This window comes from Celeribacter ethanolicus (assembly GCF_002407265.1).
Classification (GTDB): domain Bacteria; phylum Pseudomonadota; class Alphaproteobacteria; order Rhodobacterales; family Rhodobacteraceae; genus Celeribacter; species Celeribacter ethanolicus.
Genome location: NZ_CP022196.1, coordinates 3,097,769 through 3,212,692 on the forward strand (window position 1 = coordinate 3,097,769; position 114,924 = coordinate 3,212,692).

The window sequence follows — 114,924 nt, forward strand, 5'->3', positions numbered from 1 at the left end:
GCAGTGGGGCTATATCTAAACAGGGGACCGTCACTCATGACGACAGCGACAAACACGCCGGAAGATCAGGGCTTTCGGCTGAGCCAGCTGATCTATGACACGCGCTATCGCTCGATCACCATTCAGGTGATCGCGATGCTCGCGTTCATGTTGATCGCGGCCTTTCTCATTCGCAACACGATCATCAACCTTTCGGCTCTGGGCAAGGACATCGACTTCGGGTTCCTGTTCAACCGGGCGGCTTATGACATCAACCAGCAGATCATTCCCTACACCTCCGATGACCCGCACTGGCGGGCCGCGCTTGTCGGGCTTTTGAACACGCTTCTGATTGCCATTCTGGGCTGTACGCTGGCCACGGTGATCGGGGTTGTGGCGGGCGTTTTGCGCCTGTCGAAGAACTGGCTGACGGCCAAGATCATGACGGTCTATGTCGAAAGCTTCCGCAACATCCCGGTGCTTTTGTGGATTCTCGCTTTCATGGCGGTGCTCTCCGAAGGCCTGCCGGCGCCGCGCGCCTTTCGGGGCGAAGACCCGGCGGCCTCCATGTGGTTCTGGGACAGTGTGGCGGTGACCAATCGCGGTACTTATGTTCCGGCGCCGGTCTGGGGCAGCGGGTCGAGTGTTGTGGTCATCGCTTTCCTTTTGTCGCTTCTCGGCATTTGGGCCTTTGGTAAATGGTCGAACCGCCATTTCGAGGAAACCGGCCAGCACCTGCCGAATTTCTGGATCAAGCTGGGCATTCTGATCGTGCCCTCCGTGCTGGTCTATTTCGTCATGGGCCGCCCGGTCTCGCTGTCCTATCCGGAGCTCAAGGGCTTCAACTTCGATGGCGGTCTGCACATGCGCAACTCGATGCTGGCGCTGTGGCTGGCGCTGAGTTTCTACACCGGCTCCTTCATTGCAGAGATCGTTCGTTCGGGAATTCTCGCGATCTCGAAAGGCCAGACCGAAGCCGCCTTCGCGCTGGGGCTGCGCCCGTCCTGGACGATGAACCTCGTGATCCTGCCGCAGGCTCTGCGGGTGATCATTCCGCCGCTGATCTCGCAATACCTGAACCTGACGAAGAACTCCTCGCTCGCGCTGGCCGTGGGCTATATGGACCTTCGCTCGACGCTGGGTGGCACCACGCTCAACACCACGGGGCGAGAGCTGGAATGCATGCTGTTGATGATGCTGATCTATCTGATCGTCAGCCTGATCATTTCCTCGGGCATGAACATCTACAACAAATCCGTGAAGCTGAAGGAGCGTTGAGATGAGCCAAACGACAAAATCCCTCGCTTATGTGCGCAAGGAGATGCTGGATCAGCAACCCGCGCCGCGGTCTCAGGTCGGGTTCACCCGCTGGGCCCGTGACAACCTGTTCTCCGGCTGGTTTAACACTGTGCTGACGCTGGTCTCCCTGTTCGTGATCTACAAGGTGCTCGCGGCCACCCTGCCGTGGATTTTTGGCGGGGTCTGGAACGCGGACTCTCTGGCGCAGTGCCGTGTCATCATGAACGAGACCTACGGCAACACCCATCACGCCTGCTGGGCGGTGATCCATGAGCGCTGGAACCAGTTGCTCTACGGGTTCTACCCGGAGACACAATACTGGCGTGCCAATTTGGCCTTCGTCCTGATGCTGGCCTCGCTTGCTCCGGTGCTGTTCGACAAGGTGCCGCGCAAGATGCTCTACCTCACGATGGCTTTCCCCTTCCTGCTCGTCTGGCTGGTCTGGGGCGGCACGATTTGGGGGGTGACTTCTGTCGCCTTCGGTTTTGCCCTAGGCGGGATCGCTTTCAAACTCGTGGATCGTTTCGGCTCCATGGCGCTCTCGGCCATTGCCGCAGTTGCGGTGGCTGCCGTCTGGTGGCTGTTCATCGGTCCGTCGGTGGTCGAGGGCCTCAATTCCGTCGCGCCCTTGGGGCATCTCGAAGAGGTCCAAAGCCGCGACTTGGGCGGCTTCATGATCTGTGTGATCATCGGCATCTCCGGCATCGCGCTCTCACTGCCCATCGGCATCGTCCTGGCGCTGGGTCGTCAGTCGGACCTGTTCATTGTGAAAACCATCTGTGTGGGTTTCATTGAGTTCATCCGAGGCGTGCCGCTCATCACGCTCCTGTTCACCGCCTCGCTTTTGCTCAACTACTTCCTGCCGCCGGGCACGACGTTTGATCTGACCTTGCGGGTTATCATCATGGTAACGCTGTTCTCGTCGGCTTACATGGCGGAGGTGATCCGGGGCGGCCTCGCGGCCCTGCCGAAAGGCCAGTATGAGGCGGCCGACGCTTTGGGTCTCGATTACTGGAAAGCTCAGCGCCTCATCATCATGCCGCAGGCGTTGAAAATCTCCATCCCGGGCATCGTGAACACCTTCATCGGTCTGTTCAAAGACACCACCCTTGTGATGTTCATCGGCATCTACGATATGCTGGGCCTTTCCAACGCCATTCGCGCCAACGCAGCGTGGAACGGCATCTATTGGGAGCTGTTCATCTTCATCGGCGGGGTCTTCTGGATCTGCTGTTTCGCCATGTCCCGTTATTCTCAGTGGCTGGAGCGCAAGCTCCGCACCGATCATCGTTAAGAAAGGAGACGACCATGTCTCAAGCTGTCGAACGTCAAATTGACCGTTCCAACATGACCGTCTCCGACGAGGTGGCCATCCAGATCACGAACATGAACAAATGGTACGGTGAATTCCATGTTCTCCGTGACATCAACCTGACGGTGAACCGGGGCGAACGGATCGTCATCGCGGGGCCGTCCGGCTCAGGGAAATCCACGATGATCCGCTGCATCAACCGTCTCGAAGAACACCAGCAGGGCAAGATCATCGTTGACGGGACCGAGCTGACCTCGGATCTCAAGAACATCGACAAGATCCGCTCGGAAGTCGGCATGTGCTTTCAGCACTTCAACCTCTTCCCGCATTTGACCATTCTGGAAAACTGCACGCTGGCACCGATGTGGGTCCGCAAGACCCCCAAGCGCGAAGCCGAAGAGATCGCGATGCATTTCCTTGAAAAGGTGAAAATCCCGGATCAGGCTCACAAATACCCCGGCATGTTGTCGGGAGGTCAGCAACAGCGTGTGGCGATTGCCCGCTCGCTTTGCATGAAGCCGCGCATCATGCTCTTCGACGAACCGACCTCGGCGCTCGACCCGGAGATGATCAAGGAGGTGCTCGACACCATGATCGAACTGGCGGAAGAAGGCATGACCATGCTTTGTGTGACCCACGAGATGGGTTTCGCGCGTCAGGTGGCAAACCGCGTGATCTTTATGGATCAGGGCCAGATCGTGGAGCAGAACGAACCGGAAGAGTTCTTCAACAATCCGAAATCGGAACGGACGAAGCTCTTCCTGTCGCAGATCCTCGGTCACTGAGGTTTTTGGACATCGCAAAAGAAGGCGCCTCCCGGGGCGCCTTTTTCATATGTCGATCTCTCGTGGGATTGCGAAGTCAAGAACCGGGTTGGCACCATATCGCACCTCGGACCAGTTCTCTGCACCAAGCTCGAACACGGTCGTGGCACAGGTTGGATACCGCAGGAAATCACCGTGCGCGGGCGGGTTTTTGGCGAAGCGTGCGGCGAATTCACCGATTCCGGGATTGTGTGCGATGAGCAGGACCGTCTGGCCGGTCGCTTTCTTCAATTCCTGCAAGATCCGCAGCTCGGAGGCGAGATACAGCCTGTCGATCACGCGCAGCTCGGGCTGCATGCCAAGCCCTTGTGCGACCCGTTCAAAAGTCTGTTGCGTGCGGGTGGCGACCGAGACCAGTGCCTGATCCGGGAAATACCCCTGCGCCTTGAGCCACGCGCCCATCGTCTTGGCATTGCTCTGACCGCGGGCATTGAGTGAGCGGTCAATGTCATCGAGCCGGGGATCGTCCCAGCTCGATTTCGCGTGACGCATCAGGATCAGGCGGCGTGTCATGCCTCGTGCGGCTTGATCCGGGGTTCGGTGTCGCGAATGAGCGAGCCAGCCCCGTGTTCGGTATAAAGCTCAAGCAGGCAGGCATTGGGCGCACGCCCGTCGAGGATGACCACGGCCCGCACGCCGTCTTTCAAGGCATCGAGCGCGGTTTCGGTTTTCGGGATCATGCCACCGGCGATGATGCCCTCCTCCGTGAGCTGCTTGATCTGGGCGGAATTGAGCGAGGTCAGCACCGCGCCATCCGCACCTTTCACACCCGACACATCGGTCAAAAGCAGTAGTCGGTCCGCTTTCAGCGCACCCGCGATAGCGCCTGCGGCCGTGTCGCCATTGACGTTGAAGGTCTCGCCATTCCGGCCCGCGCCCACCGGGGCGATCACCGGGATCAGGTTTTCGTCGCCCAGTTCCTTGATGATCGACGGGTCCATGTCCACCGGCGTGCCGACAAAGCCCAGATCGGGATGGGTCTGTTCGCAGATCATCAGATTGGCGTCCTTGCCGGAAATCCCGACGGCCCGCCCGCCCTGACCGTTGATCGCCTGAACGATGCGTTTGTTCACGAGACCCGAGAGCACCATCTCGACCACCTCGACGGTGGCCTTGTCGGTGACGCGTTTGCCGTTCACGAATTCGGACTGGATATTGAGATCGGCCAGAAGCTTGTTGATCATGGGGCCGCCGCCATGGACGACAACGGGTTTCACGCCGACCTGCTGCATCAACACGACATCACGGGCAAAGCTTTCCATCGCCTCGTCCGAGCCCATGGCATGACCGCCCAGCTTGATCACAACGGTCGCGCCCTCATATCGCTGCAAATAGGGCAGCGCTTGGGAAAGGGTGCGGGCGGTGGCGATCCAGTCTCTGTTCATGTCTTGCTTCTTCATGTTCGGGAATCCAGATGAGGGTTTGCCCCTCAATACAGGCTTCCCGATCCGAGGCCAAGCGGATCAGACGAGGGTCGCAATCACCGCGCGCAGGACATCGACGCCCCAGCCCTTTTCCGAGGAGGTGACGATGAGTTCGGGGTAGGCGGCCGGGTGTTTGGAAATCTTCGCGCGCACCTGTTCGATGACTTGCAGACGTTCGACTTCCTTGACCTTGTCGGCCTTGGTCAGCACAACCTGAAAGGTCACGGCGGATTTGTCGAGAAGCGTCATGATCTCCTCGTCCACCTCTTTCACCCCATGGCGGCTGTCGATCAGAACAAAAGCGCGGCGCAAAGTGGCGCGACCGGACAGGTAGGCCTTGAGCAGGCGCTGCCATTTCTCGACGGTTTTCACCGGGGCCTTGGCAAAGCCATAGCCGGGAAGATCGACGAGGTAATGGCTGTCGGCACAGGTGAAAAAGTTGATCTCCTGCGTCCGGCCCGGGGTGTTCGAGGCGCGGGCAAGCGCCTTGCGCCCGGTCAACGCGTTGATCAGAGACGATTTTCCGACGTTGGAACGGCCCGCGAAACAGACTTCGAGCCGGTCGTCCGGGGGCATGCCGTCCATCGCGACGACGCCTTTGAGAAATTCTGTCTCGCCTGCAAACAGCAAGCGGCCCTTTTCGAGGGCCGCCGCATCTGGTTCAGCGATGGGAAACTGTAGATCCATCGTTATTCACGCCCTCAGGCGCCCTTTTTCTTGAGCCTCAGCGAGCGCAGCACATTGCCGAACACGTCTGGACGGTGACCGTGGCTCCACATGATCAGATATTGCTGCGTGAAGGTGATCGTGTTGTTGCAAATCCAGTAGAGCACCAGACCCGAGGCGAAATTGCCGAGCATGAACATGAACACCCAGGGCATCCAGGCCATGATCATTGCCTGCGACGCATCGGTCGGCGCCGGGTTGAGTTTCTGTTGCAGCCACATCGAGATCCCCAGGAGGATCGGCAACACGCCGAGCGACAGGAAGGCCAGGGCCGAACCGGCCTCCGGCGCCGCGAAGGGCAGCAGGCCGAAGAGGTTGAGGATCGAGGTCGGATCCGGTGCGGAGAGGTCGCGAATCCAGCCGATCCACGGCGCGTGGTAGAGTTCGATGGTGACGAAGATCACCTTGTAGAGCGAGAAGAACACCGGGATCTGCAAGAGGATCGGCAAACAGCCGGAGGCCGGGTTCACCTTGTTCTTCTTGTAAAGCTCCATCATGCCGCGCTGGAGTTTTTCCTTGTCCTCACCGGCCTGTTCCTTGAGCTTCTCCATATCCGGCTGAAGCTCTTTCATCCGCGCCATGGAGACGTAGGATTTATAGGCCAGCGGGAACATGATGCCCTTGATGATCAGGGTCAGAATGAGGATGGACCAGCCCATGTTGCCGATCAGCCCATGCAGCGCGTGCAGAATGCGGAAAATCGGTTTGGTGAAATACCAGAACCAGCCCCAGTCAATCGAATCGACGAAACGGTAGAAGCCGTTGTCATCCTGATAATGTTTGATCGTTTCCCATTCCTTCGCACCGGCGAAGAGGAAGGAGGTGGTCGTCACGCTGGCGCCGGGAGCGACGTCGACCGTCGGCATGCGGGTCTCGACCTGATAGATATTGCCGGCCTCGACGTATTTCGCCACGGAGGTGAAGCTCTGCCCGGGTTGCGGCACAAGAGAGGTCATCCAGTACTTGTCGGTGAAACCGGTCCAGCCGTTGGCCTCAACGGACACGACCGAAACCTTGCCACCTTCGCGTGGGTCGTAATCGAAATCGACGATGTTCTTGTATTTCTCTTCGTCCAGTTCCTTGTCGGAAAGGCGCACCAGACCTTCGTGCAGGACGGGCGAGCGCACGGTGCGCTCCGGCGTGCCGTGACGGGCCACGACGCCATAGGCAAAGAGCCGGGCGGCGGCATCGCCCGCGTTCTCCACGGATTGGGTGATGGTGAAGAGATAATTGTCGTCGATCGAGATTTCACGATGAAAAACAAGGCCCTTGCCATTGTCCCAGATCAGGGAGACGGGGCTGTCCGGGGTGAGTTCCGAACCGCTTTCCACGCTCCAGAGCGTGTTGGCGCCCGGGACGTCCTCAACGGTCAATGCGCCACCGGGGGCCCAGCCATAGGTGGCGTAATAGGGGGTGGCATCGCCGACGGGCTCGAGCAGAGTCACGATCTCGTCGCCGTCGATTTCCGTCTTGTAATCCTTGAGGGACAGATCGTCGATGCGACCGCCGACGAGGGAGAGCGAGCCGATGACACGCGGGGTCTCGATGGCAATGCGCGGCGCCTCGGCAGAGGCAGAAGCCGTTTCCGCAACGGATGGAGCCTCCGCAGTGCCGGTTGCCGCCGGCGGTGCGACGGCGGTCGTCTGCCCGGCGTCAGTATTGGCAACCTCCGTCACCGTCGCATTCGGATCCGTCACGGTCTCCGGCGCGGGGAACAGGATCGTCCACCCAAGCATTACGATGCCGCTCAGCACCACGGCAAGAATCAGGTTCTTGTTTTGATCGTCCATCTAGGCCGCCCGATTTTGGAATTCAGTCTCGGGTGGTTCAACCTCCCAGAAGCCCTGAGGTCAAGCGGTTTCGGCTATTTCCTCAGGAAAATGCCGGAAAGTGATCAACTCGCGCGCCGTCCGATCTGCGGCGCCTGCGCCAGTTTGCGATTGTGGGTTTCCATCCACGCGAGCGTCTGCTCGAAGGCCATCGGGCGGGAGATCGAAAAGCCTTGTACATGATTGCACCCCAACTGGGAGAGCATGGCATGTTCTCCAACGGTTTCCACACCTTCGGCAAGGGTCGCGAGGTCGAGCCGCTCCGCCATGGTGAGAATGGCCGCCAGCATGCTTTGCTGATCCCGATCGAGATCGCAGCGCGATACGTAGGAACGGTCGATCTTGATACGTTTCACGGCGAAACGGCGAATGTTGGCGATGGAGGCATGACCTGTGCCGTAATCGTCGAGATCAATGCCGCAGCCCATTTCCTTGAGCGCCCAGATGTTGCGGGTGATCGTGTCGTTGTCCGAGGAGGAAATGACGCTTTCGAGGATTTCCACGCTCAAACGAGAAGGCAGCAGCTCGAAGCGATCCAGTTCCCATCGAATCTTGTCCACGATTTTCGGATTGGCGAGGTCGGTCGGTGAAAAGTTGACGGCGACGGAAGGGATATGAAAACCGGCGCGATCCCAGGTCTTGAGCGCTTTCAGAGCGTGATAGAGCATCACTTCGCTCAGACGTTCCAGGAGGCCGAGTTCTTCGATATCCGACATGAACTGACCGGGGGTGAGAATGCCCTGTTCGGGATGAGCCCAGCGCGCGAGCGCCTCCATGCCGGAGACCTCACCGGTATCGGTAGAAATCTGTGGCTGGAACCAGGGCAGGATTTGCCCGTTCTCAAGCGCTTCGCCGACATCGGTGTTCAGACTGATGCGGTCGAGTGTGCGTGGCGAAATGGCCGGGGAATAGGCGCGGATCGAACCGGGGCCATTGTGATGCGCATCGCTCAGGGCGATTTCTGCGGCGTCGAGAAAGGCCTGACCCGAGGCGGCGGGGGCGCGATTGGGCATGCAGAACCCGATGGAGGCCGTGGCGAAGATTTTGCTCGCGTTGATCGAGAAGGGTTCGGACAGAGCCGCCTGTAGGCGGGAGGCCAGTTGAATGAGGGATTCGAGATCGGCGCGCCGGACCGGCGCAAGTGCAATGGCGAAACGTGCGCCTTCGAGCCGGGCGATGGTGTCGTGATCGCGCAGAGCATCCTGAAGGCGACGGGTCGCGGCGATCAGGATGTCATCGCTTGCGGAGGCGCCGAATCCCGAGCCGAGCGCACGGAAATCGTCGATCTCAACGACGAGGCAGGCGGTGGTGCGGCCCGTCGTGTCCCGGGCATCAAGAAACTGGTCCAACGTGTCGGTGATCGCCCGTCGCAGGGGCAGTCCGGTGAGGCCATCGCGCGCAACAGGGCCATGGCGACATACACCATTCGTCACGCTCAGAAAGGCCGCGAGCGCTGGCAACAGGAGTGCGCAGGCAATGAGAAGGCTTTCGCCGCCGAACCAATAGGCGCCGAGGCACAGCGCAGGGAGGAAAGCGAGTGTCTGTGGCCCCGTCAGGGCATCGCGCAGGCGGTAAAGCTTGGCTGCGATGTCGTTCGGCATGGTTCTTGTCCCGGTCTGTTCCGTGGCGTCTGTTCTGTGGCCGGACTGGCCTGTGACACCCTGGAACATGCCCCAAGAAAGTGGCCGGTCGGTTAACGCAACCTTGGGATTTCCATAGAATTTTCATCATTCGAATCCGAGGCCGTGCGCTCCGTGCGCGTAAGGCCAAGGAAGTCGAAGAGTTTCGGGTCCATCATATGCGACGGCCGGATGTTGGTCAGGGCCTTGAACATCACCTGACGGCGACCGGGGCTGTTTTTCTCCCAGTCGTCGAGAATCTGTTTGACCTGCTGGCGTTGCAGCCCGTCCTGCGAGCCGCACAGATCGCAGGGGATGATGGGATAATTCATCGCCCGGGCGAATTTCTCGCAATCTTCTTCGGCGACATGGGCGAGTGGACGGTAAACGAACAGATCGCCTTCCTCGTTCACAAGCTTCGGCGGCATGGTGGCAAGCCGCCCGCCGTGGAAGAGATTCATGAAAAAGGTTTCGAGAATATCGTCGCGATGGTGTCCAAGGACGATTGCGGTACAGCCCTCCTCGCGCGCGATCCGGTAAAGGTTGCCGCGACGCAGGCGCGAGCAGAGTGCGCAATAGGTCCGCCCTTGCGGCACCTTGTCCATAACGATGGAATAGGTATCCTGATACTCAATGCGGTGCGGCACCTGCATTTTCTCAAGGAATTCCGGCAGCACGGTCGCGGGGAAGCCCGGCTGACCCTGATCGAGATTGCAGGCCACAAGCTCGACCGGCAACATGCCGCGCCATTTCAGCTCGTAGAGGGCGGCGAGCATCGTATAGCTGTCCTTGCCGCCGGAGAGGCACACGAGCCATTTCGCGCCGCGTTCGACCATGCCGTATTGCTCGACCGCCTCGCGCACATTGCGGATGATCCGCTTGCGCAGTTTCTTGAACTCCGTGGTGGAGGGCGCGCCGTGGAACAGCGGATGGATATCGTCGAGATCATCAAGCATGGCGCGGGAATAGGGCCTTTCCCTCAGTCTCGCAAGAGGGTCAGTGCGCCGGATCAAGGACGAAGATCGTTGAGTGTGAGAGAATGAGCCTGTTTGAAAGAGGGGGTGCATTATGCCTGAACGAGATGTTTCCAATCGTATGAATATTGTTCACATGAAGGTTGTAGCGGGGAAGGAGATGGCGAAGCTCAGAATTGCCATCCCGGATTTGCCCGAGGAGAAGATTGAGGAAACCTGGTTCTGTTCCGTGCCGCATGTCTTCGGGGCGGCCAGAGGCGCTGTGGCCTGGCAGGGAGGGCACAAGCTGGGTCTGTTCGCCATGGCAGATGTGATCTGGGACAAGAAGCTCGGCTATCGGCGCATTCAGGACGGCGTCACGGCCTATGGCGTGCTCGATATTCCCGCAGAGGGGCTTCTGTCGGTGGGTGCCGGGGAGGGGGACCGGCTGAGCAGTCGCACCTGTGGCGTCGGGCACTGGGTGCTTGAGCGCAAGGAAACGAAAGACCGTTAGGCTTTGCGGTCCGGGGCGGCAGATTTGGATTTCGGCTCGGGCACGGGATCGTACCCCATGCCGCCCAGTGGGTGACAGCGCCCGATGCGGCGGACGGCCAGCCATGTGCCCTTGATTGCGCCGTGTTTTTCCAGCGCTTCCATTGCATAGGCCGAGCAGGTCGGCTGATAGCGGCAATTGTGCCCGACGAAAGGCGAGAACGCCTTGCGATAGGCGCGCACGGGCAGGGAGATGACAAAGGCGAGCGGGGTCATTCAGTGTCTCCATGGACTTTCTTCAGGGCATATCTGAGGTCTTTCAGCAGGAGATCAAAGGGCCGCGCGCTTGTGTCGCTCTTCTTGCCGATCAGCACGTAATCCCACCCGTCGCGACCAAGCTCGGGAATCACCAGACGGGCCGCTTCGCGCAGGCGTCGCTTGGCATGGTTGCGGGCGACGGCGTTACCGACCTTTTTGGAGCAGGTATAGCCGACCCGGATGCCCGTGGCGGGCTCCGTGGCGTCGCGTTTGCGGCCCTGCAAGAGAAAGCTCGACGTTCCCTGGCGCCGCGCGCGGGCGGCTTTCAGGAAATCGTTGCGTTTCGACAATGTCACGAGGGGGGATGCATCATGCAGGCATGACAAAACCGCCGACTGCAACCCTTCGGCGTCGGCAAGTGCCTTGTCCTCGGGTGCGTTCGGCGGTGTCATCAGCTTTGCCTGTTCAGGCGGTCCCGGAAGCGCGAATTACGCGGAGAGGGACTTGCGGCCACGAGCGCGGCGCGCGTTCAGAACCTTGCGGCCGGCTTTGGTGGCCATACGGGCACGGAAGCCGTGACGGCGCTTGCGGACGAGGTTGCTCGGTTGATAGGTGCGTTTCATCGCGCCATCTCCATCGGTTGCGTTGGGGCCCAAACCCGATCGTCACTGCCGATCTGGCGCATGACAAGGGATTCGAAGGCGAGTAATCGTTCGAAGCCCTGCCAATAGGAGGCTCGCGGGCGGTTGTCAATTCTCATGCGCCGGAAATCTGTAACAAAATGGCCGACACGATGGTTGATAAGGGGCAAAGCCCTGACAGATGATCACCGGCGCGTGAGACCTGCGGCGAAAGACTGGCGCAGTCCTGCCGGATTGCGCATGCTGGCACAACCCTTGTGATGGACCCTGCGACAGAAAGGCGGGCTTGTGCAAAGCGACACGGATCGACGCGGCAAACGGCATCTCTGGGCGCTGGTGCTTTTTGCGCTTTGTGCGGTGATGCTGGCTGTGCTGTTGCGCGGGCATCTGAGCTTCGAGGCTCTGTCGGCGAATCGCGCCGGGCTCGTTGCCTTCACCGAAAGCCATCGAGCGCTTTCGGTGCTGGTCTTCGTTGCGATCTATACCGGCATCGTTGCGCTGTCGCTGCCCGGGGCGACGGTGTCCACGCTTACGGGCGGTTTCCTGTTCGGGCTGTTCCCGGGGGTGCTGTTCAACATGACGGGGGCGGTGCTCGGAGCGTCTCTTCTGTTCCTTGCGGCGCGCTGGGGGCTTGGCGATTGGCTTGCGTCCCGAATCGACGCCTCGGAGGGGCGCATTCATCGCATCAAGCGGGGCATCGACGAAAACCAATGGTCCATGCTGTTCCTGTTGCGGTTCCTGCCCGTGGTGCCGTTTTTCGTCGCCAACCTTCTGCCCGCCCTGTTCGGCGTACCCTTTCATCGCTTCGTGATTTCCACCGCGCTGGGCATCGTGCCGGGGGCTCTGGTCTATACCTCTGTCGGCGCCGGGCTGGGCGAGGTGTTCGAGCGAGGTGAGGCGCCCGATCTCGGAGTGATTTTCGAGCCCTTCATTCTTCTGCCCCTGTTGGGCCTCTGCCTGCTCGCGCTTCTGCCGGTTTTGTGGAAGGCTTGGCGCAAGGGGGCCATGGTGGAGCGCGCATGAAGACGATCAGGACCGACATTTGCGTCATCGGGGCCGGGTCCGGCGGGCTCTCCGTTGCGGCGGGTGCAGCCCAGATGGGCGCGCGGGTCGTGCTCATCGAGAAGGGCGAGATGGGCGGTGATTGTCTCAACACGGGCTGTGTGCCCTCGAAGGCGCTGCTGCATGGCGCCGCATCCGGGATGAGCTTTTCCGAAGCCATGGTCCATGTGCAACAGACCATCGCCACCATCGCGCCGCATGACAGTCAGGACCGGTTCGAATCCCTTGGCTGCACCGTGATCCGGGAAGAGGCGCGGTTCACCTCGCCGAAACGCGTGGAGGCTGGAGATACGCGGATCAAGGCGCGCCGCTTCGTCATTGCCACGGGATCGCGGCCCTTCATTCCGCCCATCCCCGGGTTGTCGGACGTGCCTTATCTGACGAATGAGACGCTCTGGACCCTGTCCGAATGCCCCGAGCATCTCATGATTCTCGGCGGCGGTCCGATCGGCATGGAAATGGCCCAGGCCTTCGTCCGGTTCGGGGCCAAGGTGACGGTGATCGAGGTGGGCCGGGTTTTGGCGCGGGGGGATGTCGAGGCGGCTGGTCTGGTGAAACAAGCCCTGATCGCGGAGGGCGTCCGCATTCTTGAAGAGATAGAGGTCAGCGAAGTTGCGGGGCAGGGCGGGGCGATCTCTCTCTCCCTCTCGGATGGGTCGCGCCTTTCCGGTTCGCATCTTCTGCTGGCCGCCGGACGGCGCGCCAATTCAGAAGAGCTTGGGCTTGAGCACGCCGATGTGGATCGCAGCAAAGACGGTATCCAGGTGGGCGCGACTCTTCGGACGTCGAACCGCCGCATCTATGCGCTGGGCGATGTGCTGTCCGATCATCCGCGCTTTACCCATGTCGCGGGCTATCAGGCCGGGGTGGCGATCCGGGGGCTGCTGTTCGGTCTTCCTGCCAAGCTGCGCGCGGGTCATATTCCGCATGCGACCTATACCGACCCTGAGCTTGCCCAGATCGGGGTGATCGAAGAGGCGGCGCGGGCGCTTTATGGTGACGGGCTCGAGGTGGTGCGGGCGGAGCTTCTGGGCAATGACCGGGCCATCGCGACGGGCCGGGCCGGGCCGGGGTTCATCAAGCTCATGGTGGTCAAATCGCGGCCCGTCGGCGTGACCATCGTCGGGCCTGAGGCGGGTGAATTGATCGCGCTTTGGTCGCTTGCGATCTCGGCAAAGCTCAAGATGAGCCAGATCGCAGGCATGATCGCGCCCTATCCGACATTGGCTGAGCTTAACAAACGTGTGACAAGTGCCTATTTTATCCCGAGACTTTTCGATAATCGAAAGCTCAAACGGGTCGTGCAAGTGATTCAGAGGCTTTTGCCATAAGGGACAGGATGAAACTGCCGCGGTTTCTCAATACGCTGACGGGACGGTTCCTGATGTTGACGGTCATCTTCGTGATGGCCGCCGAGATCATGATCTTTGTCCCTTCCGTCGCGCGGTTCCGTGAGGATTTCCTGTTGTCGCGGCTGGAACGCGCCCAGATCGCCTCTCTTGCGCTTCTTGCCAACGACAGTCTCGATATGGACCTCGAAGACGAGCTTCTCGCCAATGCCGGTGTCTATAACGTCGTGCTGCGCCGCAACGAGATTCGCCAACTGGTGCTCTCGTCTCCGATCCCTGAGCAGATCCACGCCACTTACGACCTGCGCGACGCGAGTGCATTGGAGTTGATCCGCGATGCCATGGTGACGCTGTTCGATCCCGAAGAGCGTGTGATCCGTGTGATCGGCGACCCGGTGAAACAGGCGGGGCTTCTGATTGAGGTGACGCTGCCGACCGCGCCTTTGCGCATTGCGATGATCGACTACGGGTTGCGCATTCTGCTCCTGTCTGCCGTGATCTCTTTCCTCACCGCCGGGCTGCTTTTCCTCGCGGTGCGTGCCCTCCTTGTGCGCCCGATCAAGCGGGTGGTCCATGCGATGACCTCCTATGCCCAAGCGCCCGAGGACACCCGGCGGATCATCGAACCCTCCGCCAAGGTTGCCGAGCTACGCGAAGCCGAAGCGGCGCTCAAGGCGATGGAGACGGAACTGACCGCCTCTCTGCGGCAAAAGGAACGGCTGGCGCAATTGGGCGGGGCGGTGGCGAAGGTGTCGCACGACCTGCGCAACATTCTCACCACGGCTCAGCTTTTCACCGACCGGCTCGAAATGTCGGAAGACCCGGCGGTGACCCGCTCCGCCCCAAAGCTGGTGAATTCGATCCAGCGCGCGGTGAACCTCTGTGAGACCACGCTGGCCTTCGGCAAGGCGGAGGAACCCGCACCGACCCTCACCGGCGTGCGCCTGGCCGAGCTCGTGGCCGAGGTGATCGAAGGTGAGCGTCTCGCCATCGGCGATTTCGACCTGTCCTTTGCCGAGGACATCCCTGCCACCATGGTGGTGCGCGCGGATCGCGAGCAGATGCATCGGGTGCTTTCGAACCTCGTGCGCAATGCCCGACAGGCGATCATGGCGACCGGCGAATGCGGTGAGATTTCCGTTGCCGGGCGCGAGGACGAGGGGGAATGGGTGCTCTCGGTCACGGACACCGGACCGGGGCTGCCGCCAAAAGCACGCGAATACCTGTTTCAACCCTTTCAGGGCGGCACGCGCAAGGGCGGTTTCGGTCTTGGGTTGGCAATCTCTGCCGAACTCGTCCGGGGGCATGGCGGGCGGTTGCTGCTCAAGCGCAGTGACGAGACGGGCACAGCCTTCGAGCTTCATCTGCCGAAAGGCTTTTCGATCTCGGTGCCGGGACAGGCGGGAATGTCCGTCTCAACCGAGGCCGCCGAATGACAATCGCACGCGCGATGATAAGTTTTTCAAAAAAATGACAAAGGCCTCTTGCGCCCCCCCGCGACTCTCTGTACATCGCCCCTACCCCGCGCGCTGGTAGCTCAGTTGGATAGAGTACTTGACTACGAATCAAGGGGTCGGGGGTTCGAATCCTCCCCAGCGCGCCATTTCACATTTTTCCACCTGAAACACCTCTAAAGCCTTGAATGGTAAGGTAGTTTTTGGAGTTCGAATACCTTTCTCTCGGGAATAGATAATTGGCTCCAAAAAGACCAATCTTAAGACGATCCGCTTCCACGCAAAATTCCCCTCCTGCCAAATCCTTTGTGGGCTTGATAAAAATGCGAGGGCGAGTTCGTAATACGTCCCTTTGCGTGTTTTTTCTTCCTGCGGTTTGTATCCGCTCTTTCATCACCAGCTTTTCCTGTTCCAAGGCGCTGATTTTCTTTTCATAGGCGGCAATCACCGCAGGCTGGTTGCTGTCCATGATCCGTTCCACGAGATTGGCAATCTGTCCGTTGAGCTTGACGAGCTGGCGCTTGGCGTCTTCCCGCGACATGTTCTCCAAAGCCGAGCGTGCCGCCCATGCATCCGAGACCATGCGTTGAAGCAAGTCGAAGAACCCTTTGGTCGGTTGCAGCGTGCCAAGAAATGCTTCGAAGTCTTCCTCGACCTTGGCGCGACGAATGCTTTTGCGGTGACTTGGACAGCCTTTTGTCTTGCACCAGTAATACGGGTGCTTCGCGCCGGTCTGGCTGGTCGAGAAACAAGCCGTCATGGGCTTGCCGCAGTCTTCGCAGAGCAGAAACCGACGCAACGGAAAGGTCTCGTCAATATCCACGCGCATTGGGGCTGTTGGTTTGCCGTTCAGGCGGTCCTGAATTTGGCAATAGGTCTCATAGCTGATCAGGGGCTCATGGAAGCCCTGACACAAGGAAATACCCCATGAAGGGGTGTCGACCATGTCCGCATAAACGGGACGGGCAGTATGTCGTGAATACGTTGAGGGTGGATGGTGTTTTTTGGATGCTGCGGGTGCTTCTGCAAAAAGCGGCGCACCTCTGTCGGGGTCTGAAAACGCCCCGAGGCATAGCCTTCCAATGCTGCCTGACCGGAAGACGCCGCAGGTTCATTGTGCATCAGAAGTTTGCCATGCTCACGACTGCGCTGATCGCGATCGCCGCACTGAACACCCAATAGCCCTTTTCGATGCGAGCGCGCATCTTTTGCAATGTCTGATGGCGGTTATGTTCCCGTTCCAATTCGCCTTGGGCTGCGAAGATGGTTTCGGCAAAGCGCCCCTCGGGCGTATTTCGAGGGTGACGTTCAGGCATTTCACCTTGGCCCCACGGGCGGAAAGTTCAGAAGCGCGACCATGCCGGGGCGTTTCACGACTGTCCCTCTGACGCATCATCGGGAAAGACCACCGCAACGTCATAGCCTTTGGCCTCGGCATATTGCCGACACCGCTGCTCCTGAGATTCCAATCCACCGCCAGAGAGCTTCTGTTTGGTCGAAGAGGCGCGGCAGTAAATAAGGGCTTGTGTTGGGGTGGTATCAAACATCGGGACTCCCTTCTCCTGCCTGTGGTGTGCTGTCCAAAGGCATGGTGTCGTTTTGATCTGTTGGTGTTACCTCACAGTCTACCACATCGCTGTACGGTGGGGCAGGCAAAGAGATGTCTTGTCCACAGACATGCTGGACGGGATGGACGCCAAATCCGAGATCGACAAAGCTCACGACAATCGCCCAGAGGGCTTCGATCAGCTCTTGTTTGTCCTGATCGGAAATCTCTTCATTCTCGAAGAACGGCAGATAGGCGTCCCAGTCGATGGTGAGACGCGGCGGTGCGGTCTCTGGGTTAAAATCTGGGGGTGTGTCGGTCATGTTCCGTGTCCTTTCTGCCTGTTTGTGCGTTACTTTGGTCTCCTCTGTTGAGTTCCTGCATTGCATGCACGCAAGAACAAAATAAGAACATAATAGGATAGTAGTCCTATTTTCCAAAGCGTTATTTGCACTTAATGATAGTGACTGACCTGAAAATAAGCTGGTCAGAATGGCAAATCATGAGGCAGACTGCGGGTAAGAACGGGTATTCGGCAGCAGGAATTTTTTGTGGATATTGATTGGCTGAAGGCGTCTGAAGAGGAGCGCATGCAGCTCTATAAATTGACTTTTAATGTGGGGAAGCTTCTCAATCTGACGGTGTATCAGATCATGGATGCCGCTCTCGGGCGGAAGATCGCGATGGGAAAGGATTATGTTGCGAACTTTCGCAAAGGTAAAATCCGACGGGCCTATGCGAAGCTAATTTATAAATGGCTGACGGAGCATCATTTCGATCTTCTCCTTCAAATCGCTCCTGAGAAATTCCCAGAAACGCCAGAGCAACGCTGGCAGGCTATTCTTGAAGAGCGAGTGCGATCGGATCGGTTTCGGCTGGTGCTGATTCCAAAATCCATGGGTATCGTTGAACGTGAAAGCCAGTTGAAACCCGCAGACATGATTATGAGACTGGGGGAGCGGTTTTGCTTTGAGTTGGACAGTGAGGTATTCGCGAAAAACAGGACTGATGTGCAAGGGAACAGGCCGCATGAACGACCGCCCGTCACAGATCATCAACCCATGCTCGCTGTTCCATGCAGGTCCGGCCCAAGCCACCTGCGCCCATCAGGTATCAGCACGGCACCAGGCCGCAAAGCAACGAAACCCGGCGGGTGCAACATGGCGACAGAGCTGGAAAACCTGCTTGGACAGCTCCGCGCAAAACGTAAAACGGCCCACCGACATCAACGTCGAAACAACCGCCAGCGCTCTTTCCCCATAGTATCACCAAGACCCTCGCGGCTTCCTCCTTGGGAGCTTTTCCAACGCGGGTCGTTCGCCCGCCAAAACGCCACCCTTACCCCGCGACCCGCATCAGAAAACCTTCACCTTAGCAGTCGTTCGTGAAACCCGCAGCGAACGACGGCAACAAGCCGCCCCAAGCTGAAGGGAGCACCGTCGGGCGCTCTGTGGACCCCTTCGGGCGTTGGATAGCTCTACAGCAATGGCAGGTTCCCGCCGCTTGGGCGACGATGATCCGGGCTGCGCGGCTGGCGCTCCCAGAGTTACCGGCACTTGTCGCGGACTACGCGTCGACCACAAGCCCGGACCCGAGAACATCGGTCGGCAACCTGAGCGATGCTTCGAAACCGGAAGATCCACCAGGTCGCGGCGATTTCAATACGAGCGAGCTTCCGATCCGGTCTGCGATGGCCGCAACGATGGCAAGGCCAAGCCCGCTGCCATCGGTGCTTGCATTCGCCCGTTCGAAGCGCGTCGTGAGGCGGTCTAGAGTGTCGCGCGGGAGGACCGGGCCATCATTCGCGACGGAAAGCATCCCGTCCGCGGTCAACGTGACGTCGATCGTCGTGTTCTCGGCTCCGTGACGGAGCGCGTTTTCCATGAGGTTGCGGCACAGGATGGCGAAGGCGTCCGGGTCGATATCGGACATGACGGCTGTTCCTGGCAGCCTAAGCGCGATGCGCTCCTTCGCAATGGCGCGTCCGAGATCGTCTACCACCACACGGGCGACCGCCCTCAGGTCAGCGCTTCGGTCCACCCGCAGCCTCCCGCCTTCCGCCCGCGCGAGCTGCATGAGGCGTTCAGAGAGTCGGGTCAGACGTTTGAGTGTCGCCTCGATCTCAGAGGCACGAGCTTCGGTCGCCGGCTCGTGCGTCTCCGTTTTCAGCCGCTGTGCCTGGGCGATTGCGCCGGCCAGCGGCGTGCGCAACTCATGCGCGGCATTGGCCGCGAAGCTGCGTTCGGCCTCGAACGCCTCGCGCAAGCGGGCCAGCAGGCTGTTCAGGGTTTCGGTCAGCGGACCAATCTCCGTCGGCAGATCACCCGCAGGCACCTCCGACAGGTCTCGGGCGCCACGCGCCTCGAGCCGCGCACGGAACCGGCGCAGGGGATCCAGGCTGAAGCGGACCGCCAGGATGATGGCCGCAAGCGCGACCGGCAGGACGATCAGCAGCGGCAGGCCGAGCCCCATCCGGATCTCACGCGCGACCGACGCGCGATGGGCCAGCGGCTCGGCCACGGTGATCCGGATCGTGTCCTGAAGCGCCGCGTCGCTGTAGAGCCGGTGGGTGGTGGTCTGCCGAAACCCCTGACCGTCCCAAGGTGGGAACACGGCAGGGTCGGCCGCGTGCGATTGCAGCAGGATGCGCCCCTCGGCATCGCGCACGAGGTAGGTGAAGAATTCGTCGTGCTCCCGGATGGGCGCGAGCCGCTGCGTCACGCCCTGATCTTCCCGCCCGACGATATCGGTCACCGCAAGCGGCAGGATCCGTTCCGCAGTCTCCCGCAGGGCACTGTCGAAGACCTCGTCCAGCTCGCCCCGGACGATCACGGCCGTTACCGTCGCTGCGAGCAGCCACAGCACCGTAAGCGCCAGGCCGAGCGACAGGCCGAGCCGGCCCTGAAGGCTCGCAGGCCATTTCATGATTTGCCGAGCCTGTAGCCCATGCCGCGCTCGGTCTCGATGACCGGAGCCCCGAGCTTCTTGCGCAGGCGGCTGACATGGACCTCGATGGTGTTGCTCTCCACCTCGGCATCGAAGGCGTAGAGCTTCTCCTCCAGCTGTGCCTTGGACAGCAGTTGACCGGGGCGTGCGAGGAAGGCGTCGAACAGCGCCCATTCCCGTGCCGTCAGTTGCACTGGTTTGCCATCCCGGTGAACGCTGCGCGCGGCGAGGTCGATTTCAAGCGGCCCGTGGCTGACGATGGGGTTCGGGTTGCCGCTGTAGCGCCGGGCGACTGATCCGATCCGGGCGGAGAGCTCGGCCAGATCGAAGGGCTTCACAAGATAGTCGTCGGCGCCCGCGTTCAGCCCCTCGATCCGATCCGAAACCTGGTCGAGCGCGGTCAGGATGATGACCGGGGTCACGTCTCCGCGCGCGCGCAGGCTCTTCAGGAAGCCGATCCCGCGACCGTCCGGCAGCATCAGGTCGAGCAGGATCAGGTCATAGGACGCGGATTTCAAAGCGTCGCCGGCCGCATCGAGGCGCATCACCCAATCGACCGACTGACCATCGGCCGCGATCTGGTCGCGCACCGCCGCGCCAAGCACCGTGTCGTCCTCGATCAGCAGGATGCGCATGCTCGTTCCCGTCCTCTTCCGATGACCCTCCATGATCCGTCTGGCTGACACGAAGCTGAAGCGGGTGGTCGCGTCCCTTCAGGCTGCCGTCAGCTTCGCCGCGCATGAATTTCGTCAAGATGGCCGCATCGAGGAGTGTACCCCATGAAGAAGACATTGACAATTCTCGGCTTTCTCGCGGTCTTCCCGGCCGGAGTCGCGCTGGCGGACGACGACTGCTTCGTGCCGATGGCCGGCTGGCAGCCGCGCGACGCCGTCGCTCGATTGGCCGAGGAAAACGGCTGGACGGTGCGCCGCATCAAGATCGACGACGGCTGCTACGAGATCAACGGCCGCGACGCCGAGGGGCGCCGGATCGAGGTGACCGTTCATCCGGCGACGCTCCAGGTGATCGAGTTCGAATACGAGGACGAGGACGACGACGATCGCCCCCGCCGGGATCGCGAAGGAGGCAACGATGACTGACGCAATCTCACACCAAGGGCCAGAGATGAGCACGGGGCCAAGCAGCAAGGTCCGTGTCTGGGATCCGCTGGTCCGCGTGTTCCATTGGGGCCTGGTCGCAGCCTTCGCGACCGCATGGCTGACTGCGGACGAGCTGCAACCTGTCCATGAGTTCGCAGGCTACGCCGTCGCCGCACTTGTGGCCTTCCGGCTGGTCTGGGGCCTCGTCGGCAGTCGCTACGCGCGCTTCGCCCAGTTCCTGAAAGGCCCTGGCGAGACGCTGGCCTATCTCGGGGACATGACCCGCGGACGCGAGCGGCGCTACCTCGGCCACAACCCGGCGGGCGCGGCGATGGTCGTGGCGCTGCTGGTTACGCTGTCGGGGACGGCTTTCACCGGCTGGCTTATGGAGGACGAAGCCCGTCTGGCGATGCTTCCGTCCGTGCCCGCCATCGTGGCGCCCGCCTGGGCCGACGACGACGGTGAAGAGCGGGAATACGGCGGGCGGGGCGAGGTCGAGGGACCGCTGAAGGAGGTCCATGAGACGCTTGCCAACCTGATGCTGCTGCTCGCCGCGCTGCATGTGGGCGGCGTCGTGCTGGCATCCTTCCGTCACCACGAGAACCTGGCGCGCGCCATGGTGACGGGCGACAAGCGCGGACCCGGTCCCGGCGACATCGCCTGACGGCACCCATACTCAAGGCCGACGGTCCCTTCGGCCCCGCCTGGCCTCGCCCTCACGGGCGGGGCCTTTTTTCGTCCGAAGCCGCTCTCTTCCTGACGGCAAGCTGAAGCGGGAATCGCTGCCGCGTCAGGAAGCCCTCAGGTCGCGTCTCCAGATTGTGCTCAGCAGACGAAAGGAGACTCTGCCATGAAAAAGACCCTGACACTTCTGGTCGCGTCCACGGCGCTGACCACCGCGATCGGCGTCCCCGCCTGGAGCGCGATGCAAGCCCCATCCGACGTCCTTCGGCCCGTCGCCGCTCTCTTCGATGACGCCCCGCAAGCGATGCCGCTCGTTCTCGCAAGCGACGATGACGACGACGACCGCTGGCGGGACGGTTCGCGTCGCGGCCACGACGACGATGACGATGACTGCGACGACGATGATGACGACGACGATTGCCGGGGCGGCGCCCGCAGTCCCGCGCCCGCAGGCTCCGTCGCCCCACCGCAGAACGGCCTCTTCGGGACCGGCGCACCTCCGCAGGTTCAGGTCAACTGAACCGCTCCGAAGCCCCCTCCGAACAAGGATCAACCCGATGAAATCGCTTCTCGCAACGCTCGCGCTCACCACGGCGCTGACGCTTCCCGGCCTCGCCATGGCGCGGCCGGTGACGCTCACCACGACCCTCAATAATTATGGGGGCGACGGGGCCTACCTCGCACTCTACGTCACCGACGCGTCCGGCGCCTATGTCGGCAGCCTGTGGATGGCCGGCGGCAAATCCAAGTATTACGAGCACCTGAGCGACTGGTACCGTGCCACCGGCGGCGACACCGCGCAGGTCAACGGCATCACCGGCGCCAGCGTCGGCGCGGGCCGCACGCTCGAGATCACGCTCGACCTGGCCGACGCGCTGTTCGATGCGGGCTACACGTTCCACATCGACGCGGCGGTCGAAGACATGCGCGACAGCCCGAACGAGGTGGCGGTTCCGCTCACGACCAATGGCGCTGGCACGCCGGTGACCGGCCGCCGCTACATCGCCAGCTTCGCCTACGACATGTGAGGAGCCGGGGCCATGATCCGTGCACTCCATCGCTGGCCGGGTCTTCTGGCCCTCGCGCTCGTCACCATCCTGAGCCTGAGCGGCGCGGCGCTGTCGGTCTTTCCCGCGGCCGAGTGCATCGCCGCGCCGCAGGCAGAAGCCGGACTGACCGTTGCCTCTCTCGCGGACCGCATCCACGCGGTCTATCCGGGCGTCGAGCAGATCCGCCGATCACCCTCGGGCCGGATCACCGCCTACTGGTTCGATCAGGGTGCGCCGGGCGCCGCCGTGATCGACCCGGCGACGGGCGGGGGCGTGGCCTCGGCCGACCCGAACCAGGCCGAACGCTGGCTGACCAACCTGCACCGGTCGCTGTTCCTCGGGGATGGCGGCCGCATCGCAATGGCTGCAGGGGCTGCCGCCATGCTGGTCCTCTCGCTCTCCGGTGCCGCGCTTGTCGTGCGGCGGGCGGGCGGATGGCGGCACTGGTTCGCGCGCCTGCGTGGTCTGCTCGTGGGCAGGCTGCACGTCGAGATCGCCCGGATCGCCGTCGTCGGCCTCGTTCTGTCCTCCACGACCGCCCTCTGGATGACGGCGTCTACCTTCGATCTCCTGCCGGATGGAGGCGCCATAGCGGCCGCCCCGACCGAAGTCAGTGGAGAGACGGGGTTCACGCTGGACCGGATACCCACGCTGCAGCAGACGCCCGTCGCCGAACTGCGCGAGCTGAGCTTTCCTTATCCCGGCGATGCGACGGACGTGTTCACGCTCAAGACGGACCGGGGAACCGGATACCTCGATCAGGGCGACGGGGCGTTGCTGGCCTGGGCCGACCTCACGGGGTGGGAACGCGTTTCCGAAACCATCTACATGCTGCACACCGGACAGGGCGCGGCGACGCTCGGCCTCGTGCTCGGGCTCATGGCGCTCAGCGTACCCGCAATGGGCGCGACCGGCGTCCGGGTCTGGCTCGCCGGGCGACGCGGTCGGCCGCGCGTCCGGGGCAATCAGCCCGTGGGACGCGCCGAGACGATCCTGCTTGTCGGGAGCGAGGGCGGCAGCACCTGGGGCTTCGCCGCGACCTTGCAGGCCGTACTGACAGAAGCCGGGCAGAGCGTCCATGTCGGCCCGATGTCGGCCTTCACGCCGGAGCGCTACACCAGCGCCCAGCGGATCATCCTGCTCGCCGCGACCTATGGCGACGGGGCGGCGCCCGCGTCGGCGAAAGGCTTTCTCGACCGGCTGAACGCGTCTGACCGCGCGCCGAACATCCCTCTGGCAGTGCTCGGCTTCGGCGACCGGAGCTTTCCGGCCTATTGCGCCTTCGCCAAGGACGTCGCGGCAGCGGCGCAAGCGAAGGGCTGGCCCGAACTGCTGGCTCTCGACACCATCGACCGGCAATCGCCGCAGGATTTCGCGCGCTGGGGCCGCGCGCTCGGAGACGCGCTCGGGATCGACCTCGACCTGTCGCACCAGCCCGTCCTGCCCACCACCGAGACGCTGACCCTCGTCTCGCGGCGCGACTACGGCGCCGAGGTGCAGGCGCCGACGGCGATCCTGCGGTTTGCCCTTCCCCGCGTCTTGCTCTGGCAACGGCTGATCGGGGGCGGCTTCGCTCGGTTCCAGGCGGGCGACCTGATCGGCATTCTGCCCAAAGGTGGCACCGTCCCGCGGCTCTATTCACTCGCCTCTGGGCGCCGCGACGGCTTCATCGAAATCGTGGTCAAGAAGCACCCCGGCGGGCTCTGCTCGGGTCAGCTCACGGCGCTGGAGCCCGGCGACACGGTGAGCGGTTTCCTGCGCCCCAACCCCGGCTTCCGTCCGGGGCGGAGCCGGGCGCCGCTGATCCTGATCGGCGCGGGGACCGGCATCGGGCCGCTTGCGGGCTTCATACGCGGCAACGCGCGTCGCAGGCCCGTTCACCTCTTCTTCGGCATGCGGCATCCCGACAGCGATTTCTTCTACGGCGAGGACATCGCCGGCTGGCAGGACGAGGGTCGTTTGACCGGGCTGGTCACGGCCGTCTCACGCGGGGCGCGTCCGCACTACGTGCAAGACGCGCTGCGCAGCGAGGCCGCCCAGGTCGCGGACCTCATCCGCAACGGCGCCCGCGTGATGGTCTGCGGCGGGCGCGACATGGCAGCCGGCGTGGCCGACGCGCTGGCCGAGATCCTCGCGACCTCCGGGCTGACGCCGGCGGTCCTGAAGGCGGAGGGGCGGTATGTCGAAGATGTCTACTGAACGGGTGAAGGTTGCCCTGAACGGACCGACGATGGGCACGCGCTGGTCCGCGTTGTTCTTCACGGAGCCCGAATTTGACAAGGCCCCGGTCCGCGCGGCGCTGCAGGGGGCCGTGGACGAGGTGGACAGGCAGATGTCGACCTGGAACGCGGGCAGCGACCTGATGCGGGTCAACGCGGCGCCGGTGGGCGAATGGGTGGCGGTGCCTGCGCAACTGTCCGCAGTCCTGCGCCTTGGCCTCGAGATCGGGCGCGCCTCGGGCGGGGCGTTCGACATCGGCATGGGCGACGCGGTGACGGCCTGGGGCTTCGGGCCCGGGGATGCAACATCGGCTGGCATCTGCGCCGCGATGCAGACCGCGCGCCGCCCGGCACATAAGGTGCTGGAGAGCGATGGCGACAGGTTCCGCAAGGCCGCGCCCATCGCGCTCGACCTCAACGGTATCGCCAAAGGCTACGGCGTCGACCGGCTCGCCGAGACCCTGCGCGATCATGGGATCGCCGATGCCCTTGTCGGGATCGATGGCGAGATGCGTGCAATGGGCCTCCGGCCGGACGGCGAGGCCTGGACGATCGCGGTCGAGGCGCCGGACGCCAAGCGCCGGACGCCGCATTCGATCCTCGCGCTGCAGCATGCCGCCGTCGCCACCTCGGGCGACTACCGTCACTGGGTCGAGGTGCAGGGGCGCCGCCTGTCGCACACGATGGACCCGAGGCGCGGTGCGCCGCTGATCGCGTCACCGGCCTCCGTCACCGTCGTGGCTCGAACCTGTGCCGAGGCCGATGCGTGGGCAACCGCGCTCATGGTGCTCGGGCCGGACAAAGGAGCCGAACTCACAAGAAAACAACGGCTCGACGCCCTGTTTCTTGTGCGTAATGATATAGGAAACGTAAGGAGCGTAGGAGTCGGACGACTGTTTTCCGAAAAGCCAGCGGCAATCGCCTCAGCCGAGGGGAAATGAGCCGTATGGAACAGAACCGCACCGATCGCATCAAGACCGCCATTCTGCTCATTGCCGCGACCGGCCTGATTGCGGGACTTGCCTTCTACTTTTCCGGCCGACCCAACGCTGCGAACCTGATCTGGATCGCCGGCGTCGTTCCCGCGCTCGCTGCGCTCTTGGTCGAGATCCTGCGCAGCCTGCGCTCCGGCGAGGTGGGCCTCGATATCGTCGCCGCGCTGTCGATGTCGGCGGCGCTCGTCTTCGGCGAGACCCTCGCCGCGGCAGTCGTCGCGGTCATGTACTCAGGCGGCACCTTCCTCGAAGCCTTCGCCGAAGGCCGTGCCCGGCGCGAGATGCATGACCTTCTCTCCCGCGTGCCCCGGACGGCGACCCGGCACCGCAACGGCGGGCTGGAGGAGATCCCGCTCGACGACATTGCGCCCGGCGACCGTCTCCTGATCCGGCAGGGCGACATGGTGCCGGTGGATGGCATGGTGGCCTCGGAGACGGCCTTCGTCGACACCTCCGCGCTGACCGGCGAATCCCTACCGGTGCGCCTCGCCCACGGCGCCGACGCTATGAGTGGCTCGACCAATGCGGGCGAAGCGTTCGACCTGACGGCGACGAGAGAAGCCAAGGACAGCACCTATGCCGGGATCGTCCGGCTGGTCGGGGAGGCGCAGGCGTCCAAGGCGCCGATGTCGCGGCTGGCCGACCGTTGGTCCCTAGGGTTTCTGGCGGTCACGGTCAGCATCGCCTTCGCTGCGTGGTGGTTCACTGGCGATCCGATCCGGGCCGTCGCCGTGCTCGTCGTCGCCACGCCCTGTCCGCTGATCCTTGCTGTGCCGGTCGCGCTCGTCGCTGGTCTGTCACGGGCCGCGCATTTCGGAGTGCTGATCAAGGGCGCGGGACCGCTCGAGACGATGGCACGCATCCGAACGCTGATCCTAGACAAGACTGGCACGCTGACCGACGGCCGCCCGCAGATCGTCTCGATCGACAGCCACGACGGCATGGCGGAGGACGACATCCTGCGCCTCGCGGCATCGCTCGACCAGGCCTCGAAGCATCCGGTGGAGCAAGCCATTGTCGCCGCCGCGAAGGAGCGGGGCTTCGCCTTGCCCGTGCCGTCGGACGTGGCCGAGATCCCGGGCGAAGGCGTCGTGGGCCATGTCGAGGGCCGGAAGGTCATCGTCGGTGGCGACAGCTTCGTGGCCTCGCGCGTGGGGCGCCAGCCGGGCGATCATTCCACCATTGCCGCCGGTTCGGTCCTGGTCGCTGTGGCGGTCGACGGTCACATGGCGGGGCACCTTGTCATGTTCGATCCGCTGCGCGATGGCGAGGGCGTGATGCTCGACGGGCTGCGGCGGGAGGGGATCATTCGCATCCTGCTCGCCACCGGCGACCGCGCGGACGTGGCTGAGCGCGTGACCGAGGGGCTTGGCCTCGACGGGTTGCGCGCCGGGCTCACGCCCGACCAGAAGGTGCGGCTGGTTCTCTCCGAGCGCAAGCACGGACCGGTCATGATGGTGGGCGACGGCGTCAACGACGCGCCGGCTCTCGCGGCGGCCGATGTGGGTGTAGCGATGGGCGCACGCGGGGCTGCAGCATCGGCGGAGGCGGCGGACGTCGTGCTGCTTGTCGACCGTATCGACCGGCTCGGGCCAGGGATCGAGATCGCGCGCGGCGCGCGCCGCATCGCTGTCGAAAGCGTTGTCGCCGGGATCGGCCTGTCAGTCATGGGCATGATCGCGGCGGCTTTCGGCTATCTTACTCCGGTGCAGGGGGCGCTCCTGCAGGAGGTCATCGACGTTGCAGTGATCCTGAACGCCCTCCGCGCGCTGCGCATCGCGCCCCATAAACCCACCACTCCGGAACCAAAGGCTGTCTCCTCCGCGCAGGATGACATCGCGCAAGGAGCCACGCCATGAGCCGCCTCTCGCATTCCGAAATCCACATGGTGCATCGCATCGGCTGGCTGCGGGCCGCCGTTCTCGGCGCCAACGATGGGCTCGTCTCGACCGCGAGCCTCGTGGTCGGTGTCGCCGCGGCAGGATCCGGAAAGCCTGAGGTCCTGATCGCGGGGTTGGCTGGCCTCGTGGCCGGTGCGATGTCCATGGCGGCAGGAGAATACGTCTCGGTCAGTTCCCAAACTGATGCGGAACAAGCCGATCTTGCCCGCGAGACCCGCGAGCTGGCGGAAGCGCCCGAGGCGGAGCTCGAGGAGCTCACCCAGATCTACGTGGACCGGGGGCTCGATCGCGACCTCGCAGAAAAGGTGGCCCACCAGCTGACCGAACGCGACGCGCTCGGATCGCATGCCCGCGACGAACTCGGCATCTCCGAGACAGTGACGGCCAGCCCGATCCAGGCGGCGCTGGTCTCAGCCCTCACATTCGCCGTGGGTGCGGTCGTTTCGCTAATCGTCGTTCTATTGGCGCCCGAAACGTGGATCGCGCTATTCGTGGCGGCACTGACAATCGTCGGCCTCGCGGTTCTTGGCGGTCTGGGCGCCTCCGCCGGCGGCGCTGGTGTCGTTCGGGGCGCTGCGAGGGTCACGCTCTGGGGGGCTCTCGCAATGGCAGCGACAGCTGCGGTCGGAGCGCTTTTTGGCGTATCGGTGGGGTAGCAATTATTGCGCTGTTGGTTGGGCGCCATTACGTCTTCAGGTAGATGATTTGAACCGTTCTGAGTTGCAGTGGCTGGTCAGTTCTATCGTGCAAAATACCGTCTCGAGTGGTTCGAACGAAGTGGGAGGCCTTGCTGTTTTCGCGACAAATGTGGCCTGCTCCGAACGTGGTCAGGTGATCGCCGCTCTGCGCGAACTGATTTATGAGGGGCGTTTTTATGTAAAATCTATCTCATCTTGGGACGGGCGCTTTGCAATTATCTTCAAGGGGCGCACTGGGGGCGCTCTTTCATCACTGCGGCAGCTTATGGGCTTCGCAATGGAAAAATGAGTTATATCAGCAGCTACGCCGACGTAATGTCTGCGCGTGCGGGCGGGGGAACTGGTGCGGCAAGTGCCGCTCGATCTGCCGCGAAAGGCAACTTCATTGGCTTTATCATCGCCGCAAGCTTTGACGTTTCGGATTTCGTTCAGAGTGAAGACCCTGAAAAGAATTGGGGCGATTTGTTGGGTGCGCTCGGTGTAACCTTCGCCAAAGTATGGGCCGCTGGCTTCGCAGGCGTCATGATTGCTGGGGCTATTGCTGCCTCTGCCGCCGCAGCGCCGGTTATTCTGGTGGTGGGGATCGGATTCGGTGTGTCGATCGTCGTCGGCGTCCTGCTCGATAAGATTGATCAGTGGCTGGCGGTTAAGGAACGCGCGAGCCGTATCGGACGTGTCTTTGCCGGAGCGGTGTCGCGTGGACTACGTGCTATCACAGCATTTATCGAAGAGATCGCCACAAATGTGGATTCTCTTCTTGACCAGTGGTATGCCGATTTTGAGCAACATTTGCGTGAAAATGACCCTTTGGGGCATTGTGCGCTTTTCTGTTCTGACCCGCTCGACCAACTGGATGCATGGATGCGAGGCATGGGTGGTAGGGGAGTGTATTGACGTGAATGCCTCGATCCAGTCACGCGAAGAGCTCGAGCGTCGCAAGGTGCGCATCAATATCCATACGCTGATGGTGCTTCCGGCATTGATAGCAGGGCTAAATGCCTTTTCTCCGCAATCACAGGGACTTTGGATTGCGGGTGCTTTTGTGCTGTTGGCTGTATTGGCACCTTTGGCAACCTGGCCGCTCAGGAGGCACGGAAGCTATCGCCCCTCTTATGCCACGGGCAGTTTGTTACTTTTGAATGTTTTCTCTATCGCGGCTTTCCTGGCGCTGCCTTTGGCTTGGCTGTCGCATAATGACCGTTTATGTTGGTCTTTGTTTCTCGCGATGGTGCTGGCGGTCTTGCTCGGGGGGCTTGTTGGAGTGTTGCGGTATAATTCTGTCGCTCATGCTCAGAATCTCAAATCTCGCTATCAGACGGTGGCGGGTCAGATGATTATTCGTTCACGTCCGACCCCACACTGGGGTATGAAGCGGGAGACAAAGAGCGTAACTGATATTTTCCTAAAAATCGCATTTGGATTTTACGCTCTGGTTATCGGCCTCGGCGTGCTGATGGGGGGAGGATCAGGGATCATTATTTTACGGATCATGCAATATATCCTGCCCGCTGGAGGCGAGATTGATCAGCATGCCACGGTGATGGCGGGGGTCGCCTTCGTGGCATTGCCTGTAATGGGGTTTTTCTTAGTTCCGTTGTGGGGTGGGTGGCGATCCTTGCGCAAAATTGAAGGCCAAGCGCAAACTGAAAGTGGGAAGCTCGACATTTTTTGGCAAAACTGAATAACTTGTCCCGCTCCTGTTTCGGCTTGTCGTGTGGGAGCAAGGCGGTTTTGGAAGCAGGGTCAAAAATGCGTGACGTTTGGGTCGGATTTGAATGACGTGGTGGGGCAATTTCTCTAGGTTTTATCCATCGGTTGAGTCAAAGGTTCGCGACGTTTCACATCTCTTGTTGAACGTCACACGAAAACGACCTGATCCTCAGGTTTGTGACCCAATTTGACGGTTTGGCGAAATAGCGTCAGTCAGAGGCAGCCTTTGGCGAGGCGTTGCCGGGATGAAAGACCACGGCCGTGCGCGAATTGATCCGCAAGTACAGCGCCGAAATCCAAACCGATCCCAAACACGAGATTTGCAAGTACATTGGGCTGCAGGTGCCATTCGTCGGCGACCATGAAGTTCGTCTGGGCGGCGACCTTGCGAGCTCTCGGCTCGAGACAGGAGAATTAGATGCAGGTAATAAACCAACCTTTTTCAGGTCAACTTGGGGATTGTTTTATGGAGTTGCTTGCCCCAACCTCACCGGTGGTGGCTTGTGGGCGAATTGCGAAAGTTCGGTGCATACGCGAACCGCTACCAAGGCCAAAGGCCGATGGAAATTCAACGGATATTCAGGGCGCAGCGTCTGCAAGGCTCCCCAGCCGGTGCGCTGCTGGATTTTGCTGTCGTCACTCTCATCGGTGAGCATGGGCAAGCGCCGGGACGTTTCGACGGGCAGGGGCAGGCTTGGTTTCTTGAGTCGCGCGGCTTGAACCTTGGGGCGCATTCAGGTCTACAGCCCGGGATAGATCAGGGCCTTTGGAATCAAAACCATGACCTCACACGACGGCCAAGCGGCCTCCATCATATTCGACACGGTCGGAAAATCCTTTGCCAAACCGGGCGGGGGAACCGTTTCCGCGATCAGCGATGTCTCCCTGACCGTCGGGGCCGGGACCATCACCGGCATCATCGGCCGTTCGGGCGCGGGCAAGTCCACGATGTTGCGCATGGTCAACGGGCTGGAGCGTCCGACCTCTGGCAAGGTGCTGGTCGGCGATCAGGACGTGGGTACCGCGCGCGGCGCCAAGCTGCGGGCCATCCGGCGCGACGTCGGGATGATTTTTCAGCATTTCAACCTCCTGTCCTCGCGCACCGTCTCCGAGAACATCGCTTTGCCGCTGGAAATTGCGGGCATTGGAGGCGCGGAAATCAAGACCCGCGTGGCCGATCTCGTTGACCGTGTCGGGCTGACGGCGCAGGCGGATCGCTACCCGTCCGAATTGTCCGGCGGCCAGAAACAGCGCGTGGGCATCGCCCGTGCTCTGGCGACCGAGCCGAAAATCCTGCTCTCCGACGAGGCCACCTCGGCGCTCGACCCGGAGACCACGCAAACCGTGTTGTCGCTGTTGAAAGACATCAATCGCGATCTCGGGCTGACCATCCTTTTGATCACCCATGAAATGGCCGTGGTGCGTGACATCGCCAGCCATGTCGCTGTGATCGAGGGCGGCCAGATCGTTGAGGCCGGCACGACCTATGACGTCTTCACCGCGCCGCAACATCCGACGACGCGTTCTTTCTTGTCGGGCGTGACGGGTGTCACCTTGCCCGCCTTTATCAAAGATAAAATCATCGCTGAACGTCCGACGTCGGGCGGCGAGGAAGTGGTGCGCGTGACCTTCTCCGGCAAACATGCGACCGATCCGATGTTGGCGCTTTTGACCCGCGATCTAGGGATCGAGGTCAATATTCTCGCCGGTGCGGTCGAAGAGATCGGCACCCAGCCCTTCGGTAATCTTCTGGTCTCGCTCGACGCCGCCAAAGGCGATGAGGCGCGGGCCTATCTGGAACGTCACGGGCTTTTGACGGAGGTGCTTGGCTATGTCGGCTAATCTCATCAACCTTTTGATCGAAGCGACCGGTCAGACACTTTACATGGTGGCGATCTCGACCCTTCTGGGGACGGTGTTCGGCCTGCCTCTGGGTGTGTTTCTGGCAACCTCCCAGCGTGGGGAGCTTTTGTCCTCGCCTTGGGTGAACAAGGTTCTGGGCCTCGTGGTCAACGCCACGCGGTCCGTGCCGTTCATCATTCTCGTTGTGGCGATCATCCCCTTCACCCGCGCCATTGCGGGCACCTCGATCGGCACCACCGCCGCGATCGTGCCGCTGACCATCGCCGCTGTGCCCTTCATCGCGCGGCTGGTGGAAAATGCCATTCGCGAGGTCGATGGCGGGCTCATAGAGGCGGCGCGCGCCATGGGGGCGACCCCGTTTCAGATCATCCGCAAGGTGCTGATCCCCGAAGCCTTGCCTGCGATCACGCTAGGCCTCACGCTCGCCGTGGTAAGCCTCATCGGCTATTCGGCCATGGTCGGCGCCGTCGGTGGCGAAGGGCTTGGCGATCTCGGCATTCGCTACGGTTACCAACGCTTCATGCCCGATGTCATGGCCGTGGTGGTCGTCATTCTCATTGTTCTCGTCCAGCTTGTGCAGTCCATCGGTGAATGGATTGCCGCCCGCGTGGACAAACGTGCGCCCAAGGGGCGTGGTCAATAACCCTATCCGAACCGCATCATAAGGAGTTTACACATGCTGCGCGTTGCAACCTTTTCCTCCGTGCTGGCTCTGATGGCCTCCGTGGCCATGGCCGAAGAGATCAAAGTCGGCGTGTCTCCCGGCGAACATGCTGAAATCATGGAAGAAGTCGCCAAAGTCGCCGCCCCGATGGGCCTCGACATCGACGTGGTGGAATTCTCCGACTACGTGATCCCGAACACCGCGCTGGCCGATGGCGACATCGAAGCCAACTCCTTCCAGCACGTGCCCTATCTGGACAACCAGATGAAGGATCGCGGCTTTGAGCTTGTTGTCGTGGGCAACACGATCACCACGCCGATGGGCATCTATTCCGACAAGATCGAAGATCTCGCCACCCTCGAAGACGGTGCAAAAGTCGCGATCCCGAACGACCCGACCAACGGCGGCCGTGCTTTGTTGCTGTTGCAAGACCTCGGTCTCGTGACGCTCGCCGAAGGCACCGGCCTCGTGCCGAGCCCGCTCGATGTGCAGGACAACCCCAAGGGCCTCAAGTTCCTCGAACTGGACGCCGCCCAACTGCCGCGCACCCTGTCGGATGCCGACATCGCGATCATCAACACCAATTACGCCATCGCTTCGGGTCTGAGCCCGAAAGACGACGCCATCGCAATGGAAAAGGCCGACAGCCCCTATGTGAACGTGATCGTCGTCCGCAAGGGTGACGAGGACCTGCCCTGGGTGAAAACCCTTGTGGAGGCCTATCACTCCGATGAGGTCAAAGCCTTTATCGAAGAGAGCTATGACGGCGCGGTGATCACCTCTTGGTAAGAGGCCTCTGTGGCATGGCTCAGGCGACGTCTTGACCGTTTCACCTGCCTGAATACCGAAACGCCGCCCTGCATCGGGCGGCGTTTTTCATTTGCGACGAGACATATCCAAGGTCCGTTTTTTGGCATTCCACATCAGCAAGCGAAGAGAGGTCTGCCTGCCCGGGGTGTTTGCTGCGGACGCGGCAAAACCATTCTGAAACACCGAGAGGGGATCAAACGAAAGACCATCGAAATGTGGCGCCTGATCTCCCTGAAGATGCCGTCGTCCATGCGTCCGCCAGATGGACACATCTTCCTTCCGCGTATCTTTTGACTGAACACGTTCCTTATTTTCGGCCAAAAGCGTTTGGGAGGAACGCAATGAAAACGCATCACACCTGCATGATTGCGGGCATCCTGCCATCCCGGAGACACGAGGGAAAAGAATGGCACGCATGACCCGGCTTACTTTCAAGAAAATCATCTCGAACGGCTTCCTGGCAGGCGCCGGGGTTTGTTTCCTCTTTGGGACAGGCGTGACTGTGGGGGATGTCGCCCTGCGTGCGCTTGCGGACAAGAACATTCCCGGCGCGATCGAGATGACGTCTCTCTCCATCGGCCTCGGCGCGCTTCTGTCTATGCCGGTTTGCTATGCCAAACGCACCCATGTGACGGCCAAGTTGCTCTCCGAGCTGTCGCCGAACCGGTTCACCTATCCGCTTGGAGTGGTGGGGGCGATCGCTTCGACCGTGTTTGCGGCGTTGCTGGTCTGGATCGTTGCCGAAAATGCCATCGGCAAGATCGGCTCTCCTGAAACGACAGCCGATCTTGGTTTGCCGATCCCGGTTCTGATCACGCTTGCCGCACTGTCGCTCGCGGCCTGTCTGGTTGCCGCATTGGCCGGACTGCGCTTTGCGCTGCGCAATGAGAGGGATTGGTGATGAGCGGACTTCTTTTGGGCGGCCTCGGCTTTGCCGCGGCCATTTTGATGATCTTTCTCGAAGTCCCTGTCGCCGTGGCTCTGGGTCTCGTCGGTATCCTCGGTTCGGCCATGATCATCGGCGTCGACGGGGCCATGGCCATCGGTGCGACGACAACATGGGACAGTCTGACGAACTACACGCTGACCATGCTGCCGCTGTTCGTGCTCATGGGCAACATCGCCGCGCGTTCCGGTCTCTCGGCAAAGCTCTACCAGTCGATGTCGGTTCTGATCGGCCATCGTCGCGGGGGGCTGGCTCTGGCGACCATCGGGGCGTCGGCCGGTTTCGGGATGATCTCAGGCTCCTCGCTTGCCACCACCGCGACCATGGGCCGGATCGCCATGCCGGAAATGCAGGACGCGGGCTATTCGCGCTCGCTTTCCGCAGGTTCCGTTGCCGCAGGCGGCACTCTGGGCATTCTGATCCCGCCCTCCACCGTGCTGGTGATCTATGCTTTCATCGCGGAGCAGTCCATTCGGGATCTTCTGCTTGCCACTGCCGGGCCGATCTTCCTTGCCGTGCTGCTCTATTGCATGGCGATCTGGGTGCCGATCTGGTTTGGCTGGTCCACCGCGCCGCAACGCGCCCGTGCCAATGCCCATGAGCGCACCCTCGCCCTCAAGGAACTTTTGCCTCCCGTCGGCATTTTCGGCCTGATCATGGGCGGTCTCTATTCCGGCGTCTTCACCGCCAACGAAACCGCAGCCATCGGCGCCTTTGTCGTGCTGCTCTACGGCCTGCTGTCTCGCCGACTGACCCTTGAAGGCATGTTCTCCGCCCTGATGGATACGGCGATGACCTGTGGTGCGCTTTATCTCGTGCTGATCGGGGCGAACCTGTTCAATTTCTTTCTGGCGCTTTCCGGTCTGCCGTTCTCTTTGACGGGCATGTTCTCCGGCATTCTCGATCAGCCGCTTCTGGTGATCCTGCTGATGCTGGTGATCTATCTGGCGCTCGGCACGCTGATGGACAGCCTTGCCATGCTGCTGCTCACCGTGCCGCTTTTCGTCCCCATCGCACAGGCCGCCGGAATCGACCTCGTCTGGTTCGGTATCTTCGCGGTGATGGTCGTCGAGATGGGGCTGATCACGCCGCCTGTGGGGATGAACCTCTTCGTGCTCAAGACCGTCCAGCCGGACGTGAAACTGACCGAGCTTTGGAAAGGTGCCGCGCCTTTCGTGATCGCCGATTTCATCCGCGTCGCCATCATCATCGCACTTCCGGCCATCGTGATTTGGCTGCCCTACAACGCCTTTTAAGAACATAAGGGAGGAAACCATGTTCAACCGACTGCACATCAAGACGCTTCTCAGCGCAAGCGCTGTCGCTCTTGCCCTCACCGCCACCGCGACGCAGGCCCGCGAGCTGCGCGTCTCCGTGCATGAACCGGCGCAGGGGTTCTATTCTTCGAAAGTTCTGCAACCCTGGATCGACGAGGTAAACGCGAGACTGTCCAGTAAAACCAGTCTCAAGCTTTATCCCGGCGCAATTCTCGGTGCGCCGCCCGCGCAGGCGGAACTGGTTAAGGCCGGGGTGGCCGATATCGCGCTTGTGGTGCCGAACTACACGCCGGGCCTCTTCCCGCTTACGGGCGTGGTCGAACTGCCGGGTCTTGTGGACAAAAGCGCGACCGGGGCCAATATTCTCAATACGCTGGCCGAAGACGGCGCGCTCGATGCGGAATATGCCGATTACAAGGTGATCGCGCTGTTCTCAACGCCCGCCTACCGTTTTTTCATGACCGACAAACCGGCGGAAACCCCGACAGATCTCGGCGGGCTGAAACTGCGCTCGCCGTCGAAATTCGGCTCGGAACTCTTCGATATGGTCGGCGCCTCCGGCGTCGGGATTCCGGCCCCGCAGGTCTACGAAAATCTGGAGCGCGGCGTCGTGTCCGGCGCGGTTTGGGTGATGGATGCCTATCGCACTTTCCGTCTCAATGAGGTTGCACCCTATGTTTCGACAACGGGCTTCATGTCCTCGCCCATGTCCATCCTGATGAACAAGCGGACCTATGACAGCCTGTCGGATGCGGACAAGGCGGTGATCGACGAGATGTCCGGTCGCGCGACTGCGGAATGGATCGCCTCTGTCGTCGATCAGACCGATGCAGAGATCGAAGCGGCCTTCCGCGAAGACGACAAGGTGACCTTCATCGACCCGGACGCCGCGGGCATGGCCGCCTGGGCCGAAGCTTTTGCCGCAGCGCCCGCACTTTGGGTGTCCGAGCAACCGGACCCGGCGGCGGCGCAGGCGGCGCTGGACCGCGCCCATGAGGTTGCCGGGCACTGAACATCACAGGCCCTGTCCGCTCTTCGGACGGACAGGGATCCCGCCTCGGGGTCAGGGAGCAGATCCCCTAAACTGAGGCATTCCGATTTCAACCAATGGAGACAACCATGGCGATCATTGCTCTGGGCTATCTCGGTGTGCGCTCCGACAAGCTCGACGACTGGTCCGATTTTGCCGGCAAGCTGCTGGGCATGCAGAAGATCGACCGCGGCGGCAAGGCTGTTGCCTTCCGCATGGACGACAAGATGCAGCGACTTCTGGTGTCCGATGAACCCGGCGAAACGCTGGCGTTTCTGGGCTTTGAAGTGGCGGCCAAAGACGATCTGCAACTCTACGCCGGGCGCTTGGACGCCGCTGGCGTCAAGGTCACGCTGGGTTCGAAAGAGCTGTGTGACCGGCGTTTTGTCGAGGGGCTGATCTGGTTCGAGGACCCGGGCGGAAACCGGGTTGAGCTGTTCTACAATCCGATGATCGCTTCCGATCCCTTCGTGCCGGGCCGTCCGATTGATGGGTTCAACACAGGCCCCTTGGGCATGGGGCATGCGGTTTTGCACGTCAAAGACATCGACGTGATGATGCCGTTTTACCGCGATCTCTTGGACTTTCATGTGTCTGATTACGGTCTCGAACCCTATGGCCTCTACTTCTTCCACCTGAACGACCGGCACCATTCCTTTGCCATGGTCGGCTCCGGTCAGTTGGGCTTTCACCACTTCATGGTCGAATTCCAGAACCTCGACGATCTGGGGCAGGGCTATGACCTCGCCCAGATGGATGAGGGCCGCGTCGCCTATACGCTCGGGCGGCACACCAACGATTACATGACGTCCTATTACGCCCATTCGCCGTCGGGTTTCTTTGTTGAAAACGGCTGGGGCGGACGGCTGATCGACCCGGAAACATGGGAACCGCATCAAACCCATGACGGGCCGAGCTTCTGGGGGCATGAGCGACTTTATCTCACCGAAGAAGGCGGGCGCAAACGTCTGCGCGATATGCGCCTCGACGCCGCTGAACGCGGCCGTCGCAGCCCGCCGATCGCGGAATGTCCGTGGCTCTACGGTGAACTTGCCAAAAAGAACGCAGCAGGGAGAACATAAATGGAGCATTTTGACGTCGCTATCGTGGGCTACGGGCCTGCGGGCGCCACGCTGGCACATCTGTTGGGGGCCTGCGGGGTGAAAACCCTCGTGCTGGAACGCGAGAGCGCCCATTATCACCTGCCACGCGCGGTGCATTTCGACGCCGAAGTCATGCGGGCTTTCCAATGGATCGGCATCGCTGACGAGATGGCGCCGAAGACCCATCGCCACCCCGGCATGCAATTCGTCGACCGGGACGGCAAGATGCTCCTCGACTGGCCGCGTCCGCAAGGCGAAGGGCCGCAGGCGTGGAATGCGAACTACCGCTTCCACCAACCTGACCTCGAAGAGCTTTTGCGGGACCGTATGGCGGATCGCCCGGAGGTGACCGTGCGGTCGCGCTGCGAGGTGTTCAACATCGACGACCAAGGCGACAAGGTCGAGTTGCGCTACGAGGACATGACCAAGGGCAAGGTGCATCACGTCACCGCCAAATATGTCGTCGGTTGCGATGGCGCGCGCTCCTTGGTGCGGCGGTATATCGAAAGCGATATGGAGGATTACGGATTTCACGAACGCTGGCTCGTGGTCGATGTGATCCTCAATGAGGACAAGCCGGAACTGGGCGATCACTCGATCCAGTATTGCGTGCCGGAACGTCCCGCGACCTACGTGCGCACGCCCGGGATGCGGCGGCGGTGGGAGATCACCGTGCTGCCGGAAGAGGCAAGCCATGAGATCGCCAAGCCGGAACGCGTTTGGGAATTGCTCTCGGACTGGCTCAAACCCGACGAGGCCGAGCTGGAGCGCACCGCCGTCTACACCTTCCATTCGCTCGTCGCCAAGGATTGGCGCGAAGGGCGGCTGTTTCTGGCGGGCGATGCCTGTCACCAGACCCCGCCCTTCATGGGCCAGGGCATGTGCGCGGGCACCCGCGATGTGGTGAATCTTTATTGGAAACTCGCGCTGATCTGCAAAGGTCTGGTCACGGGCGCGGCGGCAGAGAAACTGCTCGACACCTATGAGAGCGAGCGCAAACCCAATGCCGCCGAATACATCAAGACCGCCGTGCGGCTCGGCGGGCTGATCAACACGGTCGGCACCGAAGAGGCGTTGCGCGCCGCTCTGCCCTCCGCCGATGGTTCGGCTCGCATGGAAAGCATCGCGCCGCCGATCGGGCCGGGGCTTGGCGATGGCAGCAACAAGGCCGGGCGTCTTTTCGGTCAGCCGCGGATGAGCGATGGCGCACGGATGGACGATGTCTTCCCGCACGCTTTCGTCGTCGTGGCCGAAGCCGATCTGGCCGAGGGGCTGACGCTCCCGGATGGCGTGGGGCTTGTGACCTCCGACAACTCGAACGCCGCCGATCACCTCGCCCGTCTTGGGGCAAGGGCCACCGTTCTGCGTCCCGACCGCCACACTCTGGGCGGGGCCGATACAAAAGCGGAGCTTGAGGCGCTGATCGCTCGCATCCTCCCCAATCCGCTTCAACCTTCTTCTGAAACGCAACAACCGGAAATGGCTTAATCATGAAACTTTGCTCTTTCACCAAAGACGGTGTGTCCTCCTACGGCCTCGTCAACGACTCTGGAATCGTCGATCTCGGCAAACGCTTCGACGCGCCGACGCTTCGCGACTTCCTTGCCACGGGCGATATGGCGGCGGCTGAGAAATTTGTGTCCGCCGATGCCGATTACGCCTTTGACGACGTGAAGCACGATCCGGTTATTCCGAACCCGGACAAGATCATCTGCGTCGGTCTGAACTACCATGCGCATATCGAGGAAACCGGACGCGAAGAGACCCCGAATCCTGTGCTCTTCGCCCGTTATCAGGGCTCTCAGATCGGCCACAACGAAGCGCTGATCAAGCCGCTCGAGTCCGACATGTTCGACTATGAGGGCGAAGTTGCCGTGATCATCGGCAAGGAGGGCCGCCGCATTTCCGAAGCGGACGCGATGGATTATGTCGCGGGCTACGCCTGTTACAATGACGGTTCCGTGCGCGACTGGCAGAAGCACACGCATCAGTTCATGCCGGGCAAGACCTTTGCCGGCACCGGCGCCTTTGGTCCTTGGATGACCACCGCCGACGAGATCTCGAAGACGATTGGGGATCACACCAAGATGCGCCTGCAAACCCGCCTCAACGGCGAAACGGTTCAGGACACCACGCTTGACATGCTGGTGTGCTCGATTCCGCGTCTGATCGCCTATTGCTCCACGATCCTGCCGCTTCTGCCCGGTGACGTGATCGTCTCCGGCACGCCGGGTGGGGTTGGCGCGCGCCGCAATCCGCCGCTGTTCATGAAAGACGGCGATGTCTGCGAGGTCGAGGTCTCCGGTGTCGGCGTGCTGTCGAACCCGGTGAAGGCCGAAGTCTGACATCGGCTTCTGGCGCTTTGGCGGGCGCTGTGAAATGGTTGTCCCATGACCAACGAAACAGCCCCGCCGAAATTATCTCAAGGTTCCGTGCGATCTCTCGCGCGGGGCCTGACCATTTTGCGCTATGTCAACAAGGTTGGCGAAGCGCGCCCGGGCGAGATTGCCAAGGCGCTCGGCATCCCGCGCCCCACCGTTTACCGGCTGCTGGAAACGCTTGAGGAACTGGGTTACGTCGCCTTTTCCGCGACCTCGAACTATGTCCGCGTCACCCGGTTTGCCGCCGCCTTGGGCGATGGTTCTGCCCTGACTTCTGAGATCACCCAGGCGGCGGGTCCGATCTTTGGCGAATATGCCAAACGCGTGGTCTGGCCGCTCGATCTCAGCGTCTACAACAACGCCGCCATGGTGGTTCAGGAGACGACCCACGGCCGCTCGCCTTTGTCCATCGACCGGGGCATGACCGGGTTTCGCATGCCGGTGCTGCGCACCTCTGCCGGGCGGGCCTATATGGCCTTTTGCCCGGAGCAGGAACGCAACCTGATCCTCGATCATCTGCGTCGCCTCAATGTCGAGGAAGACCGGCCCTATCTCGAGGAACCGATGTTGTCGCATTTGCTGGAGGAGACCCGCGCCCGTGGCTTTGCTGTGCGCGACAGTGGCGAATTCCGGCTGGAGACCGCCTCCATCGCCGTGCCGATCCTGTCGCGGGGCGTTGTTCTGGGCTGTATTTCCCTGATCTGGATTCGCAGCGCCATGACCACGCGACGTGCGATAGATGACTACGGCACCGCATTGCAGGAGATTGCCGACAAGATCTCGGCGTCGCTGCCGGATTAAGGCTTCAGAGCGGGTTTGCCTCGATCTCGGCCGCGATCTTGTCGTCGACGGGTACGTCGTAGGTCATCAGGATCGTGCCCAGTACCGTGTAGAACCCGACCGTGGCGATGATGTCGAACACGGCCTTCTGACCGAAGACCTCCGCAAGGCGCCGCTCCAGCGCTGCGGGAAGCTTTTGATGGTCGATGATCGCATCGACCGCCTGGGCCAACAACGCATCATCACCTTCGGGCGTGGCAAGAACCGCCTTGATCCTGTCGTCGTCCATGCCAAGCGCCCGCGCGCGCGACACGTGGTGCGCCCATTCATAGGACGAGCCAAGCCGCACCCCGGTGCGCAGGATCACGATTTCCGAATTCTGGGCCCCAAGCGTGCTGTCCTTGACGATATGCTGACGCAAAGGCGCCCAGGCGCGCAGCAACTCCGGGTGATGCGCCATGGTGCGATAGACATTCAGAGCCCCCGCGAACCCTTCGCGCAAATCGGCAATCTCGTCCGGCCAGTTTCCATCTGTGAGCGGAGAGATCGTATCTGGATCGGTGCTGGTCATATGGTCTTCCCTTTTCACGCGAGAAAGCCTTGGAAGCCGCAGAGGTCCAAACATATTCTCTCAGATGTCCGTATCGTGGACGCGCGTTGCGCAAAGGCTGCACGCCCGCGGTTGTTCTGCTCTGATGGCGACACAGGAGGCCTTCATGAAATTCTATCACTCACCCGGATCGTGCTCCGAGGGAATTCTTCTTTTGCTCGAGGCTTGTGGCGCTTCATACGAAGTGATGCCCACGGATCTCAAGACAGGCGCGCATCGCGATGCAACCTATCTTGCGCTCAATCCGAAGGGCAAGGTTCCCGCGCTCATGTTGCCCGATGGGACGGTGCTCACCGAATGGCCCGTCATCGCCTATTGGCTCGCCAAAACCTACCCGGAGGCCCGGCTTTTGCCTGCGGGTCTGGCAGAAGAGGTCGCGGTGATGGCCTTGACCGAACATATCGTCTCTGGCCTTCACATGCGCGGCTCTGTCTTCGCCATGATGCCACAGAAATTCGTGTCCGACGCGGCGGCTCAAATGGAACTGAGACGCCATGGGCAAGAGGTCGTACAGACGGGATTCGCAATGCTGGCCAGGCAACTTGGCGATAAGGATCATCTCTTTGGCGGGTTTTCCATAGCGGATGCGGCTGCGTATTATCTCATCTCATGGAAAGACAGGATCGGCGTCGAACCTCCGGCCATGCTCGAAAGCTATTATCTTCGTCTCAAGCATCGCTGTTTGAAACCGTGACGGTACGACTTTGTCGACTGAGGAACGGAGCGATCGGAATTGATACGCGCCCCATGCGGGGACAGATTGTGCGACGTTTGGGGATGTTTCTGTGCGAGCCAGTAAATCGAGCCTGGAAATGAAGATAGCGTTCTGAGCCAAAGGTCAGTTCTCCGGGGCCTCTCGGGCATTCAAGGCTTTCCCGACAAAAGGCCGGTTCGGGGTGTATGGTCTTGCCAGATCGCCCCGAACGAAAGTTCGCGCTACTGCGCAACAGCAAGTCGCAACTGATCAATATCACGTTTGGGCGGATTGCCGAAAAGCCGGGCGTATTCCCGGCTGAACTGCGACGGGCTCTCGTAGCCGACACGGTAGGATGCGGTGGCTGCATCCAGGTGATCATTCAGCATCAACTGTCGCGCTTCGTTGAGACGGAGCCACTTCTGGTATTTGAGGGGGCTCATGGTCGTCAGGTCGCGGAAATGCTGGTAGAAGGTCGAGGCACTCATCTGCGCGCGCTCAGCCAGATGCTCCACACGGAGCGGCTCGGCATAGTTCTCCTTCATCCAGTTCAGCAGCGACAGGATCCGCTGGTTCGGATTGCCGGCGGCCACGAACGACCACATGCGGGCTCCCTGATCGCTCAGCAAGAGGCGATAGTGGATCTCCTGCAGGATCAAGGGGGCAAGCACAGGGATCGCGTCCGGTTCGTCGAGCAGTGCGACCAGCCGTTCGAGCGGCGAGATCAGCTCAGGTGTCACAGTCCCCACCGCGACGCTGCGGCGGTCTGCCCGCTCGCTGGGCGGGATCACGTTGCTGGCCACCATTTCGGCCAGCATCCGTTGGTTGAGTTTCATCACGATGCCCAGACAGGGTGCGTCCGGGCTGGCCTCGATGATCTGTGTCTGTCCGGGAATTTCCAGAGATGTGATGAGAAAGCCCGAAGGGTCGTAGCGATGCGGCGCGCCACCGACGACCATCTGCTTTGCACCCTGTGCCACGACAAGCAGCGCAGGCTCGACCAGACAGAGATCCGGCTCGGTCGGTCGGGTGCGCCGGAAGAAACTCAGCCCGTCGATCGGGGTGGAGACGTCCTCCGACGTGCCACACCACACTTGGATCATCCGGGCCAGCCTGCTATGCGGCGCCTGTCCGAACTGGGGCTCGCGGTGGCTCATGTGAATGGTTCCAAATCGTGAAGCCGGACCACCCGGAGGCGGCCCGGCCAGTTTATCACAGGTTCTCAGTGAAAAAACGGGTGAACTTGTCGAAGGGGATCTTGTCCATCTGATCGTAGAGGTCGGTGTGCGTCGCATCCTCGACGATGAACAACTCCTTGGGGTCTGCCGCATTGGCATAGGCGGTCTCGCTGAAGTAGAGCGAGTGTGCGGCCGAACCATGGACCAGCAGGACGGGGCGCGGTGCGATCTCGTCGATGTAGGTCAGCAGCGGCATGTTCATGAAGGACAGCGGCGTGGTCAGCGTCCAGGACCCGTTGGAGTTGACCGAACGGGGATGAAAGCCACGGTTTTCGTCGGTGTAATAGGCCGCGTATTCCTTCACGAATTGCGGGGCGTCCTCCGGAAGATTCTGCAGCGCGGTCGGACCGTAGGCGGCGGTGCCAGACTCTGCATCTGCCCAGCGGAGGTCGTTCAGCGCCTTGCGGCCTTCGATGCGCTGGTCCTTCGTGGTGCTGTCGAAGTAGCCTTGCGACATCATGCGGCTGATGTCGTACATCGTGGTGGCGGCGACCGCCTTGATACGGGTGTCGCCTGCGGCAGCGTTCAGCCCCATGCCACCGAAGCCGCAGATGCCCAGAATGCCGATGCGTTCGCGATCCACGTCGGGCAGCAGCCCCAGATAATCGACGGCGGCGCTGAAATCCTCGGTGTTGATTTCGGGCGAGGCCAGATTGCGGGGTTCGCCACCGCTTTCACCGGTATAGGATGCATCGAACGCCAGAGTGACGAATCCGCGCTCGGCCAGCACCTGGGCATGCAGGCCCGACGATTGTTCCTTGATCGCACCAAAGGGGCCGCTGATGGCGATGGCCGCAAAGGGGCCTTCGGTCTTGGGGGTATAGAGATCGCCCGCCAGGGTGATGCCGTAACGGTTCGTGAAGGTCACCTTCCTGTGGTCGACCTTGTTGCTCTTCGGGAAAGTCTTGTCCCAGTTCTGAGTGAGTTCCATCGTGTGTCCTTTCAAAATCCGCGCGCAAACAGGCGCGTCTGCGTTGAAGGTTAGATAGGTTGGTGACGCGCGGAACAGATAGACCATTCCGACCCGATCATTGCCTGATCCTCCGAGGGGCGGGCTGAATTGCAAAGAATGGTTCTCTGCGCGCAGGCCTGCCCCTTTGTTCCACGGTCACCAAGGGGCGTAGGGACGGCATGTCTCTTAAAAGCTGATGCGGCAGGGCGGTCGGCGATGAAGAGAAGAATGTTCCTTGACAGGTCGAGTTATATAAATAACATTTGTGAAATAAATAACATCAGGTCAGTGACCTGGGAGAGGAGCCCTGGTGGGGAACGCGCATGAAGGGCGCGGGTTTGGAGTGGTCCTTCTGGAGGAGAGGGGCTTTTTGTGGAGCATGCCTGGAGGCATGCCCGTCATGGGAGGAAACTATGAGAAAACTTATGCGCGGCCTGTCGGTCGCGGCCTGTAGCATTGTGTTTGGCGCATCGCTGGGCGCAACGGGTGTGTCGGCTCAGGACGCAGCCCCTGAGATCAAGGACGAATACCGCTTCGTGATGATCCCGATTCTGGCGCAGGCCTGGTTCGACATCGTTCACGACGCGGCGGCGGATTCGGCGGAGCAGCTGAGCGCCCAGCTCGGCACCAAGATCACCATCGACTATCAGGCCCCAGCGCAGGCCGATCTGGTCGAACAGAACACGCTTTTGGAACGCGCCATCGCGACGAAACCCGACGGCATCGCCATCGACGCCATCGACGTGAACGCCAGCATGCCGATCCTCAATGAGGCCCGTGATCGCGGCATCCCGGTTGTGCTTTTCGTGTCGACCGCGCCGCAGGGCTCGCAATTCACCTATATTTCCAACGACTTCTACGATCAGGGGCGGATTTTGGGCGAGGAGCTTTTGAAGCGCATCGACAACAAAGGCAAGATCGCGATCCTGCACGGTGTGCCGACCAACTCCGCCCATGCGGACCGCTATGACGCGCTCAAGGATCTGTTTGCGCAATACCCGGATGTCGAGATTGTCGATGAGGGCTTCGATTATGACGATGTGCAAAAGGCCCAGACCGAAGCCTCGCGCATGTTGGCGGCCAATGCCGATCTCGATGCCATCGCTGTGGTGGATGCCGCCGGTCCTGTTGGCGTCGGATTGGCGCTGCGCGAAGCGGGGCGTGTCGGCGAGGTGCAATTCGTCGGCATCGACGATGTGCCGCAGCTTCAGGAGCTGATGCGTGACGGGGTGCTCGATCTCTCGATTGCCACCCGCCCTCGTATGATCGGCGAATGGTCCACCGTGGCGCTGATGCTTCAGAACATGGGCGTGGAAACGCCGTCCTGGATCGACACGGGCATCGGTTACATGACGCCCGACATGGTGGCGAACGGCAATATCGACGGCTTCTGAAATCCGATTTTCGGACATGACACCGACCGGGCGCATCTCTGCGATGCCCCGGTCTCACTCTCAGGCCAATCTCAGGGAGACGCGACATGAGTCTTTTGGAAGCCCGTGGCATCACCAAACGCTTTCCCGGCGTGGTGGCGCTTGATGCGGTGGACTTGCGGTTCGAACGCGGCGAAGTGCATTGCATCGTTGGCGAGAACGGTGCAGGGAAAAGCACGCTGGTCAAGGTGCTGACCGGTATCTACCGTCCCGATGAGGGCGATTTGCACCACGATGGGGAGGCACCTCCGGCGATTGGCTATGTGCCTCAGGAACTGAATCTGTTCGACCATATGACCGTGGCGGAAAACATGTTCCTGCCGCTGGAAAATGGCGCGCTGTTTCGGCGCAAGACGCTTGAGAAGGCGGCACAGCCCTTTCTTAAGGACCTGAAGATGACCTGTGCGCCGGATGACATGGTGCGCGACATTTCGGTGGCCGAAAAGCAGCTTTTGCAAATCGCCCGCGCGCTGGCGAGCCGCCGATCCGATATTCTCATCCTCGATGAGCCGACCGCCTCTTTGACCGCGACAGAAATCGAACGGCTCTTTGCGATTGTCGAAGAGTTGCAGGCGCGCGGCACGGCGATTGTCTTCATCACCCATCGACTCGACGAGGTGATGCGGCTGCATTCCGTGGTCTCCGTGCTGCGCAACGGCTGTGTTGTGGGTAACTCCGATGGCGAGGAGGTCTCCGAGGCCTGGATCGTCTCGAAGATGACCGGCAAGGAGATGGACCTGAGCACGCTCTACCGTCCGAGTATCCCGCGTGGCGACCGTGTGTTCCGCGTCGAGGGGCTGGCTGGCGACGGCTTCGAAGAGGTTTCTTTCGATCTTCACGCGGGTGAAATCCTCGGCTTTGCCGGGCTGGTGGGCGCCGGGCGTTCCGAAGTTCTGCAAACGCTCTTCGGGATGCGCAAACCGACAGCGGGGCAGGCGTGGTTCGACGGTGAGCCATGGGTGTTCAACAAACCGGCGCGGGCGATTTCCAAGGGGGTGATGTATCTCTCTGAGGAACGCAAGGCACATGGGATTTTCCCGCATATGTCGGTGCGTCAGAACGTCGGCGCAGGCTTGCTGCGCGACGTGGCGCGGCTGGGGGTGGTGTCGGACGCGCGTGAGGCGCAAGCCGCCGCCAAGATCATCGGCGACTATCGGGTCAAAACCGCCTCGGCTGACACAAAGATCATGAACCTCAGCGGCGGCAATCAGCAAAAGGTGCTGATCGGGCGCGGCCTTATGGCCAACCCGCGGGTGATGATTTTCGACGAACCGACGCGCGGCATCGACGTCAACGCCAAGGACGAGATCTACCGCCTGATGCAACGGGTGGCTGAGGAGCAACAGATCGCCGTGGTGCTGATCTCCTCGGAAATCGAAGAGCTTTTGAAATGCAGCAACCGGGTTCTGAGCCTCTATGACGGGCGGATCAACGCGGAAATTGCGGCAGAGAATTTGAGCGAGGAACGCTTGCTGTCCTCGATTATCAATACGGGCGGCGCCTTTGATGCGACGACCGCAAACAGGGAGGAAGCCCATGTCTGACGGGCTGGTGAACATGACGCAGAGACGGGGTTTCAATCTGAAAGACGGCGGCCAGATCGTCGGGGTTCTGATCGCTTTTGTGGTGATCTGTGTGGTCGCGTCTTTGGTCGCGCCGCAGTTCCTGACGAGCTACAATATGACGATCATTTCCCGCGATCTTGCCTTTATCGGCATTGTAGCCATCGCGCAGGGTATGTTGCTTTTGCTCGGCGACATCGACGTTTCCATTGGCGCAATCGCGGGGCTGTGCGGCATCGTCTGCACCAAACTTCTGGTCGATGCGCAGCTCGATCCGGCGCTCGCCATTTCGGCGGGGCTGGCGGTCGGGGCCATTGCGGGCGCTATCAATGGTACGATCATCACCATGTTCAACCTGAACTCACTGGTGGTGACCATCGGCATGCTCAGTGTCTATTCGGGTCTCAACCTCTGGATCACCAAGGGCCGCACCATCGTGGGCCTGCCGAAAGAGGTGACGGTTCTGGGCGGCGGCACGCTCATGGGGGTGCCGGTGCCGGTCTATATCATGGCGGGCGTGTTTCTGGTGATCCTGTTTCTGACCACGAAAACGGTCTACGGGCGGCGTCTCTATGCCGTGGGCAACAGTCGCGAGGCCGCCAAGATCATCGGCATCCACGAACAACGTGTCCGCATCACCGCCTATGCCGTAGCAGGCGCGCTGGCCGGGCTGGCAGGCATGTTGTTGTGCTTTCGCCTTGTGTCGGCGCAGGCCTCGATGGGGCAATCCTGGCTTTTGCCGTCGATTGCCGCGCCTGTCATCGGCGGGATCGCCACCACGGGCGGCATTGGCACGATCTGGGGCGCACTTCTGGGGGCGGCGATCATTGCTGTGATCGGCAATGTGATCGTGCTGGGCGGTGTCGACGTCTACCTGCAACAGGTGGTTACGGGTGCGATCGTGGTGATCGCCGTCGCTCTCGACGCCATCACACGCAAAATGGGCCGGGGGTAATCCCCCGCCCGCAAATTTATTCCAAAGGAGGAGATAGGAATGTCCGAGGAAACCAAAATCACTCAGATCGGTGTCGTCGTGCGCGATCTCGATGCGACGATGAAAATGTATCACCAGCTTCTGGGCTGGGGGCCGTGGAATGTTTACGAACACACTGCTCCCGTGCTGCATGACACCCATCTGCACGGCAAGCCTGCCACCTATTCGATGCTTTGCGCCGAGGTGATGGTGGGTGACATGTGTTACGAGCTGATCCAGCCGCTTGAGGGCGACTCGATCTACAAGGAATGGCTCGAAGAACATGGCGAGGGCCTGCACCATGTCGCCGTGATGAAACACGGCCAAGATGCCGCCGATCAGTTCAAGAAGGACATGGATGCGGCGGGCGCAAAGATGCTCATGGGCGGGCGCATCGGCGAGACCATCGAGTTCTATTACCTCGACAGCGAGCCGCAACTGAAGGTGATCCTCGAATCCGGCACCGGCCACGCCATCGACCTGAAGCCGATCCGCACATACCCTGCGTGAACGGATACGGGCGCAACAGAATGCTTCCGCGATTGCGGGGGCTTTCTGCTGTCTCGTGGCGGGATGCGCGTTCAGGGGGCCGTCCGCGTGGCGGTCTGTGTCCTCCGATGTCGGTAGGGCCGAGGGCACCGTGGAGACAAGGTTGCGCGCGGCCCTGAGCGCGGCTTCGCTTTCGAGCGCCGAGCGCCGAGCGCCGAGCGCCGAGCGCCGAGCGCCGAGCGCCGAGCACCCGTCGTAATCGGGGACTTCGCCGCGATCATTGGTGAGAGGGTTGGCGAAGACGGAAATATTCTGAAGCGGCGCACGACTGTCCGCTTCGATTTTTGTCTGCATTTTGGTGTTCATATTGTCCTCCCTTTGGGCTGGGCCCGGCTTTTTCCCGGACCGGCAGGCGCATAAATGAGCTTGACATGTTATAAATATCAGTAAAGTTATTTATAACAAAACGCGGATGCGTGGAATGGGAGGACGACATGGAAAAACTCAAGATTGCGGCCATCGGCGATCAATTCATCACTTCGGCGGTTTTTGAGACTGCGGTGCGCGATGCGATTGGCGCGGGGTGCGAAGTGGTCACGCGCGATTTGCAATGGCCGGAGGTGCCGTTCTTCGCGTATGACGGGCCGGCGGGGACGGAAATCAAGGAATACAGCGGCAACCCCAAGGACCTCGAAGCCATGTTGGCGGAGGCCGAAGTTCTGGTGACGCATCTGGCGCCTGTGACCGCAGAGCTTTTGGAAAAAGCGCCGCGCCTCAAATTCATCGGCGTTTCGCGCGGCGGGCCGACCAATGTAAACATGGAGGCGGCCCGCGCCCGCAATGTGACCGTGTGCAATGTTCCGGGGCGCAATGCCTCCGCAGTGGCGGAATTCACCGTCGGCGCAATTCTTGCCAATGTCCGGCGCATCACCGTGGGCCATGCCGGGCTGTCTCAAGGCATCTGGCGTGGCGATCTCTACCGTTACGACCGCACCGGCGACGAGTTGTCGGATCTGACCGTCGGACTTTTGGGGTACAGCCATATCGGACAGCGGGTGGTGCGTCTGCTCAAACCCTTCGGCTGCCGGATCTTGATCTGCGATCCCTATGCGAAACTGACCGTGCAGGATGCCATTGACGGCGTCGAACAGGTCGAAATCGACGATCTGATTGCGCAATCCGATATTCTGAGCCTGCATGCGCGGGTGACGCCAGAGACGACGGGTATCATCTCGGCGGAGCGGATCGCGAAGATGAAAAAAGGCGCGGTTCTGGTGAACTCGGCGCGGGGTGAATTGGTCGATCAACCGGCGCTTTGCGAGGCTTTGGTCAGCGGACATCTCGGCGGCGCGGCGCTTGATACCTTCGAGGTGGAGCCGCCTAAAAACGACGATGAATTGTTGCGATTGCCCAATGTCACCCTGACCCCTCATATTGCCGGTGCATCGCGCCGCGTGGCGACATTCGCCGCCGAACAGATCGCAGAAGATCTGGCGCGCTTTCTGAAAGGGGAAAAACTCAAAAACCCTTGTAGCTGAGGCAGAATGCGAGGCGGTGCGGGGAGGCATCGTCAGGGAGGACATTATGAAGACAGCCTATGTGATGGCGGTCGATGCCGGCACAGGCAGCGGGCGCGCGATTATTTACAATACGCGAGGTGAGATTGTCGGAAGTGCTCAGGAAGAATGGGTGCATCCGGCGGTGGAGGGTGTCCCCGGTGGTCTGGATTTCACAACCGGGCCAAATGGCGAACTGATTGACCGGGTGATTGCCCGATCCATCGTCGCCGCTGAAATCTCCGCCGGGGAGATCGCCGCCGTGTCAACGACCTCGATGCGTGAGGGGATCGTGCTTTACGACGATACGGACGAGGTGCTTTGGGCCTGTCCGAATGTCGACGGGCGCGCGCAGGTTCAGGCCGAGGCACTGACCGAAGCGGGCATTTCGGATGAGATTTACCGGCGCGGTGGCGATTGGGTGTCGATCACGGCGCCTGCGCGGTTGCATTGGCTGCGTGACAATCGACCTGATGTGTTCGCGCGTGTGCATCGCCTCGGGATGATTTCCGACTGGATGGCGACCCGGCTGACCGGCGCTTATGTGACCGAACCCACGGCGGGCTCGTCGAGTGCGCTTTTCGATCTCTCTCAGCGCGGCTGGTCCGAAGAATTGCTCGAATTGATCGGGCTCTCGTCAGAGATCGTGCCGCCGGTGGTCGAAGCCGGGACCAAGATTGGTGAAGTCACCGCAGAGGCCGCCGCGCGTTGTGGTTTGGCCCCCGGTACGCCGGTGGTCGCGGGCGGCGGCGACACGCAGCTTGCACTTCTGGGGCTGGGCCGTCGGGCCGGTCAGGCGACTTTGGTGGGCGGAAGCTTTTGGCAAATGACGATCCTGTCGGATCAGCCGCTGGTCGATCCGGCTTTTGGGCCGCGCACGCTGTGCCATGCGCGCCCGGGAGAATGGATGGTCGAAGGGATCGGATTTCTGAGCGGCTTTGCGCTGCGCTGGGTTCGGGATGCGTTCTTTGAGCCTTTGTTAAAGCTTTCTGGCGGCGAGGTTGACGCCTTCGATCTGATCGAAAAGCTGGCGCAAGACACGCCTGCGGGCTCCGCTGGGGCGATTGCCGCCACGGCCTGTCCGATGCAGTCGGATGCGTGGAAACAGCCGCCGCTGAGTTTTCTGGGCCTCGATCTGAACGCGCCGGGACTGGCGCTTGGACAGGTGGCGCGCTCTGTCATGGAGGCGGGGGCCTTCCTGGCCAATCACCACCTTGAGACGCTCGAAGCTCTGTCGGGGCAGTGCTACGACACGCTGCAATTCACGGGTGGATCGAGTCAGGGCAGGCTTTGGCCGCAGATCATTGCGGATGTGACGGGTCGGGACATTGAGATCCCGGTGGTTAAGGAAACCACCGCGCTGGGGTGCGCCATGTTGGCGGCTGTTGGGGCGGGACTGTTTGCGACGCTGGACGAGGCGGTCGCGGCAATGGCCAGCCCGATCGAACGCCGCGTGGTGCCCGATCCGGACAACATGGCGCTCTATGCGCCGTTGAAAGCGCGTTGGTCTGAGGTGACTGATGGCCTGCGCGATCTTGGTGAGGCCTCCGGGTTGGAGCCGATCTGGCGTCCGGCGGGGGCGCGTGTGAAACAGTAATTATGGAAAAGGACATGTGATTATGAAGTCTCTTTGGGACGAAGCGGAAGCGGAGCGTTTGCGTCGCGCGGCGGGGGATGATCCGGCGGAACAGGATCTTGCGATGCGGGTCTACACATCGCAGCTGATCGGGCAGGAGCCGGATCTGGTGCTGCATGGTGGGGGCAACACGTCGGTCAAGACCCGGCGGCGCGACAAGAACGGCATCGAGCACGATGTCATCCACGTGAAGGGCTCCGGCTGGGATCTGGCGACCATCGAGGGGCCGGGCCTGCCCGCGATGTGGCTCGATCCGCTTTTGGAAGCACGCAAGACGGCGACGATGTCAGACGAAGAAATGGTCGCCTTTCTGCGCCGCGAGATGTTGGACCAAAGCGGGCCGAATCCGTCGGTGGAGGCGCTGTTGCACGCGTTCCTGCCCGCGAAATTTGTCGATCACACCCATTCCTGTGCGGCGCTGGCGATTGCCAACCAGCCCAACGCTGCGGAGATCGCCCGCGAGATTTTTGGCGATGAGCTGAGCATCGTGCCCTATGTCATGCCGGGCTTCAAACTCTCGCACGCGGCAGACCGAATCCATGCGGAACAGGGCGCGGGCACGTCCGGGCAGTTTCTGGTGAACCACGGCCTGTTCTCCTTTGGCGACGATGCCCGCACCTCATATGAGCGCATCCTGCGCTACACGACGATGTGCGAAGACTATCTCGCCACGAAAGGGGCAGCTTTGATGCCCGAGGAAGTCGGCACCAAAGCGCTGGACCCTGAGGCTCATACTGCGGTTGCGGCACTGCGCATCGCTTTGAGGGAATGGGGGCTTTTCGCGGAAAACCTGGCGCTAGACTTGCGCCTCAGCGAGGCAAATGACTGCTTTCTGGCCTTGGAAGGACTGGCGGAGATCACCGGGCGGGGCACCGCGACACCGGATCACGTCATCCGCATCAAACCCCGTCCGGTCATCGGCGAGGCGACATTCGGCGTCGAAGACTGGCGCGAAGCGATCAAGGATTTCGCCGCGTGGTACGAGGCCTATTTCAACCGCAACGCGGCCCATGCGGACGAACCGAAAACCATGCTCGATCCGCTGCCGCGCGTGGCGCTGATCCGGGGGCTTGGGATTGTCGGTATCGGGCGGACGGCAAAAGAGGCCGGTGTGGCCGCCGATCTCGCCGAACAGACCGCGCGAATCGTTCTGGCCGCTGAAGGGATCGGGCGCTTTACGCCGCTCAATGAGCGCGATCTGTTCGATATGGAATACTGGTCGCTGGAACAGGCCAAGCTCAAACCCAAAGCGTAAAAGTGGCCGTTACTCGGCGTCCAGAATGCGCTGGGCCACGCTAAACGATGAAATGAATCCATTGAGCAGGCCCGAGCGCAGCGCCGCGCGGGCCGCTTGCCATTTCTCGATCCCGGCGCAGACGGCGACTATTTCGCGGTTACGCATCAGGTCGCGCTCCATGCCCAGCATGCGTTTCGCAATGCCGCTGTCGATAAAGGCACCGGTGTCGTCGATCAGGTTGCCCGCCAGATCGGCGACCACGCCTTGGCGGATCATGTCGCCCTGTTCGGCATCGGTGATCAGGCCGAAAGAGCGGAAAAACGAACCGGGGCCGACATGGCCGACACCGATCATGATCAAGGACGCGTCGCGCAACCGCTCGAAGGACTCACGAATGCTGCGCTGGCGCAGGAACAGGTCGCGGTCCGCTTCGCTGTCTACGATCAAGGGCGCCGTGAAGGCGTAGCCCTTGCCCCCGGTCTTGTCGATCAGGGCGTGAATGACCTCGAATGGGTTGGCATCGCTCAGGGCCGCAAAATCGCCGGTGACGGAAATGAATTCCGCCTTTTTACGCTTGATTGTCGGCATGGCCTTTACAATCGCGGACATGGTGCGCCCGGAGCCGATGCCAAGGATCATCTGGTCCGTGTTCTCCAGCCGGCCATGCAGGAAACGCGCTCCGGCGCTGGCGACGGCGGGCATCGAGACATCCATGGTCTGGAGCTCATTGACATCCGGCACGATGGTGCAACTCGACAGACCGTAACGCTCGATCAAGCGGCTTTCGAGATCCATGCAATTCGTCGGCACGTTGTTCACGAAAATCTTGACCAGCCCCTGTTCATGGGCGGTTTGCACAAAACGATGTACTTTCATCTTGCTCAAACCACGGCGCGTAGCGATTTGTGCCTGTGTCAGGCCGCCCACGTAATGCATCCATGCGATTTCGCGTATCTGATCTTGTATCTCTGTGCTCGAGCTCATGCGCCGTAGGTCTTTGTTTCTAAGTCTTCTGTGATGTATGCCGCATGATAGTCATGTGGCCTGACGTCGCAATAGCTGTCAATGAGGCGCGAAGTGAGGAGAGGCGTATAAGGCTGCGAACTGCGGTTTTAGCCGATTGCGTCAGATTTCCCTGATGGCACCCATTGAGTGGATGCAGTTTTTGTGGGAGTTCGTCCGGTCGCCCCCGACAGGGGGGGCGATATATCCGCGGGGCGCTTGGGGTTCCGGCCATCTCCAATCATGTATGTTTGTCAGAGTGTGTAAAATCTGTGCCGCGCCATTCATCCAAAGGGTAGATCGGACGTGGTATGCGATCATAGGTCCTGCGACCGCTGCGGGGACTTGCCAGGCCGCCGCCATCGACAAGGGCAATTCTTGCGGCGTAAGGTGTATAGGCCGCCCGGAAATGTTGGACCGATTTCAAAGCCACGACCCGGTAGCGGGTCGGTTCCGCTCCGAGTGCCCTGAAGATTCCCATGTCGAGGGCCTGGGTCGGGATGCTCGACACCAAGACATCCACGTCTTCGATCCGCAAGAGAGCCGCCGTACCGCAGGATTGCGCGACACCGTTCCACATGGGCCCGTCGCAGATGAAGGTGCCGTCGCTCAGAGCTCGCACCTCTGCTGTGACCTTCAGAGGGGCACCACCGAATTCGGGGGCGCTATGCCCGCCCAGGGACAGGGCAACCTGCGCACCCACTCCAGCGTGCTGCGCCTGCGCCACGGCATCGGGATCACACAACGCACCCAAAAGGATGTTGTCGCCGCCTTTCTCTATCAGTGCACCGAGCACTTCTGTGGCATCGGCATAGGCGCCATCGCCGGGATTGTCCGACAGATCGGCCAGAACCAAAGGCGCGTTTTCCGCATGCGTGCGCGCAAGCTCCGCTGCTTCTGTCGGTGTCAAAATGGGTTCTCCGGTCTCGTCACGCACCTGCCACATTGCCTCGGCAATCTGCTCGGCGACCCGCGCGGCACGCTCCGGTGCATCGCGATGACAGACGGTCACCGATGGCCCGATTTCCGGCACATCGGCAAGCGAAAACCCGGCGTTGATTGAAATGTCGCAAATCTCCGGCGCATCGACCTCCAAGCTGCGCGCCAGTTTTTGCAGGCCTTGCATCGGCTCGCGATCAGTGCGCCCGCCTTCGGGCAGGGTTAGCATCGGAAGTTTGCGGATCACAGTCCGCAGATCGGTCTGTCCGTGCAAAATCTCGGCCAGCGCCCGTGCCGCCTTTGCCCCGGTGCCGCGCATGTCGACATGAGGAAACGTCTTGTAAGACATCAGGATTTCGGCATCCTTCGCCATCTGCGGCGCAAGATTGGCGTGCAGATCGAGCGTCACGGCAATCGGGCAGTCCGGCCCAACGATCTGCCGCAACTCATGCAACAAGAGCGCATCGCCATCACGACCGTCTGCGCGTACCATGGCACCGTGCAGCGACAAAAGAACCGCGTCGAACGGGCCTTGTTCCTGGGCGATCCGCAGGATGGTGCCGGCAAAATCCGACCAGGCCCGATCCGACACTGCACCACCCGGTGTGGCAAAGGTCGCCACCGTCGGTACAAGCTCCCAGCCCTCGGCCTCGGCCACATCGACAAAGCCTGCGACTTCATTCGCGGTGCCGCGCAATGCCGGGATTAGCGTGGCGCCTTCATAACAATAGAAGCCGCGGAAGGCGGGCGTGTCCGTTTCCCTGTGGGAGAATGTGTTGGTCTCGTGCATGAATTGCGCGAGAAGAACCTTGGTTGGCATATCCGATTTCCTTGTACCGCTGCTGCGGTGGAGAAAATCGTGGCCGGACATCAGAATGCTGTCGGTGTAGTATAGAGCCGCGCGGCAAGGCAACAGGTTTTTACGGGAGGTCCCATGCTGGATTCAAAACTCGACTGCTTTCTGGCCGTCGCGACCGAAGGCTCGATCCGTAAAGCCTCGGAAAAACTCAACATCGCCGCCTCCGCCGTGAGCCGTAAGATTACCGGTCTCGAAGAAGACCTCGGTGTGCCGCTGTTCGAACGTCATGCGCGCGGGTTGCGCCTCACCGAGGCAGGTCAGATTTTTGCCGATCATGCGCGCAAGGTGATGCGTCATGAATCCTGGGCTTTGGGCGAGATCGAGGCCCTGCGCAATCTCCAGCGCGGGCAGTTGCGTATCTATTGTGTCGAGGGCACGATCAATGGTCTGATCACCCCCGCCATTGCTGCGTTTCGCAAGAAAGCCCCAGGCGTGAAGCTCACCGTGACACGGTCGGGCAGCACCGGGGTGATGCGGGCCGTGGCTGCCGACGAAGCCGATCTCGGGCTGGCCTTCGACCCGCCCAAACATCGCGATGTGACGGTCGTGGCGGATGTGCCCGCGCCGCTTTATGCCGTCAGCGCTCCGGATTTCGGGATGCCCGACGGCCCGCTCAGTCTGGCCGATCTGGCACATCATCCGATCTCGATCCCGCAAGACAGCAGTTATGGCATCCGTGATGTGATCGACCAGGGATTGCGGGCACGGGCCGATGTGACACTCGATCCGCCGATGCAATGCGACTCGGTCTACGGGCTGATGGGATTTGCCCTTACGGGACAGGGGATCACGATCCTGCCGAAATGTTGTTTCGAAGAAGAAGAAGCCCGCGGGCTTGTGGTCGCCCGCCCGATCACCGACGTGCCTCTCAGCCAGTCGCGCATCGCATTGGTGTCGCGTCTGCATCGCAATCTGCCACCGCTGACCCGACGGTTTTGCACAATTCTTGCGCAGGTCATGCGGGAGTCTGCGTTCTAATTTCAGCAATCCGGTGTGCCGAAGCGTTGCTTGTTGTGCAGGCGTAGGTCAGGAAATCTTACGGCACAGGTGTGAGATCATCGTGGCCGGGCGTCAGAAGTTATGACCGCGATACACACGCGATACCGCGTGTCTGAAAACAGGCACGGGGAAAAACAAACAGGGTCAAAAGACCCGTTCCGACACAACAGGAGAGTTTCCATGACCACCCCCCTTCGCGCGTTTTGCGCTTCTGCGGCGCTGATGCTGGCCGCGACCCCGCTCTGGGCGCAGAGCCTGACGATCACGCTGGCGCATGAAGAACCGGCCGACACCGCCGCGTCCGCCGCGCATATGTCCGCCACCGTCTTCAAGCAGATGGTGGAAAGCATGTCGAATGGCGATATGGCCGTCGACATTCAGGCCGCCAGTGCCCTTGGCAATCAACGCGAGCGCATGGACCTGACTCAGGCCGGGATCATTCAGGTCAACATCGCCTCCGTCGGCGGTCTGGCGCAATTCTACCCGGCGATCAACGGCATCGAACTGCCCTTCGTCTTCCCCAATGAGATCGTCGCCGAACAGGTGTTCGACGGTCCCTTCGGCGATGCGCTCACCGCGCAGATTTCGGAGGCCACCGGCCTGCATCTTCTGGGGGTGACCGCCGGGGATTTCTATGTCTTCACCAACTCGGACCATATGGTGAAATCGCCCGAGGACATGGCCGGGCTCAAGGTGCGTACCATGTCGGTGCCGAGCCATATGGAGCTGATGAATTCGCTCGGTGCCGCAGCCACGCCCGTGCCGTGGGACGAGCTTTACGGGGCGCTCGAAACCGGCGTGGTCGATGCCCAGCACAATCCGATCCCGATCATCGCCATCGGCAATCTTCAGGAGGTCCAGGGTTACGCCACCATGACGAACCACCTCTACGGTGCCGACTGGTGGGTGACATCGGAGGACTTCCTCGCCAGCCTGACACCGGAGCAGCGGCGCATTTTCATCACCGCCGCCGAGACCGCCAAGGTCGCCGGGCGCGGGGCCAAGATCGCATTGCGGGCCAACACCTACGGCGCCGAGTTCCTGAAAGAGGCCGGGCTTGAGGTCTATTATCCGAATGCTGAGGAAATGACCGCCTTCCGCGAGATTGCCGTTCCCGCCGTGATGGGCACGATGGAAACGGAATTCGGTGCGGATGCCGTCATCCTCGGGCAGTCTCTGATCGAAGCTGTCGCAACCGCCGAAGCCGAGATCTACGGCGAATGACCCGGGCGCTCCGCCGGGCGTGATGCGCCCGGTGGAGGTCGCCGGGATCGGGACGGATCGGTGGAGAGACAAGATGAAACAGCAGATCGTGACAGCGCTTTGGCGGCTGTCCAAACTGGTGAATATCGTCGTCGCGGTGCCTTTGGTGCTGGCCGGGGCGGCGATGGTCGGGGTCGTGGTGGCCGGAACGGTGTTTCGCTACGCCCTGTTTGAACCGCTGGTCTGGTCCGAGGCGGCGGCACGATATCTGATGATCTGGATCGGGTTGGTGGGCGCCTCGGTGGCGCTGCGCCATAATGATCACATCGCGATCGACGCTCTGCGCAACCGGCTTCCGTCGATGCTCCGGCATTTCGGCGATCTGATCGTCGCTTTGGCAATCGCGTGGTTTCTCTGGGTGATGATCACCGAAGGCTGGGCCAACGCTTTGCGCGGCGCACGTCAGGCCGCCCCGGGTCTCGGCATGTCGATGTTCTGGCCCATGCTCTCCGTGCCGGTCGCGGGGGTCGCCATCCTGATCCAGCACGTCCTGCACACGCTTCTCAACCTCCTCGACGCAGAGGTCGTTGAAGACAATCATATTCCCGGCGGAGGCGCGTTCTGATGCTCAGTCTCGTTCTGATCTTCGCCGCCCTCGTGGTCTTGGGAACGCCTCTGGGGTTTGCCATCGGCATCGTCGCCCTTGCCGCGCTGTCCTTCGCCGACGGGCCGAGCCTGTTGCGTCTCGTGCCGATGCGGCTGTTTTCCGGTATCGACATGTTTTCCCTGATGGCCATGCCGTTCTTTATTCTTGCGGGCGACATCATGAACCGCATTCGGATCACGGATCGTCTGGTCGATCTCGCAAATGCGTTGGTCGGGCGGGTGCGCGGGGCGCTGGCGCATGTCAATATCCTCGTCTCGGTGTTCTTTGCCGGTCTCACTGGCGCCGCCGTGGCTGATACCGCTGCAATTGGCCGGATGATGATCCCCACAATGGCGAAACAGGGCTATTCGCCGCGCTTTGCCGCCGCGTTGACCGCCGCGTCTTCGGTGATCGGGCCGATCATCCCGCCCTCGATCATCATGGTGATTTACGGCTCTCTCATGCAGGTCTCGATTGCCGGGCTGTTTGCCGCCGGGATTGTGCCGGGGTTGGTCATGGCGGCGGCACTGATGGCCTATGTCGGCTGGCGCGCGAAGCGCGACGACCTTCCGATTGCCACGCTCGACCGCGAGGTGCCGCCGTTGGGGCAGGCGTTTCGCGCCGCGCTTCTGCCGCTGCTGATGCCGCTGATCATTCTGGGCGGCATTCTGGGCGGGGTGTTTACCCCGACCGAAGCCGCCGCCGTGGCGGTGGTCTATGCCCTTCTGATTGGGGTGCTGGTCTATCGCAACTTCGGGCTGCGCGATCTTTGGGATGTGCTCTACGAAATGGTTCGGGCATCGGGGTCGATTTTCATCATCCTCGCCGCCGCCTCGATCCTCGGCTGGGTGCTGGCCAAGCAAGGCGCGCCGCGCGAGTTGGCGCAGATGCTCGGCGGGATCAGCGACAATCCTGTGGTGTTTCTTCTGATCGTCACCGGGGCGCTTTTGGTTATCGGCATGTTCATGGAGATGACCGCCGTGCTGATCATCCTCGGTCCGATCCTGCATCCGATGGCGGTGCAGATGGGGATCGACCCGCTGCATTTTGCCATCGTCATGGTGGTCAACCTCAATATCGCGCTGATCACCCCGCCGCTTGGCGCCTGCCTGTTTGTCGCTTCTTCCGTCGGCTCGGTCAAATTCGAGGAGGTCGCCCGCGGCATCCTGCCCTTCATGCTCGTGGAACTTCTGGTTCTGCTTCTCATCGTGCTGTTTCCCGCCCTCTCTTTGAGCCTGCCGCATTGGCTTGGTCTCGGCTGATCGGGGCGTTTTCTACAAAGGACTGACCATGCAAAAAGACATTATTCTCTATGGCCTCGGGGCCATGGGGCGGAGGATTGCGCGCCTTGTCATCGAGCGCGGCCACCAAATCGTGGGGGCCATCGACCTCGATCCTGCGAAAAAGGGGACTTCTCTGCACGACCTGCTTGAAATGCCGGAGGCACGGGAACTGACGATCTCCGACGATGCGGAAGCGGTGCTCGCGGCCCATTCGGGCGCCGTGGTGCTTCAGGCCACCGCCTCTTTCCTGCATCAGGTTGCGGGTGCGATCGAGACCTGTCTGAGCCACGGCCACGATGTCATCTCCATTGCTGAGGAAATGACTTTTCCCGAAGCTGCCGATGCCGATCTGGCGGCGCGTCTCGATATGGTGGCCAAGGCCCATGGACGGCGTGTTCTCGGCACCGGGGTCAATCCCGGCTTTGCCATGGACATGCTGGTTCTGGCGCTGACCGTGCCCTGTGGGCGGGTCGATCACATTCGGGCCATTCGCACCAACGACCTGTCGGACTTCGGCCCCAGTGTCTTGCAAAGTCAGGGCGTCGGTTTGAGCGAGGCGGAATTCACCAAAGCGTTGGCTGCGGGAACGGTGGTCGGTCATGTCGGCTTCGCGCAATCCGTCGCACTGATCGCGGGACACCTCGGCTGGCGCATCGACCGGGTCGAAGAAACGCGCATGCCGATCCTCAGCAGGGTCGCCCGTGAAACCCCTTGGCTTACCATCGCACCGGGGCAGGTGGCGGGCTGTCTGCATTGCATCACCGGCTATGCCGACGGGCGCGAGGTCCTGCGGCTTGAACATCCGCAACAGATCCGGCCTGAGGCGGAAGATGTGAAAACCTCCGACCGGATCGTAATCACCGGCGATCAGACGCTCGACATGGTGCTGTCCCCGGAAATCGGCGGCGGGGCCGGAACAGCCGCGGCAGCGGTCAATGCGGTTGCTTACCTGCATCGCGCCAATCCCGGGCTCGTGCATCTGACCGACCTGCCTCTGACCAGCCCCCGCGCCCCTCAACCTCAGGAGCAAGAGAAAGTATGACCATGACAGAACAGGCACAGGCCGGCGATTGGGTGCAAATCCATCGCATCGTCCTGACACCGGAGCAACGCCCCGCCAACCTGCCGGATGAAACCCGTGCGGTGCCGCTCGAGATGCGGACCAAGGGCTGGCTGATCACCAAAGCGGCCACTCTCGGCGACGAGGTGACCATCCGTACGGCCATCGGTCGCGAGATGACGGGCCGTCTGATCGCCGTGAACCCGGCTTATGGTCATGATTTCGGACAGGCCGTGCCGGAACTTTTGGCGGCAGGCGACGATCTGGTCGCCCTGATGCGCGATGCCAAGGAGAGCTGAAATGACGGACAACAGTTACGCTGCGGTGATGGCCCGCAAGGCGGAGATCATGCTGTCTTCGCTGGGGCTCGATTATACCCCCTTCATGCAGGACCCGGTTGCCTTCGATTACGAGGCGATGATGGGCTTGGTGCCCTACACGCTCGATCAGGTGCGCGAGATTCAGGTGCAATCCGCCGTCGGCAAAACCGCGCTGATCGAATTGCGCCAACTCACGCGGCTTGCACGCAAACTTGCGCCCAAGGGCAAAGGCGCGCGGATTTTCGTCAAAGACGAAGCGGCGAACCCCTCAGGCAGTTACAAGGCGCGCCGGGCCGCATTGAGCCTGCATCACGCCAAGGCCGCAGGCTTCAAGGGCGTCGTCTCCGCCACCAGCGGCAACTATGGCGCAGCGGTGGCCAGTCAGGCGGCGAAACGCGATCTCGATTGTATCGTCGTTCAGGAGGTGTTCGACAGCCATGGCATCGGCCAGCCGGAAATTCTTGAAAAGGGGCGGGCCTGCGAGATTTACGGTGCCGAGGTCATGCAACTCTCGGTCGGGCCGGAACTGTTCTACAGCTTTCTGCGCGTGCTCGAAGATACCGGCTATTTCAACGCCTCGCTCTATACGCCCTTTGCCATCGCAGGGGTCGAGCCTTTGGGGGTCGAGATCGTCGAACAGATGCAGGCCGTGACCGGGGGCGCGCCCGATGCGGTGATCTGCACCCATGCGGGCGGTGGCAACCTCACGGGCACAGCACGTGGGCTGCGCAAGGTAGGGGCGCTCGACACGCAGGTGATCGGTGCCAGCGTCGATCTGACCGGGCTGCATATGGCCAGCGATCGGGATTTCAACCGCAAGCATTTCACCACCGGCCATACGGGGTTCGGTGTCCCCTTCGCGGGCTGGCCGGACCGCACCGATGTGCCACGCAATGCCGCGCGGGTGCTGCGCTATATGGATCGCTACCTGCTTTTGAAACAGGGCGAGGTGTTCTACATGACCGAAGCGCTCGCCCGTCTCGAAGGGATGGAGCGAGGTCCGGCGGGCAATGTTTCGCTCGCCGCCGCCTTCGTTCTGGCGCAGGAGATGGATGAGGATCAGACCATCGTCGTGCAGGAAACCGAATATGCCGGCGCCGGGAAACAACCCTCCGCCCAGCTCACATTCGCACGGGCGCGTGGTATCGACATCCGGCGCGGCGATCCCGATCTCGAACGCCCGGGTCAATCGGTGCTGATCCCCGAACACCCGTCTCAGATGAAGCTGCGCGATGTCGACATGAACCGTCTGCGCAGGGGATTGGTGCGCAAAGCCGCAGCGCTCGCTCCCGCCCCCTTGCCAGAGACGGTCATTGCCTTTCTGGCCGCGGAAACACAGCTTTCATGTCAGGACGTGCGCGACGTGCTCAGCTCGCTCTAAGATCTGTTCCGGGGGCAGCATGACGTGAAACGCCCATGCTGCCCCCGCTTTTTGACAGGGTCGTCTTCAAGACGGCCGCCTGACACATTTTCAGGCATTGCAGGTCAATCAGAACTGCATTTCGTACCCCAAGCTCACGCCAAAGCTTTCAAAGCCGCTGGCGCCGATCCCGTCATAGAAGGTCGCGGCATTGAACTGGCGGGTGGAGGACAGCATGCGGTTGACCCCAAGTTCGATCCGAGCGCGCCCGCCATCGTAATCAGGCGAGACCGTCGAGGCAAAACCGTCACCTTCGGAGTGCGACCATATGCCGGAGACGCCGCCCCAAAGTTCGAGTTCACCGGTCGCCACAGGGATCTCTCTTTTGAAATCCAGCCCGAATTCGATTTGCCCGAGGCTGATGCCCTGTTTGGGGATCCTATTGCCCAGACTGTCGACATAGCTTTTCTGATCGTCCGTCACATAGGAGGCATCGAAGAACGGATACAAGGTTGCGGCCGATCCGTAGGCATACTCCCCCGTCACCTTGAACTGCGCCAACATGCGTGTGGTGTCGAAGTCGTCTTCGTAGGTTCCGAAAGGAGAGATCGTGTTGCTGGTCTCACCATACAGAAGCCGTCCTTCGAAAAACACCGGTTGCTGGGCGCTTTTGGCGACGAAATATGGGCCGGCCATCCAGCCTGTGCCGTCGACCGAGGCCGCACCGGTGTCTTCTGACAGATGGTCGAACTGCACCATCATGCCGATCAGAAGGTTGTCCCTGACTTTACGGTGCGTCCCCAAAGCGCCAAACATATACCGGCTCTCGCTGGTCGTGTCCGACGACCAGGAGCCCTGTGCCTGCATCCAGATCGGGTATTCGGGATTGCTGGCAAAATTGAACTGGCCCTGGCCACGCGTGACATTCACACCAAACCCGCCTTGTGCCTGCCTCGACAGGAACCCTGACAGGCCGGGCTGGCTGCGGATCAGGTGGTTGGCACGGGTCTGCATGAAAGACGCGATCAACTCCTGAGTCTGCTCTACCGTGACATCGGCAATGCTGACGGTATTAGAGGCGAGGTTCCCGTTGTTGGCGGCATCGAAGGCGACGTCCTCTGGAACAACCAGACTGACGGCGCCGCTGCCTGATGCCGTCAGTTGCGCCTGATAGACCGCACCGCTGCCTGTCAGGCTGCTGACTGTTGCGTTCGTCGCATTGATGTCAGCGCTGTCAAAGCCGGTGACGTCTTCCGAGAAGGTGATTGTCACGGTGAACGATGACATTGCGTTTACCGTGCCTGGGGCATCGGTGATGCTCACCGTTGGCGGCGTGCCGTCATAGACCGCCGTGACCTCGTTCGAGGCGGTGTTGTCGTTGCCCGCCGCGTCGGTGAACTTGCCTGCCGCGACCGACAGCGCGATCTGGCCATCGGCCAGGGGCGTCAGGGTTGCGGTGTAGCTGGTGCCGGAGCCCGCGAGCGTGGCGCTGGCGTTGGTCAGGGTCAGGTCGCCGACGACGAAATCGGTGCTGGCCTCGGAGAGGGTGATCTGGGCGGTGTACACGCCCGCGCTCGGGCCGGACAGGGCGCCGATGGTGACGGTCGGTGGCGTGCCGTCATAGACCGCCGTGACCTCGTTCGAGGCGGTGTTGTCGTTGCCCGCCGCGTCGGTGAACTTGCCTGCCGCGACCGACAGCGCGATCTGGCCATCGGCCAGGGGCGTCAGAGTTGCGGTGTAGCTGGTGCCGGAGCCCGCGAGCGTGGCGGTGGCGTTGGTCAGGGTCAGGTCGCCGACGACGAAATCGGTGCTGGCCTCGGAGAGGGTGATCTGGGCGGTGTACACGCCCGCGCTCGGGCCGGACAGGGCGCCGATGGTGACGGTTGGCGGAACGGCTGTCACGGTCAGCGTAGCACTTGCTGTCCCGGAATTGCCGAGGCTGGAGGTCAAACTCCCCGACGTGTTGCTAAAAGAGCCTCCGGCAGGCGATGTGACATCGACTGAGATGGTGCAGCTTGCCGAGGCACCAACGGTGCCACCCGAATAGCTTATTGTGCTCGCCCCGCTTGTTGCAGTGAGCGTTCCACCTGTGCAGGTCGTCGAAGCGTTGGCTGGTGTGGCCAGAGTGACACCGGCAGGAAGATTGTTGGTGAAATCCAGTCCCGTCGCAGCACTGGAATTCGCCGCGTTGTTGATGGTGAAGGTCAAGCTCGAGATGTTGCCTTCGTCGATTGTGCTCGGCGAAAAAGCGGCCGAAAAGGCGGGCGGAGTTCCCGTCGCAGAAATATTGGAGCAGTCGCTGTCCAAAGCGGCGGCATTAAAGGAGCCTGACCCCATTTGGCGCCCGTTCGGGGCATAGGTTGCGCCGATTGATTGGTCGGCCGCATTGGTATCAATGTCGTAGACGTAAAAAGTGAAGTTTCCGGTCGCTGTCGGCTGTTGTTGAACCGTGCCGAAAAAATCATTTGCCAAATAGCTGTTCGGTGGTGCGTTAAACGTCGCACTGCCCAGGATAACCCCCGCTGAATCCGTGAGATAGAACGCGATCCAATCCACGGGGTCCCCAAAGGCATCCGGCCCGTCGGCGGGACCGGTCGGCCCCAAGGCATTTGCAAGGAATGTGGTCGAAGATCCACCTGCGCCACAAGTGCCGTCTGACTGAAGCCGAAAATTTGAAACCGTTACGCTTTGCGCATGGCCGGCATCAACGCTTGCCAGAAGGCATAGGCCTGACACGATGAAACCAAGAAGAATCCGGAAACGAACGAATTTGACAAAAGCGACCATGGTACTCCCCCCTTAGGAAACACTTTTCCGTGAAGGTGCATAATGCCGCAAAGCGGATTTTTATTGAGCACTTGTCTTTGGTCGCAGCGCTTATCTCTTGGACTGCAGCAATTTGATCACAATAGGGGAATGGCCCCGAAACGCGCATGGAAGCGATGGCAGGAAACTTCTTTCAGTTATTGAAACGTGAGAAAGCGGGATACGGGCTTCTCCAACACGCGACGCAGCACGGCGTGATGTCTTTGGGGGCATAGAGGGTGGCATCGAGTTCTTCTGCAATCCGACACGCAAGATCGCGGCAACGGCATAGCCTTTGGCTTCTGCATGTCGCCGTCACCGATGCCCCTGAGATTTCAAGTCGCCATCGGAGAGCTTCTGGTTGGTCGTATAGGCGCGACGGTACATGACGACTTGTGTCGGGGTGACGACATGATCGCGATTGTACCCTATTCTGTAAGCAGAAGATGACAGTGTCATCTACTTGCATTCAGCTAGACTCTTTTTTCGTCACTCTTGGCGCTAGGTAGAGAATTTTGCGGGGGCTTTCCTTTGGGTAACGCATTTACCAGTGCCGGATATGTCGAAACGCCGTTTTGGTGAGAGCGGTTTCATGTACGGCAATTGTAGTTGAGTTTACGGGGGCGGTATGTGCGGTCGAGAGACAAAAAAAATCTGATATATGGATTACCAGGCGTTTGCGGGACGCAGCTTTGAAAAGCGGTCTCATGCTTTTTGCTGTGGCCACCGGCCTTCTCGCAGCGCTTGTCGCGTTTTTTATGGGGTTTTCCATAGGCCGGATCGCTTTGGCCTATAGTGTCGCGGGCATGTTCGCGATGCTTATCGGGGCAATCTCTGTTGTTTTGGCAGATAAGCTTAAGTCCAGAAAACGCGACAGGTAAATTCTCTGAAAGACAGCCGTCCGATCGTTTCACCTGTATGTGAGGCGTTCGTCGGAAGTCGTATGTCAGATGGCGTCTCTTTGCACAGCCTCTCTCATCCTGATCCGGGCAGTCTGCGGACGGTCCGAGTGTGAGCGGAGCGAGCAGACATGAACATGGGGCATCAACCCACGGAATCTTTTAACTTCAAGAAGCGGAAGAGGGTGTCGTTGCGGGCTGCGGCGAAATCCGTGCTTGCTCTTGCGATGTTGTCTTTTGGGGCAGGCTTTCTTGCCCCGGTCAGCGCCAGTGCGCAGAGTTACGACTGGGTTGTCAACGTGACCGATGCGGGTTCGGACCCGACGGTCGCGGGCGGTGACGTGAGCTATGACATCACGGTCAACAACAACGCTGCGATGGCGGGGGTCGGTCAGGCACCCGAGACGTCGATTGACCTGGCCATCCCCGCGAATGGTGTGTTGCAGGATGTGACCAACACGACCTGTGATCCGGCGCTGCCCGTGACGGGCCCTGCGACGGTTTCCTGTGTGATCCCCGCTCTGGAGGCAGACGAGACATTTGCGCTGTCCGCGATCATCAAGGCGACGGCATCAGGGACCATCACCTTGTCCGGTTCCGTTCCTGCTGATAATGACCCGGCGCCCGGGAACAACGGTTTTGACGAGACCACGACGATCCTGAGCGGGGCCGATGTTGCCCTCGACATCGTCGGGCCGACCGAGGCGATCTCCGGCGAGACGGTTACTTATACGTTCAATCTTGAAAACAACGGCCCGGACACAGTGACGGCAGCCGTCGTGGAAATTCCGGCGGTCACCGGTCTGACGGTCACCTCTTTGCCGTCCTATTGCAGCGCCAGCGCATCGGTTTACCTCTGCACGATCCCGAGCGACATTCCGGCTGGCGATGCCTTCGGATTCGACCTGACGGGACAAGTGACGGCAGCGGGCACGGGGTCCTCCCTGATCGTGGCCGGGACCGCTGATATTTCCGCGCCGCAGGACCCGCTCACCGACGACAATTTCGCGTCTCTGACCACCCAGGTCAGCGATGGCAGCGATGTTCGCCTGACGAAAAGCAATTCCGCACCGGGAACGGTTCTCGTCGGCGACCCTGCCATTTTCACGCTGTCGCCGAGTTTCACCGGAGGGGTGCCCTACGGTCTCGAAATTTCGGACAGTGTGCCTGCCGCCTATCAGATTGATGAGGTGGAGGTGTTGTCCGGCGGATGGGACTGTACGATCAGTGGTCAGGACGTGAACTGTACGCGCCCGTCCGACGGGCTGATGGCCGGGACGGATGTGCCGCTAGGCGACATCCTGATCAAAACGACGGCGGTGACGTCCGGGAATGTCAGCAACAGTGCGACGGTGAGTTCGACGGGGCCGGATGACGCGAACCTGAGCAACAACACCGACACCGACGGCGGTCGGACCATTGCGGATCCGGTGGTCGATCTGTCCGTGTCCAAAACCGGCCCCAGCCCGGCTCTGGTCGTGGTCGGCAATGAATATGAATTCAACCTGCAGACACGGAACACGGGCAATGCCGATTTCTACGGCACGCTTTACATGACGGACAGCCTGCCGGAGGGAATGACCTTCACGGGCTACGACAGCAATGGCTGGACCTGTACGCCTGCGGCGCCTCAGGCCGGGCCGGTGAATGTGGTCTGCGAACGCGTCTATGAAGCAGGCGTGTCGGGCGCTTTGACGGCCGGGGCGAGCACACCTGTCCTGGTGATCCGCGCGGAGGCGACCCAGTCGGGTCCGCTGACCAATACGGCCAGCGTCTCTTCGCCAGAGTATCCGGGTGTCGGGAATTCTGACAGCTACGATGTGGACAGCAGCGCAGACAGCGCCTCCGCCGACATCACCGTGAATAAGGCGGTGGCCGAGGCGACCGTAACCGTGGGCGAAATTCAGACCTATTACATCGAGGTGGTGAACGAGGGGCCTGCCGCATCGGCCAATGTGACCGTGACAGATCCTTTGTTGAGCCTGATCAACAATCAGGTCGGGGCGACAGACGCCGGTTTGGTGAGCATCTCCGCGCCTTCCGGTGCGGTTTGTGACAGTGCGTCGCGCTGGCGGGGCAGGGATTTGAGCTGTACTTTTGATGTGCTGCCGGCCTGTACCGCCGGAAACGATTGCCCGATCATCGAAGTGCAGGTGCGCCCGGGCGGCAATGCCGGACAGCGCAGCAACACGGTTCAGGTCCTGTCGTCGAGCGTGGCCGACCCCGATCTGACCAACAACGATGCGACCGTGACCTTCGAGATTGACGCGCGCACGGATGTCACCATCACGAAAACCGCAACGCCCGAGCAGGCGATTGTGGGCCAGAACCTCAGCTACATTGTCACGGCACTCAACCCTGCAAATGAATTTTTCCTCAGCAATGCGCCGGACACGACGATCACGGACACCTTGCCGGATGGGCTGATCTTTGTTTCCGCGACGCCGACGACGGGAAGTTGCTCGGTCGTGCCGACGGTGGGAACGCTGACCACTGGGGGCAACAATCAGGTTGTCTGTAACCTCGGTACGGTTGTGACCGGCGGACAGCAAGCCGTGGAAATCGTGGTTCAGCCGACAGAGGCGCTGGTCGGTTCCGTGCTGGAAAACACCGCGACCGTGAGCAGCAGCCTCGATGAAACCGATGACACGAACAACAGCGCCTCTGTCCAGACGACGGTGAACGCGCCCAGCTATGATCTTCAGGTCAACAAGGTCGATAGCCTTGATCCCGTGGCGGTCGGTGAGGATGTGACCTACACGGTCACCATCCGCAACAATGGCCCCTCTGCGGCAGAGAACGTCACGATGAACGATCTCATGCCGGAGCAATTCCTGAGCTATCAGTCGCATGACGCTGGGACAGGTGTCTGTGGCACGGTGCCGAGTGTCGGGGAAGTTGACGGTACGCTGAGCTGTAGTTTTGATCGGATCGAATCTGGCGGGTCTCGTGTCGTGACCATCGTGGCACGTGGGGTTCAAAAGGGGACGGCGACCAATACGGCGAACCTGACATCGCCTGGGATTGATGAGGGCTACGATCCGCTTCCGGCGAACAACGAAGTGACCGAAAATACCACCGTGCGCACCCGCGCCGATGTCGAGGTCGTCAGCAAGATTGCAAGCAAATCGCCGGTCGAACTTCTTGAGACCTTCAACTTCGTCATCTCCGTGCGCAACAACACCGGCACCGACGGCGGCGTCGTGTTGGCCGAGGCCGATGGCGTCCAGGTGACCGACAGCCTGCCGGCCAATATGGTGCTTGCCGGGACACCTTTGGTGACTGTCACCTCAGGGACGGCAACGCTGCAAAGCTGTGGCGGGGCCGCAGGCGGCACCAGTTTCACCTGTGAGCTTGGCACATTCTCAAGCGGGGCTACGGCGGAAATCACGGTTCCCGTCAAAATCACCAGTGTGACCTCCGATCCGCAGAGCTTTACCAACACGGCAGAGATCACCACGACCTCGCTCGACGTCGATCCGAACAACAACGAAAACTCCGGCCCGGTCGAGGTCGTGTCTTCCTCGCTGTCCGGGACGGTGTTCCGCGATTTCAATGATGATGGGGTTCTCGATACCGAGGATACCGGCGTGACCGGTGTGACGGTAACACTGACCGGGACGGCCTTTGACGGCACCCCCGTCTCCGTGTCGGCCACAACGAATGCCAACGGTGACTACACCATCGCGAATCTGCCGCGCGGCACCTATACGGTGACACGCGGAGGTGTGAGCGAGACCTATCTCGACGATGGACAAGCTCTGGACGGAACCGCAGGCGGCAGCCCGTCGGGCGCCACCGAGATTGCCGCGATCAATCTGCCCTCCAATACGGATACGACCGATTACGATTTCACCCTCGTGCCACAAGCGCGGATCGGGATTGCGAAACGTGTCAGCTCCGGTCCGACCGCTGCGGCGGACGGCTCCTTCACGGTTGGCTTCAGCTTTGTCGTGGAGAACTTCAGCCTCGAGCCGCTCGACACGGTGACCGTGACGGACACTCTGTACGGCGCAGCACCGCTGTTTGGCAGCTACGCGAGCCTGTCCAATCCGGCGACGGATGACATGGTGCGCGGCACCTACACGATCCTGTCCGCTCCGGGTGGCTCCTGTGGTGCGCTGAACGCCGGGTTCAACGGCGAAGGCGATCAGACGCTGGTCTCCGGGACGACGCTTGCGGCGGGGGCAACCTGTGAGATTTCCCTCTCGCTGCGCGTGCGCCCCGAAGTGCCGCTGCCGAGCCCGCAGGCTTCTGGCGGTGTCTATGAAAACCAGGCGACGGTGACGGGCAACGGGACGCTGACCGGACAAAATCCCGGCAACAATCCGCTGTTGACCGATCTCTCCGACAACGGCACCGATCCGGATGTGAATGGCAACGGCCGCGCCGATGAGCCGGGCGAAAACGACCCGACGCCGGTGACGCCAAGCTATGCGCCTGCCATCGCGCTGGTGAAATCCGCGACTACGGCGTTCTCCGATCCGCCGGTGCCGGGAGAGGAGATCACCTACAGCTTTGCGATCACCAACACCGGTTCGCAGACCCTGACCGATGTGACACTCACGGATGCGATGCTTGAAGGTGTAGGTGTTCTGAACGGAAGCCCGATTGCGTCGCTGGCGCCGGGTGCCACAGACGACACGACCTATTCTGCCGTCTACGAATTGACGCAGGAGGACATCGACCGCGGGTATGTGGAAAATACCGCGCTTGTGACCGGAACCGATCCGTTTGATGAGGAGGTGACCGACACCTCCGGCACGTCGCAGGACAACGATACGCCGACCACCACGCCGGTGGCGCGCACTGCGGCGATTGAGCTGATCAAAACCGCGGATGCGAGCAACGTGAGCGATCCCTCCGAAGTCGGCGAGATCGTGACCTACAGCTTTACGGTGACCAACACGGGCAACGTGACGCTGACCGATGTGACCCTTGCGGACATCCTTCCGGGGATCGTTTGGGAGACACCGGGCGCCAGCATTGCCGAAATGGCGCCGGGGGCTGTCGATACCGACACGTTCAAGGCGAGCTATGTGCTGACGCAGGCCGATCTGGATGCAGGCCAACTGGTGAATGAGGCGACGGTCACGGCCGACTCGGTTGTCGGCGAGGTCTCGGATACGGACGATGAAACCGTGCCGCTCGGTCAGGCACCGTCGATCGTTCTTGAGAAAACCGTCGACAATTCCGGTCTGACGCAAACCGTCGGGCAGGTGGGCGAGGAGCTTGAATACACGTTCAAGGTCACGAACACGGGCACCGTCACGCTGACGAATGTCACGATCACCGACCCGCTTTTGGGCACCAATCAGATCAGCGAGGTGATCCCGTCTCTTGCTCCTGGCGAAGAGTACACCTTCACGGAAAAAGGCATTTACGCGATCACTCAGGCTGACATCGACGCGGGCGAAGTGCTCAACACTGCGACTGCGACCGGCACCTATGGTGAGGACGGAAATGGCGGCGATCTGACGGTCGATGACGAAGACGACGCGGTGGCGGAAACCGTCTTCATCGAGGCCATTCCGGAGACGCCTTGGGAGTTCGACACCGACGGTGGCATCACGACCTCGATGTTGGCGTCCGACAAGATCGGTCAGGAGCAGGCGACGCTCGACAATGTGACGATCACGGTTGTCGACAGCGCTCCCGAACTGACGCTCGATCCCTCCACGGGTCTCATCACCCTGTCCGAAGGCAATCCGGCGGGCACCTATGAGGTGACCTATGAGATCTGCCGCATCGACAATCCTTTGGTGTGCGATCAGGCCACCGAAACGGTGATCCAACGTCCGATCAGCGCGATTGAGGCGGTGAAGACGCAGGCGCTGACTGACAATGGCGACGGTGTCGATGGGGTTGGCGATCTGATGACCTACACGATCACGGTCGAGAACCTCGGCAACACCACGGTGAATGATGTGGCGCTCGAGGACACCTTCCTGACGCTGACCACCGGCCAGACGCTGGCTCTCGACAGCGGTCCGACCTTTGTGTCCGCGAGCGAAGGCTCTTCGGAAGGCACGTTGGTGATGGGCGAGACCGCCACTTACACCGCGACCTTTGAACTGACCATCGAAGCGGTGGACGCAGGCGGGCTGTCGAACCAGATCCTCGCCACGGCGATGCCGGAGTACCCGGACGAATTCACCGAAGACCCGACCGAGGTGAACGATCTTTCCGACGACGGCGACGATGGCGACGGCAATACCGTGGACGATCCGACGGAATATCCGCTTGAGCCTCTGCTCTATGACAGCGGTCTGGTGCTGCGCAAAACAACGCCGCGTGGCGTGGTGGAGCGCGGGTCCGTGGTGCCCTATTCTATCACGGTGACCAATGAGAACCCGCGCACCAGTGGCACGATGGATCTCATGGACGTGCTGCCCGCCGACTTCGTTTATGTCGAGGGCACGGCGACCTGGGACGGGGAACCGATCGAGGTCACGGTGCAGGGCAAGGTTGTGACCTGGCCCAGCGTCACCGTGCCGCCGCTCACCACCATCGAGGCGACGCTTTCGGCGCGGGTTTTGACCAGCGCGGATGTGGGCGATCACGTGAACCGGGCGCGCCTGCGCGACTCGACCACGCGGGAACCGCTGTCGCCCGAGGCGACGGCCACGGTCTCGATCTTCCCGGAGCCGGTGTTCGATTGTGGCGATGTCTACGGCAAGGTGTTCAACGACCTGAACCGGGACGGCTATCAAAACGGTCCGATCAGCCGGATCGTCGATGAGGATGCGATCTTCAGCGGCAAATACAGCGGCAAGGGCGATGCGCCCGTGGAGCTGGGCCGCGAGATCGTCGAGAACGGCATCCCCGCTGTGCGCCTGACCGGTGTCGATGGCACGGTGATCACCACCGACCAATACGGCCGCTTCCATGTGCCCTGTGCGATGCTGCCGGAAGATCGCGGTTCGAACTTTATCCTGAAGCTCGACACCCGCTCGCTGCCGACCGGCTATCGCCTGACCACGGAGAACCCGCGTGTCGTGCGTCTCACGCCCGGCAAAATGACCGAGCTGAACTTTGGTGCGGCGCTGACCCGTGTGGTGCGTGTGGATGTGAATGCGCAGGGCTTCGCGCAAACCGCCTCCGGTCCGAAGATGACGCCTGCGCTCGAAACGGCGCTTGCAGGTCTGGTGCAGCAAATCGCTGGCGAACCTGTGCATCTGCGCATCGCCTATCACCTGCCGGATGAGGCGGGATCTGCGGAGAAACGTCTGGCGCGGCAATCCATGCGGCAGGTCGAGAGAGAGCTGCGGGATCTTTGGAGAGAGCCGGGCCGTGTGAAACTGACCATCGAGAAAACCATCGTGAGGGTTGAGCAATGAGGACGCTTGGTATGAGCAGCAAACAGAAAACCTTCACGCGGATTTTGTGCGGTGGATCAGTGATCGCAATCAGCGCCGTACTTTTGGCGGGCGAGGCGCGGGCGGAAACGCTCTGTGCCGAGGCGCTGGCGCCGCAGCCCGAAGGCTGTGAACGGTCCAATTCTGACGTGGTCGTGACCATGCCGGTGGGCAAGAACACCGAAATGGTGAAGGAAGTGATGGGATCGGATTTCGAAGCTCAGGGCTTTTCGATCTCCATCGACCAAACGCCGGTGGCGGGGGCCATGCCGCCCCCCGATCCGCGCCGTCCGGCCGACATCGTGGCGGACAGGGCGGATGTCGACATTCGTTTCGACGGGCTGACGCCGCGTCGGTTGCTCAATGTCTCGACCGACGATCTTCGAGCGACCTATCGGGCAGGCGAGGTGGTGCGGTTCCGCGCCTCCACCAACTACCCGGCCTATATTGCCCGCGCCGAAGTGCGGGTGATCGACACCACGGGCCGCACCCCACGCACGGTGGCAACTCTGCCGGTGGCGCCCAATGGCACGGTCAATTGGACCATGCCGGAGGACGGCCCCGAAGAGATGGTCTATGTGGTCCGCGTCTATGATGCCAAGGGGCGCTACGACGAAACTTGGCCGTTGGAGCTGAACCGCAGCGAAGGCCATTTCGACACGCATGAGACCTCCGGCGCGCCATTGACGGCGGCGGGCGAGGGCGAAGATCGCACCCGCCAACGCGCCATTCCCATCGCGGGCGGCATGGTCACCGTTTCGGGCCGTGCCGATGCCGGTCAGCCGGTGCGCGTCATGGGCGAGACGGTTCCGGTAACGCCCTCCGGCGAGTTTCTCGTGAGTCGGATCGTGCCGGCGGGCGACCGTGCGGTGGATGTGGAGTTCAACCGCTTCGGGCAACCGCAACAGATCACCCGCAGGCTCGAGATTCCGGCGAGCGATTGGCACTATGTGGCCATTGCCGATCTGACCTTCGGGCATCGGATCAAGGACACGGAATCTGAGGCCGACCCGGATTACGAACGCAATTACGCCGAGGGGCGTCTGGCCTATTATGCCTCGGGGATCACCCGCAACGGTTGGTCGGTGACCTCGTCTTTGGATACGGGCGAGGGCGATTTGGAGGACATCTTCCGTCGCCTTGACGAAAAGGATCCGCGCTCGGTGATCGAACGCTTGGACCCGGAGGACCTCTATCCGACCTATGGCGACGACTCGACGAGCTATGACGACACACCGACCTCGGGCCGGGTGTATCTGCGGCTGGAGAAAGACGACACGCGCCTGACCTGGGGCGACTTCAAGGCCGATGTGTCTGGTGGCGAGTTGTTGTCCAACACACGTTCGCTTTACGGAGCGGAGCTGCGCAGCGCGACGAGTGCCCGCACCGAAGACGGCGAAGCGCGGGTGCAGGGGGTGCTTTACGGCGCCCAGCCCGACACTCTGCCGCAGCGCGATATCCTGCGCGGCACCGGGGGCTCAGTCTATTTCCTGAGCCGTCAGGATTTGAACGGCGGTTCAGAGACGGTGCGCGTTCAGGTGGTGGACCCTGACACAGGGCGGGTGATCTCGACCGAAAGCCTTCAGGCCGGTGTCGATTACGAGATCGACTACATGCAGGGTGTGATCACGCTGACCCAACCTCTGGGCTCGTCGAGTTCCGATGGTGGTCTCGTGGGCTCCGGCACGGGCGCCTATGACGTCAATCTGGTGGTGCAATACGAATACACCCCGACCGTCGAGGATGTGGACGGCTTCTCCTACGGCGGACGCATCGAAGCCTGGGCGACCAACGATCTGCGCCTCGGCTTCACGGCGATGAACGAGACCACGGGCGTGGCGGATCAACGTATGGCGGCGGTGGATGCCTATTACAAATTCGGCAAATCGAGTTTCCTCGAGGTCGAAGTGGCGGGCACCGATGGGCCGGGGTTCAGCCGCAGCCTGTCGTCGGATGGCGGTCTGACCATCACCGAAGATGGCGTCGCAGGCCTTGAAGATGCGATGGCGTATCGCTTCGACAGCCATGTCGATTTTTCCGATCTCGGCCTGTCCACCGGCGGTTATGCCGAGCTTTATTACGAACGCAAAGAGGCCGGGTTCTCGACCCTCAACGAAGATATCACCGAGGATCAGACCCTGATCGGTTTGCGCAGCGAGATCGAGGTGTCCGACCGGCTCAGCTTTGGCGTGCGGATCGAGGATTTCGACCGCGACGGCGGCGACAGCAAGGCCGAGGGCGAGCTGGGCGTGGCCTATGATCTGACGGACGCCTGGACCATCGAGGCGGCGCTTGGCTATCTCGACCAGACCACGATTGGCGATCCGACGGAAACCGGGGACCGCACCGATCTGGCGGCGCGTTTGAGCTATGCGTTCAGCGATGACACCAAGGTCTGGGTCTTGGGGCAGGCGACAGTGGACCGCTCCGGCGGGCTGGACCGCGACGACCGTCTGGGCTTTGGTGCGGCCACGCGTCTGGGTGAAAAGGTCAAAGTTTCGGGCGAGGCCTCCGACGGCACCGCAGGCTTTGCGGCCAACGCGCGTCTGGCCTATTCGCCGACCGCCGACAATGAGCTCTATCTCGGCTACACGCTGGACCCGACACGGACCAATGGCGGCTATGAACTTGTCGGCGAGGATCGCGGCAAGGTGGTGATGGGCGGGCGCTATCGCCATTCCCAGACCTTCTCGAGCTTTGCCGAAACCTCGATGGATTTCTTTGGCGAACGTCATTCCATGACCGATGCCTACGGGATCACATTCACGCCGAATGCGCGCTGGGCGTTCAGCGGCGCGATGGAAAGCGGCACGGTGCGCGACAAGATCAATGGCGACATCGAACGCGATGCCTATTCCTTTGGCGTGGCCTATACAGACGAGGATCGCCTGCGTGCGCGCGGTCGGTTGGAATATCGCACTGAAAGCGGCGATGGCGTGTCGCAGGATGCCGACACCTGGGCGTTTGCGGGCGGGTTCGAATACCATGTCAGCGAAAGCGCGCGGTGGCTCGGCAATGTCGATGCGCTGATCTCCGACAATGACGACGACAGCTTCCGTGACGGGGAATATGTCGAGGCCAGCCTCGGCTACGGCTTCCGCCCGATCGACAACGAGCGCCTGAACGTGCTGTTCAAATACACCTATCTCTACGACCTTCCGGGTGCGGATCAGGTGACGGCGAATGGCGACACCGAAGGGGACGCGCAGAAAAGCCACGTTCTCTCGATTGATGCCGATTACGACCTGAACCAGCACTTCACGCTGGGCGGCAAATACGGCTACCGTCGTTCGGAAGTCGCCCCGCGCGGCACGGAGGACTTTAGCGACTCGACGGCGCATCTCGGGATCATGCGTCTAGACTGGCACGTCGTTCACAACTGGGATGCGATGGCCGAGGGGCGCTTGATGTATACCGAAGGGAGCGAGACCTACGACACCGGGGCTTTGCTCGGCGTCTATCGCCACGTCGGGAACAATGCGAAAATCGGTGTCGGCTACGAATGGGGGCAGGTGTCCGAGGACATGACCGATCTCGATTACGAAAGCTCCGGGGTCTTCCTGAACCTGATCGCCAAGTTCTGAGCGAGACTGGCGTGCGACGATGGAAAGAGGGGGCCCTGGCCCCCTCTTTTGTCATTCCACATACATTCCGGCGCTGAACTCTGCCCGGATGTCCTTTTCCGTATGAAGGTCGTCGAGGCGCCATGCCCCGCAATGTCGACGGAAAATCTGTAAGGGGGGGGCTGTGACTTTCCGCATGATCACCTTGGATGGCACGATGTTGCCAGAGACATGGATGCTGGTCGTCAGCGTGTGACCGTGGAGTGTCTTTTCCGAAGGCAGTCGTGGAAGTTTCAGGATCATCAGCCCGAGATCGGTCTCCCCACTCGCCAGATGCGACATGCGCACCAGATGCAGGCAGCCGGCGTTCAGAAAAATATGTGAATCATGCACATAGGTTTTGATCCCATGCGAGGGCTGACCGTCGCGTCGAATTGCGATCAGGGATTTCGCATAGGTTTTTCGATCTTTCTGATAAATCCGGATGAGGCTTGCGTGGATATAGGCGTCGGAAATGGCCGTCCGATGCCAGCAGAGATAGTCGCCGCAATAGGCTTTCAGAGTGCCCTCTTCCCGAATGAGGCGATCGAGAGATGCGCTATACGCGGATTGCATCGCGGCTTCTATCGGAGAGGGAGATGCGGTTTGGGCTTCTAATGCCTGTTTCGCCTGGGCAGGATCTGCAAGCAAAACATCTATATCGACACCGAGAGTCGTGGCTATCCGCTGAAGAGTTCTGGCAGAGGGAAAACTGCTGCCATTGAGATATTTGTTCAACTGCTGGCGGTTGATCCCGATGTCATGGGCCCCCTCGGCCAGGGAGCGGTATTTGCCAAGCAGGAGGCGGAGATTTCGCGGAAGGTTCTGGGGTTGCATTGTTTCTTTTCCTAACGCGGTTTGTACTCGAACACTTTCGATGTGAAGGGCGACAGTAATGACATGCGCGCCCGTCCACAAGGCCAGCAGCCCTGTTTGGAATGAGCGTTTCCACGCGCCTCGCGCCGTGTTGCCTTTGGATGTGTCGACCCGGATGTTCTGACACCGGCCATGGTCTGCCACGAGAGGAGTACTGGGTTTTTCTGACTGCCGGAAAGTGGACAAAAGCAGGATTTCGTCACCGTAAAACCGGTCTGCAAAAGGAGGGCGACAGGCGGCGCCCGGAGCAAAATGTGAGCCGGGCCATCAACTTCATCAGAGATGCCGAACTGGAGGCAAACCGATGCGACGCACTCACGGCAGTGCCTTCGGCGGTGGGGCGGTCGCGTAGCCGGAACTTGCGGAGAAAGGCGATCTGATCGTTTCCGTGGTCGAGGAGGACGACAGCGGTATCACGGTGCGCGGGGCCAAGATGCTCGGCACCAGTTCGATCATGGCCGATGAGCTGATCGTCGGCTCCATCGCACCGCTGCCCCCTGGCGAAGAGCGCTTTGCCGCGACGTTTGCCGTGCCTTTGGCGACGAAACGCGTCCGCCTGATGTCGCGGAAATCTTACGAGGCGAGTGCTGGCAACGGGTGCGATTACCCGTTGGCCTATCATTTCGACGAAAACGACGCGGTTGTGTGGTTCGAGGATGTGCATGTGCCTTGGGAGCGGGTGTTCACTTATGGCGATGTCACCGCAGCGCATGCGATCTGGCATCGGACACCCGCGCATTCCTATCACAATTACCAGTCGCAAATCCGGTTTTCGGTCAAGCTGCGTTTCTTGGTCGGGCTGGCGCGATCTGTGTGGCGGCGGGGTGATCATGCTGCCGTCTTTTGTCGCGGATTTTTCCGACCCGGACATGCGCCGGATGATCGAAGCGACACAGATTTCCGTCATCGGCACGGCAGAGGAGGGCGTGCGGGCCTTCCGGCTGGCCTGGGATGCGATCGGGTCGGAGTTCGCGTCCGCCATACGCAATATGAAATGTTCTACGGCGGTGCCAACCGGATCGTCGATGCGAATGTCTATCGCAAATATGATTGGGAGGCGGCCGCGCGGCTGGTGGACAATGCGCTGTTCATGATGCCCTTGCCGGGCACTCCGCGACAGATGCGCTTGAAACGGTGTTGTCGCAGGATCCGGATCGTGACGTCCGGCACTGTGCGATGGTGGACAGCAGAGGCAGTGCGGCGGTCTGGACCGGGGCGGGTTGCACCGCTCTGGCCGAGCATCGACAGGGCGACCGGCTTTATGGTCTCGACAGTGCCGATATGAAAGGGCCGGTCGCGGCTTTCATTACGGCGGCTCGCGACCTGCCGAAAGATGTGCCGGTGATGCTTCTGTTGTCCTGCGACGAGGAAACGACCAAGGCCGGGGCACGTCGCATCGTGGCCTAAAGTCAGATGTTGAAGGCGCATAAGCCCGATCTGATCCCGTTTCTGTCCGATATGAGGGCGCTGCACCTGAAACTGCGGGATGAGAGCGCGTTTCAGGATGTCGCCTATATGCCGTCCTGGTGCGCTCTCAATATTGTGGTGAACAACCATGGTGCGCGCCGAATATCACCGTGGGCAGGGCGAGCTGCCATATGAAATTTCGCTATAGCAAAGCGATTGATCCGGTCTGGGTCGCCGAGGCCGTCGAAACATCTGCCTCAGCGCATGGGATTGCGCTTGAGGTCCGCCTCGAAGGTCATGCATCCGAGCTTGCGGCGGATCATCCCTATGTTCGGGAGTTGGAAAGCTGTCCGGCAAGCCCGCCCGGGTGGCGGGGTTTGGCAGCGACGCCTCGCAGTTTTCGGCGATCGCTCTCTGACTTTTGTTCGGTCCCGGCTCCATGGCGCTGGCCCATCAGCTGGATGAGTTCGTGTCACGTTCCGAGATACAAGCCGCCGTCTGGCTGTATCGACAATTGGCGTGTCGTTTCTCTGTCTTCGAATGCTTTTTCGAAATTCTGTTCACTTTCTGCCTGAACTACGTAATGTCGGTCCTCATATTCGTATGAAACCGATATCAAAGACACGGAAAGAGACCGGAAAAGCGATGGATGCGACAAAATTGGCCTTCCCCGAGGAGGCGAAGTCCAAAGCAACGACCGCTTACCGGCTTTTGCGGCATGATATTCTTTATGGGCGTCTTGTGCCGGGTGAGAAACTGGCCTTTTCCAAGCTGCGTGAGGTCTATCCCGTCGGCACGGCACCTTTGCGCGAAGCTTTGGTCAAACTGGCGAATACCGGTCTTGTCGAAGGTGCGGAACAACGTGGGTTCCGGGTTGCGCCCGTGTCCGTGGAAGAGCTTTGGGATTTGACGGAAAACAGCATTTATCTGGAAAAGAAAGCGATTCGGAACGCGATTTCACGGGCGAGCAAAACGGATGACCGGGCACTTCTGGCGGCATTTCACCGGCTTGAGGATCTTTTGCTGGCGTCCGACCACGAAGGGATCGCGTTTTTTGAGACCTGGAATGTCGCGCATGCACAGTTTCATGAACAGGTGGTGCAGGCCTGTGGCTCGCCGGTGTTGCTGGGTCTGCGTGCACAGCTTTGCGAACGCTGCGAACGTTATCGGTGTCTGTCGATCGCGCTCTCCGGTGAAACGCGTGATCTGAATCGCGAGCATCGCGAGATCATGATGGCGGTTCTGGAACGCGACGCGCCGCGCGCAGAAGAGCTTGTGGCGCTGCACTGGACGAAAACCGCTGAAATAATCATCGAATCCTTGCCGCTTCTGCGCAAAGATTAAAATTTCGAAAATATGAGGAGGACCATGATTAAGACGCACAATTCCGTTTCTCGCCGTGCCTTGCTGGCCGGTGGGGCCGCCCTCTCTGTGACGCACTTTTCGGTCAGAAAGCATTGGCCGTTTCCGGTCTGACGGTCGGCTTCATCTATGTCGGGGCCAAGGACGATTATGCCTATAATCAGGCTCATGCCGAAGGGGCTGCCGCCGTTCGGGCCAGGCCGGGCGTGAGGGTGCTCGAAGAGGAAACGTGGCGGAAACCTCGGATGTGGCGCGCACCATGCAGTCGATGATCGAACTGGACGGCGCGTCCCTGATCTTTGCGACGAGTTTCGGCTATTTCGATCCATACATGATTGAAATGGCAAATAAATATTCGTAGGCCGAGTTCCGCCATTGTGGCGGGCTGTGGCGGGACGGGGTGCATCCCGACAACACGGGCTCCTATTTCGGGTATATCGGCATGGCGCAATATCTGAACGGCATCGTGGCCGGACGTATGACCAGGTCGAAGAAGCCCGGTTTCGTCGCCGCCAAAGCGATCCCGCAGGTGCTCCTGAACATCAACAGCTTCAGGCTTGGTGCGCGAGGCGTCGATCCCGGGATTGAGGTGCAGGTGATTTTCACCGGTGCATGGTCTGCCCGCGTGAAAGAGGCAGAAGCCACCAATGCGCTGGTCAGCAGCGGCGCGGATGTCATCACCTGCCATGTCGACGGCGCGAAAGTGGTGATCGGGACGACCGAACAGATCGGAGGCTACAGTTGTGGCTATCACACCACTCAACAGGAGATCGCACCGAATGGCTATCTGACCAGGGCGGAATGGAATGGGGCGCCGGTCTACGAGACATTCGTTTCGGAAAAACTTGCAGGCCAGCCGCTTGGTCATTTCGTGCGTGGCGGTCTGGGCGAACATTTCGTCAAGTCCTCGCCTTATGGCCCCGCGTTCACCGAGGCGGCAAAGTCGCAGGCCGATGCGGTGCGTGCAGAGATGATGAAAGGCAATTTTGCGATCATCAACGGGCCGCTCAAGGACAACACTGGCAAAGAGGTCGTGCCCGCAGGCTTGTCTTACCCGGAAACAGCGATTGAGCTTGAAGCCATGGATTACCTCGTCGAGGGCGTGATCGGATCGGTTGTGTAAGTGTCGACGCTATGATCGCAGACAGTCACATCGGGGAGATCCGGCGCAGACGTGCCGGATTTTACCCGTCGGAACGGACCAGGCAAATCGCCGAGTCGCTCCTGATCACGCTGGCGGCCATTGTCGCGGCGCTTTTCATCTTCATGATCTTTCTGGCGTTGAACGGGGTCGATCCGCTCACCTATTTCAAACTGGTCTGGCGCGGCGCATTCGGCACGATGTTTTCACTCGAAAACATGTTGCAGCGGGCCTCGGGACGCAGATTCTGGCGGATATGCCTGACCTGACACGCGAGTATTATGCGCTTTTGGCGCGGGGCATAGGATCAGTGCTTGCCATGTCAGATGATGTTGCGGGCCGTTTCGCTTTGTCCTGTATCGTGCGAGACCTACTGGCATATTCCGAGGCTGTGCGCCCGCTTCAATAGCGGGCGATACGTTCTGCCAAAAGCGCGAAGACCCGATCCGTATCCACGTCTCTTGCCACGTTGACAATCGGTTGCGATGGGGCGCGTTTGCGACTGTCGCAAACGGTGCGTCCGAAATTCGGCCCTTCGTTCGTGTCGATCAGAACGGCCATTTCCGTAAGGCTGAACAACGTCGGGTCAATTGCCCAAGCAATTGTACACATGTCATGAATCGCAGCTCCGTCCCAACCGTAGCGCTCGGTGTATGAGGGGCGGTAGGCCTCTATCAGTCGGGCGATCAGCCGCGCACTCGGTGTCCCGAGCGCCGCAAGCACGGCGACGCGATCTGGTGTGGCGATGACCTTGTGAGTGGCGTCGAGGCCGAACATGGTCACGGGGCATCCGGCTTCGAACACCACGCGCGCGGCATGGGGATCTCGACCCCGCCGAACCCGGAGGCCCCATGCACGTTGCTCGCATGGATCGCGGGCCGCACCAAAGGCCAATCCGCCCCGGCATAAACGCTGATGTTTTGATTGAGGGCGTCAAGCAGAGCAAGGGTGTTGGTCGTCGTCCGTTCCAGAGCCACATTGCCATGGGTGGTCGTGATCCCGAGAAGATCAAGCTCATCTGAAACGCAGCAGAGTGCGATGGCCACGGCATCGTCAATTCCGGGATCACAGTCGAGGATCCGTTCCTTTGTCATGATCGGGCCCTTTTGGGGGTATGTTTAAATAATTTCGAAATTTAACGAAAGTCACTGGCGGCACATGGCTGAGCTATACATGCGGCGCAGCTCCGGTTGTCCTGCCAGCGGGCTCTTGTCCCCGTTGTGGGATGGGGGGCGCAACGTAGCCATGCGATGGAACGCCCGCTCGATTTTCACTGGCCTTCCTGAAATTCACGGCGATGGGTTGAGGTTTCAAATGGCTTGAGTAATGTAGGGTGTGGTTGGCGATTTAGGTTTGGTTCATGACATTTCGTAGCAATCTTCCGGGACTTGCAGCCAAGGCGGCTTTGGCCAAGCTTATCAAAGACAGGGGGCCTCTGCGGAATGCCGTGGATGTCCGACCTGGCGAAATCGCCCGTTTTGAGGGGCGCATTGCGCCTCTGTTGCTGGATTTTTGGGACAATTACGGTGTCGGGGATCTGGCGCAAGGTGCGTTGCGCTTGTGTGCCCCGTTCGAATTGCAGGACGCCGTGCAGGCCATCTTTCGTGGCGACCCGGAGTTCAGCGACAAGACCGGTCGGATCGACGTGCATGCCGTGGCGCATACGGCTTTCGGGGATCTGTTCTTGTGGAGCGAGCGTCACTGGCTCGTGCATGTTAACATTGTGTTGGGGCTGGTCGAAGCCCCTTTCCTGCATCATCCGGAGATGCGGTCGCATCCTGACACCGTTGCCTATGAGATGTTGCTGAACGCCAGTGGGCCGATTCTGGATATGGCGGATGCCGATGGCGTGCCGATGTTGGAGCGCGCGCAGAAGGCGTTCGATCCCTTGCCACGCATGGTGATTTATGCCCCTGGGCAGGCCATCTCCGCCGATCCTTTCCCGCGTTTCGAAGATCTCTATGCCGCACATTACCCCGAGTGGTTGCTGGACCGGGCGCAAAGCAAGGTCTGGTATCTGTCGGACCTCGCAACGGGTCGGCCCAATATTCGCGAGATCGGAGGCCGGACATGACGATGCGCTTTCTCGCTCTTGCCGGAACGCTTCTTCTGAGCGGCTGTATCTCATCGGGACCCAAACGCGTCGATCTGTCGATGACGAGTTTTTCATATTCCCCGGTTCTTATTACTCAGGCAGATATCGCTGATGTGTATCGCGAGCCGATTCCGACAGTCCGTTTCGGGATGGCCGATATTGAAGCGCCGCGCAGCACGGAGACCATGTCCCTGACCCGTCCTTTGTCCGGCACGGACGAGTTTCAGATCACCGCGCAGTGGGTCGAGCTTTTGACCAACCGCGCCTGGCAGGCGTCTGTCACGGTTGACCCGCGAGAGCTGACGACCATACGCGACGACAGGGTCGATCTCATTCTGATTTTCGGGGCCAATGGACATCTGGTGATCGGCTCTGATGATGACTCGAAACATATAAACAAAGATGTCGCTGAAACCTGTGGCCTGCGTGTGCCGGAGGCCGACCGGGATGTCGCCGCGGAGGCCAATGCGCATGCGAAACTGGCCTCGGCTCTGGCGTTCGAGTACCCGCCTGTTCCCACAGACGCCCCCTGCCTGGAGGCCGCGCAATGAGTGTAACATCATCCGCCTCAGATCAGTCGCAGGACATGGATCGGGCCGCTGGGGCCTATGCGCAACCTTGTCCGGCGGTGACCTTGGAAATCGGAGTGTTCTTCGACGGTACGGGCAATAACGCGGCAAATGTGCGTGGCCCGTCGAGCCGTATTTCCGACAGCTACAATTCTTCGCTTACCAATGTGAGGTTGCTTTACGATCTCTACGAATGGGAAAAACGCTATTGGCCAAGAAATTCCTGTGGGTATGCGGTCAAGCGACATCGCCTTTATAAGCAAGGGATTGGCACAACGGCGGGCGAGTCGGATTGGTGGCCGAGCAACAAGGTCGGTGCCGCGATCGGGATGGGACCGACCGGCGTTGAATCCCGCGTCTTCGAGGCTTGTCTCGAAGTCGGCAAGATCATCAATGAGCTCAGTCCCGGCATCGAGCCGACCGAGGTGATCCTGGATGTCTTCGGCTTCAGTCGGGGCGCCGCGGCGGCGCGCTATTTCGTGAACTGTTTCCGACAGGGCTTTATCGAATACGATGCGCTCGATTACTCGCTCCTGTTCGGGGTCCATATGGATCGCAACCGCGCTCATTTGCCGGAGGGACGCAAAGTACGCATCCGCTTTGTCGGCGTGTTCGACACGGTGGCGGCGGTCGGTCTCGGCACGAATGACGACAACGGCCCGGTCAACGTCCATATGTCGACGGCGCAGGCCGACGGGATCATGCATCTGACGGCGGAAAACGAGTACCGCGAAAACTTCCGCCTCAATCACAACACGCCCGGCGGAGGGCCGTTCAAGACCTGCACCGGCGCGCATTCCGATGTCGGAGGCGGTTATGCGGGAACGGGTAGCGAAGCCCTCGTCGAAAAAGCCAAAACCAAGACCTTTTATACCCGTGCCGATGCGGAAGCCGCGCGGGCGAGGGATATGGCTCTGGCGGCGAGTCAGCGCGATTCGATTGCCAGTTTTTATGTCGACGAAGGCTGGATCAAGCCCGGCGATCCCGAAGGCGGGCTAAAGAATGCGCCGGGTCCCATTGTTGAATCGAGACCCTGGGGGCTGGCGGGATTGGTAACAAAAACCTATTCTTATACGACCGCCGCCCGGCTTGATCGCGATTGGGTAGAGCTTGGCCTTTCCCGCATTCCGTTGGCCATGATGTACGATGCCGCAACAGCCGCAGGTGTTCCGCTGGACACCCTGCCGACCGGGGGAGAATACGAAATTCCCGCAGAATTGGCGGATATGGCCGGGACGATGCGCGCCGGAGGGACTCCGGACGAGGCGACGAAACGAGCCGCCCTGTTCAAGTTTGGCCATATGTCCTCGAATTTCGACAAGATCGGCATGTCTCCGGAACCGGCTTTCAAACGCTCCGTGGACTATAATATCGCGGGAAAAGCGAAGTAGACCCGCCGCTAGCCCATTGTCTCTTCGAGGGCGATCATCCGTGTCTTGATCTGTTCAAAGCGCCATTCTGGCGGTGCATCGGATTGCATGAAGCCAGCGATGGCACCGGTTTTGTCCATGCTCTCGAAATCCGGGCCAAAGTTGATTGCCCAGGCGCAGAAGACGTAAAGCATGTCGAGATGGGCAAAACCCTGCGTGACGGCACGGCGCATCTGGGTATCGCAAAACGCGGTGAGCGGCAGCTCAATGGCCGTGACCTGCTGTGGAAAGGCCTGACGCAACTGATCCGCGACCTTCGCCACGTCACGATTCCATTGCAGCCGGTGCAACGCATCGAAATCCGATCGGTCCAGACGAAATTGTCCGCCGCCCAGATCGTTTCTTGTCAGTTCTGTGCCGCGCTCGAATTGCAAAAGATAGGCGTCATGCGTGAAATTGCGGACTGGGGCCCAAATCGCGTCGATTTGCGTCCTCGTGTCATGGGGGAAAACCCAGCGGGCGGCTTTCTGCGGGTCGGTTGCGGCGTTGGAGAAATAGACCTCGGCGACTTCAGGCTGCCAGAATCTGAAGTAATAGGCTTTTTCTCGGGCATCGAGCACGCGCATGAATCTGCGCAGATGGGATCTGAGATCGGACAGGGGCATTGAGGTGCTGATGAAAATACCGGCCTGAGCATCCCAGAAAGCGCCAGCCTGTATCTTCGCCTCTTCGGTACAACTCAGCAACCCCCGCAGCACGTCATTGTCTTCTGAAAACTCGGCAAGATAGGGCGCGACGTCTTTTCCGGTCTCGGCGAGGTCTCCGGAAAACAGGCTCATATGCGGGATATTTCCTGCCTCGAGCAGCACCGGAAGACATGCGAGGCGTCCGGCATCCATGACGGCAAATATCGTCCTTCTTTCGTTCAGGAACCCCGTCGGGAAAAACGGTTCGGTGAAGCTTTGCTCTGTGTTTCCTTTGAGAATGGGAATGTTTTCAGAGGATTTATGCACGGAGAGAGCCGGGAGGACGGGGCGTCTCATGGGATTCTCGAAGGCGGCATCCGGTTCTGACCAATCCTCTTTGACCATGGCTGCCTCCTTTGAATGACGATCTGGCTGTTTCTCTCGGCAAAACCGACCAGAATGGCGGTTTGCTTTTCACGCCTGTCTCGCGCCGCCGACGAAACACGAGACAGCGTGACGGAACGCGTCAAAAGTTAAAGTGTTTTCGACGAGTGAGACCCCGAGACAATCGTTCCGCCGCCGGATGTCTTGGCGCCGATCACGGCGACCGGCTTGCCGTCGCAGGTCGAACCGGAGGAGCCCGAGACAATCACGCAGCCACAGGCGCATTTGTCACCGATCCGCGCGATCGGCCGGCCGTCGACAAGGGCAGAGCCCCCGGACACGATGCTGTTGGTGCCATGCCCTTTGATGGGGCAAACATGAGTGTCTCCGACGCGGGCAACGGGTTTCATGATGTGTGTCCTCTGTTTCGGGGGCCGTTTAGGTTAGTATCGTTCGGTAAGATTGGGTGCGTAATGCGGGTTTTGCAGGTGAGTGTTGACGTCCATCTCGGTATGATTCGAGGACGGGGCATCGGCATAATCATAGGTGCCCATGTCGGTGCTGGTGTCGTCAAGTTGTCCTTTGTAATAGCGGCATTGCCAACCGCGTTCGGAATCCGAAAGGCCATATAGCAACCGGAATGTCATACTGTCATGCTCTCTATTTCCTAGGCCAGCATCGCCATGGAATATCGGCGCCGTGAAACCACTGTCTGGCTCCCATTGGCTGCTTGTGTGATCCTCGTAGAACAAAAGCACCTTTCTCTCGGGATTGCGCCCGTGCCGGGGAATGACCTTGTAGACAGGTTGCGGCGGTGATGAAGGACACTTGTTACACGCATTGCGCTCAATATGCGCTCGGCTGTCTCCGGTGATCGGATCGCCGACGTTGACTTGTTCGCAAACCTTTTCCGTACCACAATTTGCCACCGGACAGTTGTAATCAGGAACAGGACTATCTGCCGGATTTCGCGGCTCCTGATTAAAAAGGTCGCCGACATTAGCCACCATTTCACCCACAACAGTTTTCGGGCCGGATCCCGCAGTATTGGCCGCATCACTATTGCCAGCCATCACTTGGTCTCCCAGTTGCGGGGGATGTCATGCCATTGCTCTTCTGGCCGGCCAAAGCGATTGGCTTTGTAAAAAAGTAACTCAACCGTTTCTCTGTCGTGTGGAAAGTTTTCGTCAAACATAACTGATAACAGAAAGATTGCGCGCGCACCTGGGTGCTCTTTACCTGCACCATCGTAGGCGTGGCGCCAATACTTTGAATTCGTGCTGACAGACGGGTCGATCAGCCGGATAAGCGTCATCGCCAGCACAGAGTTGTCTGTCATACTTTCGAGTTTTTTTGCATCCGCGATGCCGTCTTCGACGATCTGGGAAAGCTGCTCTTCCGGCATATCCTCGGCATATTGCCACCAGACGATGCGCAGATAGCGTTTGAGCCGGTCTTTAAAGACCTGACTCGTCACATCCTCCATCGCCTGAACCTGTTCGGCGCGAAACAGATAATGCTCCCCGACCCCAAGTTTAAGCGGCGCCGTATTCCGAACAACTGCTTCGGGCGTGGCCACCTCAAGCTGGCCATCTTGAAAACCGATCAGATGTTGTGCTGGCCCATAAAAACTATGTGCTTCGGCGGCACTCAAGGTTGCGAGAAAGGCGAACAGAATTCTGGGATCGAAAAAGCGGAACATGACAGGTTGATCCTCATTTGGAATGCGAACGGATATCCATTTTTTCCAATGCCGACGCAGCTGGTGTATATCGACTGTTTCCGGTGCAATGAGGCCGATTGCCACATTTTGGTTTCTGAGATTCTTGATCAAATGTTTCCAGTTGGCGATGTCGCGTGCGTTCAACTGGACAATGTAAGGCGCTTCTGTTTGCTCTAAAACACCTTCCCCTTTGCCATACAGGTTGGCGTATGGAAGATCAGATTCCTCAAGCGCGTCCCCCAGTTCAGGAAAGGAGTCCGGGTCAACAACAAGATAAACACGACCGCGCCGCAGCACTTCTCTGAAATGAAAATGGGATGCTTTCCAGAGTGTATAGACCCCGTCCATTATGATTTTCTCTTAACAAAGGCCTGACCCTTTTATGAGGCATCGGATCGCGCCGCTGCGCATTCCTCGCAAAGCGGAAGCCCTTCGTTGGCGGCGAGTTTCAGCGTCTGCACCTGACCGCTGCCAGACCCACCCATGGACACATTCCCTTTGAGGCGAATGTTCGGAGCTTCAAGCGTGATCCCCGAGCCGTCGATGGTGATCTTGCCGCCCGGACCCGTGATCTGGAACTTCTCGAACGCCATCAGCGTGTGCTTGCCGGTGTTGTTGGTGATCGAGGTGCCGACGTCGAGCGTATATTTGCCCGCGACTTCGCCGGTAAAATTGCGACCGGTTTCATAGAGGTGATCGGCATAGATCGACTGTTTGTAGATGTTGCCGACCCGGTGCAGGTGGTCCTTGCCGTAGCTTTCCTGCTGATTCTGGCCGACGGTGTAATACATGTCGTTGCCGATGTTCTCACGGTGGTCGTGACCGACAGAGATCGTCTTGTCGTTGCCGATGGATTCGGACTGATCATTGCCGACGCTTTTGCTGCGGTCATGGCCGATGGAATGGCTTTCGTCATTCTCGATGATGGTGTTGTGGTCCTTTTGCGCATGCATAAAGACCTCTTCCTCACCCCTCTCGTCCTCGAAGCGGAACTCGTTGTAGCCGCTGCCTTGGTGGGTGTCGGATTTGAATGTCGAGACGGTCTTGTTCGCGGGCAGCTCATACGGCACCGCGTTCTTGCCGTTATAAACGCACCCGGTGACCAGCGGTTTGTCCGGGTCGCCGTCGAGGAATTCGACCACGACTTCCATGCCGATCCGAGGGATGACCATGCCACCCCAGCCGTTGCCCGCCCAGCTCTGCGACACACGGCAGCGCATGGAGTAGGCTGCGTCCAAATCCCAGTGGAACTGCACCAGAATGCGCCCGTACTCGTCGCAGTCGATCTCGCCGTCGCCCACGACCACCGCGGTTTGCGGCCCTTTCACATCCGCACGCGCGGTCTTGAGCTCCGGCACCAGAGGCGCGTCGGCGGGCAGCAAAACATAGCGCCCGGTGTAGGCGTAGCCGTCGCCCTCTTCGCCGCCGGAGCCGTAATTGTCCGACGTGTAGCTGTGATGCGCCACGAGGCAGAGGTAGTCCTCTCCCGTGCCCGGCAGAGGCTCGCCGCCAAGCGTCACCCGCAGCCCCGCGCCAAGCGCAGGAATATCGCCCTGCGCCTCAAAGCGCCGGTCCTGGCCGGTCTCGCCTTCTGAGCGCAGCCGCGCGACCACATCGCCACGGCCCTGGTCGAGGTAATCCCCCGGCCAGTCAAAACTCTCGATCTGGCCCTGAGCATAGGTCGAAGAAGATGAAGAATTGGTTTCCATCGCCGCGGTCGGCGTCTTGAAATTGTAATCCGTCAGCCGCACAGCCCCGGTCGTGATCCGCCGCGCCGGACGCCATTCCCAGAAGTGCTCGATTTCCTCCTGGTGGTGGCCATCATAGGGCTTGAACGGGCGCGCGCCGATGGTCGCATGGCTCTCGACAATGTCGGTCAGAACCATCAGGTGAGAGCCGCTATCCTGTTCAAAATGATAGGAAATCCCGTGCCGTTCCATGAGGCGCGCGGCGAAATCCATGTCGCTTTCTCGGTATTGAACGGTGTATTCGAGTTCCGGGTAATCGAGCGTCAGCCGGGGCTCCATCTTGCCCGCCGAGGCATAGGCACCGAGGAGCTCGGCGAGGATGTCGATCACGGTTTTATTGTGAAAAATCCGCTGGTTGCGGCGCAAAGAGGCGAGCCAGAACCAGGGTTTGAGCGTCAACCGATAGCGATGCCCATTCTCGCCCGCGCCCATCCACCGCGCTTCGGAAATGATGCCGTCAAAAGGCTTATCCGAGCCGTCATGGGTGCGCAGGGTTACGGTGGCATGGGTGCCCAAAAGCGCATCGAAATCAATATCATCGGCGGAGGCGAGACAGTCGACGTGGTAGGTGAAAAGCCCGTTGACCCGCTCCTCGCCTTCAAAGCGCATCAGGACCAAAACGTCCTCGCCAAGTGCGGTGGTCAGGCGACCCATGCGGGAGGTTTGCGAGAAGAAATTCATGCGAGAAACCGGAAGACTATGAATGCGTTGGCGTGAGTGTAACCTCGTGAGAGAGCAACTCAAGGGGAAAATGACGGGTGCCGCGTCAGCCGGCCGATATCCGTTGGGGCCGTTTCGACCGACGAGAAACGCTGATTGGACACAGGTTTCTCACGCAATGGACCCAAGGAACGGTCACGCTCTGTATCTGAAACTGGACGCCGTATGAAAATGATCTGAGCGTCGGGATTGTGACCTAATCTCGCATTGGGATGAGATCGGTTTGCGCTGGCTTTCCGGGCTACAATGCGCTTTTTCTGTCTGCAAGCCGGTTTCAGTTTCCCATGAGAGGGGAAATCTCCAAAGCCATGAAAGCCTTTGTCAGAGGGGTGGATATGCCGCTCAGGGAAAAGACATAATCGTCGCGCTCCCGGTGCATTTCACCACAGGGAATCTGAACGAGATCGGCGGGGCGACTGGCGCCCTTGCTCCACATGAAGCCGACCCCAAGTTCTTGGGTCACCGCATCGAGCACCCCGTCACGGGTGTCCATGACGATGGATGGGCGGGGCATAATGCCCGCGCGTCGAAAGGCGTCGTCCACCACGCGCTGGGTCGATGAGCCCTGTGTGCGAAATATGAGCCGCTCAGCGGCAAGCTCGGCGCAGGAGATCGCCGAGCGTGAGGCAAGAGGGTGTGACGGCGGAACGATGACGACAACAGATTGGCCCTGAATCTTCCTGCGTTGGAACCGCGCCTGTTCCGGCGGCTCGGGCAGTACGCCGACATCGACACGTCCTTCTCCGACAGCGTCCACGATCCGCCCCCAACTGCCCATCTCGATCTTGACCTCGACACCGGGAAAGCGGTCCCGGAACCTGCGGATCAGCGCCATCCCCGGAAGCGGGTTGCCCAGCCCAATACGCAGTTCGCCAGAGTCCATGCTGTGATGCTGGTTCAGGAGTTCGGCGATTTGTGATCCTCCATCCTCGATCTCGCGCGACAGCGGATAAATCTGTTGGCACAGCCGGGTCGGCACCATGTCATTCGCGGCGCGTTTGAACATGTCTGTGCCGAGCGCGCGTTCCAGATCGCGGATCTGTTGGCTAACGGTGGCCTGTGACACGCCCATTCGGCGGGCGGCGGCGGAGAAGCTGCCGGTCTCCATCACGGCATTGAGCGCGCGCAGGCGCGATAACGTCAGGACGGAGAGGATTTCTTTCGGCGACAAGGTTTTCATGCGGTCGCTATAGGGGATTCCTGTAACTGTAACATGACTGTCGCAGAAACTTCCTATGACGCCCCTCGAACGATGTTTGAGAGGCCCCTATGGCAACCGTCCAACTGCACAAGATCAAAAAGTCCTTCGGCGGCACAGATGTGCTTAAGGGGGTGAGCCTCGACATTGCCGATGGAGAGTTCCTGTCGCTGGTCGGGCCGTCGGGCTGTGGCAAGTCCACGCTGCTGCGCATCCTTGCGGGGCTTGAGACGCAGACATCCGGTACGGTGTCCATTGGTGGGCGCCCGGTCGACGGGTTGCGCGCGGCGGATCGCGATCTGGCGATGGTGTTTCAGAGCTACGCGCTTTACCCGCATTTGACCGTGGCCGAAAACATCGCCGTGCCGCTCACCATGCGGCGGCTTTCGGGGGCGCAGCGTTTGCCCGGAATCGGGCCGTTCCTTCCCGGCAGCCGCGCCCTGCGTCAGGAGATCGCCACGACTGTGCGCGAGGCCGCAGAGATGCTCGACATCGCGCATCTTCTCGATCGCAAACCCGGGCAACTGTCGGGTGGGCAACGTCAACGCGTCGCCGTCGGGCGCGCCTTGGTGCGCGAACCTTCGGCCTTTCTGCTCGATGAGCCGCTGTCCAACCTCGATGCGAAAATGCGGGTGCATATGCGCGCCGAGATTGCCCAGCTCAACCGCCGCCTTGGCGCGACCTTCGTCTATGTCACCCACGATCAGGCCGAGGCCATGACCATGTCCGACCGGATCGCGGTGATGATGGAGGGCGAGCTGTTGCAGGTCGGCACGCCGGATGCGCTTTACGATCGCCCCGCCGACATTCGTGTCGCGCAATTCATCGGCTCCCCCGCGATCAACATCCTGCCTGTCGAGACCGACGACACCGGCATGATCCGGCTCTATGGGGCGCAAACGGGGTTTCGTGCAGACCGTGCCCAGATCGAACATCTGGGCGTGCGGCCCGAGGCCTTGATGCCTTGCGATGACAATGAACTTTTGTCGGGTCGTGTGCGGCTGATCGAAAACCTTGGCTCCGATCTGTTCGTCCAACTGGATGTGCCCGGTGTGCCACGCCCGGTGGTGCTGCGCCTGTCGCCGTCTGCGCGGGGCAGGTTGCGTCCGGGCGAGCTGATGCATTTGCGTGCCGACAGGGACCGGGTCGTGGGATTTGACGCAGGCGGCAAGGCGGCGCCGCTTTTGCGGGCGGAGGTGCCTGCGCATGTCTGATGTTCTGATGTCTTCGCTGCCACGTGCCCGGCGCAGTGCGCGCCCGGAAGATCAACAGGCCCGCGCCGGGACGTTATTGGTCTCGCCCGCTGTGATCTTATTGGTCGTGATCCTGATCCTGCCGGTGGCGGTCGCCTTCGTGCTGTCGTTCTCCGATTACACGCTGGGTCGGGACACGCTCGAATGGATTGGGTTCGACAATTACGCCGACATCTTCACCCGCTCGAGTTATCGCAAGATGATCGTCGCAACCGTGCTCTACGTTGTGGTCACCGTGCCGGCCTCCGTCGGGCTGGGCCTTGGCGCAGCACTTTTGATCCGGTCGCTCAAGGTCGGGCAGAACCTCTACAAGACGGTCTATTTTCTGCCTGTCATGGCCTCCTTGCTCGCGATGGCCATCGTCTGGGAATTCGCGCTGCATCCGACGCTCGGCATCGTCAATCGCACGCTGGCGCTTGGCTGTGGCTCCCCGCTTGAGCTTTGGCCCTGGTACGCGCGCAGTTGTGCCGAGGGCTTCCCGCTCTGGCTCGGGGATCGCGACTATGCGCTCTGGACGCTGGCTTTCATCGGCATCTGGCAGAGCTTCGGCTTCAACATGGTGCTCTATCTGGCGGGGCTGACCTCCGTGCCGCGTGACCTTTACGGTGCGGCGGAAATGGACGGGGTGCGCGCGCCTTGGGAGCGGTTTCGACTGATCACATGGCCGATGCTGGGACCGACGACGGTCTTTGTCGTGACCATCACCATGATCCGCTCGTTTCAGGTCTTCGACACGGTCGAGGCGTTGACCCACGGCGGTCCGGCCAAGTCCACCTATGTGATGATCTACGCCATTTACGAAAAGGGTATCGCCCAGAACCTCGTGGGCCTCGGCGCGGCGATCACCATGCTGTTTTTGGGCTTCGTGATGCTGATCTCTGTCGCCCAACGCCGCTTTGTCGAACGTAAGGTGCATTACCAATGACACACCACCGTTTCTCTTCCCGCCAGACGCTCGCCCATCTCGTGCTGATCTTCGGTGCCGTGATCGTGCTGCTGCCGTTCTACGTCATGCTCACCACCTCGTTCAAATCCTCCGTCGAGATTGCCTCCGGCACCGGCGGCCTGTTCGGGGCGCAAGAGTTGGTGCTGGACCAAAGCTGCGTGAATCTTGGCGGCTCTGAACAGGACTGCCTCACCCGACCTTTGATCGACAATTACCATCAGGCGTTTACCGCCGCCCCGCTCTGGCGCTACCTGCTCAATGGCGTGATCGTCACCGCTTCGATTTTTGTGCTGCAAACGCTGATCGCGGTGCCCGCCGCCTATGCCTTGGCAAAGCTCAGGTTCTGGGGACGCGACGCGGCCTTTGGTCTTGTGCTCTTCTGCCTGTTGATCCCGGTACATGCGATTGCCCTGCCGCTCTATCTCATGCTCGCCAAACTCGGCCTGACCAACAGCTATGCCGCGCTCATCCTGCCGTGGATCGTCTCGGCCTTTGGCATCTTCCTGATGCGGCAGTTCTTCATGACCGTGCCTGACGATCTGATCGACGCCGCGCGCATGGACGGCATGGGCGAGTTTGCAATCATCTGGCGGGTCATGTTGCCGACCGCGATCCCGGCGCTTCTGGCCTTTGCGATCTTCTCGGTCGTGGCGCATTGGAACGACTATTTCTGGCCGCGCATCGTCCTCACAGGGGATCGCAACCTGTTCACCCCGCCTTTGGGGCTGCGCGAATTCAAAGGCGATCTCGATGGCGATTTCTACGGGCCGATGATGGCCACCGCCACGGTGATCGTCACGCCCCTCGTCGTGGCCTTCCTCCTTGCCCAGCGTCGCTTCATCGACGGCATCACGCTGACCGGTATGAAATAACCTCCCTTCCTCTCCTCCTCTCCTCAAAAGGACTGATCCGATGAAATACCTTCTGCCGCTGGCGGCCTCCGCCATGCTCCTCGCCCCGGCTGCCTATGCGGTCGATATCGAGGTGGCCTATGCCTATTCCTCCGTTTTCGACCCGACCTTCGAGCGGATCATGGAGGCCTTCGAGACCGCGCATCCCGACATCCATGTCACCTTCCGCGCCACCTACGAAGATTACGAAGACGCCACCAACACCATCCTGCGCGAGGCCGTCGCGGATACGCTGCCCGATGTGTCCTTTCAGGCCCTGAACCGTCAGGCTCTGCTGGTCGAACGTGGTATCGCCAAACCTCTTGATCCTTACATTGCCGAAGAAGAGGGGTTCGAAACCGCAGGCTATCACAAGGCGATGCTTGATCTGTCGAGCTTCGACGGCCAGATTTACGGCCTGCCGTTTTCGGTCTCCACGCCCATCGGGTTCTACAACATGGACATCTTGCGCGCGGCTGGTGTCGAGACCATCCCGACCACATGGGACGAGGTCGTCGAGACCTGCCGGGCGATCAATGCCAAGGGCGAGCACGATGCGATCTTCTGGCATTGGGACATTTCCGGCAACTGGCTGTTGCAGGCGGCGATGTGGTCGCAGGGCGTGCCAATGATCGAAGATGGCAAGCTCAACATGGACAACCCGGAGGGCGTTCGTGCGCTTGAAACCGCCAAGGCGATCTTCCACGAATGTGCGATGAAACCCGTCTCTGGTGGCGATGCCTCGAAACAATTCGCGGCAGGCGATCTGGGTATGTTCTTCAGCTCCACCGCCTATGTCGGCTTCGTGGATCGCTCGAAACTGGGCGACTGGGACTTTGTCACCGCGCCCTATCCGGGCATCGACGATGCACCCAAGGCCCTGCCTGCGGGCGGCAATTCCGCCATGTTGACCTCGACATCCGACGACCCGGAGGTGCTTGAGGCCGCATGGCAGTTCATCAAGTTCACCACCTCCGGCGAAGGCGCCGCAGCGGTGGCGCTGACCACCGGCTACGTGCCGCCGAACAAGGTGGCGAACGATCTCTTGATGGACAATTTCTACGCCGAGAACCCGAACAAGCTGACCGCTGTGAACCAGCTTCCGCTTCTGTCCGAATGGTTCGCCTATCCGGGCGACAACGGGCTGGCGGTGACGCAGGTGATCGAGGACAGTCTCGAATCCATCCTTGTGGGCGATGCCGACGATATGGAAGAGCTGCGTGACGAAATGGTCGATGAGGTCAACGCGCTTTTGCCGCACTGATCTCACCTGACTGTCCGGCGCAGCGCCCGCTCCGCGCTGCGCCGGTTTTTCAAGGATATTGCTATGACCACTTCCCTCCGCTTCGCCGTCCTGACGGATTTGCATTTCGTGCCTGCGGGCCAGACGATCTACGGGTTCGACCCGCGCGAGAACCTGCGCCGGGCGCTGACTTTCCTAGACACCCTGCCGCAGGTTGATTTCCTATTGATCTGTGGCGATCTCACAGACCGTGCCGAACGGGCCGCCTATGAGAGCCTGCGCGAGGAACTGGCTGCGCTGTCGATCCCGGTGATCCTGATGCTCGGCAACCACGACGCCCGCGCACCGTTTCGTACCAGTTTCCCGGAGGCGGATGACGTCGACGGGTTCGTGCAGGGGCTGCATATCTTTGATCGGGCCAGCCTGATCACCCTCGATACACTAACCGAAGACGAACCGGGCCATCACGGACGTCTGTGCGAGAAACGTCTCGCCTTTCTGGAAGATGCGCTGCGCGAGGCGCCCACTGACCGCCCGATCCTTCTGTTCCAACACCATCCGCCGATGGAGCTGTCGATCCCGCCGATGGATGCGATCCGGTTGCGCGATGGGGATGCAGAGCTGGCCGTATTTGAGCGTGTCGGTCGCAAACCCGACTATTTGTTCATGGGCCATGTGCATCGCCCGATCTCCGGGCTGTGGCAGGGCATTCCCTATCACATCCAGCGCGCCTTAATGCATCAGGTACATCATGAATTCGATCAACCGGGTCGGATCATGGGGGCGATTGAGGCGCCCGATCTGGCCTATGTCACGGTGTCGGACGGCAATGTCCTGATCCACGACTGTTCCTTTGGCTATGACGGGCCGGTGTTCGATCTCGAAAGTACGGAGGCCGCCGCCGTGGCCCACCCGCAGGATCTGGAGCGCTCGTGATGCGGCTCGACGACTATGACGCGATCCTCTGCGATCTCGACGGCTGCCTGATCTCCGGGACCACGGTTTTGCCGGGGGCGAAAGACGTGCTCGATGCGGCGGGGGAACGGCTGGTGATCCTGAGCAACAACTCCACCGATACGCCGGAAACGCTGTCGTGCCGGTTGCAGGCGATGGAGCTACGCGTGCCACCTGAACGGATCGTGCTTGCAGGAACCGCAGCGCTCGATCATCTGGTCGCATTTCCAGATGCGCGGATTTGTCTGTATGGCTCTGAGGTCCTGCGAGACTATGCGCAAGAGCTTGGTCTGACCCTGACGCGCGCGGCGCCGACCCATGTGGTGCTGACCCGGGACGAGACTTATGGCTATGCCCAGCTTCGGGAAACCCTAGGCCTCATCGCCTCGGGGGCACAGCTCGTGGTGGCCAATCCGGACGTCAGTCATCCGGGCCCCGACGGGACGCCCGTGCCGGAAACCGGAAGCCTGCTGTCCGCGATCCTGAGCGTCCATCCGGAGCTGCCTTATGTCATCATCGGCAAGCCGGAACCTGGACTTTATAGGAATGCCCTGACGCGTTTCAAAGACGGTGTGGGGCGCGTGCTGGCAATCGGGGACAACCCGCGCACGGATGCCGAAGGTGCGGCACGCCTTGGCTTTGATTTTGCGCTTGTCGGTCCCGACACGGGGATATGGAGAGGGCTGGAGCGGTTTCTGAGGGAGCGGGCCGGGTAACGGGGCTGACCCTGTTCATTGTCCGAAGAACGCGTCTTGAGGCAATGAATGGCCGGTTTTCTGACACGAGATGCCCGGAGCGTATCATCGAGCTTCATGCGCCAGCCCGACATTCCGATCAAAGTCGGAAGAGCCTGTCGAATGCTGGCTCAAAGACGGGGATCGCTTTCAACAGCAGCTCCGGTCACGGCTGGATAAAAAGCCTGTGACAGATCGCCATTCATATTGTCTGTTATGCAAATGCGTTCCCCATAGTTGAGGAGCTCTCATATGGGAAACGCACTGATTTTGGGGCAATGAGCGATGTCGCTCATTGCTGTTTAAGGAAAGACCTTAGCTCCGTGGCTTGGTGTTTTCCGGGTCGTAGAGCGGCGCGTAGCCGACACCTGCAACCTCGACCGGGTAGGTCTCGTCGAGATAGGTGACGTTGAGCTTGCGGCCCACTTCACAATACTCTTTCGGCAGGTAAGCCAGCGCGATGTTCTTGCCCACGCTCGGACCGTAAGCCACCGAAGAGGTGAAGGAACGGCGGCCAAGCTCGTCGATCAGCACCTCACCCGTTTCCGGGTCCATCACCGGCATGGTGGTGTTCGGGTAGCGTTTCACACCGTTCTTGTCGGTATGCTCCAGCATCACGAGGGTACAGAGCATCGCCGGCTGGTGTTCACGGGCACGGTATTCGAGATGTTTCTCTTTCCCGCGGAAGTCCGCTTCTTTCACCTTCGGACGCGACAGGTCAGCCTCGTAGAGGTTGTACATTGTGTTCAGATCGGCGTTTTGCAGGCGCAGGGATTTTTCCAGACGACGGGAGTTGGCGTAGGTCTCGACACCCACGGCCATCACGCCGGTCTCACGCAGCGCGTCCCAAACGGCGAGGCCGTCCTCGTAGCGCATGTGAAGTTCCCAACCTTGTTCCCCCACGTAGGAGATGCGGAAGGCAGAGACTTTCTTGCTTGCGATCTCGATCGTCTTGATCGCCGCGAAGGGGAAGTTCTCTTTCTCCAGCATATCCGGATCGGCCACGACCTTTTTCAGGTTTTCGCGGGCGTTCGGACCCCAGATGCCGATGGTGGTGAAGTCTTCGGTCACATCCACGATGGTGACGTCGAGACCACGGTCCTCGGCCATGCGCTTCATGTACATGAGATCGCGCGGACCGGCGTCGGCACCGTTCACCAGACGGCAGCGGTCTTCCATGCGGAACACCGTGAAGTCGGCGCGGACCATGCCTTCGTCATCGAGCATGTGGGTGTAGATCCCCTTGCCGATGTTGTTGTCGCCACCGATTTTCGCCGCACAGAGATATTCCATCAGCTCGACGTGATCGGGACCCGAGATGTCGGTCATGTGGAAGTGCGACAGGTTGATGAGGCCGCAATCGGCGGACATCTCAAGCTGTTCGGCGTTGGACACGCGCCAGAAGTGACGGTTGTCCCACTCGGCTTCACGCACCGGAACCTGATCGGCGTATTTCTCAAGGAGATGCTCGTTGGCGGCATAGCCATGGGCCCGTTCCCAGCCACCGAGTTCCATGAAGTAGCCACCCAGCTCGACTTCGCGCTCATAGAAGGGCGAGCGACGCACGCCACGACCTTTGGAGAAGGGCTCGCGCGGGTGGATCGGCGGGTTGTAGATCTTCTTCGCGGTTTCCCAGCAACGGTCGGCGATGAACTCTTCGGTTAGCGCGAAATCGTTGAAGCGGGCGTAGTCGATGCCGTGGTGGTCGACATCGGTGCGGCCCTTGGTCATCCAGTCGGCGATGAGCTTGCCCATGCCGGGGCCGTCCTTGACCCAGATCGCGACCGCATACCACAACCCGCGCAGCTTGCGGCTTTCGCCCATGGACGGGCCACCGTCGGTGGTGGTTTGCAAGAGACCGTTGAACGAGTGACCTTCGTTGAAGCCCAGCTCCGCGAGGATCGGGGTCAGTTCCATGGCCTTCTCAAGCGGCTCGATCACGTCTTCCAGCACGAGGTCGCGCATTGACGGCCCGAGGCGGGCTTCGCCTTTCTCGAGAATGTCGCGCGGGTGCACCATGCGCGGCTCTTCTTCGTAGTAGTAGCCCCATTCGATCTGACCGCCCTCGGTGGTCGCAGGATCGCCGGTGTCGCGCAGATAGGCGGAGTTGCCCTGGTCGCGCAGCAGCGGACGACCGATTTCGAGGCCGGTGCCAGCGAATTCATCATAGGGCCCGAAGAAGGTCAGCGGGTGGTCGACCGGCATGACCGGAAGGTCTTCGCCTGCCATTTCGGCGATCAGACGGCCCCAGAGACCGGCACAGACCACAACGTAATCGGCCATGATGGTGCCGCGGTGGGTTTTCACACCGGTGACACGACCGTTCTCGGACAGAAGCTCCAGCGCCGGGGTGTTGGCGAAGACTTTGAGCTTGCCGGTTTTCTCGGCCTCATCCACCAGTTTGCCAGCAACGGTTTGCGACCGCGGCACAACGAGACCGGCGTCCGGGTCCCACATGGCGGCCTGGATCTGATCTTCTTCGAGCAGCGGGAATTTCTCTTTGGCTTCGGCCGGTGTGATCATTTTCACATTGGCACCGAAGGCGCGGGCGGAGTCGCAGCGGCGCTTCAGTTCGGTCAGACGGTCATCGTCGCCGACGCGGCAGACTTCAAGACCGCCGATGCGCGAATAGTGACCCATCTTCTCGTAGAAATCCATCGAGTACAGGGTACTCCAGGTGGACAACAGATCGTGGCTCGTGGCGTAGCAGAAGTCCGACGCGTGGCCGGTGGAGCCGATGTCGGTGGGGACGGCGGATTTGTCGATGCCGACAATATCGTCCCATCCGTTTTCGATGAGGTGGTGCGCCACGGAGGCGCCGACGATACCGCCGAGACCGACGATGACGACTTTGGCCCTGCTGGGGAACGAAGACATATCTCTCAATCCTTCTTTTCGAGGTGTTTGTCTGTGGAGGGCGCGGGGAGGGCGCGCCGGGAAGTCCGGGGAAAATGGTCGGCCCCGAAACCGACAACAGCCGCGCGGAGGAAAGTGTCCCCCGCGCGGCCGGAATGCGAACCGTCAGACATCTGGCGGTGTGGTGTCATGCACCCAGCTCCGGCACGTCGTAGCCTTTGCGCCGGTATGCGGCGATCAGCGTGTTGTGCATCAGCGTCATGATGGTCATCGGACCGACGCCGCCGGGAACCGGCGTGATGGCGCGGGCGCGGGTGGCCGCAGAGGCAAAATCGACATCGCCCACGAGGTGCTTTTCGCCGTCGCGGATGACGCGGCTGGTGCCCACGTCGATCACGGTGGCGCCTTCTTTGATCCACTCGCCCTTGATCATTTCGGCCTGACCGACGGCGGCCACGACGATGTCCGCCTTGCCGACTTTCTCCGGCAGATCCGCCGTGCGCGAATGCGCCATGGTGACGGTGCAGTTTTCAGCGAGCAGAAGCTGTGCCATCGGTTTGCCGACCAAAATCGACCGGCCCACGACAATGGCGTCGAGACCCGACAGAGACCCGAGCTGATCTTTCAGAAGCATCAGGCAGCCGAGCGGCGTGCAGGACACCAGCCCCGGCAGACCGGAGGTCAGATAGCCCGCGCTCAGCGGGTGCAGCCCGTCGACGTCCTTGGCGGGGTCAATGGCTTCGATCACAGAGAGGCTGTCGAGGTGACGGGGCAGGGGCAATTGGACGAGGATGCCGTCCACGGTCTCGTCGGCATTGAGTTGCGCGACAAGGTCCATGAGCGTCTCTTGCGTCGTGTCTTCGGGCAGCGTGTGCTCAAAGCTCTCCATGCCCAGCTTGCGGGCCATGCGGCCTTTCGAGCGGACATAGATTTCGCTGGCCGGATCGGAGCCCACCAGCACCACGGCCAGACCGGGCGCGCGGCCCGCCTTTTCCGTGAAGGTGGCGGCTTTCTCCGCGATCCGATCCCCGAGCCCGGCAGCAAAGGCTTTTCCGTCGATGATTTGTGCGGTCATGAACGTACCTCCTTGAAAAGCGAAAAGGGGGACCGGATGACCGGTCCCCTCCCGGACAGGGATTACGGATGGAAGACCACGGTGCGGTGGTCGTTCAGCATGACGCGGCCTTCGAGGTGATATTTCACTGCACGGGCCAGAACGCGGGATTCGATGTCGCGACCGGTGGCCACGAAATCCTCTGCCGACATGGAGTGGGTGACGCGCTCGGTTTCCTGCTCGATGATCGGGCCTTCGTCGAGATCCGGCGTCACATAGTGCGCGGTGGCCCCGATGAGTTTCACGCCGCGATCATAAGCCTGGTGATAGGGCTTGGCGCCTTTGAAAGACGGCAGGAAGGAGTGGTGGATGTTGATGATCATGCCGAAAAGCTGGGTCGACAGCTCGTTGGAAATCACCTGCATGTAGCGGGCGAGGATCACCAGCTCTGCACCGGTTTCCTGCACGAGCGCGGAAAGTTTTTCTTCCTGCTCGGCCTTGTTTTCCTTGTTCACCGGCCAGCAGTGGAACGGGATGCCTTCCTGATCGGCGACTTTGCGGGCGTCTTCGTGGTTCGACACGATGGCCACCACTTCGGCGTCGAGCCAGCCGGTTTTAATCTGGTAGAGAAGGTGCAGCATGGCGTGGTCGAATTTCGACACCATGATGATGATCTTCGGCTTGCGGGTCTCGTCCTCGACCTTGAGCTTGAGGCTGAAGCGATCGACGGAGGGTTTCAGGGCCAGTTCGATGGCATCCTTGGTCAGTTCTTCCGGGAAGAGGCAGGACATACGCAGGAAGAACTTGTTCGTCTTGCGGTCCCAGAACTGGTTTGATTCGGCGATGTTTGCGCCGCGCGAGGCCATGGCGGTGGTGACAGCGGCCACGATGCCCGGCTGGTCGTCACAGGCGATGCGCAGGGTGTAGGAATTGGAGCTCATGGGTTTGGTTCCGTTCATAAATGTCTGATGGGTGAGCGTCAGAGTTGACGCTCAAGCTCAGGCACGATCTCGAAGAGATCGCCAACGATGCCGTAATCGGCCACCTGGAAGATCGGCGCATCGCCATCGGTGTTGATCGCAACGATGATTTTGCTGTCCTTCATCCCGGCAAGGTGCTGGATCGCCCCGGAGATGCCGCAGGCAATGTAAAGGTCCGGCGCTACGACTTTACCGGTCTGACCGACCTGAAGATCGTTGGCGGCATAGCCCGCATCCACAGCGGCACGCGATGCGCCGACAGCGGCACCGAGTTTGTCTGCGAGCGGCGTGATGACCTCGTTGAACTTCTCGTTGGAGCCGAGCGCACGGCCACCGGAGACGATGATTTTCGCGGAGGTCAGTTCGGGGCGTTCGCTCTCGGAGAGGATGTTCTGCACAAAGCTGGACAGATCGCTGCCCTCGCTCGGCGCGTCCACGGAAGAAACCGTTGCGGAGCCACCTTCACCGGCGGCGGCGAAACCGGCGGTGCGGACGGTGAGGACCTTGGTTGCGTCGGTCGCCTGCACCACTTCGATGGCGTTGCCCGCATAGATTGGACGTTTGAACGTGTCGGCGGAGACCACTTCGATCACCTCGGAGACCTGCATCACGTCCAGAAGCGCGGCCACGCGCGGCAGCACGTTTTTGCCGGTCGTGGTGGCAGGGGCCAGAATGGTGTCGTAGTCGCCTGCGAGCGAAACGATAAGCGCTGCGGAGGCTTCGGCGAGACGCACGGTCAGCGCATCGCTTTCGGCCACAAGCACCTTGCGCACACCGGCCAGTTTGGCGGCGGCGTCAGCGGCAGCAGAGGCGTCTTTGCCCGCGATCAGGATGTCGACGTCGCCGCCGATTTGAGACGCTGCGGTCAGAGCCTTGGCGGTCTGATCGGACAGGGTCGCGTTGTCATGTTCTGCAAAAAGAAGAATAGCCATATGTTCAGGTCCCTACGCTCAGATGACGCCAGCTTCGTTTTTGAGCTTTTCGATCAGCTCGGCGGGGGAGGCGACTTTGATCCCGGCCTCACGCTGTGCGGGCTCTTCGACGCGCAGCACGTTGAGGCGGTTCTCGACCGTAACGCCGTAATCGGCGGGCGTCTTTTGATCGAGCGGCTTTTTCTTGGCCTTCATGATGTTCGGCAAAGAGGCATAGCGCGGCTCGTTGAGACGCAGATCGGCGGTGACCACGGCGGGGAGTTTGATCTCGATGGCTTGCAGGCCACCGTCCACTTCACGGGTGACTTTCGCGGAGCCGTCGCCAAGCTCGACCTCGGAGGCAAAGGTGCCTTGCGACCAACCCAAGAGAGCGGAGAGCATCTGACCGGTCTGGTTGGCGTCGTCGTCGATGGCCTGTTTACCGAGGATCACGAGACCGGCCTCTTCCTCGGTGGCAACGCCTTTGAGAAGCTTGGCCACGGTCAGCGGCTCGGTGGTGCCGTCAACGGTGATGAGAATGGCGCGGTCGGCGCCCATGGCGAGCGCGGTACGCAGAACGTCTTGCGCCTGAGCCGGACCCACGGAAACGGCGATGACTTCATCGGCCTTGCCCGCTTCTTTCAGACGCACGGCTTCTTCGACGGCGATCTCGTCGAAGGGGTTCATGGACATTTTGACGTTGGCGAGTTCGACACCGGAATTGTCCGCTTTCACACGGATTTTCACGTTGTAATCGACCACCCGCTTTACAGGAACGAGTACTTTCATTTTTCCCTCTCTGTCGGCCCGAAATCGTGAGGTTCCGGGTCGGCCCCGCTCCGAGGCCTTTGCATTATTTCCAAGATGAGGGAGCAAGGTGCCGAAGCGATGCTCCCGATGGCGTTCCCGGTCCAGCCAGGTTTACCTTCAGGTTTCCGGGAACTGACGGTGACAAGGAACGCGGGGAGACGGCGGAGTGCGCGAACGTTCGACATGATTGCCACGGGGTGGCTGTTCGCGATCCTGTCGACCCCATGTCCCCGACGCAAAGGTCGTTTTTCGTCAGAAAGACCGGATAACTGATCGTGCAAAACAAGATGGCGACTATTTGCGTCGAAAAATAGAACGATTGCGTCAAAGCGAGATGATTGCTACGACAAGATCATGGGATTTCCTGTTTGGAGGGACACAGATGACGACTCCTTCTTTCCGAGATGCCTCTGGCCAGGACGCAACGGGGGTGCAACGCACGACGACATCGTTGCGGGCGCAAAAGTCGCGTGCCGAAGGGCCGCGTCTGTCGGTGGGTTTTATCCTGGCGCGCCGGTTTACACTCTGTGCCTTTGCCAATTTCGTCGACGTTCTGCGTCTGGCGGCGGACGAGGGCGACCGCAGCCGACCGATTCTCTGCGACTGGACCGTTCTGTCCGACACGATGGACCCGGTCGCCTCCAGCAGCGGGATCACGGTGCAGCCCAAGGAGCGCCTCGGAGACCCCCGACGGTTCGACTATATTGTCGTTGTGGGCGGGTTGATGGATGAGACGCCGTCTCTGAGCCAGGCCTATCACCGTTTCCTGCATCAGGCCGCTGAGGCCAATATTCCGCTGATCGGGATCTGTACCGGGGCGTTCTTCTTGCACCAGGCCGGGTTGCTCAACGGATACCGGTGCTGTGTGAGCTGGTTCCACCATTCCGATTTTCTCGAACAGTTCGAGGGGTTGAACCCGGTTGCAGACCAGATCTTCGTGGTGGACCGGGATCGGCTGACCTGTTCAGGCGGCGCGAGTTCGGCGCATCTGGCGGCCTATCTGGTCGACAAACATGTGGGGCGGGCGCAGGCGAGCAAAAGCCTGCACATCATGATCATCGACGATGCGCTTCAGGCCGACAAACCTCAGCCGGGCCTGCCGCTCGATCTCAAGACGCAGGACCCGATCGTGCAGCGCGCGCTTCTGTTGATGCAGCAAAACATCGACACGCCGATTTCGGTACAGGACATAGCGCAGCGCATGGGCAACAGCAAACGGCAGATCGAGCGGCACTTCCGGCTGGCGCTCAACACATCTCCGCAGGCGGCTTTCCTCGATATGCGGCTCGATTTTGCAAAGCACCTCGTCGAAAAGACGCAAAAGTCCGTCGCTCAGATCGCCGTCGACTGCGGTTTTTGTGATTCTTCGCATCTCAGCCGCATGTTTCGGCGCAGATATGGGGTGACGCCGCAATCTTTCCGGCAGACGACATACACGGATGTTTCCAACGCGCCTTCAAATTGAGCGTAAAATCGGTATAAACTAACAAGGATGCACATATTTGCGTCGTAAACGTGACGGCGAAGGAAGGCGTCTTTGGGTTTGGCGTAATTATTCCTTTTGTTTGACGCATTCATTCTGCCTGTGAATTTTCCCTCTACAGATACTTATTCAAATTTCTGCCGATATGCGTGGGGCAGGTCGGCTCAACAATAAATAAAACTCGGGGAGAGTTTGGGTCATGGTGGCATCCAACAAGGCATTCGTGTCTTTCGAACACGTTCAGAAAAGCTACGACGGCGAGACCCTCGTGGTGAAGGACCTCAACCTGAACCTGGCCAAGGGCGAGTTCCTGACCATGCTTGGACCGTCGGGCAGCGGCAAGACCACCTGCCTGATGATGCTGGCCGGGTTCGAGACGGCCACTCATGGCGAGATCCGCCTCGACGGTCGTCCGATCAACCAGGTGCCGCCGCACAAGCGCGGCATCGGCATGGTGTTCCAGAACTACGCGCTCTTCCCGCACATGACGGTGGGCGAAAACCTGTCCTTCCCGCTGGAAGTGCGTGGCATGGGTAAGTCCGAGCGCGAAGAAAAGATCAAACGCGCCCTCGACATGGTGCAAATGGGGGCTTTCGCGAACCGTCGTCCGGCGCAGATGTCCGGCGGTCAGCAACAGCGGATCGCACTGGCCCGCGCACTTGTGTTCGATCCCAAGCTCGTGCTGATGGACGAACCGCTCGGTGCGCTCGACAAGCAGTTGCGCGAGCATATGCAGTTCGAGATCAAGCACCTGCACGAAAGCCTCGGTATCACCGTGGTCTACGTGACCCACGATCAGGGCGAGGCGCTTACGATGTCCGACCGCGTGGCGGTGTTCAATGACGGTCGTATCCAACAACTCGCGCCGCCTGCCGAGCTTTACGAACGTCCGCAGAACAGCTTCGTTGCGGGCTTCATCGGCGAGAACAACAAGTTGCCGGGCGTGATCGAAGAATTGAACGGTGACCGCGCTGTGGTGCGTCTGGAAAACGGCGAAAAGATTGATGCGACTGCGGTGAACGTCAAGGCCAAGGGGGAAAAGACCCTCGTTTCCATTCGTCCGGAACGCGTTGAGTTCAAACCGGAGCTGATCCCCGAAGGCTCGCATACCATCGACGCGGAAGTGCTCGAAATCGTCTATATGGGCGACATTCTGCGGACCCGCATGAAAGTTGCCGGGCATGATGAATTCATTGTCAAATGCCGCAACACCATCGACCAGATGCGCCTCGAACCGGGGCAGCGCCTGCGCATCGGCTGGAACCCGCTCGATGCCCGCGCGCTCGACATGATCTGAGTTTCTTCGCCCCGGCGTTCGGGACCGGGGTGAAGCCATACAGGCGCGGAGTGAACCGCGCGACCTATCCTGATCCAACATGGAGAGAGACATGAACAAGAAGACCCTTTTGGCCCTGACCACGGCACTTGGCGGCCTGGCGCTTCCGGCGCTGGCCGAAGACATCACCATCATGAGCTGGGGCGGGTCCTATGCCGCCGCTGAAACCGAAGCCTACTACAAGCCCTTCACCGAAGAGACCGGCATCGGTGTCGTCTCCGTGGACGCCGACAACCCGGCGACCCCGGTGAAAGCCCAGGTGGATGCCGGCAACGTCACCACCGACGTCGCCCTGTTCCTGATCTCCGACGCGATGCGCCTGTGTGACGAAGGCCAGCTTATGCCGATCGACGCCTCCCTGCTGCCCGATGGCGCGGACGGTACGCCTGCGGAAGAGGATTTCCTCGAAGGCACGCTGAGCGAATGCATGGTGCCGAACGACATCTACGCCACCGCCGTGGCCTATGACGCGTCGCAATTCGCTGAAGGTGCGGCCCCGTCCTCCATCGCCGATTTCTTCGATACCGAGAAATTCCCGGGCAAGCGCGGCGTTCTGAAGAGCCCGAAAGTGGTTCTGGAAATGGCACTGATGGCCGATGGCGTGCCTGCGTCCGAGGTCTACGACGTGCTCGACACCGACGAAGGTGTGGATCGTGCCTTCGCGAAACTCGACACCATCAAAGGTGACGCGATCTACTGGGAAGCCGGGGCGCAACCGCCGCAGCTTCTGGCCGATGGCGAAGTCGTCATGACCATGTCCTACAACGGCCGGATTTTTAACGCCGCCGTCAACGAAGGCAAACCCTTCGAAGTGCTCTGGGACGGTCAGGTCTATGAGTGGGAAGGCTACGTGATCCCGGAAGGCGCGCCGAACGCCGAAGCCGCGATGGAATACATCAAATACGCGACCTCGTCCGAGCGATCCGCAAAGTTCTCCGAGCGCATTTCCTACGGCACCCCGCGTAAATCTGCGGCGCCGCTCGTGGGCAACGTCTTCGGCACCGACATTCCGATGGCGCCGAACCTGCCGACCTACCCGGAGAACATGACCAACGCTCTGGCGTCCTCCGCTGAGTTCTGGGTCGACCGTGAAACCGAACTGGGTGAGCGTTTCAACGCCTGGCTTCTGGCCAACTGATCCGACACACCGGATCTGCGTCTTATGCCGGGGGGCTTCCCCTGTTCCCCGGTACTCCGGCGGAAGAGTCGTTACCTCTGCTCTTTCGCCGGACCGTGTTCAGACACGGACGTCGACAGGCCGCCAGGGCCCGTGACGCCCAATAAAAGATAGGAAAGAGGATGTCTGACGTCGCTTCTCAGCTGACCACAGCGGACGGGCGCCCGCTCAAAGCCGCGCTGGCCTCGGCGCAGGCCCGGGCGAAACGCCGCGCGTTTTTTCTGGTGCTGCCGCTGTTGCTGTTCATTCTGATCACCTTCGCCATTCCGATCGGCCAGATGTTGCAGCGCTCGGTCTACAACGATCAGTTCTCCAAATCCACGCCGGCGCTTTCCGAATGGTTTGCGGCCAATCCCAAGGGCACGGCCCCGGACGAGACCGCCTATGCGGCGCTGGCCTCGGATCTTCTGCTGATGAAAGAGACGCGGGCGGCGGGCGATGCGGGCACCAGGATCAACTATGTGGTCTCCGGAACGCGCTCGATGTTCACCAAGGCGGCCCGTGGCGCCGACAAGCTTGAGCCGCCCTATATGGAGACGTTTCTCGATCTCGACAAGGACTGGAACGACCCGCGCATCTGGAATGCGATGCGTTCGGCCGCAAGCCCCTGGACGCTCGATTTTTACACCATCGCTTTCGATATGGAACGTGACGGCGACGGCAAGCTGACCAAGGTCGACCCGAACCAACGCGTCTATTTCCGCCTGTATATCAAGACCTTCTTCCTTGCCGGCGTGATCACGGCGATCTGTCTTTTGCTGGCCTTCCCGATCGCGCATCTTTTGGCGACCCTGCCGATGGCCAAGGCGAACCTCCTGATGATCCTCGTCCTGCTGCCGTTCTGGACCTCGCTTCTGGTGCGGACGACGAGCTGGATCGTGCTGTTGCAGGGGCAGGGTGTGGTCAACGACATTCTTGTCGCCTTGGGAATCATCGGGGACGACGGGCGTCTCCAGATGATCTACAACCAAACGGGTACAATCATCGCCATGGTGCACATCCTGCTGCCCTTCATGGTGCTGCCGCTCTATTCCGTTATGCGTGTCATTCCGGAAAGCTACACCCGCGCGGCGCGCTCCCTGGGCGCCACGAGCTGGACGACCTTCCGCCGCATCTACCTGCCGCAAACCATTCCCGGCATCGGCGCAGGCGTGCTCTTGGTCTTCATTCTTGCGGTCGGCTACTACATCACCCCGGCCCTTGTCGGTGGTGCGGACGGGCAACTGTTCTCCAACATGGTGCAGTTCCACATGACCAAGGCCAACTGGTCCATGGCGGCGGCTCTGGCGACCATGCTTCTGGTCGGTGTGCTGGTGCTCTACTGGCTCTACGATCGCCTGATCGGCATCGACAAACTGAAACTCGGTTAAGGAGAGAGACTGATGGCTCTGCCAACCTACGCCTCCCAGCTCGAACGCACCTGGCATTTCATCTATCTGGTGATCTGTACTCTGGTCTTCGTCTTCCTGATCGCGCCGATCCTTGTCATCGTGCCGCTGTCGTTCAATGCGGAACCCTATTTCACCTACACCGACAAGATGCTCAGCTTCGATCCCGAAGGCTACAGTCTGCGCTGGTATGACTCGCTTCTGACCACGGGGATGCAGGCCCATGAGGCGGTGCGCGACGCCGCCTGGTGGTCCGATCTGTGGCACAATGCGGATTGGGTGAAAGCGGCGAAGAACTCCGTGATCATCGGCTTCTGGGCGACGATCCTGTCCACGGTTCTGGGCACGCTCGCGGCCCTCGGCCTGGCGCGTCCCGAAATGCCCTGGCGCCGGACGATCATGGCGATCCTGATCAGCCCGATGATCGTGCCGATCATCATCGTTGCGACGGGGATGTTCTTTTTCTACTCCAACCCCTGCGCCATCGTCGGTATGGACTGCGGTCGTCTGACCTCGACCTACACGGGCGTCATCATGGCCCACGCGGCGCTTGGCATTCCTTTCGTGATCATCACCGTGACCGCGACTATGTCGGGCTTCGATCAATCCCTGATCCGGGCTGCGGCGAGCCTTGGCGCCAACCCGCGCCGCACCTTCTTCAAGGTGGTGATGCCGCTGATCCTTCCGGGGGTGATCTCCGGCGGTCTCTTTGCCTTCGTCACCTCGTTCGACGAAGTGGTCGCCGTGCTCTTCATCGCCGGGCCCGATCAACAGACCATCCCGCGTGAAATGTGGAGCGGCATCCGCGAACAGATCAGCCCGGCGATCCTTGCTGTGGCGACGATCCTCGTGATCATCTCAATCTCGCTTCTGACCACGGTTGAGTTGTTGCGCCGTCGCTCCGAACGGCTTCGGGGTGTTTCCCCCCGCTAAACGGATTGGGACAATCTGTCCTTCATGCGCGCCTTCCCGCCTGGGGAGGCGCGCTTTTGCTTTTGACGCAGATGTTCTGTCGCTTTGCCTCATCTCTTCGCGCGAGCCGGACCTGGTCACGCTCTTCTGGTCGGACGCATGGACCACATGGTCTGTGCCCAGACGGCCTGTTCCGGGAGGACGAAACGGGCCGACCCTGAAACCGCACCGGGCGTGATGTCGCGTCCGCATTGGTATGAACATAATGGGAGGAAAGTCATGAGTTCCAACAGAGGCGTCGTCTACATGGGCCCCGGCAAGGTCGAGGTCCAATCCATCGCAGATCCGGTGATGGCCGCCCCCAACGGGCGCAAACTTGAGCATGCGGTGATCCTGAAAGTGATCTCCACCAACATCTGTGGCTCCGACCAGCACATGGTCCGTGGCCGCACCACCGCGCCCGAAGGTCTCGTGCTGGGTCACGAAATCACCGGCGAAGTGATCGAAAAAGGCTCTGACGTCGAAATGCTGAACGTCGGCGACATCGTCTCCGTGCCGTTCAACGTCGCCTGTGGCCGTTGCCGTTGCTGTAAAGAACAGGACACCGGCGTCTGTCTCACCGTGAACCCGGACCGTGCCGGCGGCGCCTATGGCTATGTCGACATGGGCGGCTGGGTCGGCGGTCAGGCGCGCTATGTCATGGTGCCCTACGCCGACTTCAACCTGCTGAAATTCCCGGATCGCGATCAGGCGATGGAGAAGATCACTGATCTCACCATGCTCTCCGACATTCTGCCGACCGGCTTCCACGGTGCGGTTCAGGCCGGCGTGGGTGTGGGCTCCGTGGTCTATGTCGCGGGCGCGGGTCCTGTCGGTCTGGCCGCAGCGGCCTCTGCGCAAATCCTGGGCGCCGCCATCGTGATGATCGGCGACTTCAACAAGGAACGTCTGGATCACGCGGCCAAGATGGGCTTTGTTCCGGTCGATCTGACGCAAAGCGACCGTCTGGGCGATATGATCGCCGAGATCACCGGCAGCCCCGAAGTGGACGCCGCCATCGACGCCGTTGGCTTTGAGGCGCGTGGGCATTCGGGCGGCGAGCAACCGGCCATCGTGCTCAACCAGATGATGGACATCACCCGCGTGGCAGGCAGCATCGGCATTCCGGGCCTCTATGTGACCGAAGATCCGGGTGCGACCGACGAAGCGGCCAAAGTGGGCAGCCTGTCGCTGCGCTTCGGCCTCGGCTGGGCGAAGGCGCAGAGCTTCCACACCGGCCAGACCCCGGTTCTCAAATACAACCGTCAGCTCATGCAGGCGATCCTGCACGGACGTCTGCCGATCGCAGACATCGTGAACGCGCAGGTGATCTCGCTTGAGGATGCGGCGAAAGGCTATGAGGCCTTCGACCACGGTGCCGCGAAGAAATTCGTGCTCGACCCGCACGGCATGCTCAAGGCGAGTTGATCGCACTGACCCAAAACAGAAAGGGCGGCCCGTGATGGCCGCCCTTTTTTGTTTTGCGTAGCCGATCCTCTCAGCACTCCGGCAGGTTCACAGCGATCCCGCCGGTGGAGGTCTCTTTATACTTGAGGTTCATGTCGCGCCCGGTTTCCAGCATCACCTGAATGCAGTTGTCCAAGGGCATGAAATGCGTGCCATCACCGCGCAGTGACAGCGACGCCGCCGACACAGCCTTGATCGCGCCAAGTGCGTTGCGCTCGATGCAGGGCACCTGCACGAGGCCCGCAGCCGGGTCGCAGGTCATGCCGAGGTGGTGCTCCAAGGCGATCTCTGCGGCGTTTTCCACCTGTTCGTTGGTGCCGCCCATCACGGCGCAAAGCGCGCCTGCGGCCATGGCAGCGGCGGAACCAACCTCGCCCTGACAGCCGACTTCGGCGCCCGAAATCGACGCGTTGTGTTTGATCAGCCCGCCGATGGCGGCGGCGACCAGCAAGAAGTCCTTGAGCTTCGCGTCCGTCGCGCCCTGGCAATGCATGCGGTAGTAGCGCATCACCGCCGGCACCACGCCTGCCGCGCCATTGGTAGGGGAGGTGACAACGCGCCCGCCGGCCGCGTTTTCCTCGTTCACCGCCATGGCGTAGACGCTCATCCAGTCGTTGGCGACATGGGGCGCGGTGATGTTGAGACCCTGTTCGGCCTTGAGCGATTCATGGATGCCCTTGGCGCGGCGCTTGACCTTGAGGCCACCGGGCAGGATGCCGTCTTGGCTGAGCCCGCGGTCGATGCATTCGTTCATCGTCTCAATCAGACGGTCGAGTTTCGGTTCGAGATCGGCCCCGTGCACCTTGCGCTCATTGGCGCGTTTCATCTCGGCAATCGACTTGCCGGAGGAAAGCCCCATGGCGAGCATCTCTTTCGCCGTGCCGAAGGGGTAGGGGAAGTTCAGCGCTTCTTTTTCGTCATGCAGCGACACGCCATGGCGGGAGTCTTCCAACTCCTTGTCGGTCATGATGAAGCCGCCGCCGACCGAATAATAGGTCTGGGCGTAGTAGATGTTGCCGTCCTTGTCATGGCCGCGCAGGATCATGCCGTTGGCGTGGCCTTCGAGCGCCGGGCCGTAATCGAACACCAGATCTTTCTTCGGATCGAAATTCAGTTCCGGCAAGCCGTCGAGGATGATTTTCTTCTGGTCATAGACCGCCTGTTCCATTGCGTCGGCCTGATCGAGATCGAGCGTGTCCGGCAGTTGGCCGCACAGACCCAAGATCACGGCGCGGTCGGTGGCGTGGCCCTTGCCGGTGAAGGCGAGCGAGCCGTAGAGTGTCGCAGTCAGGCGAGAGAGCGGGCCACAGCCGGGATATTTGCCCTTACCGGCGCGGAGGTCCTCGATAAAGCGGTGCGCGGCGACCATCGGCCCCATCGTGTGCGACGAAGAGGGCCCGATGCCGATTTTGAAAACGTCGAAGACGGAGAGGAACATGGTGGTGCCTTTCGCAAATCGGGGCCTGCGCATAAACGTCAGGCCCCTCAGATCAGAGATCAACTCGGTGTGGTGTGTCGCGGCCCCACTCGGGAGGCCGCGACAGGATCAGGCGCCGTAGATCGGGTGATCGGCG

General features: G+C 60.8%; 107 protein-coding genes, 1 tRNA gene and 2 pseudogenes (1 of these 110 running past the window's edge). 72 read left to right on the forward strand and 38 right to left on the reverse strand.

What is annotated here, in order from left to right:
• Positions 1-36 precede the first annotated feature (36 nt).
• Genes CEW89_RS15290 through CEW89_RS15300 form a run of 3 tightly spaced genes read left to right on the forward strand, consistent with a single transcriptional unit; the run spans position 37 to position 3,375 of the window.
• Positions 37-1,257 carry an amino acid ABC transporter permease gene (locus tag CEW89_RS15290; RefSeq protein WP_066707149.1) on the forward strand — a complete coding sequence of 407 codons (1,221 nt, stop codon included), beginning with the start codon at positions 37-39 and terminating at the stop codon, positions 1,255-1,257.
• A 1-nt stretch (position 1,258) separates the two neighbouring features.
• On the forward strand, positions 1,259-2,572 hold the full coding sequence (locus CEW89_RS15295; RefSeq protein ID WP_096806471.1) for an amino acid ABC transporter permease: 1,314 nt from the start codon (positions 1,259-1,261) through the stop codon (positions 2,570-2,572).
• Between the two features lie 14 nt (positions 2,573-2,586).
• Positions 2,587-3,375 carry an amino acid ABC transporter ATP-binding protein gene (locus CEW89_RS15300; RefSeq protein WP_066707155.1) on the forward strand — a complete coding sequence of 263 codons (789 nt, stop codon included), beginning with the start codon at positions 2,587-2,589 and terminating at the stop codon, positions 3,373-3,375.
• Positions 3,376-3,420: 45 nt separating this feature from the next.
• Here the strand turns inward: CEW89_RS15300 and CEW89_RS15305 are convergent, their stop codons facing one another.
• From CEW89_RS15305 to ttcA, 6 genes are all read right to left on the reverse strand, one after another.
• A complete protein-coding gene (locus tag CEW89_RS15305; protein ID WP_096806472.1) occupies positions 3,421-3,927 on the reverse strand; it encodes a SixA phosphatase family protein in 507 nt (168 codons plus the stop codon).
• Positions 3,924-4,814: an acetylglutamate kinase gene (argB, locus tag CEW89_RS15310; protein WP_066707161.1), complete on the reverse strand. Its 891-nt coding sequence runs from the start codon at positions 4,812-4,814 to the stop codon at positions 3,924-3,926. Before argB ends, CEW89_RS15305 begins: the two co-directional genes overlap by 4 nt.
• A 63-nt stretch (positions 4,815-4,877) precedes the next feature.
• The gene (gene yihA / locus CEW89_RS15315) at positions 4,878-5,525 is read right to left on the reverse strand and encodes a ribosome biogenesis GTP-binding protein YihA/YsxC (protein ID WP_096806473.1); all 648 of its coding nucleotides are present in this window, start codon (positions 5,523-5,525) and stop codon (positions 4,878-4,880) included.
• Between the two features lie 14 nt (positions 5,526-5,539).
• Entirely contained in the window at positions 5,540-7,354 is a 1,815-nt protein-coding gene (gene yidC / locus CEW89_RS15320) for a membrane protein insertase YidC (protein WP_096806474.1), read from the reverse strand.
• A 104-nt stretch (positions 7,355-7,458) separates the two neighbouring features.
• Entirely contained in the window at positions 7,459-8,994 is a 1,536-nt protein-coding gene (locus CEW89_RS15325) for a putative bifunctional diguanylate cyclase/phosphodiesterase (protein WP_096806475.1), read from the reverse strand.
• A gap of 92 nt (positions 8,995-9,086) precedes the next feature.
• Positions 9,087-9,968, reverse strand: coding sequence for a tRNA 2-thiocytidine(32) synthetase TtcA (ttcA, locus tag CEW89_RS15330; RefSeq protein WP_096806476.1), 882 nt, complete (start codon positions 9,966-9,968; stop codon positions 9,087-9,089).
• Positions 9,969-10,146: 178 nt separating this feature from the next.
• Between ttcA and CEW89_RS15335 the strand changes: the two genes are divergently transcribed.
• The gene (locus tag CEW89_RS15335; RefSeq protein WP_096806477.1) at positions 10,147-10,479 is read left to right on the forward strand and encodes a hypothetical protein; all 333 of its coding nucleotides are present in this window, start codon (positions 10,147-10,149) and stop codon (positions 10,477-10,479) included.
• On the opposite strand, the gene yidD is transcribed toward CEW89_RS15335, so the two are convergent.
• The 3 genes from yidD to rpmH are packed head-to-tail and all read right to left on the reverse strand — an operon-like array spanning position 10,476 to position 11,338.
• Complete coding sequence (yidD, locus tag CEW89_RS15340; RefSeq protein ID WP_096806478.1) at positions 10,476-10,733, reverse strand: membrane protein insertion efficiency factor YidD; 258 nt, start codon at positions 10,731-10,733, stop codon at positions 10,476-10,478. The genes CEW89_RS15335 and yidD overlap by 4 nt on opposite strands.
• Positions 10,730-11,167, reverse strand: a complete 438-nt coding sequence (gene rnpA, locus CEW89_RS15345) for a ribonuclease P protein component (protein WP_096806479.1) — start codon at positions 11,165-11,167, stop codon at positions 10,730-10,732. The genes yidD and rnpA overlap by 4 nt, the downstream gene beginning before the upstream one ends.
• A 36-nt stretch (positions 11,168-11,203) precedes the next feature.
• Positions 11,204-11,338: a 50S ribosomal protein L34 gene (rpmH, locus tag CEW89_RS15350; protein WP_043868490.1), complete on the reverse strand. Its 135-nt coding sequence runs from the start codon at positions 11,336-11,338 to the stop codon at positions 11,204-11,206.
• Between the two features lie 306 nt (positions 11,339-11,644).
• On the opposite strand from rpmH, the gene CEW89_RS15355 reads away from it, so the two are divergent.
• The 4 genes from CEW89_RS15355 to CEW89_RS15370 all read left to right on the forward strand — a co-directional run bounded on the left by CEW89_RS15355 (position 11,645) and on the right by CEW89_RS15370 (position 15,370).
• Positions 11,645-12,379, forward strand: coding sequence for a TVP38/TMEM64 family protein (locus tag CEW89_RS15355; protein WP_066707181.1), 735 nt, complete (start codon positions 11,645-11,647; stop codon positions 12,377-12,379).
• Positions 12,376-13,749: a dihydrolipoyl dehydrogenase family protein gene (locus tag CEW89_RS15360; protein ID WP_096806480.1), complete on the forward strand. Its 1,374-nt coding sequence runs from the start codon at positions 12,376-12,378 to the stop codon at positions 13,747-13,749. Before CEW89_RS15355 ends, CEW89_RS15360 begins: the two co-directional genes overlap by 4 nt.
• A gap of 8 nt (positions 13,750-13,757) precedes the next feature.
• Entirely contained in the window at positions 13,758-15,203 is a 1,446-nt protein-coding gene (locus CEW89_RS15365; protein WP_096806481.1) for a sensor histidine kinase, read from the forward strand.
• Between the two features lie 90 nt (positions 15,204-15,293).
• Positions 15,294-15,370 (forward strand) — tRNA-Arg (locus CEW89_RS15370).
• A gap of 2 nt (positions 15,371-15,372) precedes the next feature.
• On the opposite strand, the gene CEW89_RS15375 is transcribed toward CEW89_RS15370, so the two are convergent.
• From CEW89_RS15375 to CEW89_RS15390, 4 genes are all read right to left on the reverse strand, one after another.
• On the reverse strand, positions 15,373-16,167 hold the full coding sequence (locus tag CEW89_RS15375; RefSeq protein ID WP_096806482.1) for a recombinase zinc beta ribbon domain-containing protein: 795 nt from the start codon (positions 16,165-16,167) through the stop codon (positions 15,373-15,375).
• A gap of 175 nt (positions 16,168-16,342) precedes the next feature.
• The gene (locus tag CEW89_RS15380; protein ID WP_096806483.1) at positions 16,343-16,537 is read right to left on the reverse strand and encodes a recombinase family protein; all 195 of its coding nucleotides are present in this window, start codon (positions 16,535-16,537) and stop codon (positions 16,343-16,345) included.
• Between the two features lie 54 nt (positions 16,538-16,591).
• Positions 16,592-16,768, reverse strand: coding sequence for a recombinase family protein (locus tag CEW89_RS15385; protein ID WP_096806484.1), 177 nt, complete (start codon positions 16,766-16,768; stop codon positions 16,592-16,594).
• On the reverse strand, positions 16,761-17,090 hold the full coding sequence (locus CEW89_RS15390) for a hypothetical protein (RefSeq protein WP_096806485.1): 330 nt from the start codon (positions 17,088-17,090) through the stop codon (positions 16,761-16,763). Before CEW89_RS15390 ends, CEW89_RS15385 begins: the two co-directional genes overlap by 8 nt.
• Before the next feature lie 228 nt (positions 17,091-17,318).
• Here CEW89_RS15390 and CEW89_RS15395 point away from each other — a divergent pair, with 228 nt between their 5' ends.
• Positions 17,319-18,155, forward strand: coding sequence for a hypothetical protein (locus CEW89_RS15395; protein ID WP_096806486.1), 837 nt, complete (start codon positions 17,319-17,321; stop codon positions 18,153-18,155).
• A gap of 178 nt (positions 18,156-18,333) precedes the next feature.
• On the opposite strand, the gene CEW89_RS15400 is transcribed toward CEW89_RS15395, so the two are convergent.
• Together CEW89_RS15400 and CEW89_RS15405 are read right to left on the reverse strand one after the other, a co-directional pair.
• Positions 18,334-19,692 carry an ATP-binding protein gene (locus CEW89_RS15400; RefSeq protein ID WP_096806487.1) on the reverse strand — a complete coding sequence of 453 codons (1,359 nt, stop codon included), beginning with the start codon at positions 19,690-19,692 and terminating at the stop codon, positions 18,334-18,336.
• Positions 19,689-20,348, reverse strand: coding sequence for a response regulator transcription factor (locus CEW89_RS15405; RefSeq protein WP_066710138.1), 660 nt, complete (start codon positions 20,346-20,348; stop codon positions 19,689-19,691). Before CEW89_RS15405 ends, CEW89_RS15400 begins: the two co-directional genes overlap by 4 nt.
• 144 nt (positions 20,349-20,492) lie before the next feature.
• Between CEW89_RS15405 and CEW89_RS15410 the strand changes: the two genes are divergently transcribed.
• The 15 genes from CEW89_RS15410 to CEW89_RS15470 all read left to right on the forward strand — a co-directional run bounded on the left by CEW89_RS15410 (position 20,493) and on the right by CEW89_RS15470 (position 33,385).
• Entirely contained in the window at positions 20,493-20,813 is a 321-nt protein-coding gene (locus CEW89_RS15410) for a PepSY domain-containing protein (RefSeq protein ID WP_066710137.1), read from the forward strand.
• Positions 20,806-21,477, forward strand: coding sequence for a cytochrome b/b6 domain-containing protein (locus CEW89_RS15415; protein ID WP_066710135.1), 672 nt, complete (start codon positions 20,806-20,808; stop codon positions 21,475-21,477). The genes CEW89_RS15410 and CEW89_RS15415 overlap by 8 nt, the downstream gene beginning before the upstream one ends.
• Before the next feature lie 186 nt (positions 21,478-21,663).
• Positions 21,664-22,017, forward strand: a complete 354-nt coding sequence (locus tag CEW89_RS15420; RefSeq protein WP_096806488.1) for a hypothetical protein — start codon at positions 21,664-21,666, stop codon at positions 22,015-22,017.
• 37 nt (positions 22,018-22,054) lie between these two features.
• Entirely contained in the window at positions 22,055-22,525 is a 471-nt protein-coding gene (locus tag CEW89_RS15425) for a DUF2271 domain-containing protein (RefSeq protein WP_066710127.1), read from the forward strand.
• Between the two features lie 12 nt (positions 22,526-22,537).
• Entirely contained in the window at positions 22,538-24,745 is a 2,208-nt protein-coding gene (locus tag CEW89_RS15430; RefSeq protein WP_096806489.1) for a PepSY domain-containing protein, read from the forward strand.
• Positions 24,726-25,706 (forward strand): FAD:protein FMN transferase, encoded by a 981-nt coding sequence (locus tag CEW89_RS15435; protein ID WP_096806490.1) that lies wholly within the window; start codon positions 24,726-24,728, stop codon positions 25,704-25,706. Before CEW89_RS15430 ends, CEW89_RS15435 begins: the two co-directional genes overlap by 20 nt.
• A gap of 5 nt (positions 25,707-25,711) precedes the next feature.
• On the forward strand, positions 25,712-27,619 hold the full coding sequence (locus CEW89_RS15440; RefSeq protein WP_096806491.1) for a heavy metal translocating P-type ATPase: 1,908 nt from the start codon (positions 25,712-25,714) through the stop codon (positions 27,617-27,619).
• Positions 27,616-28,317, forward strand: a complete 702-nt coding sequence (locus CEW89_RS15445) for a VIT1/CCC1 transporter family protein (protein WP_096806492.1) — start codon at positions 27,616-27,618, stop codon at positions 28,315-28,317. Before CEW89_RS15440 ends, CEW89_RS15445 begins: the two co-directional genes overlap by 4 nt.
• 49 nt (positions 28,318-28,366) lie before the next feature.
• Entirely contained in the window at positions 28,367-28,648 is a 282-nt protein-coding gene (locus CEW89_RS20890) for a hypothetical protein (RefSeq protein WP_157779879.1), read from the forward strand.
• Entirely contained in the window at positions 28,645-29,253 is a 609-nt protein-coding gene (locus CEW89_RS15450; RefSeq protein WP_157779880.1) for a hypothetical protein, read from the forward strand. The genes CEW89_RS20890 and CEW89_RS15450 overlap by 4 nt, the downstream gene beginning before the upstream one ends.
• A gap of 1 nt (position 29,254) precedes the next feature.
• Positions 29,255-30,040, forward strand: a complete 786-nt coding sequence (locus CEW89_RS15455; RefSeq protein WP_096806494.1) for a hypothetical protein — start codon at positions 29,255-29,257, stop codon at positions 30,038-30,040.
• A gap of 290 nt (positions 30,041-30,330) precedes the next feature.
• Entirely contained in the window at positions 30,331-30,789 is a 459-nt protein-coding gene (locus CEW89_RS20895; RefSeq protein WP_157779881.1) for a hypothetical protein, read from the forward strand.
• A gap of 60 nt (positions 30,790-30,849) precedes the next feature.
• The gene (locus CEW89_RS15460) at positions 30,850-31,911 is read left to right on the forward strand and encodes a methionine ABC transporter ATP-binding protein (protein WP_096806495.1); all 1,062 of its coding nucleotides are present in this window, start codon (positions 30,850-30,852) and stop codon (positions 31,909-31,911) included.
• The gene (locus tag CEW89_RS15465; RefSeq protein ID WP_096806496.1) at positions 31,901-32,575 is read left to right on the forward strand and encodes a methionine ABC transporter permease; all 675 of its coding nucleotides are present in this window, start codon (positions 31,901-31,903) and stop codon (positions 32,573-32,575) included. The genes CEW89_RS15460 and CEW89_RS15465 overlap by 11 nt, the downstream gene beginning before the upstream one ends.
• 33 nt (positions 32,576-32,608) lie before the next feature.
• Entirely contained in the window at positions 32,609-33,385 is a 777-nt protein-coding gene (locus CEW89_RS15470) for a MetQ/NlpA family ABC transporter substrate-binding protein (protein WP_096806497.1), read from the forward strand.
• An 87-nt stretch (positions 33,386-33,472) separates the two neighbouring features.
• On the opposite strand, the gene CEW89_RS21080 is transcribed toward CEW89_RS15470, so the two are convergent.
• Positions 33,473-33,823 (reverse strand): hypothetical protein, encoded by a 351-nt coding sequence (locus CEW89_RS21080; RefSeq protein ID WP_198403432.1) that lies wholly within the window; start codon positions 33,821-33,823, stop codon positions 33,473-33,475.
• Here CEW89_RS21080 and CEW89_RS15480 point away from each other — a divergent pair.
• The 7 genes from CEW89_RS15480 (at position 33,822) to CEW89_RS15510 (ending at position 40,944) form a co-directional block, all read left to right on the forward strand.
• Entirely contained in the window at positions 33,822-34,307 is a 486-nt protein-coding gene (locus tag CEW89_RS15480; protein WP_066710095.1) for a TRAP transporter small permease, read from the forward strand. The two genes, CEW89_RS21080 and CEW89_RS15480, sit on opposite strands and share 2 nt — an antisense overlap.
• On the forward strand, positions 34,307-35,608 hold the full coding sequence (locus tag CEW89_RS15485; RefSeq protein ID WP_096806498.1) for a TRAP transporter large permease: 1,302 nt from the start codon (positions 34,307-34,309) through the stop codon (positions 35,606-35,608). The genes CEW89_RS15480 and CEW89_RS15485 overlap by 1 nt, the downstream gene beginning before the upstream one ends.
• Positions 35,609-35,627: 19 nt before the next feature.
• Positions 35,628-36,641, forward strand: a complete 1,014-nt coding sequence (locus CEW89_RS15490) for a TRAP transporter substrate-binding protein (protein WP_096806499.1) — start codon at positions 35,628-35,630, stop codon at positions 36,639-36,641.
• Between the two features lie 107 nt (positions 36,642-36,748).
• Complete coding sequence (locus CEW89_RS15495; RefSeq protein WP_066710081.1) at positions 36,749-37,741, forward strand: VOC family protein; 993 nt, start codon at positions 36,749-36,751, stop codon at positions 37,739-37,741.
• Complete coding sequence (gene mhpA / locus CEW89_RS15500) at positions 37,742-39,250, forward strand: bifunctional 3-(3-hydroxy-phenyl)propionate/3-hydroxycinnamic acid hydroxylase MhpA (RefSeq protein ID WP_096806500.1); 1,509 nt, start codon at positions 37,742-37,744, stop codon at positions 39,248-39,250.
• 2 nt (positions 39,251-39,252) lie between these two features.
• Positions 39,253-40,107 (forward strand): fumarylacetoacetate hydrolase family protein, encoded by an 855-nt coding sequence (locus CEW89_RS15505; protein ID WP_066710077.1) that lies wholly within the window; start codon positions 39,253-39,255, stop codon positions 40,105-40,107.
• Between the two features lie 45 nt (positions 40,108-40,152).
• Entirely contained in the window at positions 40,153-40,944 is a 792-nt protein-coding gene (locus CEW89_RS15510) for a DNA-binding transcriptional regulator (protein ID WP_066710074.1), read from the forward strand.
• Between the two features lie 4 nt (positions 40,945-40,948).
• Here CEW89_RS15510 and CEW89_RS15515 read toward each other — a convergent pair whose 3' ends face one another.
• The gene (locus CEW89_RS15515) at positions 40,949-41,494 is read right to left on the reverse strand and encodes a carboxymuconolactone decarboxylase family protein (protein ID WP_096806501.1); all 546 of its coding nucleotides are present in this window, start codon (positions 41,492-41,494) and stop codon (positions 40,949-40,951) included.
• Positions 41,495-41,639: 145 nt separating this feature from the next.
• Between CEW89_RS15515 and CEW89_RS15520 the strand changes: the two genes are divergently transcribed.
• Positions 41,640-42,227 carry a glutathione S-transferase family protein gene (locus tag CEW89_RS15520; RefSeq protein WP_157779882.1) on the forward strand — a complete coding sequence of 196 codons (588 nt, stop codon included), beginning with the start codon at positions 41,640-41,642 and terminating at the stop codon, positions 42,225-42,227.
• Between the two features lie 242 nt (positions 42,228-42,469).
• On the opposite strand, the gene CEW89_RS15525 is transcribed toward CEW89_RS15520, so the two are convergent.
• The gene (locus CEW89_RS15525) at positions 42,470-43,330 is read right to left on the reverse strand and encodes an AraC family transcriptional regulator (RefSeq protein WP_198403433.1); all 861 of its coding nucleotides are present in this window, start codon (positions 43,328-43,330) and stop codon (positions 42,470-42,472) included.
• 109 nt (positions 43,331-43,439) lie between these two features.
• On the reverse strand, positions 43,440-44,396 hold the full coding sequence (locus CEW89_RS15530; RefSeq protein WP_096806503.1) for an alpha/beta hydrolase: 957 nt from the start codon (positions 44,394-44,396) through the stop codon (positions 43,440-43,442).
• A gap of 434 nt (positions 44,397-44,830) precedes the next feature.
• On the opposite strand from CEW89_RS15530, the gene CEW89_RS15535 reads away from it, so the two are divergent.
• From CEW89_RS15535 to CEW89_RS15565, 7 genes are all read left to right on the forward strand, one after another.
• Positions 44,831-45,811 carry a substrate-binding domain-containing protein gene (locus tag CEW89_RS15535; protein WP_157779883.1) on the forward strand — a complete coding sequence of 327 codons (981 nt, stop codon included), beginning with the start codon at positions 44,831-44,833 and terminating at the stop codon, positions 45,809-45,811.
• Between the two features lie 86 nt (positions 45,812-45,897).
• The gene (locus CEW89_RS15540; RefSeq protein WP_096806504.1) at positions 45,898-47,394 is read left to right on the forward strand and encodes a sugar ABC transporter ATP-binding protein; all 1,497 of its coding nucleotides are present in this window, start codon (positions 45,898-45,900) and stop codon (positions 47,392-47,394) included.
• Positions 47,387-48,367 carry an ABC transporter permease gene (locus CEW89_RS15545; RefSeq protein WP_066710058.1) on the forward strand — a complete coding sequence of 327 codons (981 nt, stop codon included), beginning with the start codon at positions 47,387-47,389 and terminating at the stop codon, positions 48,365-48,367. The genes CEW89_RS15540 and CEW89_RS15545 overlap by 8 nt, the downstream gene beginning before the upstream one ends.
• Before the next feature lie 39 nt (positions 48,368-48,406).
• The gene (locus CEW89_RS15550; RefSeq protein ID WP_096806505.1) at positions 48,407-48,895 is read left to right on the forward strand and encodes a VOC family protein; all 489 of its coding nucleotides are present in this window, start codon (positions 48,407-48,409) and stop codon (positions 48,893-48,895) included.
• Between the two features lie 473 nt (positions 48,896-49,368).
• Entirely contained in the window at positions 49,369-50,412 is a 1,044-nt protein-coding gene (locus CEW89_RS15555; protein ID WP_096806506.1) for a 2-hydroxyacid dehydrogenase, read from the forward strand.
• Between the two features lie 46 nt (positions 50,413-50,458).
• A complete protein-coding gene (locus CEW89_RS15560; RefSeq protein WP_096806507.1) occupies positions 50,459-52,027 on the forward strand; it encodes an FGGY family carbohydrate kinase in 1,569 nt (522 codons plus the stop codon).
• A 22-nt stretch (positions 52,028-52,049) separates the two neighbouring features.
• Positions 52,050-53,321 carry a class II aldolase/adducin family protein gene (locus tag CEW89_RS15565; RefSeq protein ID WP_096806508.1) on the forward strand — a complete coding sequence of 424 codons (1,272 nt, stop codon included), beginning with the start codon at positions 52,050-52,052 and terminating at the stop codon, positions 53,319-53,321.
• Between the two features lie 9 nt (positions 53,322-53,330).
• Here CEW89_RS15565 and CEW89_RS15570 read toward each other — a convergent pair whose 3' ends face one another.
• Together CEW89_RS15570 and CEW89_RS15575 are read right to left on the reverse strand one after the other, a co-directional pair.
• Positions 53,331-54,287 carry a sugar-binding transcriptional regulator gene (locus tag CEW89_RS15570; protein ID WP_096806509.1) on the reverse strand — a complete coding sequence of 319 codons (957 nt, stop codon included), beginning with the start codon at positions 54,285-54,287 and terminating at the stop codon, positions 53,331-53,333.
• A gap of 259 nt (positions 54,288-54,546) precedes the next feature.
• Complete coding sequence (locus CEW89_RS15575; protein ID WP_198403435.1) at positions 54,547-56,064, reverse strand: M81 family metallopeptidase; 1,518 nt, start codon at positions 56,062-56,064, stop codon at positions 54,547-54,549.
• A 114-nt stretch (positions 56,065-56,178) separates the two neighbouring features.
• Between CEW89_RS15575 and CEW89_RS15580 the strand changes: the two genes are divergently transcribed.
• The 7 genes from CEW89_RS15580 (at position 56,179) to ortB (ending at position 62,995) form a co-directional block, all read left to right on the forward strand.
• Positions 56,179-57,081, forward strand: coding sequence for a LysR family transcriptional regulator (locus tag CEW89_RS15580; RefSeq protein WP_066710045.1), 903 nt, complete (start codon positions 56,179-56,181; stop codon positions 57,079-57,081).
• Positions 57,082-57,282: 201 nt separating this feature from the next.
• Positions 57,283-58,326 carry a TRAP transporter substrate-binding protein DctP gene (gene dctP / locus CEW89_RS15585; protein WP_157779884.1) on the forward strand — a complete coding sequence of 348 codons (1,044 nt, stop codon included), beginning with the start codon at positions 57,283-57,285 and terminating at the stop codon, positions 58,324-58,326.
• 73 nt (positions 58,327-58,399) lie between these two features.
• The gene (locus CEW89_RS15590; RefSeq protein WP_157779885.1) at positions 58,400-58,930 is read left to right on the forward strand and encodes a TRAP transporter small permease; all 531 of its coding nucleotides are present in this window, start codon (positions 58,400-58,402) and stop codon (positions 58,928-58,930) included.
• Positions 58,930-60,213 (forward strand): TRAP transporter large permease, encoded by a 1,284-nt coding sequence (locus CEW89_RS15595; RefSeq protein WP_066710036.1) that lies wholly within the window; start codon positions 58,930-58,932, stop codon positions 60,211-60,213. Before CEW89_RS15590 ends, CEW89_RS15595 begins: the two co-directional genes overlap by 1 nt.
• 28 nt (positions 60,214-60,241) lie before the next feature.
• Complete coding sequence (locus CEW89_RS15600) at positions 60,242-61,276, forward strand: NADP-binding protein (protein WP_096806513.1); 1,035 nt, start codon at positions 60,242-60,244, stop codon at positions 61,274-61,276.
• Positions 61,273-61,593, forward strand: coding sequence for a 2-amino-4-oxopentanoate thiolase subunit OrtA (gene ortA, locus CEW89_RS15605; RefSeq protein WP_244906081.1), 321 nt, complete (start codon positions 61,273-61,275; stop codon positions 61,591-61,593). Before CEW89_RS15600 ends, ortA begins: the two co-directional genes overlap by 4 nt.
• Before the next feature lies 1 nt (position 61,594).
• Positions 61,595-62,995, forward strand: a complete 1,401-nt coding sequence (gene ortB, locus CEW89_RS15610; RefSeq protein WP_096806514.1) for a 2-amino-4-oxopentanoate thiolase subunit OrtB — start codon at positions 61,595-61,597, stop codon at positions 62,993-62,995.
• Between the two features lie 108 nt (positions 62,996-63,103).
• On the opposite strand, the gene CEW89_RS15615 is transcribed toward ortB, so the two are convergent.
• A complete protein-coding gene (locus CEW89_RS15615; protein ID WP_157779886.1) occupies positions 63,104-65,761 on the reverse strand; it encodes an Ig-like domain-containing protein in 2,658 nt (885 codons plus the stop codon).
• A gap of 710 nt (positions 65,762-66,471) precedes the next feature.
• On the opposite strand from CEW89_RS15615, the gene CEW89_RS20900 reads away from it, so the two are divergent.
• The 3 genes from CEW89_RS20900 (at position 66,472) to CEW89_RS15630 (ending at position 77,620) form a co-directional block, all read left to right on the forward strand.
• A complete protein-coding gene (locus tag CEW89_RS20900; RefSeq protein ID WP_157779887.1) occupies positions 66,472-66,660 on the forward strand; it encodes a hypothetical protein in 189 nt (62 codons plus the stop codon).
• 203 nt (positions 66,661-66,863) lie between these two features.
• The gene (locus tag CEW89_RS15625; protein WP_198403436.1) at positions 66,864-74,018 is read left to right on the forward strand and encodes a DUF7507 domain-containing protein; all 7,155 of its coding nucleotides are present in this window, start codon (positions 66,864-66,866) and stop codon (positions 74,016-74,018) included.
• A gap of 11 nt (positions 74,019-74,029) precedes the next feature.
• Positions 74,030-77,620 carry a TonB-dependent receptor gene (locus tag CEW89_RS15630; RefSeq protein ID WP_096806518.1) on the forward strand — a complete coding sequence of 1,197 codons (3,591 nt, stop codon included), beginning with the start codon at positions 74,030-74,032 and terminating at the stop codon, positions 77,618-77,620.
• Between the two features lie 51 nt (positions 77,621-77,671).
• Here CEW89_RS15630 and CEW89_RS15635 read toward each other — a convergent pair whose 3' ends face one another.
• The gene (locus tag CEW89_RS15635) at positions 77,672-78,475 is read right to left on the reverse strand and encodes a helix-turn-helix domain-containing protein (protein WP_096806519.1); all 804 of its coding nucleotides are present in this window, start codon (positions 78,473-78,475) and stop codon (positions 77,672-77,674) included.
• A gap of 415 nt (positions 78,476-78,890) precedes the next feature.
• On the opposite strand from CEW89_RS15635, the pseudogene CEW89_RS21500 reads away from it, so the two are divergent.
• The 8 genes and pseudogenes from CEW89_RS21500 to CEW89_RS15665 all read left to right on the forward strand — a co-directional run.
• A pseudogene (locus tag CEW89_RS21500) lies at positions 78,891-79,187 on the forward strand (4-hydroxyphenylacetate 3-hydroxylase N-terminal domain-containing protein); the annotation flags it as partial.
• 37 nt (positions 79,188-79,224) lie between these two features.
• Complete coding sequence (locus CEW89_RS21505) at positions 79,225-79,608, forward strand: 4-hydroxyphenylacetate 3-hydroxylase C-terminal domain-containing protein (protein WP_425321033.1); 384 nt, start codon at positions 79,225-79,227, stop codon at positions 79,606-79,608.
• Between the two features lie 40 nt (positions 79,609-79,648).
• Positions 79,649-79,711, forward strand: a pseudogene (locus CEW89_RS21510) (hypothetical protein); the annotation flags it as partial.
• Between the two features lie 84 nt (positions 79,712-79,795).
• Positions 79,796-79,921: a hypothetical protein gene (locus tag CEW89_RS21270; protein WP_244906083.1), complete on the forward strand. Its 126-nt coding sequence runs from the start codon at positions 79,796-79,798 to the stop codon at positions 79,919-79,921.
• Between the two features lie 645 nt (positions 79,922-80,566).
• Complete coding sequence (locus CEW89_RS15655) at positions 80,567-81,265, forward strand: GntR family transcriptional regulator (protein WP_198403437.1); 699 nt, start codon at positions 80,567-80,569, stop codon at positions 81,263-81,265.
• A 247-nt stretch (positions 81,266-81,512) separates the two neighbouring features.
• Entirely contained in the window at positions 81,513-81,644 is a 132-nt protein-coding gene (locus CEW89_RS21420) for a hypothetical protein (protein ID WP_280522620.1), read from the forward strand.
• 39 nt (positions 81,645-81,683) lie between these two features.
• Complete coding sequence (locus CEW89_RS15660) at positions 81,684-82,406, forward strand: BMP family ABC transporter substrate-binding protein (RefSeq protein WP_244906084.1); 723 nt, start codon at positions 81,684-81,686, stop codon at positions 82,404-82,406.
• Between the two features lie 11 nt (positions 82,407-82,417).
• Entirely contained in the window at positions 82,418-82,693 is a 276-nt protein-coding gene (locus CEW89_RS15665) for a hypothetical protein (RefSeq protein WP_096806523.1), read from the forward strand.
• Positions 82,694-82,826: 133 nt separating this feature from the next.
• On the opposite strand, the gene CEW89_RS21085 is transcribed toward CEW89_RS15665, so the two are convergent.
• Both CEW89_RS21085 and CEW89_RS21090 read right to left on the reverse strand, forming a co-directional pair.
• A complete protein-coding gene (locus CEW89_RS21085; protein WP_244906216.1) occupies positions 82,827-83,201 on the reverse strand; it encodes a nucleoside hydrolase in 375 nt (124 codons plus the stop codon).
• Positions 83,202-83,203: 2 nt separating this feature from the next.
• Positions 83,204-83,518 carry a nucleoside hydrolase gene (locus CEW89_RS21090; RefSeq protein ID WP_198403439.1) on the reverse strand — a complete coding sequence of 105 codons (315 nt, stop codon included), beginning with the start codon at positions 83,516-83,518 and terminating at the stop codon, positions 83,204-83,206.
• A 266-nt stretch (positions 83,519-83,784) separates the two neighbouring features.
• Between CEW89_RS21090 and CEW89_RS15675 the strand changes: the two genes are divergently transcribed.
• The 3 genes from CEW89_RS15675 to CEW89_RS15685 all read left to right on the forward strand — a co-directional run bounded on the left by CEW89_RS15675 (position 83,785) and on the right by CEW89_RS15685 (position 86,479).
• Positions 83,785-84,498, forward strand: a complete 714-nt coding sequence (locus CEW89_RS15675; protein WP_096806524.1) for a GAD-like domain-containing protein — start codon at positions 83,785-83,787, stop codon at positions 84,496-84,498.
• Between the two features lie 170 nt (positions 84,499-84,668).
• Positions 84,669-85,070, forward strand: coding sequence for a hypothetical protein (locus tag CEW89_RS15680; RefSeq protein ID WP_198403440.1), 402 nt, complete (start codon positions 84,669-84,671; stop codon positions 85,068-85,070).
• A complete protein-coding gene (locus CEW89_RS15685; RefSeq protein ID WP_096806526.1) occupies positions 85,067-86,479 on the forward strand; it encodes a T6SS phospholipase effector Tle1-like catalytic domain-containing protein in 1,413 nt (470 codons plus the stop codon). Before CEW89_RS15680 ends, CEW89_RS15685 begins: the two co-directional genes overlap by 4 nt.
• An 8-nt stretch (positions 86,480-86,487) precedes the next feature.
• On the opposite strand, the gene CEW89_RS15690 is transcribed toward CEW89_RS15685, so the two are convergent.
• From CEW89_RS15690 to CEW89_RS15715, 6 genes are all read right to left on the reverse strand, one after another.
• Positions 86,488-87,357 (reverse strand): DUF4123 domain-containing protein, encoded by an 870-nt coding sequence (locus tag CEW89_RS15690; protein WP_157779891.1) that lies wholly within the window; start codon positions 87,355-87,357, stop codon positions 86,488-86,490.
• Positions 87,358-87,677: 320 nt separating this feature from the next.
• Positions 87,678-87,938, reverse strand: a complete 261-nt coding sequence (locus CEW89_RS15695) for a PAAR domain-containing protein (RefSeq protein ID WP_066709986.1) — start codon at positions 87,936-87,938, stop codon at positions 87,678-87,680.
• A 33-nt stretch (positions 87,939-87,971) separates the two neighbouring features.
• A complete protein-coding gene (locus tag CEW89_RS20910) occupies positions 87,972-88,601 on the reverse strand; it encodes a hypothetical protein (RefSeq protein ID WP_157779892.1) in 630 nt (209 codons plus the stop codon).
• A complete protein-coding gene (locus tag CEW89_RS15705) occupies positions 88,601-89,599 on the reverse strand; it encodes a DUF4123 domain-containing protein (RefSeq protein WP_096806529.1) in 999 nt (332 codons plus the stop codon). The genes CEW89_RS20910 and CEW89_RS15705 overlap by 1 nt, the downstream gene beginning before the upstream one ends.
• Before the next feature lie 32 nt (positions 89,600-89,631).
• A complete protein-coding gene (locus CEW89_RS15710; RefSeq protein WP_096806530.1) occupies positions 89,632-91,680 on the reverse strand; it encodes a type VI secretion system Vgr family protein in 2,049 nt (682 codons plus the stop codon).
• Between the two features lie 313 nt (positions 91,681-91,993).
• Positions 91,994-92,899 carry a LysR family transcriptional regulator gene (locus CEW89_RS15715; RefSeq protein WP_096806531.1) on the reverse strand — a complete coding sequence of 302 codons (906 nt, stop codon included), beginning with the start codon at positions 92,897-92,899 and terminating at the stop codon, positions 91,994-91,996.
• An 89-nt stretch (positions 92,900-92,988) separates the two neighbouring features.
• Here CEW89_RS15715 and CEW89_RS15720 point away from each other — a divergent pair, with 89 nt between their 5' ends.
• From CEW89_RS15720 to CEW89_RS15745, 6 genes are all read left to right on the forward strand, one after another.
• Positions 92,989-94,131, forward strand: a complete 1,143-nt coding sequence (locus tag CEW89_RS15720; protein WP_096806532.1) for an ABC transporter ATP-binding protein — start codon at positions 92,989-92,991, stop codon at positions 94,129-94,131.
• Positions 94,124-95,095, forward strand: coding sequence for a carbohydrate ABC transporter permease (locus CEW89_RS15725; RefSeq protein WP_198403441.1), 972 nt, complete (start codon positions 94,124-94,126; stop codon positions 95,093-95,095). Before CEW89_RS15720 ends, CEW89_RS15725 begins: the two co-directional genes overlap by 8 nt.
• Positions 95,092-95,988, forward strand: a complete 897-nt coding sequence (locus tag CEW89_RS15730; protein WP_096806533.1) for a carbohydrate ABC transporter permease — start codon at positions 95,092-95,094, stop codon at positions 95,986-95,988. Before CEW89_RS15725 ends, CEW89_RS15730 begins: the two co-directional genes overlap by 4 nt.
• A 40-nt stretch (positions 95,989-96,028) precedes the next feature.
• Positions 96,029-97,270 (forward strand): ABC transporter substrate-binding protein, encoded by a 1,242-nt coding sequence (locus CEW89_RS15735; protein ID WP_096806534.1) that lies wholly within the window; start codon positions 96,029-96,031, stop codon positions 97,268-97,270.
• A 63-nt stretch (positions 97,271-97,333) separates the two neighbouring features.
• The gene (locus tag CEW89_RS15740; protein ID WP_096806535.1) at positions 97,334-98,185 is read left to right on the forward strand and encodes a phosphodiesterase; all 852 of its coding nucleotides are present in this window, start codon (positions 97,334-97,336) and stop codon (positions 98,183-98,185) included.
• The gene (locus CEW89_RS15745; RefSeq protein ID WP_096806536.1) at positions 98,185-98,919 is read left to right on the forward strand and encodes an HAD-IIA family hydrolase; all 735 of its coding nucleotides are present in this window, start codon (positions 98,185-98,187) and stop codon (positions 98,917-98,919) included. The genes CEW89_RS15740 and CEW89_RS15745 overlap by 1 nt, the downstream gene beginning before the upstream one ends.
• 333 nt (positions 98,920-99,252) lie before the next feature.
• On the opposite strand, the gene CEW89_RS15750 is transcribed toward CEW89_RS15745, so the two are convergent.
• From CEW89_RS15750 to CEW89_RS15770, 5 genes are all read right to left on the reverse strand, one after another.
• Complete coding sequence (locus tag CEW89_RS15750) at positions 99,253-101,814, reverse strand: GcvT family protein (protein WP_096806537.1); 2,562 nt, start codon at positions 101,812-101,814, stop codon at positions 99,253-99,255.
• Positions 101,815-101,980: 166 nt separating this feature from the next.
• A complete protein-coding gene (gene folD, locus CEW89_RS15755) occupies positions 101,981-102,868 on the reverse strand; it encodes a bifunctional methylenetetrahydrofolate dehydrogenase/methenyltetrahydrofolate cyclohydrolase FolD (protein WP_096806538.1) in 888 nt (295 codons plus the stop codon).
• A gap of 62 nt (positions 102,869-102,930) precedes the next feature.
• On the reverse strand, positions 102,931-103,788 hold the full coding sequence (gene purU, locus CEW89_RS15760; RefSeq protein ID WP_096806539.1) for a formyltetrahydrofolate deformylase: 858 nt from the start codon (positions 103,786-103,788) through the stop codon (positions 102,931-102,933).
• Between the two features lie 38 nt (positions 103,789-103,826).
• A complete protein-coding gene (locus tag CEW89_RS15765) occupies positions 103,827-104,759 on the reverse strand; it encodes an electron transfer flavoprotein subunit alpha/FixB family protein (protein WP_096806540.1) in 933 nt (310 codons plus the stop codon).
• An 18-nt stretch (positions 104,760-104,777) separates the two neighbouring features.
• Positions 104,778-105,527 carry an electron transfer flavoprotein subunit beta/FixA family protein gene (locus tag CEW89_RS15770; RefSeq protein ID WP_066703658.1) on the reverse strand — a complete coding sequence of 250 codons (750 nt, stop codon included), beginning with the start codon at positions 105,525-105,527 and terminating at the stop codon, positions 104,778-104,780.
• A gap of 403 nt (positions 105,528-105,930) precedes the next feature.
• Here CEW89_RS15770 and CEW89_RS15775 point away from each other — a divergent pair, with 403 nt between their 5' ends.
• From CEW89_RS15775 to fdhA, 6 genes are all read left to right on the forward strand, one after another.
• The gene (locus tag CEW89_RS15775; RefSeq protein WP_066703663.1) at positions 105,931-107,013 is read left to right on the forward strand and encodes a GlxA family transcriptional regulator; all 1,083 of its coding nucleotides are present in this window, start codon (positions 105,931-105,933) and stop codon (positions 107,011-107,013) included.
• 217 nt (positions 107,014-107,230) lie between these two features.
• Positions 107,231-108,328, forward strand: coding sequence for an ABC transporter ATP-binding protein (locus tag CEW89_RS15780; RefSeq protein ID WP_066703666.1), 1,098 nt, complete (start codon positions 107,231-107,233; stop codon positions 108,326-108,328).
• A 91-nt stretch (positions 108,329-108,419) separates the two neighbouring features.
• A complete protein-coding gene (locus CEW89_RS15785; RefSeq protein WP_096806541.1) occupies positions 108,420-109,505 on the forward strand; it encodes an ABC transporter substrate-binding protein in 1,086 nt (361 codons plus the stop codon).
• A 161-nt stretch (positions 109,506-109,666) separates the two neighbouring features.
• Positions 109,667-110,914, forward strand: coding sequence for an ABC transporter permease (locus tag CEW89_RS15790; protein WP_066703672.1), 1,248 nt, complete (start codon positions 109,667-109,669; stop codon positions 110,912-110,914).
• 12 nt (positions 110,915-110,926) lie between these two features.
• On the forward strand, positions 110,927-111,865 hold the full coding sequence (locus CEW89_RS15795) for an ABC transporter permease (protein ID WP_096806542.1): 939 nt from the start codon (positions 110,927-110,929) through the stop codon (positions 111,863-111,865).
• Between the two features lie 258 nt (positions 111,866-112,123).
• The gene (fdhA, locus tag CEW89_RS15800; protein WP_066703678.1) at positions 112,124-113,311 is read left to right on the forward strand and encodes a formaldehyde dehydrogenase, glutathione-independent; all 1,188 of its coding nucleotides are present in this window, start codon (positions 112,124-112,126) and stop codon (positions 113,309-113,311) included.
• Positions 113,312-113,381: 70 nt separating this feature from the next.
• Here fdhA and CEW89_RS15805 read toward each other — a convergent pair whose 3' ends face one another.
• Entirely contained in the window at positions 113,382-114,788 is a 1,407-nt protein-coding gene (locus tag CEW89_RS15805; protein ID WP_096806543.1) for an L-serine ammonia-lyase, read from the reverse strand.
• 108 nt (positions 114,789-114,896) lie between these two features.
• On the reverse strand, positions 114,897-114,924 hold the final stretch of the coding sequence (glyA, locus tag CEW89_RS15810; RefSeq protein WP_096806544.1) for a serine hydroxymethyltransferase. It continues 1,241 nt past the right edge of the window; the window shows 28 of its 1,269 coding nt (coding positions 1,242-1,269); its start codon lies beyond the right edge, outside the window — the gene reads right to left on this strand; it ends in the stop codon at positions 114,897-114,899.

Coding starts and splice junctions, on each gene's coding strand:
- yihA (WP_096806473.1), bottom strand. CDS start 5,525: ATGGATCTACAGTTTCCCATCGCTGAACCAGATGCGGCGGCCCTCGAA.
- CEW89_RS15745 (WP_096806536.1), top strand. CDS start 98,185: ATGCGGCTCGACGACTATGACGCGATCCTCTGCGATCTCGACGGCTGC.
- CEW89_RS15375 (WP_096806482.1), bottom strand. CDS start 16,167: ATGGTCGACACCCCTTCATGGGGTATTTCCTTGTGTCAGGGCTTCCAT.
- purU (WP_096806539.1), bottom strand. CDS start 103,788: ATGAGCTCCAATTCCTACACCCTGCGCATCGCCTGTGACGACCAGCCG.
- CEW89_RS21085 (WP_244906216.1), bottom strand. CDS start 83,201: ATGTTCGGCCTCGACGCCACTCACAAGGTCATCGCCACACCAGATCGC.
- CEW89_RS15290 (WP_066707149.1), top strand. CDS start 37: ATGACGACAGCGACAAACACGCCGGAAGATCAGGGCTTTCGGCTGAGC.
- CEW89_RS15295 (WP_096806471.1), top strand. CDS start 1,259: ATGAGCCAAACGACAAAATCCCTCGCTTATGTGCGCAAGGAGATGCTG.
- CEW89_RS15595 (WP_066710036.1), top strand. CDS start 58,930: ATGCTCAGTCTCGTTCTGATCTTCGCCGCCCTCGTGGTCTTGGGAACG.
- CEW89_RS15385 (WP_096806484.1), bottom strand. CDS start 16,768: ATGTTTGATACCACCCCAACACAAGCCCTTATTTACTGCCGCGCCTCT.
- CEW89_RS15400 (WP_096806487.1), bottom strand. CDS start 19,692: ATGAAATGGCCTGCGAGCCTTCAGGGCCGGCTCGGCCTGTCGCTCGGC.
- CEW89_RS15425 (WP_066710127.1), top strand. CDS start 22,055: ATGAAATCGCTTCTCGCAACGCTCGCGCTCACCACGGCGCTGACGCTT.
- CEW89_RS15495 (WP_066710081.1), top strand. CDS start 36,749: ATGGCGATCATTGCTCTGGGCTATCTCGGTGTGCGCTCCGACAAGCTC.
- CEW89_RS15695 (WP_066709986.1), bottom strand. CDS start 87,938: ATGAAACCCGTTGCCCGCGTCGGAGACACTCATGTTTGCCCCATCAAA.
- ortA (WP_244906081.1), top strand. CDS start 61,273: ATGACCATGACAGAACAGGCACAGGCCGGCGATTGGGTGCAAATCCAT.
- CEW89_RS15470 (WP_096806497.1), top strand. CDS start 32,609: ATGCTGCGCGTTGCAACCTTTTCCTCCGTGCTGGCTCTGATGGCCTCC.
- CEW89_RS20910 (WP_157779892.1), bottom strand. CDS start 88,601: ATGGCTGGCAATAGTGATGCGGCCAATACTGCGGGATCCGGCCCGAAA.
- CEW89_RS15575 (WP_198403435.1), bottom strand. CDS start 56,064: ATGCCAACCAAGGTTCTTCTCGCGCAATTCATGCACGAGACCAACACA.
- CEW89_RS15505 (WP_066710077.1), top strand. CDS start 39,253: ATGAAACTTTGCTCTTTCACCAAAGACGGTGTGTCCTCCTACGGCCTC.
- CEW89_RS15305 (WP_096806472.1), bottom strand. CDS start 3,927: ATGACACGCCGCCTGATCCTGATGCGTCACGCGAAATCGAGCTGGGAC.
- CEW89_RS15300 (WP_066707155.1), top strand. CDS start 2,587: ATGTCTCAAGCTGTCGAACGTCAAATTGACCGTTCCAACATGACCGTC.
- CEW89_RS15720 (WP_096806532.1), top strand. CDS start 92,989: ATGGCAACCGTCCAACTGCACAAGATCAAAAAGTCCTTCGGCGGCACA.
- CEW89_RS15535 (WP_157779883.1), top strand. CDS start 44,831: ATGAGAAAACTTATGCGCGGCCTGTCGGTCGCGGCCTGTAGCATTGTG.
- yidC (WP_096806474.1), bottom strand. CDS start 7,354: ATGGACGATCAAAACAAGAACCTGATTCTTGCCGTGGTGCTGAGCGGC.
- CEW89_RS15775 (WP_066703663.1), top strand. CDS start 105,931: ATGACGACTCCTTCTTTCCGAGATGCCTCTGGCCAGGACGCAACGGGG.
- CEW89_RS15390 (WP_096806485.1), bottom strand. CDS start 17,090: ATGACCGACACACCCCCAGATTTTAACCCAGAGACCGCACCGCCGCGT.
- CEW89_RS15690 (WP_157779891.1), bottom strand. CDS start 87,357: ATGGATGCCGGACGCCTCGCATGTCTTCCGGTGCTGCTCGAGGCAGGA.
- CEW89_RS15615 (WP_157779886.1), bottom strand. CDS start 65,761: ATGGTCGCTTTTGTCAAATTCGTTCGTTTCCGGATTCTTCTTGGTTTC.
- CEW89_RS15785 (WP_096806541.1), top strand. CDS start 108,420: ATGAACAAGAAGACCCTTTTGGCCCTGACCACGGCACTTGGCGGCCTG.
- CEW89_RS15480 (WP_066710095.1), top strand. CDS start 33,822: ATGACCCGGCTTACTTTCAAGAAAATCATCTCGAACGGCTTCCTGGCA.
- argB (WP_066707161.1), bottom strand. CDS start 4,814: ATGAAGAAGCAAGACATGAACAGAGACTGGATCGCCACCGCCCGCACC.
- CEW89_RS15525 (WP_198403433.1), bottom strand. CDS start 43,330: ATGATCCAAGTGTGGTGTGGCACGTCGGAGGACGTCTCCACCCCGATC.
- CEW89_RS15750 (WP_096806537.1), bottom strand. CDS start 101,814: ATGTCTTCGTTCCCCAGCAGGGCCAAAGTCGTCATCGTCGGTCTCGGC.
- CEW89_RS15520 (WP_157779882.1), top strand. CDS start 41,640: ATGAAATTCTATCACTCACCCGGATCGTGCTCCGAGGGAATTCTTCTT.
- CEW89_RS15680 (WP_198403440.1), top strand. CDS start 84,669: ATGGCCGATATTGAAGCGCCGCGCAGCACGGAGACCATGTCCCTGACC.
- CEW89_RS15590 (WP_157779885.1), top strand. CDS start 58,400: ATGAAACAGCAGATCGTGACAGCGCTTTGGCGGCTGTCCAAACTGGTG.
- CEW89_RS15765 (WP_096806540.1), bottom strand. CDS start 104,759: ATGGCTATTCTTCTTTTTGCAGAACATGACAACGCGACCCTGTCCGAT.
- CEW89_RS15565 (WP_096806508.1), top strand. CDS start 52,050: ATGAAGTCTCTTTGGGACGAAGCGGAAGCGGAGCGTTTGCGTCGCGCG.
- CEW89_RS15795 (WP_096806542.1), top strand. CDS start 110,927: ATGGCTCTGCCAACCTACGCCTCCCAGCTCGAACGCACCTGGCATTTC.
- CEW89_RS15435 (WP_096806490.1), top strand. CDS start 24,726: ATGTCGAAGATGTCTACTGAACGGGTGAAGGTTGCCCTGAACGGACCG.
- CEW89_RS21090 (WP_198403439.1), bottom strand. CDS start 83,518: ATGACAAAGGAACGGATCCTCGACTGTGATCCCGGAATTGACGATGCC.
- CEW89_RS15510 (WP_066710074.1), top strand. CDS start 40,153: ATGACCAACGAAACAGCCCCGCCGAAATTATCTCAAGGTTCCGTGCGA.
- CEW89_RS15485 (WP_096806498.1), top strand. CDS start 34,307: ATGAGCGGACTTCTTTTGGGCGGCCTCGGCTTTGCCGCGGCCATTTTG.
- CEW89_RS15675 (WP_096806524.1), top strand. CDS start 83,785: ATGACATTTCGTAGCAATCTTCCGGGACTTGCAGCCAAGGCGGCTTTG.
- CEW89_RS21270 (WP_244906083.1), top strand. CDS start 79,796: ATGAAAGGGCCGGTCGCGGCTTTCATTACGGCGGCTCGCGACCTGCCG.
- CEW89_RS15420 (WP_096806488.1), top strand. CDS start 21,664: ATGAAAAAGACCCTGACACTTCTGGTCGCGTCCACGGCGCTGACCACC.
- mhpA (WP_096806500.1), top strand. CDS start 37,742: ATGGAGCATTTTGACGTCGCTATCGTGGGCTACGGGCCTGCGGGCGCC.
- CEW89_RS15415 (WP_066710135.1), top strand. CDS start 20,806: ATGACTGACGCAATCTCACACCAAGGGCCAGAGATGAGCACGGGGCCA.
- CEW89_RS15450 (WP_157779880.1), top strand. CDS start 28,645: ATGAGTTATATCAGCAGCTACGCCGACGTAATGTCTGCGCGTGCGGGC.
- CEW89_RS15630 (WP_096806518.1), top strand. CDS start 74,030: ATGAGCAGCAAACAGAAAACCTTCACGCGGATTTTGTGCGGTGGATCA.
- CEW89_RS15740 (WP_096806535.1), top strand. CDS start 97,334: ATGACCACTTCCCTCCGCTTCGCCGTCCTGACGGATTTGCATTTCGTG.
- CEW89_RS15540 (WP_096806504.1), top strand. CDS start 45,898: ATGAGTCTTTTGGAAGCCCGTGGCATCACCAAACGCTTTCCCGGCGTG.
- CEW89_RS15665 (WP_096806523.1), top strand. CDS start 82,418: ATGATCGCAGACAGTCACATCGGGGAGATCCGGCGCAGACGTGCCGGA.
- CEW89_RS21505 (WP_425321033.1), top strand. CDS start 79,225: ATGCGATCTGGCATCGGACACCCGCGCATTCCTATCACAATTACCAGT.
- CEW89_RS15580 (WP_066710045.1), top strand. CDS start 56,179: ATGCTGGATTCAAAACTCGACTGCTTTCTGGCCGTCGCGACCGAAGGC.
- CEW89_RS15430 (WP_096806489.1), top strand. CDS start 22,538: ATGATCCGTGCACTCCATCGCTGGCCGGGTCTTCTGGCCCTCGCGCTC.
- CEW89_RS15410 (WP_066710137.1), top strand. CDS start 20,493: ATGAAGAAGACATTGACAATTCTCGGCTTTCTCGCGGTCTTCCCGGCC.
- CEW89_RS15780 (WP_066703666.1), top strand. CDS start 107,231: ATGGTGGCATCCAACAAGGCATTCGTGTCTTTCGAACACGTTCAGAAA.
- CEW89_RS15735 (WP_096806534.1), top strand. CDS start 96,029: ATGAAATACCTTCTGCCGCTGGCGGCCTCCGCCATGCTCCTCGCCCCG.
- CEW89_RS15555 (WP_096806506.1), top strand. CDS start 49,369: ATGGAAAAACTCAAGATTGCGGCCATCGGCGATCAATTCATCACTTCG.
- rnpA (WP_096806479.1), bottom strand. CDS start 11,167: ATGACACCGCCGAACGCACCCGAGGACAAGGCACTTGCCGACGCCGAA.
- CEW89_RS15530 (WP_096806503.1), bottom strand. CDS start 44,396: ATGGAACTCACTCAGAACTGGGACAAGACTTTCCCGAAGAGCAACAAG.
- rpmH (WP_043868490.1), bottom strand. CDS start 11,338: ATGAAACGCACCTATCAACCGAGCAACCTCGTCCGCAAGCGCCGTCAC.
- dctP (WP_157779884.1), top strand. CDS start 57,283: ATGACCACCCCCCTTCGCGCGTTTTGCGCTTCTGCGGCGCTGATGCTG.
- CEW89_RS15730 (WP_096806533.1), top strand. CDS start 95,092: ATGACACACCACCGTTTCTCTTCCCGCCAGACGCTCGCCCATCTCGTG.
- CEW89_RS15655 (WP_198403437.1), top strand. CDS start 80,567: ATGGATGCGACAAAATTGGCCTTCCCCGAGGAGGCGAAGTCCAAAGCA.
- CEW89_RS15805 (WP_096806543.1), bottom strand. CDS start 114,788: ATGTTCCTCTCCGTCTTCGACGTTTTCAAAATCGGCATCGGGCCCTCT.
- CEW89_RS15770 (WP_066703658.1), bottom strand. CDS start 105,527: ATGAAAGTACTCGTTCCTGTAAAGCGGGTGGTCGATTACAACGTGAAA.
- yidD (WP_096806478.1), bottom strand. CDS start 10,733: ATGACCCCGCTCGCCTTTGTCATCTCCCTGCCCGTGCGCGCCTATCGC.
- CEW89_RS15440 (WP_096806491.1), top strand. CDS start 25,712: ATGGAACAGAACCGCACCGATCGCATCAAGACCGCCATTCTGCTCATT.
- CEW89_RS15570 (WP_096806509.1), bottom strand. CDS start 54,287: ATGAGCTCGAGCACAGAGATACAAGATCAGATACGCGAAATCGCATGG.
- CEW89_RS15790 (WP_066703672.1), top strand. CDS start 109,667: ATGTCTGACGTCGCTTCTCAGCTGACCACAGCGGACGGGCGCCCGCTC.
- CEW89_RS15600 (WP_096806513.1), top strand. CDS start 60,242: ATGCAAAAAGACATTATTCTCTATGGCCTCGGGGCCATGGGGCGGAGG.
- CEW89_RS15445 (WP_096806492.1), top strand. CDS start 27,616: ATGAGCCGCCTCTCGCATTCCGAAATCCACATGGTGCATCGCATCGGC.
- fdhA (WP_066703678.1), top strand. CDS start 112,124: ATGAGTTCCAACAGAGGCGTCGTCTACATGGGCCCCGGCAAGGTCGAG.
- CEW89_RS15490 (WP_096806499.1), top strand. CDS start 35,628: ATGTTCAACCGACTGCACATCAAGACGCTTCTCAGCGCAAGCGCTGTC.
- ttcA (WP_096806476.1), bottom strand. CDS start 9,968: ATGCTTGATGATCTCGACGATATCCATCCGCTGTTCCACGGCGCGCCC.
- CEW89_RS15705 (WP_096806529.1), bottom strand. CDS start 89,599: ATGGACGGGGTCTATACACTCTGGAAAGCATCCCATTTTCATTTCAGA.
- CEW89_RS15725 (WP_198403441.1), top strand. CDS start 94,124: ATGTCTGATGTTCTGATGTCTTCGCTGCCACGTGCCCGGCGCAGTGCG.
- CEW89_RS15335 (WP_096806477.1), top strand. CDS start 10,147: ATGGCGAAGCTCAGAATTGCCATCCCGGATTTGCCCGAGGAGAAGATT.
- CEW89_RS15560 (WP_096806507.1), top strand. CDS start 50,459: ATGAAGACAGCCTATGTGATGGCGGTCGATGCCGGCACAGGCAGCGGG.
- CEW89_RS15685 (WP_096806526.1), top strand. CDS start 85,067: ATGAGTGTAACATCATCCGCCTCAGATCAGTCGCAGGACATGGATCGG.
- ortB (WP_096806514.1), top strand. CDS start 61,595: ATGACGGACAACAGTTACGCTGCGGTGATGGCCCGCAAGGCGGAGATC.
- CEW89_RS15380 (WP_096806483.1), bottom strand. CDS start 16,537: ATGCCTGAACGTCACCCTCGAAATACGCCCGAGGGGCGCTTTGCCGAA.
- CEW89_RS15515 (WP_096806501.1), bottom strand. CDS start 41,494: ATGACCAGCACCGATCCAGATACGATCTCTCCGCTCACAGATGGAAAC.
- CEW89_RS15365 (WP_096806481.1), top strand. CDS start 13,758: ATGAAACTGCCGCGGTTTCTCAATACGCTGACGGGACGGTTCCTGATG.
- CEW89_RS15360 (WP_096806480.1), top strand. CDS start 12,376: ATGAAGACGATCAGGACCGACATTTGCGTCATCGGGGCCGGGTCCGGC.
- CEW89_RS21080 (WP_198403432.1), bottom strand. CDS start 33,823: ATGCGTGCCATTCTTTTCCCTCGTGTCTCCGGGATGGCAGGATGCCCG.
- CEW89_RS15405 (WP_066710138.1), bottom strand. CDS start 20,348: ATGCGCATCCTGCTGATCGAGGACGACACGGTGCTTGGCGCGGCGGTG.
- CEW89_RS15550 (WP_096806505.1), top strand. CDS start 48,407: ATGTCCGAGGAAACCAAAATCACTCAGATCGGTGTCGTCGTGCGCGAT.
- CEW89_RS15460 (WP_096806495.1), top strand. CDS start 30,850: ATGACCTCACACGACGGCCAAGCGGCCTCCATCATATTCGACACGGTC.
- folD (WP_096806538.1), bottom strand. CDS start 102,868: ATGACCGCACAAATCATCGACGGAAAAGCCTTTGCTGCCGGGCTCGGG.
- CEW89_RS15710 (WP_096806530.1), bottom strand. CDS start 91,680: ATGAATTTCTTCTCGCAAACCTCCCGCATGGGTCGCCTGACCACCGCA.
- CEW89_RS15715 (WP_096806531.1), bottom strand. CDS start 92,899: ATGAAAACCTTGTCGCCGAAAGAAATCCTCTCCGTCCTGACGTTATCG.
- CEW89_RS15545 (WP_066710058.1), top strand. CDS start 47,387: ATGTCTGACGGGCTGGTGAACATGACGCAGAGACGGGGTTTCAATCTG.
- CEW89_RS15325 (WP_096806475.1), bottom strand. CDS start 8,994: ATGCCGAACGACATCGCAGCCAAGCTTTACCGCCTGCGCGATGCCCTG.
- CEW89_RS15465 (WP_096806496.1), top strand. CDS start 31,901: ATGTCGGCTAATCTCATCAACCTTTTGATCGAAGCGACCGGTCAGACA.
- CEW89_RS15635 (WP_096806519.1), bottom strand. CDS start 78,475: ATGCAACCCCAGAACCTTCCGCGAAATCTCCGCCTCCTGCTTGGCAAA.